This window comes from Streptomyces sp. So13.3 (assembly GCF_005860785.2).
GTDB classification, from domain to species: Bacteria; Actinomycetota; Actinomycetes; order Streptomycetales; family Streptomycetaceae; genus Actinacidiphila; species Actinacidiphila fildesensis.
The window spans coordinates 7,921,242-8,036,584 of sequence record NZ_CP048835.1; the positions used below are offsets into that span (position 1 = coordinate 7,921,242).

The 115,343-nt window shown below is 70.5% G+C and carries 95 protein-coding genes and 5 pseudogenes (2 of these 100 cut by a window edge); 60 read left to right on the forward strand and 40 right to left on the reverse strand.

Annotated features, from left to right (window positions below; all coding sequences use genetic code 11):
• The 3 genes and pseudogenes from C8250_RS35450 to C8250_RS35460 form a co-directional block, all read left to right on the forward strand.
• On the forward strand, window positions 1-970 hold the 3' end of the coding sequence (locus C8250_RS35450; protein ID WP_138352806.1) for an AAA family ATPase. 1,040 nt of this gene lie to the left of the window's left edge; the window shows 970 of its 2,010 coding nt (coding positions 1,041-2,010); its start codon lies beyond the left edge, outside the window; it ends in the stop codon at window positions 968-970.
• A gap of 222 nt (window positions 971-1,192) precedes the next feature.
• Window positions 1,193-1,321 (forward strand): hypothetical protein, encoded by a 129-nt coding sequence (locus C8250_RS44555; protein WP_269286235.1) that lies wholly within the window; start codon window positions 1,193-1,195, stop codon window positions 1,319-1,321.
• A 50-nt stretch (window positions 1,322-1,371) separates the two neighbouring features.
• Window positions 1,372-1,545 (forward strand): annotated as a pseudogene (locus C8250_RS35460) (molybdopterin-dependent oxidoreductase); the annotation flags it as partial.
• A gap of 27 nt (window positions 1,546-1,572) precedes the next feature.
• On the opposite strand, the gene C8250_RS35465 reads toward C8250_RS35460, so the two are convergent.
• The gene (locus C8250_RS35465) at window positions 1,573-4,023 is read right to left on the reverse strand and encodes a tetratricopeptide repeat protein (protein ID WP_138352808.1); all 2,451 of its coding nucleotides are present in this window, start codon (window positions 4,021-4,023) and stop codon (window positions 1,573-1,575) included.
• Window positions 4,024-4,210: 187 nt separating this feature from the next.
• Here C8250_RS35465 and C8250_RS35470 point away from each other — a divergent pair, with 187 nt between their 5' ends.
• Together C8250_RS35470 and C8250_RS35475 are read left to right on the forward strand one after the other, a co-directional pair.
• Window positions 4,211-4,666: a carboxymuconolactone decarboxylase family protein gene (locus C8250_RS35470; RefSeq protein WP_138352809.1), complete on the forward strand. Its 456-nt coding sequence runs from the start codon at window positions 4,211-4,213 to the stop codon at window positions 4,664-4,666.
• 164 nt (window positions 4,667-4,830) lie between these two features.
• Entirely contained in the window at window positions 4,831-5,322 is a 492-nt protein-coding gene (locus tag C8250_RS35475; RefSeq protein ID WP_138352810.1) for a DUF1801 domain-containing protein, read from the forward strand.
• Window positions 5,323-5,384: 62 nt separating this feature from the next.
• Here the strand turns inward: C8250_RS35475 and C8250_RS35480 are convergent, their stop codons facing one another.
• Both C8250_RS35480 and C8250_RS35485 read right to left on the reverse strand, forming a co-directional pair.
• The gene (locus C8250_RS35480) at window positions 5,385-5,759 is read right to left on the reverse strand and encodes a DUF4440 domain-containing protein (protein WP_346268804.1); all 375 of its coding nucleotides are present in this window, start codon (window positions 5,757-5,759) and stop codon (window positions 5,385-5,387) included.
• A 122-nt stretch (window positions 5,760-5,881) separates the two neighbouring features.
• The gene (locus C8250_RS35485; RefSeq protein ID WP_138352812.1) at window positions 5,882-6,349 is read right to left on the reverse strand and encodes an Lrp/AsnC family transcriptional regulator; all 468 of its coding nucleotides are present in this window, start codon (window positions 6,347-6,349) and stop codon (window positions 5,882-5,884) included.
• Between the two features lie 94 nt (window positions 6,350-6,443).
• Between C8250_RS35485 and C8250_RS35490 the strand changes: the two genes are divergently transcribed.
• Together C8250_RS35490 and C8250_RS35495 are read left to right on the forward strand one after the other, a co-directional pair.
• Window positions 6,444-7,307: an LLM class flavin-dependent oxidoreductase gene (locus tag C8250_RS35490; RefSeq protein ID WP_138352813.1), complete on the forward strand. Its 864-nt coding sequence runs from the start codon at window positions 6,444-6,446 to the stop codon at window positions 7,305-7,307.
• A complete protein-coding gene (locus C8250_RS35495) occupies window positions 7,304-7,732 on the forward strand; it encodes a nucleoside deaminase (RefSeq protein WP_138352814.1) in 429 nt (142 codons plus the stop codon). The genes C8250_RS35490 and C8250_RS35495 overlap by 4 nt, the downstream gene beginning before the upstream one ends.
• Window positions 7,733-7,787: 55 nt before the next feature.
• On the opposite strand, the gene C8250_RS35500 is transcribed toward C8250_RS35495, so the two are convergent.
• Window positions 7,788-9,131, reverse strand: a complete 1,344-nt coding sequence (locus C8250_RS35500; protein WP_187145118.1) for an LLM class flavin-dependent oxidoreductase — start codon at window positions 9,129-9,131, stop codon at window positions 7,788-7,790.
• A gap of 473 nt (window positions 9,132-9,604) precedes the next feature.
• Window positions 9,605-10,465 (reverse strand): class I SAM-dependent methyltransferase, encoded by an 861-nt coding sequence (locus C8250_RS35505; protein ID WP_138352815.1) that lies wholly within the window; start codon window positions 10,463-10,465, stop codon window positions 9,605-9,607.
• A 917-nt stretch (window positions 10,466-11,382) separates the two neighbouring features.
• Here C8250_RS35505 and C8250_RS35510 point away from each other — a divergent pair.
• A complete protein-coding gene (locus C8250_RS35510; protein WP_164293001.1) occupies window positions 11,383-12,195 on the forward strand; it encodes a bifunctional terpene synthase/polyprenyl synthetase family protein in 813 nt (270 codons plus the stop codon).
• A 45-nt stretch (window positions 12,196-12,240) separates the two neighbouring features.
• Here C8250_RS35510 and C8250_RS35515 read toward each other — a convergent pair whose 3' ends face one another.
• The 5 genes from C8250_RS35515 to C8250_RS35535 are packed head-to-tail and all read right to left on the reverse strand — an operon-like array spanning window position 12,241 to window position 16,579.
• Window positions 12,241-13,713 (reverse strand): cytochrome P450, encoded by a 1,473-nt coding sequence (locus C8250_RS35515; RefSeq protein WP_138352817.1) that lies wholly within the window; start codon window positions 13,711-13,713, stop codon window positions 12,241-12,243.
• Entirely contained in the window at window positions 13,710-14,330 is a 621-nt protein-coding gene (locus tag C8250_RS35520) for an ATP/GTP-binding protein (RefSeq protein WP_138352818.1), read from the reverse strand. The genes C8250_RS35515 and C8250_RS35520 overlap by 4 nt, the downstream gene beginning before the upstream one ends.
• Window positions 14,311-14,670, reverse strand: coding sequence for a DUF742 domain-containing protein (locus C8250_RS35525; RefSeq protein ID WP_138352819.1), 360 nt, complete (start codon window positions 14,668-14,670; stop codon window positions 14,311-14,313). The genes C8250_RS35520 and C8250_RS35525 overlap by 20 nt, the downstream gene beginning before the upstream one ends.
• Window positions 14,667-15,074, reverse strand: a complete 408-nt coding sequence (locus C8250_RS35530; protein ID WP_138352820.1) for a roadblock/LC7 domain-containing protein — start codon at window positions 15,072-15,074, stop codon at window positions 14,667-14,669. The genes C8250_RS35525 and C8250_RS35530 overlap by 4 nt, the downstream gene beginning before the upstream one ends.
• Before the next feature lie 2 nt (window positions 15,075-15,076).
• Window positions 15,077-16,579: an ATP-binding protein gene (locus C8250_RS35535; RefSeq protein ID WP_187145119.1), complete on the reverse strand. Its 1,503-nt coding sequence runs from the start codon at window positions 16,577-16,579 to the stop codon at window positions 15,077-15,079.
• 767 nt (window positions 16,580-17,346) lie between these two features.
• Between C8250_RS35535 and C8250_RS35540 the strand changes: the two genes are divergently transcribed.
• The 3 genes from C8250_RS35540 (at window position 17,347) to C8250_RS35550 (ending at window position 21,123) form a co-directional block, all read left to right on the forward strand.
• Window positions 17,347-17,898, forward strand: a complete 552-nt coding sequence (locus C8250_RS35540; protein ID WP_138352821.1) for a helix-turn-helix transcriptional regulator — start codon at window positions 17,347-17,349, stop codon at window positions 17,896-17,898.
• Window positions 17,899-17,920: 22 nt separating this feature from the next.
• Complete coding sequence (locus C8250_RS35545) at window positions 17,921-19,621, forward strand: acyl-CoA dehydrogenase (protein WP_138352822.1); 1,701 nt, start codon at window positions 17,921-17,923, stop codon at window positions 19,619-19,621.
• Between the two features lie 104 nt (window positions 19,622-19,725).
• Window positions 19,726-21,123 (forward strand): VWA domain-containing protein, encoded by a 1,398-nt coding sequence (locus tag C8250_RS35550; protein ID WP_138352823.1) that lies wholly within the window; start codon window positions 19,726-19,728, stop codon window positions 21,121-21,123.
• A 92-nt stretch (window positions 21,124-21,215) separates the two neighbouring features.
• Here C8250_RS35550 and katG read toward each other — a convergent pair whose 3' ends face one another.
• Both katG and C8250_RS35560 read right to left on the reverse strand, forming a co-directional pair.
• Window positions 21,216-23,447 carry a catalase/peroxidase HPI gene (katG, locus tag C8250_RS35555; protein WP_138352824.1) on the reverse strand — a complete coding sequence of 744 codons (2,232 nt, stop codon included), beginning with the start codon at window positions 23,445-23,447 and terminating at the stop codon, window positions 21,216-21,218.
• 99 nt (window positions 23,448-23,546) lie between these two features.
• Window positions 23,547-23,636: pseudogene (locus C8250_RS35560) on the reverse strand (transcriptional repressor); the annotation flags it as partial.
• A 194-nt stretch (window positions 23,637-23,830) separates the two neighbouring features.
• On the opposite strand from C8250_RS35560, the gene C8250_RS35565 reads away from it, so the two are divergent.
• The 4 genes from C8250_RS35565 (at window position 23,831) to C8250_RS35580 (ending at window position 28,351) form a co-directional block, all read left to right on the forward strand.
• Window positions 23,831-24,241: a Fur family transcriptional regulator gene (locus tag C8250_RS35565; RefSeq protein WP_138352825.1), complete on the forward strand. Its 411-nt coding sequence runs from the start codon at window positions 23,831-23,833 to the stop codon at window positions 24,239-24,241.
• Between the two features lie 182 nt (window positions 24,242-24,423).
• Window positions 24,424-25,620, forward strand: coding sequence for a cytochrome P450 (locus C8250_RS35570; RefSeq protein ID WP_138352826.1), 1,197 nt, complete (start codon window positions 24,424-24,426; stop codon window positions 25,618-25,620).
• A 158-nt stretch (window positions 25,621-25,778) separates the two neighbouring features.
• Window positions 25,779-27,017, forward strand: coding sequence for a cytochrome P450 (locus tag C8250_RS35575; protein ID WP_138352827.1), 1,239 nt, complete (start codon window positions 25,779-25,781; stop codon window positions 27,015-27,017).
• Window positions 27,018-27,094: 77 nt separating this feature from the next.
• Entirely contained in the window at window positions 27,095-28,351 is a 1,257-nt protein-coding gene (locus C8250_RS35580) for an MFS transporter (RefSeq protein ID WP_138352828.1), read from the forward strand.
• A gap of 80 nt (window positions 28,352-28,431) precedes the next feature.
• Here C8250_RS35580 and C8250_RS35585 read toward each other — a convergent pair whose 3' ends face one another.
• Complete coding sequence (locus tag C8250_RS35585) at window positions 28,432-29,733, reverse strand: serine hydrolase domain-containing protein (RefSeq protein ID WP_232485172.1); 1,302 nt, start codon at window positions 29,731-29,733, stop codon at window positions 28,432-28,434.
• 328 nt (window positions 29,734-30,061) lie between these two features.
• Between C8250_RS35585 and C8250_RS35590 the strand changes: the two genes are divergently transcribed.
• Window positions 30,062-30,217, forward strand: coding sequence for an SflA family class IV lanthipeptide (locus tag C8250_RS35590; RefSeq protein ID WP_187145120.1), 156 nt, complete (start codon window positions 30,062-30,064; stop codon window positions 30,215-30,217).
• Between the two features lie 156 nt (window positions 30,218-30,373).
• Window positions 30,374-32,902 (forward strand): class IV lanthionine synthetase LanL, encoded by a 2,529-nt coding sequence (gene lanL / locus C8250_RS35595; RefSeq protein ID WP_274599411.1) that lies wholly within the window; start codon window positions 30,374-30,376, stop codon window positions 32,900-32,902.
• A gap of 83 nt (window positions 32,903-32,985) precedes the next feature.
• On the opposite strand, the gene C8250_RS35600 is transcribed toward lanL, so the two are convergent.
• Complete coding sequence (locus C8250_RS35600; RefSeq protein ID WP_138352830.1) at window positions 32,986-33,870, reverse strand: sigma-70 family RNA polymerase sigma factor; 885 nt, start codon at window positions 33,868-33,870, stop codon at window positions 32,986-32,988.
• Between the two features lie 103 nt (window positions 33,871-33,973).
• On the opposite strand from C8250_RS35600, the gene C8250_RS35605 reads away from it, so the two are divergent.
• A complete protein-coding gene (locus tag C8250_RS35605) occupies window positions 33,974-34,735 on the forward strand; it encodes an NAD(P)H-binding protein (RefSeq protein WP_138352831.1) in 762 nt (253 codons plus the stop codon).
• 10 nt (window positions 34,736-34,745) lie between these two features.
• Here C8250_RS35605 and C8250_RS35610 read toward each other — a convergent pair whose 3' ends face one another.
• Entirely contained in the window at window positions 34,746-35,099 is a 354-nt protein-coding gene (locus C8250_RS35610) for a metalloregulator ArsR/SmtB family transcription factor (RefSeq protein WP_138352832.1), read from the reverse strand.
• A gap of 98 nt (window positions 35,100-35,197) precedes the next feature.
• Here C8250_RS35610 and C8250_RS35615 point away from each other — a divergent pair, with 98 nt between their 5' ends.
• Together C8250_RS35615 and C8250_RS35620 are read left to right on the forward strand one after the other, a co-directional pair.
• A complete protein-coding gene (locus C8250_RS35615) occupies window positions 35,198-36,556 on the forward strand; it encodes an NAD(P)-binding domain-containing protein (RefSeq protein ID WP_138352833.1) in 1,359 nt (452 codons plus the stop codon).
• A 195-nt stretch (window positions 36,557-36,751) separates the two neighbouring features.
• Window positions 36,752-39,223: a SpoIIE family protein phosphatase gene (locus tag C8250_RS35620; protein ID WP_138352834.1), complete on the forward strand. Its 2,472-nt coding sequence runs from the start codon at window positions 36,752-36,754 to the stop codon at window positions 39,221-39,223.
• Between the two features lie 48 nt (window positions 39,224-39,271).
• On the opposite strand, the gene C8250_RS35625 is transcribed toward C8250_RS35620, so the two are convergent.
• Window positions 39,272-39,922 carry a DUF1707 domain-containing protein gene (locus tag C8250_RS35625; RefSeq protein WP_187145121.1) on the reverse strand — a complete coding sequence of 217 codons (651 nt, stop codon included), beginning with the start codon at window positions 39,920-39,922 and terminating at the stop codon, window positions 39,272-39,274.
• A 95-nt stretch (window positions 39,923-40,017) separates the two neighbouring features.
• Window positions 40,018-40,398: a recombinase family protein gene (locus C8250_RS35630; RefSeq protein WP_187145122.1), complete on the reverse strand. Its 381-nt coding sequence runs from the start codon at window positions 40,396-40,398 to the stop codon at window positions 40,018-40,020.
• Between the two features lie 355 nt (window positions 40,399-40,753).
• Here C8250_RS35630 and C8250_RS35635 point away from each other — a divergent pair, with 355 nt between their 5' ends.
• Window positions 40,754-41,551: a maleylpyruvate isomerase family mycothiol-dependent enzyme gene (locus C8250_RS35635; protein WP_244809575.1), complete on the forward strand. Its 798-nt coding sequence runs from the start codon at window positions 40,754-40,756 to the stop codon at window positions 41,549-41,551.
• A gap of 20 nt (window positions 41,552-41,571) precedes the next feature.
• Here C8250_RS35635 and C8250_RS35640 read toward each other — a convergent pair whose 3' ends face one another.
• Window positions 41,572-41,982, reverse strand: a complete 411-nt coding sequence (locus C8250_RS35640; RefSeq protein ID WP_138352837.1) for a DUF1003 domain-containing protein — start codon at window positions 41,980-41,982, stop codon at window positions 41,572-41,574.
• A 247-nt stretch (window positions 41,983-42,229) separates the two neighbouring features.
• Here C8250_RS35640 and C8250_RS35645 point away from each other — a divergent pair, with 247 nt between their 5' ends.
• The 3 genes from C8250_RS35645 (at window position 42,230) to C8250_RS35655 (ending at window position 44,601) form a co-directional block, all read left to right on the forward strand.
• Window positions 42,230-42,853 (forward strand): DoxX family membrane protein, encoded by a 624-nt coding sequence (locus C8250_RS35645; RefSeq protein ID WP_138352838.1) that lies wholly within the window; start codon window positions 42,230-42,232, stop codon window positions 42,851-42,853.
• 157 nt (window positions 42,854-43,010) lie between these two features.
• On the forward strand, window positions 43,011-43,991 hold the full coding sequence (locus tag C8250_RS35650; protein WP_138352839.1) for a universal stress protein: 981 nt from the start codon (window positions 43,011-43,013) through the stop codon (window positions 43,989-43,991).
• A gap of 151 nt (window positions 43,992-44,142) precedes the next feature.
• A complete protein-coding gene (locus C8250_RS35655; protein ID WP_138352840.1) occupies window positions 44,143-44,601 on the forward strand; it encodes a pyridoxamine 5'-phosphate oxidase family protein in 459 nt (152 codons plus the stop codon).
• A 39-nt stretch (window positions 44,602-44,640) separates the two neighbouring features.
• Here C8250_RS35655 and C8250_RS35660 read toward each other — a convergent pair whose 3' ends face one another.
• Window positions 44,641-46,356 carry a GAF domain-containing sensor histidine kinase gene (locus tag C8250_RS35660; protein ID WP_138352841.1) on the reverse strand — a complete coding sequence of 572 codons (1,716 nt, stop codon included), beginning with the start codon at window positions 46,354-46,356 and terminating at the stop codon, window positions 44,641-44,643.
• Window positions 46,357-46,637: 281 nt separating this feature from the next.
• On the opposite strand from C8250_RS35660, the gene C8250_RS35665 reads away from it, so the two are divergent.
• The 6 genes from C8250_RS35665 (at window position 46,638) to C8250_RS35690 (ending at window position 54,596) form a co-directional block, all read left to right on the forward strand.
• Window positions 46,638-47,351, forward strand: a complete 714-nt coding sequence (locus C8250_RS35665) for a response regulator transcription factor (RefSeq protein WP_138352842.1) — start codon at window positions 46,638-46,640, stop codon at window positions 47,349-47,351.
• Between the two features lie 241 nt (window positions 47,352-47,592).
• Window positions 47,593-48,084: a cyclic nucleotide-binding domain-containing protein gene (locus tag C8250_RS35670; protein ID WP_138352843.1), complete on the forward strand. Its 492-nt coding sequence runs from the start codon at window positions 47,593-47,595 to the stop codon at window positions 48,082-48,084.
• Window positions 48,085-48,216: 132 nt separating this feature from the next.
• Complete coding sequence (locus C8250_RS35675; RefSeq protein ID WP_138352844.1) at window positions 48,217-50,610, forward strand: phosphoketolase family protein; 2,394 nt, start codon at window positions 48,217-48,219, stop codon at window positions 50,608-50,610.
• A 79-nt stretch (window positions 50,611-50,689) separates the two neighbouring features.
• Window positions 50,690-50,923: a DUF5133 domain-containing protein gene (locus C8250_RS35680; protein ID WP_138352845.1), complete on the forward strand. Its 234-nt coding sequence runs from the start codon at window positions 50,690-50,692 to the stop codon at window positions 50,921-50,923.
• 185 nt (window positions 50,924-51,108) lie between these two features.
• Window positions 51,109-53,421, forward strand: coding sequence for a terpene synthase family protein (locus C8250_RS35685; protein ID WP_138352846.1), 2,313 nt, complete (start codon window positions 51,109-51,111; stop codon window positions 53,419-53,421).
• Between the two features lie 272 nt (window positions 53,422-53,693).
• A complete protein-coding gene (locus C8250_RS35690; protein ID WP_138352847.1) occupies window positions 53,694-54,596 on the forward strand; it encodes an oxidoreductase in 903 nt (300 codons plus the stop codon).
• A 62-nt stretch (window positions 54,597-54,658) separates the two neighbouring features.
• Here the strand turns inward: C8250_RS35690 and fusA are convergent, their stop codons facing one another.
• Window positions 54,659-56,755, reverse strand: a complete 2,097-nt coding sequence (gene fusA, locus C8250_RS35695; protein WP_244809577.1) for an elongation factor G — start codon at window positions 56,753-56,755, stop codon at window positions 54,659-54,661.
• Window positions 56,756-57,564: 809 nt separating this feature from the next.
• Between fusA and C8250_RS35700 the strand changes: the two genes are divergently transcribed.
• Complete coding sequence (locus C8250_RS35700) at window positions 57,565-58,725, forward strand: IS701 family transposase (RefSeq protein WP_187145097.1); 1,161 nt, start codon at window positions 57,565-57,567, stop codon at window positions 58,723-58,725.
• Window positions 58,726-58,912: 187 nt separating this feature from the next.
• Here C8250_RS35700 and C8250_RS35705 read toward each other — a convergent pair whose 3' ends face one another.
• Both C8250_RS35705 and C8250_RS35710 read right to left on the reverse strand, forming a co-directional pair.
• The gene (locus C8250_RS35705) at window positions 58,913-60,271 is read right to left on the reverse strand and encodes a hypothetical protein (protein WP_138352456.1); all 1,359 of its coding nucleotides are present in this window, start codon (window positions 60,269-60,271) and stop codon (window positions 58,913-58,915) included.
• A gap of 81 nt (window positions 60,272-60,352) precedes the next feature.
• Entirely contained in the window at window positions 60,353-60,577 is a 225-nt protein-coding gene (locus tag C8250_RS35710; protein ID WP_187145353.1) for a hypothetical protein, read from the reverse strand.
• 166 nt (window positions 60,578-60,743) lie between these two features.
• On the opposite strand from C8250_RS35710, the gene C8250_RS35715 reads away from it, so the two are divergent.
• On the forward strand, window positions 60,744-61,253 hold the full coding sequence (locus C8250_RS35715; RefSeq protein WP_138352458.1) for a DUF664 domain-containing protein: 510 nt from the start codon (window positions 60,744-60,746) through the stop codon (window positions 61,251-61,253).
• A gap of 60 nt (window positions 61,254-61,313) precedes the next feature.
• Here the strand turns inward: C8250_RS35715 and C8250_RS35720 are convergent, their stop codons facing one another.
• Together C8250_RS35720 and C8250_RS35725 are read right to left on the reverse strand one after the other, a co-directional pair.
• On the reverse strand, window positions 61,314-62,327 hold the full coding sequence (locus tag C8250_RS35720; RefSeq protein WP_138352459.1) for a hypothetical protein: 1,014 nt from the start codon (window positions 62,325-62,327) through the stop codon (window positions 61,314-61,316).
• Window positions 62,328-62,401: 74 nt separating this feature from the next.
• Window positions 62,402-64,153, reverse strand: coding sequence for a serine/threonine-protein kinase (locus tag C8250_RS35725; protein WP_138352460.1), 1,752 nt, complete (start codon window positions 64,151-64,153; stop codon window positions 62,402-62,404).
• A 324-nt stretch (window positions 64,154-64,477) separates the two neighbouring features.
• On the opposite strand from C8250_RS35725, the gene C8250_RS35730 reads away from it, so the two are divergent.
• On the forward strand, window positions 64,478-64,876 hold the full coding sequence (locus C8250_RS35730; RefSeq protein WP_138352461.1) for a hypothetical protein: 399 nt from the start codon (window positions 64,478-64,480) through the stop codon (window positions 64,874-64,876).
• A gap of 186 nt (window positions 64,877-65,062) precedes the next feature.
• On the opposite strand, the gene C8250_RS35735 is transcribed toward C8250_RS35730, so the two are convergent.
• From C8250_RS35735 to C8250_RS35745, 3 genes are all read right to left on the reverse strand, one after another.
• Window positions 65,063-65,977, reverse strand: a complete 915-nt coding sequence (locus tag C8250_RS35735; RefSeq protein WP_244809579.1) for a hypothetical protein — start codon at window positions 65,975-65,977, stop codon at window positions 65,063-65,065.
• Window positions 65,978-66,044: 67 nt separating this feature from the next.
• On the reverse strand, window positions 66,045-66,527 hold the full coding sequence (locus C8250_RS35740; RefSeq protein ID WP_187145123.1) for a GNAT family N-acetyltransferase: 483 nt from the start codon (window positions 66,525-66,527) through the stop codon (window positions 66,045-66,047).
• A gap of 211 nt (window positions 66,528-66,738) precedes the next feature.
• Window positions 66,739-67,023, reverse strand: coding sequence for a hypothetical protein (locus tag C8250_RS35745; protein WP_138352464.1), 285 nt, complete (start codon window positions 67,021-67,023; stop codon window positions 66,739-66,741).
• Between the two features lie 455 nt (window positions 67,024-67,478).
• Here C8250_RS35745 and C8250_RS35750 point away from each other — a divergent pair, with 455 nt between their 5' ends.
• The 4 genes from C8250_RS35750 (at window position 67,479) to C8250_RS35765 (ending at window position 70,818) form a co-directional block, all read left to right on the forward strand.
• Window positions 67,479-67,997, forward strand: a complete 519-nt coding sequence (locus C8250_RS35750) for a hypothetical protein (protein ID WP_138352465.1) — start codon at window positions 67,479-67,481, stop codon at window positions 67,995-67,997.
• A gap of 89 nt (window positions 67,998-68,086) precedes the next feature.
• On the forward strand, window positions 68,087-68,932 hold the full coding sequence (locus C8250_RS35755; RefSeq protein ID WP_138352466.1) for a DUF4097 family beta strand repeat-containing protein: 846 nt from the start codon (window positions 68,087-68,089) through the stop codon (window positions 68,930-68,932).
• A 96-nt stretch (window positions 68,933-69,028) separates the two neighbouring features.
• Complete coding sequence (locus C8250_RS35760; RefSeq protein ID WP_138352467.1) at window positions 69,029-70,015, forward strand: ATP-binding cassette domain-containing protein; 987 nt, start codon at window positions 69,029-69,031, stop codon at window positions 70,013-70,015.
• A gap of 11 nt (window positions 70,016-70,026) precedes the next feature.
• Entirely contained in the window at window positions 70,027-70,818 is a 792-nt protein-coding gene (locus tag C8250_RS35765; protein WP_138352468.1) for an ABC transporter permease, read from the forward strand.
• Between the two features lie 363 nt (window positions 70,819-71,181).
• On the opposite strand, the pseudogene C8250_RS35770 reads toward C8250_RS35765, so the two are convergent.
• Window positions 71,182-71,330 (reverse strand): annotated as a pseudogene (locus C8250_RS35770) (IS1182 family transposase); the annotation flags it as partial.
• Window positions 71,331-71,491: 161 nt separating this feature from the next.
• Window positions 71,492-71,944 carry a MarR family winged helix-turn-helix transcriptional regulator gene (locus C8250_RS35775; protein ID WP_138352469.1) on the reverse strand — a complete coding sequence of 151 codons (453 nt, stop codon included), beginning with the start codon at window positions 71,942-71,944 and terminating at the stop codon, window positions 71,492-71,494.
• A 79-nt stretch (window positions 71,945-72,023) separates the two neighbouring features.
• On the opposite strand from C8250_RS35775, the gene C8250_RS35780 reads away from it, so the two are divergent.
• Entirely contained in the window at window positions 72,024-72,923 is a 900-nt protein-coding gene (locus tag C8250_RS35780) for an alpha/beta hydrolase (protein WP_138352470.1), read from the forward strand.
• A gap of 141 nt (window positions 72,924-73,064) precedes the next feature.
• A pseudogene (locus C8250_RS35785) lies at window positions 73,065-73,439 on the forward strand (diaminopimelate decarboxylase); the annotation flags it as partial.
• A gap of 18 nt (window positions 73,440-73,457) precedes the next feature.
• On the opposite strand, the gene C8250_RS35790 reads toward C8250_RS35785, so the two are convergent.
• From C8250_RS35790 to C8250_RS35805, 4 genes are all read right to left on the reverse strand, one after another.
• Entirely contained in the window at window positions 73,458-75,347 is a 1,890-nt protein-coding gene (locus C8250_RS35790) for an ABC transporter ATP-binding protein (RefSeq protein WP_138352471.1), read from the reverse strand.
• A gap of 1,172 nt (window positions 75,348-76,519) precedes the next feature.
• Window positions 76,520-77,476 (reverse strand): hypothetical protein, encoded by a 957-nt coding sequence (locus tag C8250_RS35795; protein WP_244809581.1) that lies wholly within the window; start codon window positions 77,474-77,476, stop codon window positions 76,520-76,522.
• Window positions 77,477-77,871: 395 nt separating this feature from the next.
• Window positions 77,872-78,432, reverse strand: a complete 561-nt coding sequence (locus C8250_RS35800; RefSeq protein ID WP_244809583.1) for a hypothetical protein — start codon at window positions 78,430-78,432, stop codon at window positions 77,872-77,874.
• Window positions 78,433-78,552: 120 nt separating this feature from the next.
• Complete coding sequence (locus C8250_RS35805) at window positions 78,553-79,056, reverse strand: hypothetical protein (protein ID WP_244809585.1); 504 nt, start codon at window positions 79,054-79,056, stop codon at window positions 78,553-78,555.
• Between the two features lie 221 nt (window positions 79,057-79,277).
• On the opposite strand from C8250_RS35805, the gene C8250_RS35810 reads away from it, so the two are divergent.
• From C8250_RS35810 to C8250_RS35830, 5 genes are all read left to right on the forward strand, one after another.
• Entirely contained in the window at window positions 79,278-81,131 is a 1,854-nt protein-coding gene (locus C8250_RS35810) for an APC family permease (protein ID WP_138352473.1), read from the forward strand.
• Between the two features lie 460 nt (window positions 81,132-81,591).
• The gene (kdpF, locus tag C8250_RS35815; protein WP_078075662.1) at window positions 81,592-81,681 is read left to right on the forward strand and encodes a K(+)-transporting ATPase subunit F; all 90 of its coding nucleotides are present in this window, start codon (window positions 81,592-81,594) and stop codon (window positions 81,679-81,681) included.
• An 8-nt stretch (window positions 81,682-81,689) separates the two neighbouring features.
• A complete protein-coding gene (gene kdpA / locus C8250_RS35820) occupies window positions 81,690-83,354 on the forward strand; it encodes a potassium-transporting ATPase subunit KdpA (RefSeq protein ID WP_138352474.1) in 1,665 nt (554 codons plus the stop codon).
• Entirely contained in the window at window positions 83,351-85,480 is a 2,130-nt protein-coding gene (gene kdpB, locus C8250_RS35825) for a potassium-transporting ATPase subunit KdpB (protein WP_138352475.1), read from the forward strand. The genes kdpA and kdpB overlap by 4 nt, the downstream gene beginning before the upstream one ends.
• A gap of 4 nt (window positions 85,481-85,484) precedes the next feature.
• Complete coding sequence (locus tag C8250_RS35830) at window positions 85,485-86,150, forward strand: potassium-transporting ATPase subunit C (RefSeq protein ID WP_138352476.1); 666 nt, start codon at window positions 85,485-85,487, stop codon at window positions 86,148-86,150.
• A gap of 433 nt (window positions 86,151-86,583) precedes the next feature.
• Here the strand turns inward: C8250_RS35830 and C8250_RS35835 are convergent, their stop codons facing one another.
• Window positions 86,584-87,408 carry an SDR family NAD(P)-dependent oxidoreductase gene (locus C8250_RS35835; RefSeq protein ID WP_138352477.1) on the reverse strand — a complete coding sequence of 275 codons (825 nt, stop codon included), beginning with the start codon at window positions 87,406-87,408 and terminating at the stop codon, window positions 86,584-86,586.
• Window positions 87,409-87,808: 400 nt separating this feature from the next.
• Window positions 87,809-89,893, reverse strand: a complete 2,085-nt coding sequence (locus C8250_RS35840; RefSeq protein WP_138352478.1) for an APC family permease — start codon at window positions 89,891-89,893, stop codon at window positions 87,809-87,811.
• Between the two features lie 322 nt (window positions 89,894-90,215).
• Here C8250_RS35840 and chrA point away from each other — a divergent pair, with 322 nt between their 5' ends.
• Entirely contained in the window at window positions 90,216-91,409 is a 1,194-nt protein-coding gene (chrA, locus tag C8250_RS35845; protein ID WP_187145124.1) for a chromate efflux transporter, read from the forward strand.
• A gap of 36 nt (window positions 91,410-91,445) precedes the next feature.
• Here chrA and C8250_RS35850 read toward each other — a convergent pair whose 3' ends face one another.
• Both C8250_RS35850 and C8250_RS35855 read right to left on the reverse strand, forming a co-directional pair.
• On the reverse strand, window positions 91,446-92,312 hold the full coding sequence (locus C8250_RS35850; protein WP_138352480.1) for a DNA-formamidopyrimidine glycosylase family protein: 867 nt from the start codon (window positions 92,310-92,312) through the stop codon (window positions 91,446-91,448).
• A gap of 142 nt (window positions 92,313-92,454) precedes the next feature.
• Window positions 92,455-93,246, reverse strand: a complete 792-nt coding sequence (locus C8250_RS35855; protein WP_138352578.1) for a serine protease — start codon at window positions 93,244-93,246, stop codon at window positions 92,455-92,457.
• A 319-nt stretch (window positions 93,247-93,565) separates the two neighbouring features.
• Here C8250_RS35855 and C8250_RS35860 point away from each other — a divergent pair, with 319 nt between their 5' ends.
• A complete protein-coding gene (locus tag C8250_RS35860; RefSeq protein WP_138352481.1) occupies window positions 93,566-95,785 on the forward strand; it encodes an NADP-dependent isocitrate dehydrogenase in 2,220 nt (739 codons plus the stop codon).
• Window positions 95,786-96,005: 220 nt separating this feature from the next.
• Here the strand turns inward: C8250_RS35860 and C8250_RS35865 are convergent, their stop codons facing one another.
• From C8250_RS35865 to C8250_RS44025, 3 genes are read right to left on the reverse strand one after another with little or no spacing between them, the layout of a single operon-like run.
• Window positions 96,006-96,566, reverse strand: coding sequence for a YetF domain-containing protein (locus tag C8250_RS35865; protein WP_244809587.1), 561 nt, complete (start codon window positions 96,564-96,566; stop codon window positions 96,006-96,008).
• Window positions 96,567-96,622: 56 nt separating this feature from the next.
• Complete coding sequence (locus C8250_RS44020; RefSeq protein WP_244809588.1) at window positions 96,623-96,811, reverse strand: RICIN domain-containing protein; 189 nt, start codon at window positions 96,809-96,811, stop codon at window positions 96,623-96,625.
• On the reverse strand, window positions 96,808-97,065 hold the full coding sequence (locus C8250_RS44025; protein WP_244809589.1) for a hypothetical protein: 258 nt from the start codon (window positions 97,063-97,065) through the stop codon (window positions 96,808-96,810). Before C8250_RS44025 ends, C8250_RS44020 begins: the two co-directional genes overlap by 4 nt.
• Window positions 97,066-97,075: 10 nt before the next feature.
• Between C8250_RS44025 and C8250_RS35875 the strand changes: the two genes are divergently transcribed.
• The 14 genes and pseudogenes from C8250_RS35875 to C8250_RS35940 all read left to right on the forward strand — a co-directional run.
• Window positions 97,076-97,285, forward strand: coding sequence for a hypothetical protein (locus C8250_RS35875; RefSeq protein ID WP_164292954.1), 210 nt, complete (start codon window positions 97,076-97,078; stop codon window positions 97,283-97,285).
• A 164-nt stretch (window positions 97,286-97,449) separates the two neighbouring features.
• On the forward strand, window positions 97,450-98,760 hold the full coding sequence (locus C8250_RS35880; RefSeq protein WP_138352484.1) for an MFS transporter: 1,311 nt from the start codon (window positions 97,450-97,452) through the stop codon (window positions 98,758-98,760).
• A 104-nt stretch (window positions 98,761-98,864) separates the two neighbouring features.
• Window positions 98,865-99,083 carry a hypothetical protein gene (locus tag C8250_RS35885; protein ID WP_138352485.1) on the forward strand — a complete coding sequence of 73 codons (219 nt, stop codon included), beginning with the start codon at window positions 98,865-98,867 and terminating at the stop codon, window positions 99,081-99,083.
• A gap of 199 nt (window positions 99,084-99,282) precedes the next feature.
• Entirely contained in the window at window positions 99,283-100,815 is a 1,533-nt protein-coding gene (locus tag C8250_RS35890; RefSeq protein WP_138352486.1) for a carboxylesterase family protein, read from the forward strand.
• An 86-nt stretch (window positions 100,816-100,901) separates the two neighbouring features.
• Window positions 100,902-101,915: a LacI family DNA-binding transcriptional regulator gene (locus tag C8250_RS35895; protein WP_138352487.1), complete on the forward strand. Its 1,014-nt coding sequence runs from the start codon at window positions 100,902-100,904 to the stop codon at window positions 101,913-101,915.
• A 912-nt stretch (window positions 101,916-102,827) separates the two neighbouring features.
• Window positions 102,828-103,146 (forward strand): annotated as a pseudogene (locus C8250_RS35900) (sugar transferase); the annotation flags it as partial.
• Window positions 103,147-103,303: 157 nt separating this feature from the next.
• Entirely contained in the window at window positions 103,304-104,620 is a 1,317-nt protein-coding gene (locus C8250_RS35905) for a nucleotide sugar dehydrogenase (protein ID WP_138352488.1), read from the forward strand.
• Window positions 104,610-105,875, forward strand: a complete 1,266-nt coding sequence (locus C8250_RS35910) for a glycosyltransferase family 4 protein (protein ID WP_138352489.1) — start codon at window positions 104,610-104,612, stop codon at window positions 105,873-105,875. Before C8250_RS35905 ends, C8250_RS35910 begins: the two co-directional genes overlap by 11 nt.
• Window positions 105,872-107,239 (forward strand): polysaccharide biosynthesis protein, encoded by a 1,368-nt coding sequence (locus tag C8250_RS35915; protein ID WP_138352490.1) that lies wholly within the window; start codon window positions 105,872-105,874, stop codon window positions 107,237-107,239. The genes C8250_RS35910 and C8250_RS35915 overlap by 4 nt, the downstream gene beginning before the upstream one ends.
• Window positions 107,236-108,753, forward strand: a complete 1,518-nt coding sequence (locus tag C8250_RS35920; protein WP_138352491.1) for a Wzz/FepE/Etk N-terminal domain-containing protein — start codon at window positions 107,236-107,238, stop codon at window positions 108,751-108,753. Before C8250_RS35915 ends, C8250_RS35920 begins: the two co-directional genes overlap by 4 nt.
• A 3-nt stretch (window positions 108,754-108,756) precedes the next feature.
• The gene (gene asnB / locus C8250_RS35925; protein ID WP_138352492.1) at window positions 108,757-110,682 is read left to right on the forward strand and encodes an asparagine synthase (glutamine-hydrolyzing); all 1,926 of its coding nucleotides are present in this window, start codon (window positions 108,757-108,759) and stop codon (window positions 110,680-110,682) included.
• A 25-nt stretch (window positions 110,683-110,707) separates the two neighbouring features.
• Window positions 110,708-112,888 (forward strand): bi-domain-containing oxidoreductase, encoded by a 2,181-nt coding sequence (locus C8250_RS35930; protein ID WP_138352493.1) that lies wholly within the window; start codon window positions 110,708-110,710, stop codon window positions 112,886-112,888.
• The gene (locus C8250_RS35935; RefSeq protein ID WP_138352494.1) at window positions 112,885-114,864 is read left to right on the forward strand and encodes an alginate lyase family protein; all 1,980 of its coding nucleotides are present in this window, start codon (window positions 112,885-112,887) and stop codon (window positions 114,862-114,864) included. The genes C8250_RS35930 and C8250_RS35935 overlap by 4 nt, the downstream gene beginning before the upstream one ends.
• Window positions 114,858-115,343 carry the start of a right-handed parallel beta-helix repeat-containing protein gene (locus C8250_RS35940; RefSeq protein WP_138352495.1) on the forward strand. Its footprint extends 1,047 nt past the window's final position, so only the first 486 of its 1,533 coding nucleotides appear in the window; it begins with the start codon at window positions 114,858-114,860; its stop codon lies beyond the right edge, outside the window. Before C8250_RS35935 ends, C8250_RS35940 begins: the two co-directional genes overlap by 7 nt.

Sequence of the window (115,343 nt, forward strand, 5' to 3'; positions counted from 1 at the left end):
CGAGGACGAGGTGCACGACCGTCCGCTGCACGCGGACGACCTCGACACCGTACTGCGCATGGCCGAGGAGACCGAGGGCCCGGAATCCGCGGAGCTGGTCCGCTACTGGGCGCGGCGTCAGCCGCAGGCGTTCAGCGTCTACCGTCTGGTGAACACGGGCCGGATCGTGGCGTTCACGGCCCGACTCGCCCTGCCGGCCCCTCCCGACCCCCAGGACCTGGCCACCGATCCCGTGGTCGCGGCCGCCTGGGCGTACACCGACGCCACGGCGCCGGTGAGCCCCGGCGATCACATCGGCGTGAGCCGCTTCTCGATCTACCCCGAGCGGTACCAGATCCCCTCGCGCGTCATCGACCTGAGCAGTTCCCGCGCCCAGGCGGAGGCCGCCCGCGCCCGCGGCCGCGCCTACGGCTTCGCCGTCTGGCGCGACGCCGACACCTGGGCCGAGCGCGTCAGGGGCAGCCTCGCCGACACCGGTGCGCGACCACTGGTCGGTGAGCACACCTACGGGCTGTTCGGCGTCGACTGGCGACAGGTGTCCGTCGAGGCCTGGATCGGCCGCTTCATATCGGCCCCCGGCGTGCCTGCCGAGTCCGGACCACCGCACGGCTCGCGGAGCGCGTTCGACCAGGCCGTGCGCGAAGCCCTGTCGCACTGGCGCGACCCTGGCGCCTTCGCGGCCTGTGCCCTGATGCGCGCCCGTCTGGCGGCCGACTTCGCCGACCCCGTCGAGGAACTGCGCGCCCTGCTGCGCCAGGCCACCGACGACCTCGCCCGCGATCCGCGCGGAGTGCGGGCCCGCGAAGCCCTGACGGCGAGCTACTTCTCCGGCGCGCCCACCCAGGAGGCCGCCGCCCGCCGCCTCGGCCTGCCGTACGGAACCTACCGGCGTCACCTGCGCCAGGGACTGGACCTGCTGTGCGAGGCGCTGTGGGAGTGGGAGCTGCACGGTTCCCACAAGGCTCCGTAGCGGGAGACCGCACTCCCGGGACCGGGACCCGGCCTGGTGCAGCGGTACCGGTGTCAGGGTCGGCTGCGGCGTCGTGCTCGACATCGGGCGGGACGCCTCCACCGGCAGGCGAACCGTCGCGAAGGTCTCCGGGGACAGGAAGCACCCGACGAACTTCGGGCGGCTCTGCACGAAGGGCTCCAGGACGGCGCCCACTTCTCCGTCTGCGGCGACGCGGGTCGCATGGCCAAGGACGTCGACCGGACGCTGCGGCAGATCGTCGCGGCACACGGCGGCATGGACGGGCAGTCGGCCGCCGCGTACGTCCGGCAGTTGGCGTCCGACAAGCGGTACGTCCGCGACGTCTACTGATCGGCCGCCCGACTGCCGACCTGTCTGCCATCTGCAAGGCATCCTGCGAGTACAGCGCCAATCTCCGGCTCGCCGACTTCACCTCCGACCGCACGATCCTCGTGACCCACCGCAACGGTGAATCACTCACCGCCGAGCACGGCTTTCCGCTGCGTCCCGTCGTCCCGCACCGGGACCGCCGCTGCTCCCACCAGGAACACGAGGGAGACGGACCACCTCTGTGAGCGTCACGGGCGCAGTAGGGGGAACGATCAGTAAGCCCCGGGATTGAGTTCCCGCAGGACGGCCTCACCCGCCGCGCGGTGCTCGGCGGCCGCCGCCGGATCCGTTGCGTCCAGCACGATCGCGATGCCCTCGTGAGCCAGCGCCTCCTCGGACCGGTATCCCAGTTTCGGGGCCAGCTCCAGTGCCTGCCGGTGCAGCCGCAGGGCCTCGTCGGGGAGGCCTGCGAGCCGGCAGGTCTCGCCGTAGCCGTTGAGGAAATGGATCTTCCAGTGTTCCTCGAACAACTCGTCCAGCAGCGCGAACGCCTCCCGGTGGCTGGCCAGCGCCTCCTCGTAGCGGCCCATCTGCCGCAGCGCGACGCCCAGGCAGTTGAGGCACCACGCCTCGTTGTTCATGTGCCCGTCCTCACGGGCCAGGGCCAGTGCCTGGTGCAGGTGCTCCGCCGCCTCGTCGGGTGCCTCGCCGGCGATGGCCACGCCGAGGGTGATCCGAGCCGTCAGCGTGGGCGGCCAGGACGGGTCCGCGTGGGGAATGTCGAGCACTTCGCGGGCCCGCTGCGCCGCCTGGTCGCGGTGTCCCAGCTGCAGCATCGCCCAGGCCTCCGACGCGGCCGCGTGGGCCGCCCCCGTCGGGCAACCCGCCTCCTCGTACAACTTCCCCGCCAGCCTGAAGAGTTCGAGCGGCTCGTCGACATGGCCCTCGTCCGACTTCAGATAGCCGCGGCGCATCGCCAGTTCGGCCTCCGACCGTACGTCCCCGGTCCTGGACAGCCCCAGTTCGGCCGCCTCGTACGCGGCGCCCGCCTCCGCCATCCGGCCCGCGTTGTAGCGCGCGAAGCCCAGGTCGCTGTGCGCCTCGGCCAGTTGCAGCGGATCGCCCAGGCGCTGCGCGGCGGCCAGCGACCGCTCGAAGAGGAAGTTGAGGTGCGTCGTGCCGCAGCGCCGCGCGAAGTACGCCCGCAGGAAGCGCGGCAGCTCGCTCACATGCACATCGGCTCCGATGGCGACCGCTGTTTCGAAGACGGCGATCAGCGTTTCGTACTCCGAGGTGAGCCAGGCGAGGGCCGCGTGCTTGTCCGCGAACTGCGGCAGGGCGGCCGGCGGCCGGCCCGCGGAGGCCGGGCGGCCGGGCGACAGGACCGGCAGCGCGGCGTCGGCGGCGGCCGCCGCGTGCACGTAGTAGTCGAGGAAGCGGCCCAGCGCCCGCTCCCGCTCGGCCGGCGAGTCCTGCTGTTCGCAGGCCCGGCGGGCGTGCTGGTGCACCAGGTCGTGCAGCCGGTAGCGGCCGGTCGCCGGCTGCTGGACCAGGTGCGCGTCGAGCAGGTCCTCCAGCATCTCCCTGGCGCTGTGCAGCGGCACGTCCGCCAGGGCCGCCGCCACGTACTCGTCGAAGGCGGTCCCGGGCAGCAGGCCCAGCATCCGGAACAGGCGGGCCTGGGCCCGGTCCAACTGCCGTACGGACATGGCGAACGCGGTGTCGAACTCGGTCGCGCCCTCCGACAGCCGCTCGACGAGGATGCCGACCGTCCAGCCGGGCCGGTGCCGCAGCCGGGCCGCGGCCAGCCGCAGGGCCAGCGGCAGATGGCCGCACAGCCGCAGCACCTCGGCGGCGGACTGCGGATCGCGGGCCAGCCGCCCGTCGGGGCCGCTGGGGTCACCGCTGGCGCGGGCCAGCAGCTCCGCGCTCTCCTCCGGACTCAGCACGTCCAGCGACACCGGGGGCACCTCGTCCAGGCCCAGCAGCCGGTTGCGGCTCGTGATCAGGGCCACGGAGGGGCCGGCGCCTGGCAGCAGCGGGCGGACCTGGTCGGCGTCGGCGGCGTTGTCGAGGATCACGACGGCCCGCCGGCCGGCGAGCTCCGACCGCCAGCAGGCGGCCAGCTGTTCCACGCCCTCCTGCGGGACCCTCTCGGACGGGACGCCGAGCGCGCCGAGCAGCATCCGCAGGACCGAGCCGGGATCGAACGGCTCCCGGCCCTCGGTGAATCCGTGCAGGTCCACATAGAGCTGGGCGTCCGGGTACCGGTCGGTGAGCCGGTGCGCGGCATGCACCGCCAGACAGGTCTTGCCGACGCCCGCCATACCGTCGACGGCGACTACCTGATGGCTGTCCACCGCGGCGAGCACGGCCGAGAGTTGGGCCTCGCGTCCGGTGAAGTCCGGTACGTCGCGCGGCAGATCGTTGCGGGGCTTCGGCGGGACCAGCCGGCTGGCCTTCGGGGGCGCGGGCAACGGGTTCGAGGACCGTTCCCACAGGGGCCGCAGTGGGCGGGGGTCGCGCTTGACGAGCCGGCAGAGGGCGATCACCGCAGGCCAGGGCGGCACGGTCTGTCCGCTGAGGTAGCGCGACAGCGACGAGGAGCTGAGGCCTGCGTCCTTCGCGAGAGCCCGGACGCCGAGCCCGGACAGCTCCTGGAGCAGGCGCAGTCGGGCGGCCAGTTCGTCCTGTGGGTCGGTCCGCGCTGTTCGCTGTTCCATGTCCACCGTTCCCCCGCTTCGCTGTCCCGCCCCGGCCGAAGTATTACGGGCCGTTTCTCCGCTGGTCAAGGCTGTTCCAGCTGTCCCAGAGCGTCCCATCGCCGTCGTCGTAGAAGGCCGGAACGGCTGTTATGGAGTCACACCCCGGGGAGAACGGGGCACCGAACAACACGAGGAGCAGACCGAGATGCAGTCCCGTATGCAGAACCCCGCCGTCGTCCTGTCCGACGCGATGCAGCCCATCCAGCAGATCTTCAAGGCCGTGCACTCCGGCGGGGTGGACGGTCAGACGCTGGAGCTGGTGCATCTGCGGGTCAGCCAGATCAACGGCTGCAGCGCCTGCGTCGACGGCGGCGCCAAGACGGCCCGCAAGGCCGGAGTGAGCGACGAGCGGCTGGCCACGGTCGTCGCCTGGAGGGAAGCCCCGTACTTCACCGACGAGGAGCGGGCGGCCCTCGCGCTGGCCGAGGCCGCGACGCGGCTGGCCGACACTCCCGACCCGGTGAGCGACGAGGTCTGGGACACGGCCGCCACCTACTTCGACGAGAAGCAGCTGGCCGCGATCGTCCTGATGATCGGCGTCACCAACATGTTCAACCGGCTCAACGCCACGACCCGTCAGATCGCCGGCGCGTGGGGATGACGGGCACCGGCCCCGGCCGGCGGGCACGGACCCGCCGGCCGCCCGACCCGGGGCCCCAGGGGTGAATCGCCCCGTGAACGCCGGTTTCGGAGGAGCCGCCACCGCGGCGGCTCCTTAGCATGACGATGCCATCCATAACATCACGTACCAGGAGGAAATCCACCATGAAGGACACGCAGAAGCCCGCCAGCACCACCGCCAAGAGCACCACCGGGACCGACAAGAGCTTCGAGGGATTCACCGCCGAGGAACGCGATGCGATGAAGGAGCGTGCCAAGGAGCTGAAGGCGTCCGCGCGCCGCGGATCGCGCGCCGAGAAGGCGGCGGAGGAGGAAGCCGCCGTGGTCGCGAAGATCGCCGAAATGGAGGGCTCGGACCGGGTGATGGCCGAACGGATCCACGCGGTCGTCAAGGCGAGTGCGCCGGACCTCGCACCGAAGCTCTGGTACGGGATGCCCGCGTACGCCAAGGACGGCAAGGTCGTCTGCTTCTTCCAGAGCGCGCAGAAGTTCAGCGCGAGGTACGCGACGTTCGGCTTCAGCGACAAGGCCAACCTCGACGAAGGCGCCATGTGGCCGACGTCCTACGCCCTGAGGGAGCTGAGCGCCACCGACGAGGCGCGGATCGGCGCGCTCGTGAAGCAAGCGGCGAGCTGAGGGAAACCCGTGGGTCCGGGGGCCTGGCCCTTCTGGAGCAAGGCCCGAGCCCCGGACGTCCTCTACTCCACGTCGTCCCAGGCCATCGAGCTCATGCGCCAGCCGGCGGGCGTCCGGATGAACTGGGTGGTCTTGTGGCCGGAGCCCTCGAACCAGTCGCCGTTGAGGAAACCGGACTTGCGGTAGTCGCTGAACCGGTGCGCGATCGACCCGAAGATCTCGGTCCGCTCGGCGACCTCCCACTCGGAGAACTCCGTCAGCGTCCCATCGGTGAGGATCTTCTCCCGGGGCTCGATGAACGCGTCGAGGTCGTAGACCACCGGCTCGGCGCCGACGTTCTTGATGATCATTCCTTGAGGGATGAACACCTCACGGACGACGTCGACGTTCGGCCGGCTGCCGGCGGTGTTGGTGAACGCGCCGAGGAAAGCGCGCATCAACTGGTCGAGTTCGGCCTTGACATCGGACACGGGTACCCCTCCCACACGGCGATCTCTTCGCGCCTGATCGTGGCCCACCACCCACGGGTCAGCAAGCCCCGTGGCGGCCGGGACGATCCTCAGCGCGGCCGGGTACGCGTCCGGGGCACTCGCGGGCCGCGGAACGGCAGGGTGCTGCTGAGCACGAGGTTGGTGGTCGTGCTGCCGAACTGGGCCAGGGCGTCGACGATCTCCTCCAGGTCGGCCATCGATGTGGTGGCCACCTTCAGGACGTAGCAGTCGTCGCCGGTGGTGCGCAGGCACTCCAGGATCTCGGGGCGCTCCTCGATCAGCCGGTGCAACGGCTCGTGCCGGGTCCCCGGGTATTTCAGCCGGACCACCGCCAGCACCCCGTACCCGGTCCGCTCCAGGTCCACCTCCGCCCGGTACCCGGTGATCACCTCGGCCGCCTCCAGCCGCCGTACCCGTTCCGTCGTCGCCGACGCGCTCAGGTTCACCCGCCGTGCCAGCTCCGTGAAGGCGATCCGGCCGTCCTTCTGGACCTCCGCGAGGATCGCCCAGTCCGTCTCGTCAAGACTCTCCGTCATCCGCTCAGATTACCGGCGAATCCACGGGCGAACCGCCTCTGAACAGGGAGGAATCCCTTCTGGCCGCCCGGGCGGCCTGGCTAGGCTGAGGTCTGTGAAGATCGGCGTCAACATCCTCAATTTCGGCCCCGGCACCGACCCGGGAGTCCTGCGGAGCTGGGCCCGGACCGTGGAAGGCCTGGGCTTCGATCTGCTGATGCTCTCGGACCACGTCGCCATCACTCCCGACGTCGCCGAGCGCTACCCGGCACCCTTCTACGAGCCCTTCACCACCCTGTCGTGGCTGGCGGGCCTCACCACCCGGATCCGGCTCGGCACGACCGTCCTCATCGCCCCGTACCGGCACCCGCTGCTCACCGCCCGGATGGCGGCCAACCTGAACGAACTGAGCGGCGGCCGGCTGGTCCTCGGCGTGGGGGTGGGCTGGGCGCGGCAGGAGTTCGCGGCCCTCGGGATCCCGTTCGAACAGCGTGGCCGCATCACTGACGACCATCTGCGCGACATCCGGGCGGCCTGGACGGACACCGCCTCCTACGGAACGCGGCGGATCCCGGTGTGGGTCGGCGGCAACAGCGACGCGGGACTGCGCCGGGCCGTGCGGCTCGGCGACGCGTGGCATCCGCTGCGCTGCACCATGCCGTGGCTGCGCGAAGCCGCCGACAGGCTGCAGGCGTCCGCGGCCGGGCAACAGCTCCCGGTGCCCGCCTTCGCCCCGCGGATCGCTCTGAAGATCACCGCCGGACGGGTCGGCGGACCGGAACGACTCGCCGGTGAGGGCACGATCGACCAGATCATGGACGACCTCGACCAACTGCGGCTGCTCGGCGCCGACTCCGTAGTTCTCGACACCTACGGCGGCGACCCCGGTGAGACCTGCCGACCGCAGGGGAGTTGGCAGGCACTCGCCACGGTCGCCGCGCACTTCTGTCCGCCCCGCACCAGAACGGAGCCGTCATGACCACACCCGACGACCACGCCCTCCTCCGGCGGGCCATCGCGCTCGCGGCCAAGGCACGCGAGGGCGGTGACCCGCCGTTCGGGTCGCTGCTGGCAGCACCGGACGGGACGGTGCTGGCCGAGGAGCACAACACGACGCTCACCGGCCAGGACATCACCGCCCACCCGGAGCTGAAGCTGGCGCGGTGGGCCGCGAAGGAACTGGACGCGGCCACCGCGGCGCAGACCACGATGTACACCAGCTGCCAGCCGTGCGAGATGTGCGAGGCGGTCATCCAGCGGGCGGGGCTGCGGCGGGTGGTGTTCGCGCTGTCCAACGAACAGCTCCTGGACATCAGGCCCGGCAGCGGGCAGCCGCCCGTGCCGCAGGACGGCCCCGCGCTGCTCGACGAGGTACGGGCCGTCGTCGAGGGGTACTACCGCTGACCGTCCGGCAGCGCGGCCGTCCCGCCCGTCCCGCCCGTCCCGCCCGTCCCGCCCGTCAGGCGTTCACCAGGGCCGAGGAGAACTGGTTGGCGGGCCGGGGGAGGCCGTAGTGCTCGCGCAGGGTGCGGCCGGTGTACTCGGTGCGGAACAGACCGCGCTCCCGCAGGATCGGCACCACCCGCCGCACGAACACCTCAAGTCCTGAGGGCAGAACGGCGGGCATGATGTTGAACCCGTCGGCCGCCCCGTTCCTGAACCAGTGCTCGATGGTGTCCGCCACCTGCACCGGCGTGCCCGCGAAGGTCCGGTGGCCGCGGCCGCCGCCGAGCCGGCCGATCAGCTGGCGCACCGTCAGCCGCTCCCGGCGGGCGAGCTCCACGACCAGGGTGTAGCGGCTCTTGGAGCCCTCGATCTCGTCCTCGTCGGGCAGGTCCGCCGGCAGTTCCTCGTCGAGGGCGAACCGGTCGGGGTCGAGCCCCAGCAGGGTGGCGAGCTGGAGTTTGGCGTACTCCGGCTGGATCAGCCGGCCCAGCTCCGCGTCCAGCTCCAGCGCCTCGGCCTCGGTGTCGCCGATGACCGGCACGATGCCCGGCAGGATCTTCACGCCGTCCGGGTCCCGGCCGGCCGCCGCGGCCCGCCGCTTGACGTCGGCGTAGAACGCCTGGCCCTCCTCGAAGGTCGGCTGGGCGGTGAACACCGCCTCGGCGTAGCGGGCCGCGAAGTCCTTGCCGTCCTCGCTGGACCCGGCCTGTACCAGCAGCGGATGGGCCTGCGGTGAGCGCGGCACGTTCAGCGGACCGTCCACCTGGAAGTACTTGCCGACATGGCCGAACCGGTGCACCCGGTCCGACTCGGCGTGCACCCCGCGGTCCTTGTCCGCCACGACGGCGCCGTCCTCCCAGCTGTCCCAGAGCTTGGTGGACACCTCGATGAACTCCGCCGCCCGCTCGTAGCGGTCGGCGTGCGCGGGCTGGGCTTCGAGGCCGAAGTTGCGCGCCGCGGCGTCGCCTGCGGTGGTGACGATGTTCCAGCCGGCCCGGCCGCCCGAGATGTGGTCCAGCGAGGAGAACCGCCGCGCCAGGTTGTACGGCTCGTTGTAGCTGGTCGACGCGGTGGCGATCAGCCCGATCCGGCTGGTCACGGCGGCCAGCGCGGTCAGCAGCACCGTCGGCTCCAGCCGGCCGCTCGGCCGCCGGCCCGGGTCGCCCCACAGCGCGGGACTGTCCGCCAGGAACAACGAGTCGAACGCGGCGTCCTCGGCGATCCGGGCGAGCCGCTGGTGGTAGGCGACGTCGATGTGTGCCAGCGGCTCGGACTCGGGCAGCCGCCACGACGCCTCGTGATGGCCGGTGTCATGGATGAACAGATTGAAGTGCAGGCTGCGGTCGGTGCTGCTCATGATGCGTCGGCTCCAAGGAGAAGGTCCGGGTGCGGGGCGGCGGGGAGGGAAGTGAACGCGGCGCTGCGCTGCGCCGTCCTCACAGAGGTGGTCGCCCGGTGTGGCCTCTGTGCCCTGGATCGGAGACCGGCGCATCGAGCCGGCGGGCAGCCGACGGAAGCGGGGGTCTCAGGATCAGGGCGCGAGCGCCGCACCAGCCTGCTGGCGGCATGACGGAATATCGCGGCACAGGGATATCTGCCGGAAATGCGACTGGCGGAGCCAGTTCAGCGGGAAATGAGCCGACAGCGGCGACTACATCGCATCGCACCGAGGCAGGCGCATCGCGCCTGCTCTCCAGGGTGCCGAATCGATCTCATGTGCCGACACTAACCAGGCCCGGTCAGGGGCGACAAGGTTTGTTCCAGGCCTGGAATTAACTCCCGACGGAGCCTCGGGAGCGCGCGTGCGAGCGAGATGGGGCAGACCCGACGTCAGGCCGGGCGGTGGCCCCAGGCGGTGATCATGCCGGGGGAGAGCTCGGCGAGTTCTGGGGATGCCAGATAGGCCAGCGCCTCGTCCACCGTCCGCGCGTCCACCAGCCCGCTGGATTCCAGGCTGGGACGCATCCGTTCCCAGGTGGCCCGCCAGAAGGCGGTCACCGGCGCGTCGGGGGTCAGCGGCGGCACGTAGATCTCCGCTCCGACGTCGGACAGACCGTGGGACCGCAGCAGCCCCGGATAGCCGGTGACCCAGCTGATGTCGGTGCCGATCGTGTCGCCCAGCGCGTGCCACATGGCTGCCATCGTGCGCCGGTAGGCCGGGTGCGCGGAACGGGCCGTGGTCAGATCGACGGCGTCGCTGACGACGAGCCATCCCCCGGGGGCCACCCAGTTCGCGAGCCGCGCCAGCACGGCATCGTGCCGGGGCAGGTGCATGAGGACGAACCGGCAGTGCACGAGGTCGAACCGGCCCGGTCCCAGGTTCGGATCGGCCAGCTCCGGGTCGGCGAGGTCGGCGATGACCGTGTGCACGCGGCCTCCCGGCTGCACCGCCAGGAAACGGGTGTCGCGATCGACGGCGACAACGCTGTCGACGCCCGCCGTCCCGGCCAGCCAGCGCGTGATGGTCCCCGTTCCGGCGCCCGCGTCCAGACAGGCCCATCCGGGCCCGGCCCCGAGCGCCGAGAGGCGCCGGAACGTCACGTCGTCGTAGGCCAGCGCGCCGTAGTCGATCCGCGCGGCCTCGCCCTGCCGCTCCGGCGGGAAGAGGTCCCTGCCGTAGTGGCCGGTGGCAGGGGAGCCGGCCGGCCGGTTGTTGCCGCCCGCAGGGGCGGACGGCCGGGAGTCGGACATCGGATCCTCGTTTCTGCCTCGCCCGGTCGAGATGCTCCACCGTCGTACTGCTCGCGGCGGCCCGGGCGCACCGGCTCCAGGGTCGCACCGCCCGCTCGGGTGGTGGGAACACCGACCTTCCCGAGCGCTTCCGCGCACACCACGACCCCTTCGATCCTGGAGCCACCGGACGGATCCCGCCACCGCAGCCGGTTGACGGCCCGGCTCATTGCGGCACCCGTGCGTGGATCATGATCACGGCGGGAAGCCGGATCAGGGCTGCTCGTCGATGATGCGGCGGATCTCCACCCGGGCGTCGGTCTCCTGCCGGCAGCGCATATCGGGCATCCGCCGGCGACCGCGGGGATGCGCGCGCCGGACGGGGTTCCGGTGATCAACTCGCCTCTGGTAGAACCTCCTTGATCACGGCTGGGACGGGGCGGCGGCTCCCGCGACGGCGGTGCTCCCGAGTCTCGACGGCATGGTTGGCTCCGGTTCTTCGATGGCATATTCCAAAGGCGAACTAAATGTCGCCTGCGCCCAGGACGGACAGCCCCGGCTGCTTCCTTCGGACGGTGCTTCGCGTCGCCCATCGATCGACGGAGGTCACAGAGGAGTCACGATCCAGACAGCCGCAACCGATCGGACGAAACGACCGTGCGCCCGCACCGGACCGGGCGCAGCCCCAGCCGAGGAGACCCCCCATGGCCACGAGAACCGCTCCTGAACTGCCGCCCTTCACCCTTGAGTGCCCCCCGATCTGGTGCCCGGTTCCGGCTCGCACGCATCCACAGGCGGACGGTATCGATGATCATCTCCTGGACTGGGTCAAACGCACCGATCTCATACGCAGTCGGCCGGCTGCCGAGCGCTTCCACTCGGCCGGCTTCGGTGAGTTCGCGGCTCGGGTGTATCCGCGAGCCACCCAGTTGCACTTGGTGGCGGAGTGGCAGGCGTTCAACTGGATCGTCGATGACCGGCTCGATGAGGGGTACCTCGAAGGCACCTACCAGGAACGCGAGGAGGTCGTCCGCGATCTGGTCGCCCAGCTGCCGCTGGATCTTCGCGCCCCTCGCGCGTCCGGTCCGCTGACGGCGGCGCTGTCTGACCTCTGGCAGCGGACGGCGTCCCAGCATTCCTGGGCGTGGCGAGAGCGGTTCGCCACTCACTACGTGGACTTCCTGGCGTTCACCCTGCTGCCGCACTCAGATCCGGAGAAGTCACAGGAATCCCCCTCCGACATGACGGCATTCATTCGGCGCCGCCGGTTGAACTCCGGGTGTGAGATGAGCTTCGACCTCATCGAAACAGCGAATGCCCGGGAGGTTCCGGCCTCCGTGGCGCGCAGTGACGCCTATCGAGCCGTCCGATTGGCTGCCAATGACGTCATCTCCTGGACCAACGACATGTTCTCCATACGCAAGGAGAACGCCCGCGGCGACCAGGACCACCTCGCGGCCGTTCTCCGACACGACACCGGTAGTACCTGGGAGGAGGCCCTCACCCACGCGTCGGACCTGGTCGAGGCGCTCACCCGGGATTTCCTCGAGGCCGCCGCTGACCTTCGCGCCATTCGCGGCGTTTACGGCCTCGACGAGGACGCCTGGACACGGGTGGATGAATCGCTGACCGACCTCGGCGAATGGATCGCCGGCAGTTTGAGCTGGCACCGGTGGTCCCCCCGCTACAGAGACGTGGAGACCACCGAAGCAGGCGCCGTTCCTACCTACATCGAAAGGCACTTGATGTGACCGCAGTGATTCAGATGCGGTCCGGCGCAGACCGCCCGGAGAAGGTCACCGACTCCGAAGCCAGCGGGTCAGCGCCCTCCACCAGGGCGTTCCCTGCTGTGGCGCGTGCTGTGGCGGCAGGGGGATCGGCGGGGCGGTGGGCAGCATCTCCGCCCTCGTCGGAGCCTGGGCCGTCGCCGGCGTCCGCTGAGCGGGCGGTGTGGTCGGCCACGGCGTCGCCGGCGTCGCCGATTGAGTGGGCCTGCGCGGGGTGAAGGTCACCGGAAGCGCGTCGAGGTTTCGGGACAGGAGGGTAGGAGTCCACGTCAACTCCTCCTCGTCGACGGCCAATGCCAGGTCGGGCAACCGGGTGAGCAGTGCGTCGATTCCCGTGTCCGCGATGGCGCGGCCGAGGTCCTGGCCCGGGCACTCGTGCGGCCCGCGACTGAATGCGAGGTGGGAACGGTTGCCGTACATCGGCACGGTCGGATCGGGGCGAACCGCGGGGTCGACGTTGCCGGCGGCGAGGCAGAGCACCAGCATGTCCCCACTCTTGATGCGCTGTCCGCCGAGTTCCGTGTCACCGGTGGCCCAGCGACCGTAGACGGCCGTGAAGGGCGGTGAGTCCCACAGCGACTGTTCCAGGGCGTCGGGAATGGTCATCTGGAGGCCGGCCAGCGACGCTCGGAACCGGCGGTCGGTGAGCACCATGCGCAGGGTGTTCACGATCAGGTTGGCCGTGGTCGAGTAGCCGGCGATGAGGACGAGGCGCAGGTGTTCCACGGCCTCGTCGTCGGTGAGCGACGCGGGATTGCCGATGAGCCAGGAGGCGAAGTCCTTGCCTGGTGTGGCGCGTTTGCGGGCTACGAGTGCCTGGAGCGTCCGCACCACGTAGTCGTTGCTCGCGATGGCCGTCTCCGAGCCCTTCATCATGTCCTGAGCGGCCTCGACCAGACGCGGGCCGTAGTCGTCGGACATACCGAGCAGCTGCGTCATGACCAGCATCGGCAGGTGCCCGGCGAACCGCGTCACCAGGTCGGCATGGCCGTCGGAGCAGAAGGTGTCGACCAGTTGGTTGGCGAAGCGGTTGACATAGCGGCGGATTCCGCGGCCGTCGAAGCGCTCCATGCTCTGGGTGACCGCGGCTCGCAGCCGTTGGTGCTCCTCGCCGTCGACGAAGGAGCACATGGGCTGCCAGGCGACGATCGGGAGCAGCGGTGAGTCCAGCGCGACGTTGCCCTTCTGCAGCTCCAGCCACCGGCGGGAGTCACGGGAGAACCGCGAGGGAGTACGAGCGACCTCCTCGTTCTCGCGATGGCCCAGGACCAGCCAGGCGGGGACGTCGCCGTGCAGCAGAACGGGCGCGACGGAGCCGTGTTCGCTGCGCAGCTGTTCGTACAGGGCCATCGGGTCCGCGTCGGCTTCCGGCCCGTAGAGCCGTCGCCGGCCGGCAACCGCTCCCGTGGAGTGGGCCGGGCACTCGGGGGGTGGGGTGGCGAAGCTGTTGGCGCGTGTGTCGTCGGCGTGAGGGGAGGTCACGTGTGCTCCGGGGTCGCGGTGAGGGAGTGCAGGTAGCGCATGAGCGTCATCAGGACGTCCCGGCTCGACGTGCGCGCGCGGGCGTCGCAGTTGACGATCGGAACGTTGCCGGGCAGGTCCAGGGCGGACCGCAGTTCCTCCGTGGGGTAGGAAGGCGCCTCCGGGAAGGTGTTTATGGCGACCACGAAGGGAACGCCGCGCTCTTCGAGCCGCCCGATCACATCGAAACTGACTTCGAGACGTCGGGTGTCGACCATGACGACGGCTCCGAGCGCCCCGTCGAACAGGCCGTTCCACAGGAACCAGAAGCGTTGCTGGCCGGGCGTTCCGAAGAGGTACAGCACGAGTTGCTCGTTGAGGGTGATCCGGCCGAAGTCCATCGCCACGGTGGTGGCGGCCTTCTGTTCGACACCGTGGACATCGTCCACACCGACGCCCGCCTGCGTCATCGTCTCCTCGGTCGACAGCGGTCGGATCTCACTCACCGATCCGACCAGGGTTGTCTTGCCGACCCCGAAGCCACCGACGATCACGACCTTCACCGCAGCGGCGGCAGTCGACGGCAGTATGTCCTCGCTCCGCGGCCCTGGGAGCGTGTCAGAGCTTCTGAAGTCCACGCATTACCGCCTCCAAGAGTTCAACATCGGGAAGAAGGGCGGGTGGAACAGGCTTTCGTGCCTCCACCCGTTCATCGGCCAGCAGGTCGGCGAGCAGTACGGTGACCACGCTGAAGGGCAGCTCCAGATAGGCGGAGATCTCCGCGACCGAGAGCGGGGAACTGCACATGCGCACGATGGCGACATGTTCGGGCTGCATCGTCGGCTGCGGCGGTGACCGCGACACGATCAGGGTGACCAGGTCGAGGACGACGTGCTCGGACGGACCACTACGCCCTCCGGTGATGACGTAGAGCCGCTCGGGGCTTGCTTCATCCCAATCTTGGTCTGATTCGCTCATGCGCGCTGCTCGTCGTTGCGTGGCGGGCTGCTCAAGTGCTCACCGATGCGGGCCACCAGGTCACGCATCCGAAGCCCCATCAAGCCCGCGTCGACTCCCTCGTCGGCGAGCACGGCCAGATACGCCCGCTCGCCGGCGGCCATGAGGTAGAAGAAGCCACCGGTGATCTCGATGACGACCATCCGCATCCGGCCGTCACTGTGCGGGACTTCCGCGGCGACCGCGGCCGCAAGGCTCTGCAGACCCGCGCACGCCGCGGCGAGGCGCTCAGCGGTGTCCCTTTCGGTGCCGTGCTGCGCCATGCACAAGCCGTCGGACGACAGAACCACCACGTGGCGGGTCTGCGGAACGCCTTCCGCGAGGTCCTTGAGCAACCAGTCGAAGTTGGCCCGCTGCTGAATCACGGCTATTCATCCCTATCCGACGACGTCGTGTCACTGACGTGATGATCAGAACCGGTGCCCGACGTCTCGCCGGACACACCCCGTTGGAAATCCGCCAGCCACAGGCCGGGCGGCGCGGGCTGATCGGCAGGCGGCGGTGCGGACTCGGCCGGGGCGTGTCGTGCGGACGCCGCTCCCCCGGAGGTGCCCGTGCGGCGGCTGCGCCGCTGCGGCAGGCCGTTCGGCGCCCGGTCGTATTCCGGCTCCGCTTCGGTCGCCCTCACCGGGCCGGTCACCGGGGGCCGGGCCGAGGGGAGCGCCGGTCTCCGTACCGAGAGGGCGGGGACGGCGGCGGCATGCCGGCCTCCTGCTGAGGGGACTTTGGTTCCGAGCTCCGGGCGGGTGACCGGGGCAGTCGTCGTGAGGTCGGTGGGAACGATCACCACCGCGCGGACGCCGCCATAGGCGGAGGGACGCAGCGAGACCTGCAGGTTGTGCTCCTGCGCCAGGCGTCCCACCACGGCCAGGCCGAGGCGCGGCGTTTCACCCAGGTCCTTCAGGTCGATCCCGGACTGCGCCTCGCGCAGCATTCGCTCGGCGCGCTCCCGGGCCTCCTCGCTCAGGCTCACACCGCCGTCCTCGATCTCGATGGCGATGCCGGACTGCACCTCCGATGCGGTCAGAATCACCCGCGTGTTCGGTGGCGAATACCGGGTCGCGTTGTCGAGAAGCTCGGCCAACGCGTGGATGACCGGCTCCACCGCAGGACCGACGAGGGCAATCTGCGTCACCGCCTGCAGGTCCACCCGCTGATAGTCCAGGATCCGCGACATGGCCCCGCGCAGCACGTTGTACAACGGGACTGCCTTGCTCCACTGCCGGCCGGAGCGCGCTCCGCCGAGTACGGCGATGCCGTCGGCGAGGCGTCCGACCAGCGCGGTGCCGTGGTCCAGACGCATCAGATCGCCGAGGACCTCGGGGTCCTGTCCGTGCCGTTCCTGCATCTCCCGGGTGGCGTGCGCCTGTTGGTGCACAATGGCTTGAACCCGACGGGCGATATTGACGAACGCGCGTTGCGCGGACTCCCGCAGACCCTCTTCGGCATCCACGGTTTCCAGCACCCAGCGCATCACCGCGAGGTGCTCGGTCCTGACGGGCCCCGCGAGGTCCAGCGCCTCGTCGACCGTCGCACCCTTCTGCAGCCGGCCCACGGCCTCCGGCAGCAGCTCTTCGGCCAGGCGCAGCGTCTGGATCTCCTGCTCGGCCAGCCGGCGTCCGAGGCCTTCGCCGGCTGCGGCGTGGTCCCTGCGCAGCTCGGCGATGACCTTCCCGCGCCGCACCGCGACAGCCGCCAGGACGGCGACGGCCAACGTGGCCGTCACAGCGCACCAGACGACCGACACACGTGCCTCAGCCGGAACGACGCACACGGCGACGGTCCCGACCACTGCGGTGACCACCGCGGGAAGCAGCAGCGCGAGGGCGGAGGATTGCCGTTGCCCAGGTGGCGATTGATCACGAACCATCTGCAACCTCAAGGTATCGAAAGTGGGGGGATGGCCCAGCGATTACACCTCGGACCAGTCGCTGCCGGCGGCCACACACAACCGACCTGACCCATACGTGTGACCATCACTGCGACGGCAGGCAGCAGGGCGACAACGGAGAGTATTGTGATCAACTCACCGCGCCGCCAAGGAGCATATCCGCTGCCGGCATGCCCCAGGCACATCCAGTCCAACTGATACGACGTGAACTCGCCTGTGGTACAAGGCATTTACTGGTTTCTGGCATCGCACATGTGGCCACTGCCGAAGCCGCGGACCCGGCTGCCGCAGCGAGCGCGAAGCGAACCGGCCACGCGGCGGACCACATGATTCGTCCCGGATTCGGCTCGTCGCCCCAGTCAGCCTGGTCCGGGCGCCCGGAATCAGCTCGAAGCGGCGGCGCGTTCCGGCCAGTTCCCTCGGCGTGATGCCGAGATCCGTGGCGACCTTCGGGCGGGCTTCTCGAACGTAGAGCTCGACCCGCTGGTGATGACCGCTGAGCCGTACTCCGTGGCCGGCCGCTCATGGATGGCCGAAGCCTTCACAGGATCTCCGCGCGGAGCATCGGGTCGACCAGCGGTGCGAACTCGTCGAACATCCTGGCGCGGGACCGCGCAGCCGGCGGTACCGTGCAGCCGCACGGCGCCCACCACCTGCTCGGACGGCCCGGCCGCGGCGCGTGATCCGTGTCTCAACCCGGCCGGGCCTCATTGCCTATGCAACTCGTTGCATAGCAGGATGCGGGTATGGCCCTAGAGCACGCGATCCTCGTCTCCCTGCTGGAGCAGCCCGGCTCCGGGTACGAGCTGGCGCGCCGCTTCGACCGTTCCATCGGCCGTTTCTGGACCGCCACCCACCAGCAGATCTACCGGGTGCTGCGGCGGATGGAGACGGACGGCTGGATCGCCGTCGAGGAGGTCGCCCAGGACGGCCGCCCGGACAAGAAGGTGTACTCCGCCGCCGCGCCGGGCCGGGCCGCCCTGGCGTCCTGGCTGCGCGAGCCCGTCGAACCGGAGACCGTCCGGCACGAGCTCGCCGTCAAGATCCGCGCCGCCGCCTTCGACGACCAGGCCGCACTGACCTCACTCATCTCCGAGGTCGAGCGGCACCGCGAGAGCCATGCCGCGCTGCTGGCCCGCTACCTCACCGGCGAGCGGCGCGACTTTCCCGACCTGACCTCGCCCTCCGCCCAGCAGGAACTGCAGCACGTGGTGCTGCGCGGCGGCATCGAGTACGAGCGGATGACCCTCGCCTGGCTGGACGACGTGCTCGCCACGCTCCACCGCATCGCCAACTGACCCTCATTCCCCTGGAGTCCACATGCTCTTCAACCCGCGTACCTACGACCCCGTACAGTTCGACGAGCGCACCCGACAGCTGCTCCGCGCCACCGTCGACTGGTTCGAGTCGCGCGGCAAGAAGGCACTCATCGACACCTACGTCGACCGCGCCTGGTACGGCGACTTCCTGGAGTTCGCGGCGAAGGAAGGGCTCTTCGCGGAGTTCCTCACCCCGTCCTCCGCGGACGACTCGAAGCGCTGGGACACCGCGCGGATCGCCGAGCTGAACGAGATCCTGGGCTTCTACGGGCTGGGCTACTGGTACACCTGGCAGGTCACCATCCTGGGCCTGGGACCGGTCTGGCAGAGCGGGAACGAGGCCGTGCGGGAGCGCGCCGCGAAGCTCCTGTCCGAGGGCCACGTCATGGCCTTCGGCCTCTCCGAGCGGACGCACGGCGCGGACATCTACTCGACCGACATGATCCTCACCCCGGACGGTGCGGGCGGCTTCACCGCGAGCGGCTCCAAGTACTACATCGGCAACGGCAACGTCGCCGGCCTGGTCTCGGTCTTCGGCCGCCGCTCGGACATCGAGGGTCCCGAGGGCTATGTCTTCTTCGCCGCCGACAGCCGGCACGAGGCGTACCACCTGGTGAAGAACGTGGTGAACTCGCAGATGTACGTCAGCGAGTTCCGCCTCGACAGCTACCCGGTGCGCGCCGAGGACGTGCTGCACACCGGCAAGGCCGCCTTCGACGCCGCGCTGAACACCGTCAACGTCGGCAAGTTCAACCTCTGCACCGCGTCCATCGGCATCTGCGAGCACGCGATGTACGAGGCCGTCACGCACGCGGACAACCGGGTGCTGTACGGCCGGAAGGTCACCGACTTCCCGCACGTGCGGCGCGAGCTGACCGACGCGTACACCCGCCTCACCGCGATGAAGCTGTTCAGCGACCGCGCCGTCGACTACTTCCGCTCCGCCTCGCCCGAGGACCGCCGCTACCTGCTCTTCAACCCGATGACCAAGATGAAGGTCACCACCGAGGGCGAGAAGGTCATCGACCTGATGTGGGACGTCATCGCGGCCAAGGGCTTCGAGACGGACACCTACTTCGACAAGGCCGCGCGCGACATCCGCGGCCTGCCGAAGCTGGAGGGCACGGTGCACGTCAACCTCGCCCTGATCCTCAAGTTCATGGCGAACTACCTGTTCGCCCCGGCCGAGTACCCCGCCGTGCCGAGCCGTCTCGACCCGGCCGACGACACCTTTTTGTTCCAGCAGGGCCCGGCCCGGGGCCTGGGCGCGATCCGCTTCCACGACTGGCGCACCGCGTACGACGCGCACGCGCACCTGCCCAACGTGGCCCGCTTCCGCGAGCAGGCGGACGGCCTCTGCACCCTGCTCCGCACCCACGCGCCGAGCGAGGAGCAGCAGCAGGACCTGGACTTCCTGCTGGAGATCGGCCAGCTGTTCGCCCTGGTCGTCTACGGCCAGCTGGTGCTGGAGCAGGCCGAGCTGACCGGCCTGGACGCCGACCTGCTGGACGAGATCTTCGACGTCCTGGTGCGCGACTTCTCCACCCACGCCACCGATCTGCACGGCAAGAGCTCCACCACCGACGAGCAGGCCGCCTGGGCGCTGGCCCACATCCGCCGCCCGGTCTCGGACGCCGGCCGCGCGGCCCGGGTCTGGACCCAGGTCGAGGCACTGTCCGGCGCGTACGAGATGCAGCCGTAGGACCGATCGGTCGAGGGGGTGCCGCCGGTGCGGCGCCCCCTCTGCTACGCCGGGAGCCGACGGGCTCCGGTGAATTTTTCCGCCGGTGCGGCAGACTGGCCGTCGTGACCTCGACACCTTCGCTCGGTAAGGGCGCCAATGTCCCCGTTGCTGCCACCGCCGTCCGGGCCGTGCTGACCTGGGGCGCGGGCCCGGGCGTGCCGGACGTCGACGCTTCCGCGCTGCTGCTCACGGAGGCGGGGCGGGTGCGTTCCGACGCCGACTTCGTCTTCTACAACCAGCCGGAACACCCCAGGGGCGCGGTGCGCCATGTGGGCTCGGCGGCGTCCGGCGAGGACGTGATCGACGTGGACCTGGGCCGGATCGAGCCCGCCATCGACCGCGTCCTGCTGGGCGCGTCCGCCGACGGTGGCACGTTCGGCCAGGTCCCGGCGCTGCGACTGCGGCTCCTCGACCTGGCGACCAACGCCGAGCTGGCGCGCTTCGACATGACGGCCACCACCGAGACCGCCTTCCTGGGCGGAGAGCTGTACCGGCGCGGGGACGGCTGGAAGTTCCGCGCGGTGGGACAGGGGTACGCGTCGGGGCTCGCGGGCCTCGCGCAGGACTTCGGGATCAGCGTGGACGAGGAGCCGCCGGCCGCGGCCGCGGCCGCGACGCCGACACCCGTGCCCGTAGTACCGCCGCCGCCACCGCCGTCGCCGGCGGGGCCCGCCGCCCCGGCCATGCCCGCCCGGCTCACCAAGGGCGAGGAGAACCTGCCCGTCGACATGCGCAAGCGGCTCTCGCTGCGCAAGCAGCAGGTCGCCGTCAGCCTGCGCAAGCACGGTGCGGAAGGCGTGGTCGCCCGGGTGATCCTGGTCCTCGACGCCTCGGGATCGATGGCCGGCCTCTACTCGCGCGGCACCGTCCACAGCGTGGTCGAGCGGATGGCCGCGGTCGCCGCACAGGTCGACGACGACGGCGAGATGCAAGCCTGGACGTTCGCCTCGCACCCGGCCCGGCTGCCCGACCTGACCGTCGGCGATCTGCCCGACTGGCTCGAACTCCATGTACGGGTGGGCCAGATCAGCCTGTTCGGCCGCAAGAAGCCGCCGAAGGGACAGCGCCCGGGACAAGTCGACATGCGCGTAGTCGGCATCCAGAACGAGGAGCAGAAGGTCATCGCCGAGGTCCGCCGATTCGTGCGCGACAACCCGGCGCAGGCGCCGACCCTGGTGCTGTTCTTCTCCGACGGCGGGGTGTACCGCAATGCCGAGATCGAGCAGGAGCTGCGCGCGGCCGTGGAGGAGCCGGTGTTCTGGCAGTTCGTCGGTCTCGGCCGGGCCAACTTCGGGGTGCTGGAGAAGTTCGACAACATGCCCGGCCGGCGGGTCGACAACGTCGGCTTCTTCGCCGTGGACGACATCGACAAGGTCTCGGACGAGGAGCTGTACGACCGTCTGCTGCAGGAGTTCCCGTCCTGGCTGAAGGCGGCCCGCTCCGCCGGGATCCTTCGCTAGCCCCGAAGGTTCCGGCAGAACGGAAACGTCCGGGCCGGCCCCTGCGGGCCGACCCGGACGCGGTGATCACCGGCTGTGATCAGTCCTCGTGATCAGACGAGGTCGAACCGGTCGAGGTTCATGACCTTGTGCCACGCCGCGACGAAGTCCGTCACGAACTTCTCCTTGGCGTCATCGCTGGCGTAGACCTCCGCGAGCGCGCGCAGCTCGGAGTTCGACCCGAAGACGAGGTCGGCCCGGCTGCCGGTCCACTTGACCTCGCCCGTGGCGGCGTCGCGGCCCTCGAACGTGTTCGCGTCCTCGGACGTCGGCTGCCACGTCGTGCCCAGGTCGAGCAGGTTGACGAAGAAGTCGTTCGTCAGGGTCCCCGGGGTCGTGGTGAGGACACCGAGCGCCGACTGCTGGTGGTTCGCGCCCAGGACGCGGAGACCACCGACGAGGGCCGTCATCTCGGGGGCGCTCAGGGTCAGCAGGTTCGCCCGGTCGATCAGCAGGTACTCGGCCGGCAGCCGGTTGCCCTTCCCGAGGTAGTTGCGGAACCCGTCGGCGGCCGGCTCGAGCGCGGCGAACGACTCCACGTCCGTCTGCTCCTGCGACGCGTCGGCGCGGCCCGGCGTGAACGGGACCTCGACGTCGAAGCCCGCGTCCTTGGCGGCCTTCTCCACGGCGGCACCGCCCGCGAGCACGATCAGGTCGGCGAACGAGATCGCCTTGCCGCCGGTCAGGGTGGCGTTGAACGCCTGCTGGACGCCTTCGAGCGTGCGCAGCACCTGCGCCAGCTCGTCGGGTTCGTTGACCTCCCAGCCGCTCTGCGGCTGGAGACGGACGCGCGCACCGTTGGCGCCGCCGCGCTTGTCACTGCCGCGGAAGGAGGAGGCCGACGCCCAGGCGGCGGACACGAGCTGGGCCACCGACAGGCCCGAGGCGAGGATCTGCCCCTTGAGGGACGCGACGTCCCCGGCGTCGACGAGCTCGTGCGTCACCGCGGGAAGCGGGTCCTGCCACAGCAGCGTCTCGGTCGGGACCTCCGGGCCGAGGTAGCGCACGACCGGGCCCATGTCGCGGTGGGTCAGCTTGAACCACGCGCGGGCGAAGGCGTCCGCGAGCTGGTCGGGGTTCTCCAGGAAGCGCCGCGAGATCTGCTCGTAGGCCGGGTCGAACCGGAGCGCGAGGTCGGTCGTCAGCATCGTCGGAGCGTGGCTCTTCGACGCGTCGTGGGCGTCCGGTACGGTGCCCGCACCCGCGCCGTTCTTCGGCCGCCACTGGTGCGCACCGGCGGGGCTCTTGAACAGCTCCCACTCGTTGCCGAACAGGATCTCGAAGAAGCTGTTGTCCCACGCGATCGGGGTGTTCGTCCAGATACCCTCGAGACCGCTGGTGATCGCGTCGCCGCCCTTGCCGGTGCGGTAGGAGCTCTTCCAGCCGAGGCCCTGCTGCTCGAGCGGGGCGGCCTCGGGATCGTCGCCGACGCTGTCCGCCGGGCCCGCGCCGTGCGTCTTGCCGAAGGTGTGACCGCCCGCGATCAGGGCGACCGTCTCCTCGTCGTTCATCGCCATCCGCAGGAACGTCTCACGGATGTCGCGTGCCGCGGCGAGCGGGTCCGGGTTGCCGTTGGGGCCTTCCGGGTTGACGTAGATGAGGCCCATCTGGACCGCGCCGAGGGGGTTCTCCAGCTCACGGTCGCCGGTGTAGCGCTCGTCGTCGAGCCAGGTGGTCTCAGGACCCCAGTAGACGTCCTCGTCGGGCTCCCAGACGTCCGCACGACCGCCGCCGAAGCCGAAGGTCTCGAAGCCCATCGTCTCCAGGGCGACGTTGCCGGTGAGGATCATGAGGTCGGCCCACGAGATGCTCTGGCCGTACTTCTTCTTGACCGGCCACAGCAGGCGGCGGGCCTTGTCGAGGCTCACGTTGTCCGGCCAGCTGTTGAGGGGGGCGAACCGCTGCTGACCGGCCCCGGCGCCGCCGCGGCCGTCGCTGATCCGGTAGGTACCCGCGCTGTGCCACGCCATACGGATCATGAGCGGGCCGTAGTGGCCGAAGTCGGCGGGCCACCAGTCCTGCGAGGTCGTCAGCACCTCCGCGATGTCCCGCTTCACGGCCGGCAGGTCGAGGGCCTTGAACGCCTCGGCGTAGTCGAACTCCTCGCCGAGGGGGTTGGCCACGGCGGGGTTCTTGGCGAGGATCTTCAGGTTGAGCCGCTCCGGCCACCACTGGCGGTTTCCGCCGCCCTGCGTCGGGTGCGCGGCGCGCCCGTGCGCGACCGGGCAGCCACCCCCGCCCTCCGCCTTCGCGTCTGTGACGATCGCGTCGTTGTTCTCAGTCATGGGAATCCTTCCGGACCTGGGAGATCACGGTGCTCTGTAACTGCGGGCGGGGGGAACGGCCGGGGCGCGGGCCCCGGGACCGTCCGGGACGGTGACCACCACGGCGTCGACGCCGTGGTGGTCACCGTCCCGGACGGTCCCGGGCAGCGCGACGTGGGCGGCCGTCACCCGCAGGCCGGCACCGCGCAGCTCCTCGGCGGTGGTCCCGTACGTCTCTGTCTCCTGCCGTACTGGAGGCTTCCTGTCTCTTGGCTATTGCCGGAACCGATCCTACGATGGACAGATTCCAAGTCAAGAAGCGCGCCAGGCCCACATCCAATCGGAACCCGGACATCCATCGGTAAACTTCGGGCATCCCACCGAACCTGAATAGGTGAACCGATATGAGTGACCTGCTGGAACGACTGCGTGGCCGTGGCTGGCGGATGACCTCCCAGCGACGTGTCGTTGCGGAGGTCCTCGACGGCGACCACGTGCATCTCACGGCCGACGAGGTGCACGCCCGCGCGGCGCAGCGGCTGCCCGAGATCTCCCGGGCGACCGTCTACAACACCCTGGGCGAGATGGTGTCCCTCGGCGAGGTCATAGAGGTCGCCACCGACGGCCGCGCCAAGCGCTACGACCCCAATGCCCACCACCCGCACCAGCACCTGGTGTGCTCCACCTGCGGCACCATCCGCGACGTCCACCCCACCGGCGATCCGCTGGCCGACCTCCCGGCGGAGGAGCGCTTCGGCTTCGCCGTGTCCCAGGTCGAGGTCACCTACCGCGGACTGTGCCCCTCCTGCGTCTAGGCGCCGCTTGACCGGACCGCACCGACGGATCGCACCGACTGGGCCGGATCAGGTCGTGACAGGGCGCCGGCGGCGGAGCACGCTGTCTCACGGCGGTCCGGTATCAGGGGGCGCGGGATCCACCGCGGCCGGACGCAGGCCCAGACTTTCCCGTGGCCTCCCGTCCGTTCGAGGAGGATGCCATGGCGTCGGCGGCCGGCGGCGGAACGAACGGTCGAGCGGCGGGGCCGCGCCATGACGCGGCCGCCTACCACCGAGACCCCTTGGCGTTCCTGGAGACGGAGTTCGACGCCACCCACGACGTGTGGCGCTCCGCGTCGGGCCGGCTGTGCGTGGCCGATCCGGAGGCCGCACGCGCGGTGATGGGCAACCGCCGGGGCCTGTTCGTCGAGACGTCCGATTTCTTCCACACCCGCGACGGCGTCTTCGGCCCCAGATCCGCGCAGATCGAGATCGGCCGGGCGGCCCGCGCGCTGGTGCGCGGCCGGCTCGACGCCCGCCGGGACCGGCTGCCGCTCCTGGTCGAAGAGCGGCTCGCACCCTCCGCCGACTGGCCGGACGCGGGAAATCTCCTGGTCCGCGAACACCTGCGGGACGTCCTGCTGTGCCCGGAAGCACCCGCGGAGCTGCACGAAACCGTCGACGGCATCATCACCCGCGCGGTGCTGTCCGGCGCGCCGCTGCGCCATTCCGCGCTGTCGCGGCTCGCGTTCCGCCGCCGGGCCATGCGCGTCCTGACCCGGGAGATCCGGGCCCGCCGGAGCGCGGGCCCTCACGACCGTCCGCCGCGCGACCTGCTCGACGTGACCATCACCGGAGCAGGACCGCCGGCGGATCCCGGCCAACTCGCCGAGGTCTATCTGTCGTTCCTGTTCGCCACGGTCGGCTCGATCGGCTTCGCCCTCGGCTGGGCGGTCCTCCTCGTCGGCACCCACCCCGGCACCGACGGCGACGAGCCGGAGTGGATCGTCAGGGAGGCGATGCGGCTCCGGCCGGTCGCGTGGCTGTTCGCCCGTACTCCGAGCCGTGTGCACGAGCTGGCCGGAGTCACGGTCGGCCCGCGGGACGACGTGGACGTGTGCTCCTACCTCGTGCACCGCCACCCGCGGCACTGGGACCGCCCCGACGAGTTCGCGCCACGTCGCTGGGCGCAGTCCCTCGTCGATCCGGCCTTCATGCCGTTCGGGTTCGGGCCGCACACCTGTGCCGGCGCGACCGTGACGATGACGCTGCTGGAAGACCTGATCCGCATCATCACCCACGACTGGCGGCTATCGGTCACAGCCGGCGGCGACAGGCCCCGTCCGGGCCCCGCGCTGGCTCCTCCGCGTTTCACCGCGGAACTGCACGCCCGCGTCGATCCCCCCGGGAGGAGGTGAACACGATGAGGAAGCTCTACCGCTCGGCGATGTCGGCACTCAACATCCGGGCCGGCTACTCCACGAACATCCACTGGTACCTCTACCACCACATCTGATCGGCAGAGCTGCGGGGAGCCGCCGACGGCGGCTCCCCGCACGCCGCGAGAGGCGAGGCGATGACCACTCCGCACCATCCCACCGACTTCCTGCACGATCTGCGCCAGCGCAGCGCGGCCGAAGGCGGCCTCTTCTGGATGGACGACGACCTGCTCGCCGTCTTCGAGCCGAACGCGGCACGCCAGGTGAGCGGTGCGAACTGGCACCACCTCGTCATGCCGGACCGCCTCGTCGACCTGATCAGGCGGCGCCGCAGCCCGCAGGTGCGGTGGACCCGGGTACGCGGCGCGTGGCTCGCCCAGCTGCACAAGCTCACCACCGGCGAGCACAACGCCGACATGATCACGCGGATGGAACGGATCATCGACGCGCGGCTCGGCGACGACGTGGACCTCGTCCTGCTCGCGCAGGAAGTGGCCGTTCAGTCCATGCTGCCGGTCGCCCTGTCGGGCCTCACCCCTCGCGAGGCCGGCCACATCAGCCAGGACCTCGACCAGAAACTGCTCCGCCTGATCGCCCGCCAACCGGGCACCGGGCCATGGCATCACCTGCGTTTCGCCGCGGTACAGGTCCGGGCCGGCGTCGTCGTACGGCGGGTGCTGCGTGAGCGGGCCGCCGGCCGCCGCCCCCGTGAGCTGGACCTCGCCGATCCGATCGTCGACCTGCTTCCGGAGCTCGGCATGGACCGCGCGCTGGACGTGGTCACCGCCGTGCTCACCGCGATCGGCGGTCCGCCCGGTGCCGCGGCGGCGAGCGTGCTGTACGAGCTGGCCAGGAACCCGGAGTGGGCGCGGCGGCTGACCACCGAGCTGCGGGCCGTGGACCCGGCCGGGTTCTGTGCCGCACCGACGAAGGCGGCGCCGGTCACCCACCGGTTCGTCAAGGAGGTGCTGCGGATGTGGAGCCCGCCGCTGCTCCTCATGCGGCGCTCCCGGTTCTCGTTCGACCTCGGTACCACCCGGCTGGAGAAGGACCAGGGCTACCTGCTGAGCCCGCACATGATCCACCGCGACCCCCGGTGCTGGCAGCAGGCCGACACGTTCGACCCGGACCGCTTCCTGCCCGGCGCGCCGCACGGACCGGTCGACAAGAACCACTACGTACCCTTCGGCTGGGCGCCGAAGAACTGCGTCGGCGCCGACATCGGCATGATCCAGCTGATGACGCTCTGCTATCTGATGTGCACCCGCTACCGCCTCACCGTGCAGGACCCCGCATCGATCACCATGGCGTACCGCTTCGCGCCGGTGCCGCAGGGGTTCCGCGGCCACCTCGCGGCCGAACGATCGGTGGTTTGACCCGCCGGTGCCCGGACCGCTTGGATCGCAGTGGCCAACGCGAGGTGGTTCGGGCGACACGGCAAGGGGCGGGCTGGATGCTGGGCAGGAGATCACTGGGGCGGCAGTTCGAGTGGCTCTGGGCGTCGTTCGCGGTCAGCACGTTCGGCAGCTGGATCGCGCTCGACGCGTTCCCGTTGATCGCGATCCTCGCGCTGCACGCAGGACCGGCCGCGGTGTCGGGGCTCGCGGCGGCGGGACTGGCGGTGGGGGCGGCGGTCGCGGTGCCGCTCGGCCCCTGGGTGGAGTTCCGCCGCAAGCGGCCGGTGATGATGGCGATGGACCTGACCCGGTTCGCCGCGCTGCTGACCGTCCCGGCCGCGTACGCGCTCGGGCGGCTCACCTTCATCCAGCTGCTGGTCGTGTCGGTCGTCGTCGCCGCGGCCAACATCACCTTCCGATCGGCTGCCGGCGCCTGCTTGAAGGCACTCGTGCGGCCGGAGGACCTGCTCGTCGCGAACGGGCGGTTCGAATCCACGACCTGGACCGCCACCGCGCTCGGACCGCCGCTCGGCGGGGCGGCGATCGGGCTGTTCGGCCCGGTGACGACCGTGGTGGCCGACGCGGTCAGCTACTTGCTCTCGGCAGCCGGGATCCGCGCGATCGGCGGCAAGGAGCCGCGCCCCGAGCGAACCGCCGCACCCCGCTTCCGGGCCGGCGACCTGCTCGAAGGGTGGCGGTACATCCTGAGCCACCCGGCGCTGCGCCCCTTGTTCTTCAACACGATCCTGGTCAGCGGCCTGATCATGGCGACCTCGCCGGTGCTCGCCGTCCTGATGCTGAGTCACCTCGGCTTCGCACCGTGGCAGTACGGTCTCGCGTTCGGAGCACCGTGCGTCGGCGGTCTCATCGGCTCACGGCTGGCCCGTCCGCTCGTCGCGCGGTTCGGACAGCACAAGGTCATGCTCGCCGCCGGGACGCTGCGCGCCTGCTGGCTGCCCGGGCTGTTCTTCATCCGCCCAGGCGTCGCCGGGCTCGTACTCGTCATCGCCGTCGAACTCGGGTTGATCACCTGCATGGGCGTGTTCAACCCGGTGTTCGCCACCTACCGCCTCGAACAGACCCCGACGGACCGCGTCGCCCGCACCCTGTCCGCCTGGTCGGTCTCCAGCAACGCCACCATCGCCGCGCTGACCGCCCTGTGGGGTCTGCTCGCCGGCGTCACCAGCCCGCGCACCGCGATCGTGATCGCCGGACTCCTCATGCTGGCGACGCCGTTCCTGCTCCCGCGCCGTGACCGGACGCCGCACGAGGATGACGCCGCGGTCGGCAGCCGGGCCGTGACGGGCGTCTGATCCGGCCCTGCCGCGTCGGGTGCTCCCGGCCGGTGGCCGCGCGCCCTCGCCGGGTCGCACGGCCACCGGCCGGAACGTACTCAGTGCCGGGCGACGTTCGGCGCGATGTCCTCGTAGAACGGCGCCTTCGGGGTGGCGGCCGCCGACCGCTTCGAGGACGGGCCCTGGGTGGCCGGAGTCTTCGGGGCGGGGGCCTTGCCGCAGAAGGCCGCTTCGAGGGTGTTGCCGAGGATGGTGTTGACGTTGCCGTTGTTGGAGGTGTTGGCCATCGAGCTGACGCTGCGGCGGCCGTCACGGGTCGTGAAGGCGTAGGAGTAGAAGCCCTGCACGGTGCCGGTGTGACCGTAGACCGAGATCCCGCAGGACAGGTCGCGCTGACGCAGGCCGAGTCCGTAGAAACGGGTTCCGGTGTCGTCGCTGGGCGTCATCTTGAGCATCTCGGTGAGCATGCCCGAGCTCAGCAGCCGGCCGCCCAGCAGGGACGAGAAGAAGCGGTTGAGGTCCCGCGGGTTCGAGACCATGGCACCGGCCGACTGGGCCCAGGAGACCGTCTGGTCGGTGGAGTCGACCAGCGGCGCGCCCGCCTCGTCGGGGGTCAGATAGCCCTTGATGTGGCGGCCGGGGATGGTGGCGCTCGGGTGCACGTAGAAGGTGTTGTTCAGCTGCAGCGGAGTGATGATGCGCCGCTGGTACTCGGCGCCCACCGGGTTGCCGGTGACCTTCTCGATCAGTGCGCCGACGACCACGAAGTTGGTGTTGGAGTACTGGTAGGCGGCGCCCGGCTTGGCCGTCCTCGGGTGGGCGAGCGAGAGATTCACCAGCTCCTGGTACGTGAACACCTTGTTCCGGACCGCCTCGAACCCGGGAACCGTGTTGGCGAACATGTCGTTGGTGTAGTCCCACAGACCACTGCGGTGGGTCAGCAGATGCCGCACCGTGATCGTCGAGTCGGGCAGCAGACCCGGCAGGTACTGGTTGACCGGCGCGTCCAGCGCGATCTTGCCCTCCTGGACGAGCTGCAGCAGCACCACCGTCGAGAAGGACTTGGTGATGCTGCCGATGCGGAAGCGCGCATCGGTGTTCATGGCCTGCCCGTTGGCGCGGTCGGCCACCCCGGCGGTCTCCCGGTAGACGGTGTTCCCGTTGTCGATACGGGTCATCACGCCCGGCGCGCCGCCGGCCATCACCTGCGCGAAGACCTTGTGCAGGGCATCGAGATCCGGCTTCGGCAGCGCGTCGTCCTGCCGAGCGGTGATGCCCACTTCGGTCCCCGCCGTGGTCCGGGCTTCGGACGGGGCAGCGAGGGCCGGGACCGAGGCGACGGCGAGAGCCAGCACCGAAGCGCTCATCGCCGCGCGCCTACCGAACTTGCCTTGCACCATGACGCTCCTTGTTCCTGACTCGGCTGATCCGGTGATCATCGCAGCTGCGGATTCTGTTCCCGCGTATGCCGCGCTCCTTCTCGCCGTCGAAGAGAGACCGGCGCGGCGTTTGGTTCCACTGCGGATGATCTTGTTCGGATTTCCGGCCCGCAAGTCGGCTGGTTTACGACGTTCCTCCTTCGCGGGCGTCCAGGAGACTGTGACGGTCCGACAGCCCGCTACTCGCCGCTCTGGCTGCGTGCTCTCCGGCGCGGCGGGACGGCGTGGACGGCCGTGAGGACGCTCGGTTCGTGAAATGGAATGCCCGCTCTTTCGCGAAAGGATCGATATGAGCCCTGTGGAACTGGACATCCGTGACGCCGGTCCGCTGGATGTGGAAGCGGAGGGGATCACGTTCGAGGACGAGCTGGATCCCGGCCGCGGTGCCGAAGCGTGCTTGGCTGATCCCTGGGTCACCGCGACCACGCGGTTCGCATGTGACTAGCCCGGCCGGTCCACCGTCGGCAGAACCGATCCTTTGAGGCCGGAGCCGGCACCGGTGCCGGCTCCGGTGCCGGGCTCGGTTCCGGGGTCGGTTCCGGGGTCGGGGTCGGTTCCGGGCGGGTCCGCGCCGGACCTGGGGGAGCGGCTCGACGCGCTCGTGGCCGGTCACGAGCGTCGCCGTAGTGCGGATGATGTCTGGCTCTATCTGTTCGATCCGCGTATGCCGGCGATGGAGCACGGCTGGAAACTGCACGTCTCCGCCCGGCCCGACGACCTCGCCGGGACCATGGAGCTACTCGTCCCGGTGCTGCTGCGCTACACCTGCGAAGCGAAGTTCGCGCGGAGCGCCGCGGTGCTGGGGGAGTTGAACGCAGGGGTGCGGGACCAGGCCCTCGTCGGGAAGGCGGTCACCGTCTATCCCCGCGGGCAGGATGTGGCGGCGCTCGGCAGGGAACTGGCCGAGGTCCTGGCCGGGCGCGCCGGACCGCGGGTGCTCAGCGATCGCCGGGTGCGGCCGGACGCTCCGGTCTACTACCGGTACGGCCCCTTCCGGGCGCCCGGGGCGATCGGAGCCGGCGCGTCGGCGCTCCTCATGACCGGTCCTGACGGTCAGAGCTTCGCCGGTCGTGCGAGCAGCCGGTACCGCCAACCTCCTTGGACGAAGGATCCGTTCGGGGCGGCCGCGCCCGGCCCGGGGCGACCTGCCACGCGCCTTGTCGGCGGCAGATACCGGCTCACCGGGGGCATCGCGCGGTCCCCGCACGGGGACGTCTACCGCGCTGTGGACACGGTGACCGGTGGCCGGGTGGTGGTCAAGCAGGCCAGAGCGTATGCCGGCGAGGACGAGCACGGAGTGGACGCCCGTGGCCGGCTGCGCAACGAACGTGCCGTGCTGGCGGCGCTGGACGGCCTCGACGGCGTGCCGCGCGTCGTCGACCACGTGCGGCACGGCGAGGACGAGTACCTGGTCACCACGGACTGCGGTCCCCGTGACCTGCGCCGCGACGTGCTGGAGCACGGGCCTTATGGTGCAGATCCCCATCGCACCGGGCGTCAGATCTCCACGCTGGCACGTCAGTTGCTGGCCTCGCTCGACGCGGTGCATGCCCGAGGGGTGGTGGTGTGCGACCTGAAACCGGGCAACGTGGTCATCGGCTCGGACGGCATCTGTCGTCTTGTCGACTTCGGCATCGGTGCTCTGGGGTCTCGTCGCCCGGCCGGTGCGACACCCGGCTACACCCTCCCCGTGTACCGCGCCGGAGCCCCGCCCCACCCGGCGGACGACCTCTACGCACTCGGCGCGACCCTGCACTTCGCGCTGACCGGCATGGACCCGGTGGTCGTCGACCCCGACCACGCCGTCAACCGTGACCGGACACTGGCCTGCTTGGACGGCGCGCTGCCCGGCGCCGCCCACCGTCCGGTCCGCGCGCTGGTCGCCGGGTTGCTCAGCCTCGATCCCGCGGAACGAGTGGCCTGTGCGGGACGGTTACGGGCCGGCCTGCCGGAACCGGTCGGCGGGCGCCGTCCGCCGACTCCGCCACGGATCACCGCCGGGCTGCTGGACGACGTGATCGCGCACACCGTCGCCGGTTGTGTGCGCGCCTCCCGGTCACCCGCCGGGCCGGGCGGACGTCACACGGGCTCGACCGTGACGCTCTACGCGGGCTCGGCCGGGGTGGGCCTGGAACTCCTGCACCACACTGACCATCCAGGCGTACCGCAGGCCGTCGCCGACCTGGCCCGCCGAACGGCGGAACACCCCGAGACGGCCGCGCTGTCCGCTGCCCTGTACACCGGCCGTACCGGAGTGGAGCTGTTCCTGGCATCGGCCGCCGACGCGTTCCCGTCTCCTCACGGTGGCCCGGCGCCCTCGGATCCGCCCGGCCTGCTGCACTACGACGGCAGCGGCGACCAGATCGGCGGTGCGGCAGGCACCGGAACGGGCCAACTGCTCCTGGCACACCGGGCCCGCGTTGCGGGACATCAGGAGAGGGCAGCCGCGCACCTGGCCGCAGCGGGCCGATGCGCCCGGGAGCTGTTGAACCGGACCGGGCAGCCCGAGGAAGAGGGATCGGGGCTGCCGCAGGCACCCTCGCTCGCGGCCTACGACCAGGGCTTCGCTCACGGCAGGGCGGGAATCGTCCACTTCCTGCACGTCTACCACCGGGCCACCGCCGACCGGGCCGTCGGTGCTGCGGCCCGGGCCGGCCTCACTCAACTCGCCGCGGACACCCCCGGCCTGCTCGCTGCCGCCGCCGGCCCTGGCGCCTCCCGGCGCTATGGATCGTGGTGTCGCGGAATGGCGGGCATAGGCGCCGTCCTGATCGCGGCGGGCAGCCGGGACGAGGACAGGGAGCTTCTCGAACTCGGCCTGCGCTGCGCCCGGGTGTGCCGCGCGCTCGCACCGCGGATGAGCCTGGTCTCCCAGTGCTGCGGTCTGGCCGGCGTCGGCGAACTGCTCGTCGACGCGGCCGTCGCCACGGGCGACGACAGCTTCTGGCGGGACGCGGAAGACGTGGCGGGGCTGATCCTGGCCCGTAGTGGCGGGACCGCCCGGCAGCCGTTGCTGCCTGACAACACCCTCGTCGGCTCCGACGCCGCCTGGGCGACGGGCAGCGCGGGAGTGCTGTCCTTCCTGCGCCGACTGCGCGACCACGGCGGGCAGCGTCTCTGCGGTGCGTGACACGTCAGGTATGCGCCGCATGCATTGATGCCGGGAGCACTTCGTATCCGTGCTCCCGGCCGTGCTGAGGGTGTTGAGTCAGGTCAGCTGTCGAGGACGGCGAGGTCGACCTGGTGGAGGGCATCCGGGTCGGCGATGATCTCGATCTCGGTGACCAGGTCATCGGTGATGGTGAAGTCGAGCACCAGGTACAGCCGACCGAAGGGGGCCATGGCGAGCCCGACCGTTCCGTTGACCAGCGCCGCCACGGTGGACCGAGCGCGTTCCATGGCGGCCATCGCGCCCTTGGCCACGGTCTGCGCGCCGCTGATGAGGATGGGCTCGGGGGTGGGGACGACCGACCTGTCGGCCCGGAGTACGACATCCGGGTGCAGCAGGGCGACGAGCGCGTCGAAGTCGCCGCCTCGGGTGGCGGCCAGGAAGGCGTCCACGACCCGGCGTTGGCGGGTCAGATCGGTGTCGGGGACCGCCGTTCCCCCCTTGACCCGGCGGCGGGCCCGGCTCGCGAGCTGCCGTGTGGCGGCAGGGGAGCGTTCGATCAGCGGGGCGATCTCGTCGAAGGGCACGGTGAACATGTCGTGCAGCACGAAGGCGAGGCGCTCGGGCGGCGTCAGCGTGTCGAGCACCACCAGCAGGGCCAGGCCGACGGAGTCGGCCATCAACGCCTCCTGCTCGGGATCGACCCCGTCCGGCCGGCCGAGGGCCGGGTCGGGCTCGTGGAATGCGAGGGGTTCCTCGCGGCGGTGGTCGCGCGAGCGCAGCATGTTCAGACACACGCGTGACACGACGGTCGTCAGCCAGCCGCCGAGGTTCTCCACGCTGCCGGCGTCGGTACGACTGAGGCGCAGCCAGGTCTCCTGCACGGCGTCGTCGGCCTCGCTCACCGAGCCGAGCATCCGGTAGGCCACGGCCCGAAGGCGAACCCGGTCCTCCTCGAAACGCTCGATCAGCGATGCGTTCTCGTCCATCGGTCACATTCCTTCGTCGCCGGGGGTCATAGCAGTAGATCCACAGAACCGAGCTGAAGGTACCGGGAGGCCGACTCCCGGACCGAACGAATTTGGAGCAGCCATGACGTCAACGATCCTGGTCACCGGTGGTACGGGCACTCTGGGCGGCCACGTCGTCCCCCTGCTGCGGGCGGCCGGGCGCGAGGTTCGCGTCCTCAGCCGGCAGCACCGTGAGTCCGTGGACGGCGTCGCGTACGTGAGCGGCGATCTCCTCAAGGGCGGGGGAATCGAGGCGGCGGTGGACGGCATCGATGTCATCCTGCACCTCGCGGGCGGCCCCAAGGGCGATGACGAGGCGACCCGGAATCTGATGCGGGCCGCATCGCGCGCCGGAGTGCGACACGTGGTGTACGTCTCCGTGATCGGCACGGACAAGATGCCGCTGGGCTGGTTCCAGGCCAAGTTGGGCGCGGAGCGGGCCGTCGCCGAGTCCGGCATCCCGTGGACGACGCTGCGCGCGGCCCAGTTCCACGACCTGGTCCTGACGGTGGTGGAGAAGATGGGGAAGCTGCCGGTGATCCCGGTCCCGGGCGGACTGCGGTTCCAGCCGGTCGACTCGCGTGAGGTCGCGGCCCGGCTGGTGGAACTGGCCCTCGGCGAACCGGCCGGCCTGGTGCCCGACCTGGCGGGGCCGAAGGTGTACGGGATGGCCGACCTGAGCCGCGGCTATCTGCGGGCGCGCGGCAAGCACCGCCTGATGATGCCGGTGCGGATGCCCGGAAAGGCCGGCCGCGCCTACCGGGCCGCCGAGAACCTGTCGCTCGACGGGGCAGCCGTGGGCGAGCGGACCTGGGAGGACTTCCTGGCGGAGCGGGTCGGCTGACACCCCGGTTTCAGGCGGTCAGTACGCCGGCCATGGCGGCGAGCACCGCGGGGACCACGCGGTAGTAGACCCAGGTGCCCCGCCGCTCGGAGGTGAGGAGGCCGGCCTCGCGCAGCTTCTTGAGGTGATGGCTGACGGTGGGCTGCGAGACGCCGACGTCGGAGATGTCGCAGACGCAGGCCTCCCCGCCGTCGTGCGAGGCGACCAGGGAGAACAGCCGCAGCCGGACCGGATCGCCGAGAGCCTTGAACATCGCCGCGGTCAGTTCCGCCTCGAGGACGGTCAGCGGCCGCTGCGTCAGCGGCGGGCAGCACGGCACGGCCGGCCGCAGAACCGGCAACTCGGCAACCTCTGAATTCGACATGCGTCTATGTTGACACCCATCGATGCCGGTGGCAAGGTTCACTGTATCGATGCATGTCGAAACAGCGCCGTCCTGCCGCTCTGAAAGGCTCAACCGCCATGAGTACGACCACCGTCCTTCCCGTCGTCGTCATCGGAGCCGGCCCCGTCGGGCTGGCCGCCGCCGCCCAGCTCCTGGACCGCGGACTGGAACCCTTGGTCCTGGAAGCCGGGACCGGTGCGGGCAGCGCGGTGCGCGAGTGGGGGCACGTGCGGCTCTTCTCCACCTGGAGCGAGGTCGTCGATCCGGCCGCGGAGAAGGTGCTGGCCCCCACCGGCTGGCTCCGCCCCGACGGGACCACCTACCCCTCAGGCGCGGACTGGGCTGAGAAGTACCTGCAGCCGCTGGCGGACGCTCTCGGTGACCGGGTCCGGTACGACGCCCGGGTGACCGGTGTGTCACGGGCCGGACGGGATCGCGTCGTGGACGCCGACCGTGCCGAGCAGCCCTTCACCGTTCACCTCACCGGTTCCGGCGGGGCCGAGGAGCGGATCACCGCCCGCGCCGTCATCGACGCCTCCGGCACCTGGTCGACCCCCGCCCCGCTGGGCGGCGACGGCCTGCCGGCGCTCGGCGAGCGCGCCGCCGCCGACCGCATCGCCTACCGCGTCCCGGACCTCGCAGACCCGGCCGTCCGCGCCCGGTACGCCGGCAGACGCACCGCTGTCGTGGGCTCCGGCGCCTCCGCGTTCACCGCGTTGGCCTACCTCGCCGACCTCGCCAAGGATGCCCCCGGCACGCACGCGGTGTGGATTCTGCGCCGTGGCCTCAGCGGCAGCACCTTCGGCGGCGGCGAAGCCGATCAGCTGCCCGCCCGCGGCGCCCTCGGCCTGCGCGCGAAAGCGGCCGTCGAGGCCGGTCACGCCAATGCCGTGACCGGATTCCGCACGGCCGCTGTGGAGCGTGACGGCGGGCGGCTCGTGCTGGTCGGGGAGGACGGCACCCGGCTGGAGCCGGTCGACGAGATCATCGGCCTGACCGGTTTGCGCCCGGACCTGTCGTTCGTCGGCGAACTGCGCCTCGGCCTGGACGAGCGCCTGCAGGCGCCCGTCGCACTCGCGCCGCTGATCGACCCCAACGTCCACTCGTGCGGCACCGTCTACCCGCACGGCGTCAAGGAGCTCTCCCACCCCGAGGCCGGCGCCTACCTGGTCGGCATGAAGTCCTACGGTCGCGCGCCGACGTTCCTGGCCATGACCGGCTATGAGCAGGTCCGCTCCATCGCCGCGTCCCTCGCCGGCGATCACGAGTCCGCCGAACGCGTCGAGTTGACCCTGCCCGAGACCGGAGTGTGCGGCGGAGCGGGGCTCTTCGACGAAGCCGAGGCCCCCACCGACGGCGGCGGCTGCTGCTCGGCCCCGGCCACCCTTCAGATCGGCACGGCCGCCCCCGCACGCACCGCGTCGGGTGGCTGCTGACGGTGGTGCTGCCCGGCGGCCGTACGCCGCCGGCCCGGTGGTGGGGCCGGGCTCGTGGTTGCGCCATTCGGGTGTACCGGTGGGTGGGGCGGACCCGGCCGGTGCCCGACGGGGGAGCCCCGGGCGTACCGGAGCGGTTGTGGCGCCAGGGCTCCGGGCCCACCATGAGGTAGTGGATTAAGGCGGAACTGTGCGATGGACGGAGCTGACGGGGTGGACTCCCGTGGACCCCTCGACGTCACGAGAGCAGCCACAGCGGTTGTCGATGCCCGTGGCAGGGTCATCGGGTGGAGCCCGGCGGCGGCGGAGCTGCTCGGCTACGAGGCGCACGACGTGCTCGGACGCCCCGCTGACGACCTGCTGGGGCGCCGTGCGGGCACCGGCGAGCACGCCGGCCCGCCAGGGGCGGAGCGGAGTACCCGCAGCGTGGTCCTCCATCTGCGGCACCGGGACGGCCGCTCGCTGCGGATCGCCACGACGATGGTCCCGGTCTCCTCCGAAGGGGCCGGGCCGGCCTGGCTCGTCGTAGCCGCCGATTCCGAGGAGCTGGCCCAGTGGGAGGCCCGGCAGGCGATGCTGCAGGGGCTCATCACCCGCTCCTCCGTCGGCCTCGCCATCTACAACGCCGACATGCGGGTGATGTGGATCAACGCCGAGCTGAACCGCGAAATGGGGTCCACCCAGTACGTCGGCATGTCCCCGGACGAGATGATCCTGGACGCCGAGATTCTGTCCGAGGGGTATCCGTCCACGCTGGAACAGGTCATGAGGAAGGTGTTCGCCACCGGCGAGCCCGTCATCGATCTGCACTACGGCGGCCGCGCGCCCGTCGATCCGGAGCACGACCGCGTCTGGTCGTGCTCCTACTACCGGCTTCAGGACGCCCAGGGCAATTCGCTGGGCATGTGCGAGGAGTCGGTGGACATCACCGACCGTTACCGGGCCCAGCAGCGACTGGCCCTGCTGGTGCGCGCCGGAGCGCGCATCGGTACGACCCTGGACATGAGCCGCACGGCCCGGGAGCTCGCCGAGGTCGCCGTCCCGCAGTTCGCGGACTCGGTCACCGTGGACCTGCTGGAGGCGGTACTGGAGGGGGACCAGACCACGCCGGGGACCACGGCCGGACGGCGGCTGGTCCGAATGTGGGGGGAGACCGGGCAGGACGGCGGGACGACGGCCGAGGGGGGCCGGCGACGTACGGCGCGACAGTTGGTCGACTACCCACCGGCATCGGCCCAGGCCCGCAGCCTGACCTTGGGCCGGAAGGTCCTGGAGACCGGCACGAAACCGCAGGGCACAGCGCACGACGTGAAGGACACGCGGGAACCGCTGCTCCGCTCGTGTCTTGCCGTGCCGCTACGGGCCGGGCGCAGCCCGATCGGGCTCGTCACGTTCTTCCGGGACCGGGACACCAACCCGTTCGACGAAGGTGAGCTGGACCTCGCCGACGAGCTCGTCGCGCGTACCGCGGTCTGTATCGACAACGCCCGCCGGTTCACCCGTGAGCACACGGCCGCCCTCAGACTGCAACGGAGCCTGCTGCCGCAGAGCCTGCCGCCGCAGACAGCCGTCGAGCTGGCGTACCGGTATCTGCCCGCCGACAGCCGGGCCGGGGTCGGCGGCGACTGGTTCGACGTCATTCCGCTGTCGGGCACACGTGTCGGCCTGGTGGTCGGGGACGTGGTCGGGCACGGCCTGGGAGCCGCCGCCACCATGGGGCGGCTGCGCACCAGCGTCCGGGTGCTCGCCCAGCTGGACCTCGCCCCGGACGAACTCCTGACCCGGCTGGACAACCTGGTCGGGCAGTCCGCCAAGGAGTGGGCCGCGGTCAGGGGCGTGCGGGGCGGCGGGCCGGAGGACGACGAAGCGGTCGGCGCGACCTGCCTGTACGCGGTGTACGACCCGGTGACCGGACAGTGCAGCATGGCGCGCGCGGGCCACCCGGTGCCGGCCGTGGTCGACGCGGAGAGCGGCCTCGTCAGCTATCCGGAGCTTCCCGCGGGCCCGCCCCTGGGACTGGGCGGCCTGCCCTTCGAGGGCACGGACCTGCAGCTGCCCGCGGGCAGCCTCATCGCGCTCTTCACCAATGGTCTGGTCCAGTCCTCCGACCGCGACATCGACGCCGGGCTCGACCGGCTCGACGAAATCCTCGCCGAGCACCGGCGCCCCCTGGAAGAGCTCGCCGACCGGACCGTCTCGACGCTGCTCCCCGGGCCGTCGGACGACGACGCGGCCCTGCTCCTCGTCCGCACACGGAGGCTCGACAAGTACCGGGTGGCCGTGTGGGAGCTGGCCGCCGACCCGGTCATGGTCGGCCGCGCCCGCGCCGCTGCCACCGGGCAGCTCGGCGAATGGGGCCTGGACGACGTCTCGTTCACCACCGAACTGATCGTCAGCGAGCTGGTCACCAATGCCATCCGCTACGCCGAGGGCCCCATCCTGCTGCGGCTCATCCGCGATCAGACCCTCATCTGCGAGGTCTCCGACTCCGGACACACCTCACCCCATATGCGCCATGCGGCGAGCGACGACGAAGGCGGCCGCGGCCTCTTCCTCATCGCCCAGATGACCGAGCACTGGGGAACGCGCTACACGCCGACGGGCAAGACGATCTGGGCCGAACAGGACCTGCCGCCCGCGGGCAGCGCGGAACGGGCCGACGCGTAGCGGAACGGGCCGCCCCGTAGGCCGCAGTCGACGCCGCCACGCTCTACGTCAGCGGGCGATCGACTTCATCGGCCCGGGCCGGCGCAGCAGCCACTGCAGGAAACCGCGGCGGGGCGGCTTGGGCGGTCGCACCGTGATGCTGCCGCTGCGCACCTTCCCCGTCACATGGATACGCAGCCGGATCGGCGTCCCGGCGGAGACATGCGCCCGATGGCGCACGCTGCCGCTGCTCACCGCGACCTCGTCGACGTCCACGAAAACGTCCGGCGGCACTATCAGGGTCACCGACCCGCTGCGCACCGACGCTTCGATCTCCAGGGTGGGCGATCCGATGACGGCACGGGTGAAGTCGAGAACGACGGAGCCGCTGTTGGACTCGATCTCCATCTGCCGGGGCACCGACCACGTGCCCTCCCGCTTCGCGCTCGCGCTGTCGACCGCGATCCGCGACCTGTCCTTCGGTGCGGGGGAGGGGACACCGCCACCCGCCCACGCCGGTCCGGGCGCCGGCAGATCGGTGAGCACCGCTTCGAGTTCTCGGTAGGTACGCGCCGTCAACGCCACCTCGAGCCGTTCGTCCAGCTCTTCGGCGGTCAGCCGGCCGTCTCCTGCGGCGACCCGCAGCCGCTCCACGACCTGGTCCCGGTCTTCGTGAGACGCGCGCAGTTCGCCGTGATCGGGTACCAATTCACCGGACATGCCCACACTGTAGTGGTTGTCCGACGAGGGGACACGGGAGCCGGTCGGAGGGGCGGCGGTCGGCTCTGTTGCGTTCAGAGCGTTCGCTGTCCGCCCTAGCCGGCGAGGGAGGGGTACGGCGAGGGGGAGAGTTCCCGGCGCTGCGGAAGTTCGACGACCTCGGCGCCGCATCCCCGGACGAAGTCCATCACGGAGTCGGCCGTACGGTCGTCGAGGGAGAACACCCAGCGACCGGGTATCAACACCGTGTCGATGGTCCCCACCGCGACCCGGGCGAGCAGCAGGCTCAGCTCCGGCCGCACGGCCCGACAGGAGACGCCGTTGTCCAGGAAGATCTCCGGGGCGTGGTGGCCGAGCCGGTCGGCGTGCTCCTCGAGGGCGTGCAGATGGACGGCCATCCGCCATTGGTCGTACGGGTAGCAGCGGAGATAGGCGGCGATCCGCGCACGACCCCGATAGGTGTCCGCCGTGGACATGACCGCCTCCTCGTTCACCCGGGCGCCGGATTCACCGGAATCGCCGGAGCGGCCGGGTCCAGGCTGGGATCTGTCCCACGACCCGCTACATACCGCCCATAGTGGACGGGAGAAGTAGTTGTTGTCTATACCATTGGCGGTAAATCTTTGGGCATGGGGGTCCCCGGGCGGTGGGACCGGACCCGGCCCCGGGTACGTGCCGCCCGCGATGCCTGGGTGCGGTCGGCCGCCCCCGGCCGGTGCTGTGGCAGGCTGCGAGGAGAAATCCGGCTGCCCGGACCGTCGACTCCCGGGCCCGGAGATATCACGGAGGTACGCCACGGTGAGCACATCGTCGGATCATTCGCGACGCACAGTGACGTCGGCCGATCACCGCGCTGCCGTCGCCACCGAGACCGATCGCTTCGTGGCGGCGGTCAAGGGCGCCGACCTGACGACCTCGGTGCCGAGCTGCCCGGGCTGGACGCTTGCCGACCTGGTCAAGCACACCGGGAGCGTGCAGCGCTGGTTCTCCGTCCTGCTGCGCCAGCAGGTCCAGGAACGGCCCAGGAGCCGCGACGTCGAGCTGCGGCTGCCTCCGGCCGAGGACGGCTACCCCGACTGGTTGACGGCGAGCGCCGCCGAGGCCGCGAGCGCCTTCGCGGCCACCGAGCCCGATGCCCCGATGTGGGTGTGGGGCGCGGATCACCATGCCCGGTTCTGGGTGCGGCGGATGCTCTTCGAGACGCTGGTGCACCGCACCGACGCGGAACGCGCCCTGGACCTGCGACCGGTGATCGACCGCGACCTGGCGGCCGACGGCGTCGACGAGTTCCTGACCAATCTGCCGTTCGCCGCGTCCTTCGCGCCCAAGGTGTCCAACCTGCGCGGCGACGGGAAGACCATCCGGTTCCAGTGCACGGACGTCAACGGCGACAGCGACGGCGACGTCAACAGCAACGGTGACTGGCTGGTCCGGCTGCGGCCCGACGGCTTCGGGCTCGACCCGCGCCCGCCCGGGTCGGCGACGCCTGCCGCCGACGCCACCGTGCGGGGCGCCGCAGCGGATCTGCTGCTGCTCCTGTACGGCCGGCTCGACCGTGACGCGGACCTCTTCGGGATCGAGGGCGACGAGGAACTGCTCGCGCACTGGTTCGCCAACTCGGAGTTCTGAGGCACCCGCACCACCGAACGTCAGGCGTTGCCGTCGGAGTCGCCCGATGCCAGTCGGCGGTGGATTTCCGTGGTCATGGCGTGGATGGCGCGCGTCAGCTCGGTGTTGGTCTTGAGCTCCAGCTCCTGCTCGACGAAGTCGTGATCCGCCTTGGCCTGCTGGAACACGGCCTGCCGATTCTGTCCGATCATGACGAACGTCGACAGGAAGATCGCCTCGAGCGATACGACGAGCGTCAATGTGGGCCAGGGGTTCGACTCGGCGACCAGCATCCAGACCAGGAAGGCGACGGCGTGGAGATAGACGAACATCATGGAGCCGGCGAACTTGGTGATCGCGTCGGCGATGCGCAGCTGAAGGTCGGAAGAACGACTGGCGCGGTGCGCCACGACAACCGGATGATGCCGCGCGTGGTCGTCGGGCCTGCTCATCGGGATCTACCGCCTTCTGGGGTCGTCGACCGGTGCCGTGGCGCCGGGTGAACTCGCTGCATGGTGTCAGACCTGCGGATCCCGGGCCCGGGCGCGTTCCCGGTCGGCCGAACGGGCCCTCGGAGTAGGGACGTTCGGCCCGGTCGTCGGGACTGCGGGCCCCTGCGCTCCCGGCTGCCGCGACGGCACATTGAGAGCGGACGCGGTTGCCGCGTCCGTCCTCCAGATCCCGGAAGGGATGGCCATCATGGCAGTCCACGAGCACCCGCAGCAGCACACCGGGTTCCACCTGCCGGTACGGCGCAGGGCCGGTGCCGCGGCGGTGTCCGGCACGGCGCCCGCTCTGGCGGTCACGTCGACCGGCGCACGGGTCCTCGCCGGGATCCGGGTCTTGACGGGGTTCATCTTCCTGTGGGCCTTCCTCGACAAGGCGTTCGGCTGGGGTTACGCGACCGCGTCCGGCAAGGGCTGGGTCGACGGCGGCTCGCCGACGAAGGGCTTCCTCAGCGGGGTCTCGGCCGGTCCCATGGAGTCCACGTTCCATTCCTGGGCGGGTGCCGGCTGGGCGAACTGGCTGTTCATGCTCGGCTTGCTGAGCATCGGCGTGGCCCTGACGGCCGGTGTCGCACTGCGGTTCGCCGCCGTCGCGGGCACCGCCATGATGGCGCTGATGTGGATGGCGGAATGGCCGCCGGCCCGGCACGGCTCCGACGGAACGCTGAGCATGTCCAGCAACCCGCTCGTCGACTACCACCTGCTGTACGCGGCGGTCATGATCGCGCTCGCCGTCGCCTCCGCCGGCACCGTCTGGGGCCTCGGCCGGATCTGGGCGCGACTGCCGGTCGTCCGCGACCACCGCTGGCTGCTCTGACCCCCACCCGGCACCCGCCCAGCACCGTTCCGTCAGGTGGGGTGCACCGTCGTCACCTGACCGGGGCCGATCGGCCCCGGTCAGGTGATCCTGCGGCCCTCCTCCCGCCGTCCGGCGGCCGGGAGCCGGCCCCACATCCCCGAGAGAGGCCCACACCATGTTCCCCACCATCACCGCCGGCCTGGACGGTTCCCCCGAGAGCATGGCCGCGGCGGACTGGGCGGCCGGCGAAGCACGCCGCCGCGGGCTGACCCTGCGCCTCGTCCACGCAGGCGAATGGCAGCCCGACACCGTCACCCCGCACACGCCGCTGGGCGGTCCCGGCCCCCCGCAGCGCCACTGGGGGGATCGCGTACTGCGCGACGCCGAGGCGCAGGTGCGGCTGCGCCACCCCGATCTGCGGATCGTCGGCGAGCAGATCGCCAACGAGCCCGTGGCGGCCCTCCTGGGCGCCGCGAACGGCTCGGAGATGCTGGTCATCGGCTCACGGGGACTCAGCGCCGTCGCCGGCTTCCTGGTCGGCTCGGTGGCGCTCGGGGTCGTGGGACGGGCCACTCGGCCCGTCGTACTGGTCCGGGCCGGGGAACCGGACGGGACGGCGCAGCCGGCCGACCCCTCCACGACCACGACCGCGACTGGGACCGCGACCGCGACCGCGACCGCGACAGCGACTGGGACTGAGACGGCGACCATCCCGGCTCCGCCCCGCCATGTCGTGCTGGGTCTCGACCTGAACAGCCCGGGTGATGCCGTGATCGGCTTCGCCTTCGAGGCCGCCGCCGTGCGTCAGTCGGCGCTGCGCGTCGTCCACGGCTGGTACCTCCCGGCCTACTACAGCTTCGGGACCGCGGACCTCGCCGTGAACCAGGACGTCGGCGGGGAGCTGGCCGAGCAGAAGAGGACCGCGCTGGCGGACGCGCTGCGTCCGTGGCGGGAGAAGTTCCCCGGCGTGAGGGTCACCGCACAGGCGGTGATCGGCCGGGCCTCGCACCATCTGGTGGACTCCGCCCGCGGCGCGGGCCTGGTCGTCATCGGCCGGCGCACCCGCACCTCGGCGATCGGCGCGCACATCGGCTCGGTCACTCACGCCGTGATGCACCACGCCGCCGCTCCGGTCGCCGTCGTCCCGCACGACTGAGTACGACCGAGCACGTCCGCCCGGTGGCGCCCAGGGCCATGTGGCCCTGGTGGGGGACATGCGGCCCTACCGCGTGCGGGCGTCGTGAGGAAGCATGGTCGGTGGGCGAATGGATCGTCATGACGGCATGGACGGTATTGAGGATCGAACGATGCACCGACACAACGGTTTCCGGGAGCTGGATCGCCGGGAGAGTCTGCGTCTGCTGTCTCTGGTGACGATCGGCCGGGTCGTCTACACCGAGGATGCCCTGCCCACGATTCTGCCGGTTCACTTCCTCCTGGACCCGGACGGTGCCGTGCTGTTCCAGGCCTCCGCCGCCTCGCACATGGCGCGCGCGGTGCGGGGTGCGGTGGTCGCGTTCGAGGCGGACCACTTCGACGAGGCCGGCCACACCGGTTGGAGTGTGGTGGTCACCGGCCGCGCTTCCGTGGTCACGAACCCGGTCAAGGAAGCGCGGTTGAGGTCGAGCGGTCCGCGGCCGTGGCTGGAGACGGGTGACGGGATCTTCATCCATGTCGAACCCGAACTCGTGGCGGGGCGCGTCGTCGACCGGAACGGTCATGTCCCGGCGGAGCAGGTCGAGTTGTCGCCGGCCGACATGCCCTGACGGAGGCGGACGCCACGCAGGGAGCCGGTCGGGGATCCGCTATTCCGCCTTCACCGGCACCTGCCAGACGAGGGTGGTCCCGCCGTCCGGCGGGCAGATCAGCTCCATGTCGCCGCCCAGCTGCAGGGCGCGCTCCCGCATGTTCCGCAGGCCGTTGCCGGTCCGTTGCGCCGGAAGTCCGACGCCGTTGTCGGTGGTGGTGAGGACGACCTGCCGGCCGTCGGTCTCCAGGGCCACCTGCACGCGGGTGGCGTGGGCGTGCTTGGCGACGTTGCTGAGCGACTCCGCGAGCACCGCCATCGCATGGTCGGCGACCTCCCGTGGCACCTGGGTGTCCAGCAGCCCTTCCATCCGCACGCTCGGCGTGAAGCCGAGTACCGCGGAGGCGTCGGAGGCGGCCCGCACCGTACGGGCCCTGAGGGTGTGTTCCGCGCCGGTCTCGCGGGACCGCAGGCCGAAAATGGTCGACCGGATGATCTTGATGGTCTCGTCCAGGTCGTCGACAGCGCGCCGGACCCGTTCCGAGGCCTCCGGGTGCTCGATGAAGCGGCCCGCGCTCTGCAGCGTCATCCCGGTGGCGAAGAGGCGCTGGATCGCGAGGTCGTGCAGATCGCGGGCGATCCGGTCCCGGTCCTCCAGCAGCGCGATCTGCTCGGCGCCGGTACGCCGTTCGGCCAGCTCCATCGCCACCGCCGCCTGCCCGGCGAAGCCCAGCAGCGGCTCGATCTCGTCCGCGATGAAGGAGGTCCCGCCGGCCGCGCGGACCAGCAGCAGTACGCCACGCGGGCCGTCACCCGTACCGATGGGGACCGCGACCGCGGCCTCCAGCCGGTCATTGCGCGGCACGTCCGTGCGGACCGACTCGTCCAGGTTGATGTTCTCGCTGGTCACGGGCTTCCCGGAGGAGAAGGCAGCACCCACGAGGCTGCCCTCGACCGGCACGACCAGACCGCGCAGCGCGGGTGCGTCCCGGCCGATGACGAGTTCGACGGAGAGCGCCGCCGCGTCGTCGACGGGCAGCGCGATAAGGGCGAGTTCCGCACCGGTGATCTCGCGGGCGCGTTCGGCGATGAGGCTGATGACCGCACTGCGCGGACTGCCCGCCATGAGCGTGTGGGTGATCTCCGCGTTGGCCTGGAGCCACCGCTCGCGCCGCCTGGACTCCTCGTACAGCCGGGCGTTGTCGATCGCCACCCCGGCGGCCACGGCCAGCGTGGCCAGGACGGACTCGTCCTCGGCGTCGAACTGCCCGCCGCCGCGCTTCTCCGTCAGATACAGGTTGCCGAAGACGTGGTCGCGCACCCGGATCGGTACCCCGAGGAAGGAGTCCATCGGCGGGTGGTTCGGCGGAAAGCCGTACGAGGAGGGGTGATCGGAGATCCGCGGCAGCCGCAACGGGTGCGGATCGCGGATCAGCACGCCCAGGATTCCGTGCCCCGACGGGTACGCGCCGATCGCGGTGATCTGCTCGGGCGTGAAACCGACCGTCACGAACTCGGCGAGCCGCTCGCCGTCCGGCCCGATCACGCCCAGCGCCGCGTACTCGGCCTTCACCAGTACCGCCGCCGCCTCGACGATATTGCGCAGCACCTGCTCCAGATCCAGCTCACGCCCGACGGAGAGCACCGCCTCCAGCAGGCCGCGGACCTGGTCCCGGGTGCCGCGCGCCGCGTCCAGCCGGTCCTGCAGGTCCTCGAGAAGCTCGTCGATCCGCAGCTGAGGAGACTGCCCGGTGCCCTCGTCGACGTTACCCACCGATATGCCTCCAGGTGCTCGTGACGGAATGCAGGCCCATCGTCACAGCCCCCTCCACCGTACTCGCCCCGGTCCACTCCACGGCGTGCCCGCGGGCGGCGGCCCTCCGGCGGCTGGGCCCCGAAGAGCGGAGAATGGGAGGGTGCGGTGGCGATGACACCACGGATCAGGGCCACCTGGCCCTGTCACCACGGCGCGGGGAGCCGCAGACTGAACGGTGAGCGCCGTTCGGGACCCGTCCGCTGGACGGCGAATCCCGGCGCAGGATTCAGGAGCTCTTGATGTCGGACAGCGACCGTCCCACCCCCGCGGCCGGGATCACGGTCTTCCTCCTCGACGACCATGAAGTGGTGCGGCGGGGGGTGCGTGACCTGCTGGACGACGAACCGGACATCACGGTGATCGGCGAGGCCGGCACCGTGGAGCAGGCCCTCATCCGCATTCCCGCGCTGCGCCCGCAGGTCGCCGTGCTGGACGTGCGGCTGCCGGACGGTGACGGAGTGACGGTCTGCCGGGAGCTCCGCTCCAAGATGCCCGAGCTCGCGTGCCTGATGCTCACGTCCTTCGACGACGAGGAGGCGCTCCTCGACGCGATCATGGCCGGTGCCTCGGGGTTCGTGCTGAAACAGATCCGCGGCTCCGACCTCGTCTCGGCCGTCCGCACCGTCGCCTCCGGACAGTCGACGCTCGACCCCAGCGCGGCGGCCCGGCTGATGTCCAAGCTGCGCGGCGCGGAGGAACCGGCACCGGAACTGGTCGCGCTGCCCAGCCTGACCGAACGGGAGCGGGAGATCCTGGCGCTGGTCGGCGAAGGGCTGACCAACCGGCAGATCGGACAGCGGTTGTACCTCGCGGAGAAGACCGTCAAGAACCACATCTCACGGCTGCTCGCCAAGCTGGGCGTGGAGCGACGCGTCCAGGCCGCCGTGATCGCGACCCAGGCCCAGGACCGGCTGAACCAGGAAGGCCGGCACGACGCCGGTCACCGACGGTGACCGGCGCACACTGACCGTTCGCCCCCGTCCCCGGTTGCTCGTCGGCGGATGCCGCCGCGCAAGCGGGCCACCCCGCCGGCAACTGAGGACGTTCGGGCCCCTGCGCGTCAGCGCCCCCTGGGTGAGGATGGGAGGGCAGGCAGGATTGATGGACAACCGGAGCACGGACAAACCAGAGCGGCGAAGCGCGACCACGCCTGCACACGTCGAAGACCGCGGAGCCGCGGAAACGGACAGTGCGATGTCCACCACACACTCCCTTCTCGACAGGCTCACCACCGCACACCGTGACCGACTCATGGCGTTGTCCACACCGGTCGCCTTTCCCCTGGGCACCCGGATCTTCGACGCCGACCGGACCGCCGAACGCTTCTGGGTCCTGGACCGTGGCGAGGTGACCCTGGACCTGCACGTCCCCGGACGGCAGGCAGCCGTGGTGCAGACCGTCTCGGCGGGCGAACTCCTCGGCTGGTCCTGGCTGTTCCCGCCGTTCCGGTGGCAACTCGGCGCCCAGGCGCACACCGCCGTGCAGGCCTGGGAGTTCCCGGCGGCGGCGGTCCGTGAACTGTGTGTTGCCGATCCCGCTCTGGGACATGAGTTCGTCCTGCTCTGCGCCGCGGTCATCGGAGACCGGCTGCACTCCACGCGCACCCGGCTGCTCGACCTGTACGGCCCGTTCGGGGTGTATCGCGACGGCTCGGTATCGGTGGGCGGCGCGGAGGACGACTTCTGACACCGCGGTTCACGCCGCTGGAAGTGAGGGCCGTTCGGCCCCCCGGATGTCCCTCATCGGCCCAAGAGGCAGGGCCGCACCGCGTCGCAGAGTAGGAGCGACGCCGGTCCGGCGCCTGCGGAGGAGATGGATATGCCTGGCACCAGGTCAGAGACGCAAAAGAACGACACCTACCTTGACGACGCCGAACTGGCGGCACTGAACGCGCACTGGCGGGCGGCGAACTACCTGGCCGTCGGCCAGATCTACCTGATGGCCAACCCGCTGCTCACCGAACCCCTGCTCCCGGAGCACATCAAGCCCCGGCTGCTGGGCCACTGGGGCACCTCGCCCGGTCTCAACCTCGTCCACACCCACCTCAACCGGGTGATCAAGGCACGCGACCAGGACACGCTGTGCGTGTGGGGGCCGGGGCACGGAGGACCGGCGGTACTGGCGAACACCTGGCTGGAGGGGACCTACAGCCGGACGTACCCGGACATCGGCCGGGACGCCTCGGGCATGGGCAAGCTGTTCCGGCAGTTCTCCTTCCCGGGCGGGGTCCCCAGCCACGTGGCACCGGAGACGCCCGGATCGATCCACGAGGGCGGGGAGCTGGGCTACTCGCTCTCGCACGCCTACGGCGCCGCACTGGACAACCCCGGCCTGCTCGTCGCCTGCGTCATCGGCGACGGTGAGGCCGAGACGGGACCGCTGGCCGCCTCGTGGCACTCCAACAAGTTCCTCGACCCGGTGAACGACGGAGCGGTCCTGCCGATCCTGCATCTGAACGGCTACAAGATCGCCAATCCGACGGTCCTGGCACGGATCCCCGAGGCCGAACTCGACGACCTGATGCGCGGGCTGGGCCACGAACCGATCCACGTCACCGGGGACGACCCGCTGCGCGTGCACCAGGACATGGCCCGTGCGATGGACACGGCACTGGACCGCATCGCCCTCATCCAGCGCACCGCCCGCGAGGAGGGCGTTGGAGAACGCGCCCGCTGGCCGATGATCGTCCTGCGCACCCCCAAGGGCTGGACCGGTCCCGCGGAGGTCGACGGGCTGCCCGTCGAAGGCACCTGGCGCGCCCACCAGGTCCCGCTGTCCGGAGTGCGCGACAACCCGGAGCACCTGCGCCAGTTGGAGGCCTGGCTGCAGTCCTACCGGCCGGCCGAGCTGTTCGACGAGCACGGCCGCCCGCGCGACCAGGTGCTGGAATGCCTGCCGGACGACGAACGAAGGCTCGGCGCGAGTGCGCACGCCAACGGCGGTCTGCTGCTGCGGGACCTGCCGATCCCGGCGCTGGAGCGGTACGCCGTTCCCGTCGACAAACCCGGCGCGACCCTCCACGAGCCCACGCGCGTCCTGGGCGACCTGGTGGAGACGATCATGGAGGACACCGCGGAGCGCCGCGACTTCCGGCTGGTCGGCCCGGACGAGACCGCGTCCAACCGCCTGCAGAGCGTCTACCGGGCCACGGGCAAGGCATGGCAGGGCGAGACCCTGGAGGTCGACGAGGACCTGGACCGGCACGGCAGGGTCATGGAGATCCTCTCGGAACACACCTGCCAGGGCTGGCTGGAGGGCTATCTCCTGACCGGCAGGCACGGTCTGTTCTCCTGCTACGAGGCGTTCGTCCACATCGTCGACTCGATGGTCAACCAGCACATCAAATGGCTGCGCGTCTCCCGGCGGCTGCCCTGGCGCCGCCCCATCGCGTCGCTGAACTACCTGCTCACCTCGCACGTGTGGCGGCAGGACAACAACGGCTTCTCCCACCAGGACCCCGGCTTCATCGACCACGTCCTGAACAAGAGCCCCGAGGTCGTCCGGGTCTATCTGCCCCCGGACACCAACACCCTGCTGGCGGTGGCCGATCACGTGCTGCGCAGCCGCGACTACGTCAATGTCGTCGTCGCCGGCAAGCAGCCCTGCTTCGACTGGCTCACCCTGGACCAGGCCCGAGCGCACTGCGCCCGCGGCGCCGGGGTCTGGGAGTGGGCCGGCACGGAGGACGGCACCGGCGAGCCCGATGTGGTGCTGGCGTGCGCCGGGGACGTTCCCACGATGGAAGTCCTGGCCGCCGCGCAACTGCTGCGCGTCCATCTGCCGGAGCTGAGGGTGCGGGTCGTGAACGTGGTCGACCTCGCCCGGCTGCTGCCGAAGGAGGAACACCCGCACGGCATGCACGACGCCGAGTACGACGCCCTGTTCACCCGCGACCGGCCGGTCGTCTTCGCGTACCACGGCTACCCGTGGCTCATCCACCGGCTGGCCTACCGCCGTGCCGGCCACGCGAACCTGCATGTGCGCGGTTACAAGGAGGAGGGCACCACCACCACGCCGTTCGACATGGTGGTCCGCAACGACCTCGACCGCTACCGCCTGGTCATGGACGTCATCGACCGCGTTCCCGGCCTCGCCGTCCGCGCCGCCTCCGTCCGGCAGGACATGGAGGACGTGCGGCTGCGCCACCACGCCTGGATCCGCGAACACGGGGTGGACCTGCCCGAGGTCGCGGACTGGACCTGGACCGGCTGAAACCGGCCGCACGCCACCGTCGTGCAGGGCTGACGCACGAAACCGCCGCACCGAACCGCCGAGCCGAGGGAGTTCCACGATGCTGATGGCCCACCCCGCCGTACTGCGGAACCTGCTGGAACGTTACGACGCCCTGCAGTTACTCGCCCGCTCCGACGCCGTCGACCCGTACGTCCACCGCCAACTCCAGGACACCGCGTACACGTTGTGCGTCTCCACCGGCACCCGGGACATCGGGGCGGCGCTCCTCGCCGCCCGCGAGCAGACCCGGCCGATTCCCACCGCTCCCCGCACGCCCACCGCGGTCGGCTGAGGTCTGGATCCGTCGTCGCGCCGGTTCTGCGGAGTCAGCCGTCTGCAGAACCGGCCGCTCGTTCGGGGTGTTTTGGCGGAACGTCATACTTTCGTGTGAGACGACGCGGTACTCCGTATGGCCACCGGCTCCTTGGGCATGACTGGGCCTGACCAACTGGCGCGCAAAATTGGAGGGGCGGCCCAGTGACTCAGCCGTTTGACCTGCCCGAGTTCTACATGCCGTACCCGGCCCGGCTCAACCCGCATCTGGAAGCGGCCCGTGAGCAGTCCAGGGTCTGGGCCCGGGGAATGGGCATGTTGGAGGGTTCAGGGATCTGGGAGCAGAAGGACCTCGACGCCCACGACTACGCCCTGCTGTGCTCGTACACCCACCCGGACTGCGACGCCGACGTGTTGTCGCTGGTCACCGACTGGTACGTGTGGGTGTTCTTCTTCGACGACCACTTCCTGGAGCTGTACAAACGGACTCCCGACCGGGAGGGCGGCAAGGAGTATCTGGACCGGCTGCCGGCGTTCATGCCGATGGATCTGGCGGACGGCTTCCCGGAGCCGCGCAACCCGGTGGAGGCCGGGCTCGCCGACCTGTGGGCGCGCACCGTGCCGAGCATGTCGTACGCCTGGCGCGAGCGCTTCGCGGAGTCGACCCGCAACCTCCTCAACGAGTCCCTGTGGGAACTCGCCAACATCGACACCGGGCGGATCGCCAACCCCGTCGAGTACATCGAGATGCGCCGGAAGGTGGGCGGGGCGCCCTGGTCCGCGGGGATCATCGAGTTCGCGGCGAACGCCGAGCTCCCGGTCCCGGTCGCGGGGACCCGTCCGCTGCGCGTCCTCACCGACGCCTTCTCGGACGGCGTCCACCTGCGGAACGACCTCTTCTCGTACCAGCGGGAGGTGGAGGAGGAGGGCGAACTCAGCAACGGTGTCCTGGTGTTGGAGACCTTCCTGGGCTGTACGACCCAGGAGGCGGCCGAGGCCGTCAACGATCTGCTCACCTCGCGGCTGCAGCAGTTCGAGAACACCGCGCTGACCGAAGTCCCGGCGCTCTGCGTGGAGAAGGGCCTGGATCCGGCGCAGTGCGCCGCCGTCGCCGCGTACGTGAAGGGGCTCCAGGACTGGCAGTCCGGCGGCCACGAGTGGCATCTGCGCTCCAGCCGCTACATGAACGAAGGCGCGGTCACCACCCCGAACGCCCTGTTCGGGGGAGCCGTCGGCACGTCGGTCCTGGACATCAAGACGCTCTTCGGCCGGCCGGCCAAGGCCCGGCTGCGGAGCCACAGCAACGTGCCGCGCCGGCACGTCGGCCCCTCCCGACTACCGGACTTCGACCTGCCGTTCACTCTGACGGTCAGTCCGCACCTCGATCACGCGCGGAAGGAATCCGTCGCCTGGGCCGGACGGATGGGCCTGCTCGCCGACATCTGGGACGAGGCCAAGCTCGCCGGCTACGACTTCGCCCTCTGCTCGGCCGGCCTCGATCCGGACGCCACGCGTGAGGAACTGGAGCTCAGCGCGGAGTGGCTGACCTGGGGGACCTACGGCGACGACCTGTACCCGCTCGCCTTCGGCCGCACCCACGACCTCGCCGGCGCGAAGCTGTGCACCGATCGTCTGAAGGCCTGTATGACCGTCGAGGACCCGGCCGTCGGAGCCGCCCTGGCGGTCACCCCGATGGAACGCGGCCTCGCGGACCTGTGGGGCCGCACCATCGTGCCCATGGACATGGACCAGCGCCGGGCCTTCCAGCGCACCATCGAGGTCATGCTGGACAGCTGGCTGTGGGAACTCCACAACCAGCACCAGAACCGCATCCCCGACCCCATCGACTACCTGGAGATGCGCCGGTTCACCTTCGGCTCCGACCTCACCATGAGCCTGTGCCGGATGCGGCACGGCAAGAAGCTGCCGCCGGGGATCTATGAGAGCGGCACGTTGCGCGCGATCGAGAACGCGGTCTCCGACTACGGATTCCTGATCAACGACGTCTTCTCGTACCAGAAGGAGATCCAGTACGAGGGAGAGATCCACAACCTCATCCTCGTCGTCGAGAACTTCTTCGACTGCGACTATCCGACCGCCCTGAAGATCGTCGCGGATCTGATGTCGTCCCGGCTCGCCCAGTTCCAGCACGCGATGGAGCACGAACTTCCCGTGCTCTACGACGACTTCGACCTGGACGCCGAGGGCCGGGCGACCATGGACGAGTACATGAAGGAACTGCAGGACTGGCTCGTCGGCATCCTCAACTGGCACCGGGGCGTGCGCCGCTACTACGACGCCGACCTGCCGAGCACCCTGCCCTACAGCGGCGTCCCCCACACACCCACCTCTCGGACCACCCTCCCGTCCGAGCCCCTGGCACTGCCGTCCCTGCCTTCCCCGGAAGGACACGCCTGGGCCACCCCAGCCGGCCTGGGCACCTCGGCCGCCCGCATCTTCTTGCCCTCACCCGCAGAGCGCTCCCACGACCGCGGCGCCCGCCGCGGCGCCGTCTGAGGCGCCGCAGCGATTTCAGGGCCGCTCCTCGGCAGTGTCGACACTGCCGAGGAGCGGCCCTGCACGGTAGAGCGTCATGCCGGCGGGCGTCCCCGCCGGCGGTGTGATGTCGTTGCCGATCTCAACCTGAATCCCCGGCCGCGGATTCCCGCTCCGGATGTGATGATCACCGCACCTCTCCCGGCTTCCCGGCACGCCGACCGGCGCCTCATAATCCGATCTCCGCAGTGCTGCCGGGACCACCGGACGAAGATCGATCGAGAGGACCGCTCTTGCCCGCACGGACGATCACCGCCGAGGCCGCAGGTACCTGGAAGCTCGGTGACCTGACGGTCAACCGGATCGGACTCGGCGCGATGCGCCTGACCGGGAGTGCCGCGTTCGATCTCGGGACGCCGAGCGACCGTGAGCGGTCGATCACGGTGCTGCGCCGGGCGATCGAGCTCGGTGTGAACCACATCGACACCGCCGCGTTCTACTTCTCGTCGCTGCGCTCCGCCAATGAGCTGATCAATCGGGCGCTGGCCCCGTACCCGGACGATCTGGTGATCGTCACGAAGGTCGGTCCGAGCCGGGGCGCTTCGGGTGCGTGGCTGCCCTGGCCCACGCCGGACCAGTTGCGCGGGCAGGTGGAGGAGAACCTGCGGCAGCTCGGACGGGACCACCTCGACGTGGTGAATCTGCGGATGAACGCACCCGGCTCGATCGCCGAGCACTTCGGGGCGCTGGCCGAACTGCGGGACGCCGGTCTCATCCGTCATCTGGGCCTGTCGAACGTCCGCGCCGAACATCTCGCCGAGGCCCAGGCCATCGCGCCCGTCGTCTGCGTGCAGAACCGCTACGGCATCGACGCGCGGCGCCCGGGTGCCGACGACTTCCTGAACCTCTGCGGGGAGCGGGGGATCGCGTTCGTGCCGTTCTTCGCCATCGCCGGTGAAGGGCGCGAGTCGGGCGCGACCGGTGCGGAGAACGCCCAGGTACGCGCCATCGCGGACGCGCGCGGTGTGTCGTCCGCGCAGGTCCGGCTCGCCTGGACGCTCCAGCAGGGTCCGCACGTGCTGGCCATTCCGGGGACCGGCAATCCGGACCACCTCACCGCCAATGTCGCCGCGGGCGCGCTGCGTCTCACGGAGCAGGAGATGACCCTCCTCGACGCGCCCGAGGCCGAGGCGTAGCGGGTCCCGCGAGCCGGCCCCGCTCGCATGGAGGCGAGCGGGGCCGGCCCTGAGCTACCGGCTCAGCGGGCTTCCACCGAGGCCGGGGCCGGCGCGTAGCCGGTGGGCCGGGCGGTGAACGTGCCCCGGCCCTGGGTCCGGCTGCGCAGCCGGGTCGCGTAGCCGAACAGCTCAGCCAGCGGCACGGCCGCGGTGATCACCGCCGTGCCCGCCCGCGCTGTCGAGCCCGAGACCCGGCCGCGCCGTGCGGCCAGATCACCGAGCACTCCGCCCACGGCGTCGTCCGGCACCGTGACCGTGACCTCGACCACCGGCTCCAGCAGCACCATCGCGCTGGCGCGCAGTGCCTCCCGGAGCGCGAGCCGGCCGGCCGTACGGAACGCCATCTCCGAGGAGTCCTTGGGATGGGTGGCTCCGTCGGTCAGCGTGACCCGCAGTCCGGTGACCGGGTGACCGCCGAGGGGACCTTCGATCAGAGCGTCCCGGCAACCGGCCTCCACCGCCCGGACGTACTCCTGCGGAACCCGTCCACCGACGACGGCCGACCGGAACACGAACTCCACCGCACTGCCGCCGCTGTCGTCGCCGATGGCGTCGGCGGCATCCAGCGGATCCACGTCGAGGACGACATGGGCGAACTGGCCGGCGCCGCCGTCCTGCTTGACGTGCCGGTACAGCAGTCCGGTGACGCCGCGGGAGACCGTCTCCCGGTAGGCCACCTGCGGGCGGCCGACGCCGATCTCCAGACCGTGGGCGCGGCGGATCTTCTCCACCGCGACCTCCAGATGCAGTTCGCCCATGCCCGACAGCACCGTCTGACCCGTCTCGGCGTCGGTCCTGACCACCAGCGAGGGATCCTCCTCGACCAGCCGCACCAACGCCGACACCAACCGGTCCGTATCGGTGCTCCTGCGAGCCTCGACCGCTACGGAGACGACCGGATCGGCCGTCGTCGGCGGTTCGAGGACCAGCGGGGTCTCGGGTACGCACAAGGTCGCTCCGGCGCGGGCGGCCTTCGGCCCGATCACCGCGACGATGTCCCCGGCGACCGCCTGGTCCATCTCCGCGTGCCGGTCGGCCTGTACCCGGAGGATCCGGCTGATCCGCTCGGAGCGCCGTGCGCCCACGTCCATCACCGTGTCTCCCTTCCTGATCGTTCCCGAGTACACCCGCAGATAGGTCAGCCGCCCGGTGGACGTCGACGTCACCTTGAACACCAGCGCCGCGAACGGCGCCGAAGGATCGGCGGCCCGCTCCTCCTCCATGCCGCGCAGGGTGCCGCGTACCGCCGGCACGTCCAGCGGCGACGGCAGATAGGCCCCGACGGCGTCGAGCAGCGGCTCGATGCCACGGTTGCGGTAGGCCGCACCGCACAGCACCACAACGCCCTCACCGGTACGGGTCAGGTCGCGCAGTGCCGCGGCCAGCGTCGGCGCGGAGATCGTCGACCCGGCACAGAACTCCTCCAACGCGAGCGGATGGAGTTCCGCCACCGCCTCTTCGAGCAACCGGCGGCGCCGGTGCGCCTCTTCGAGCAGGGCCTCGGGTACCGGGCCTTCCTCGAACGTGTCACCGTCGCCGGCCCAGACCAGCGCGCGCATGCGGAGCAGATCCACCACGCCGGTGAACCCGTCCTCCTTGCCGATCGGGAGCTGGACCACCAGCGGAGCCGGATGCAGCCGCTCCCGGATCGACTCGACGGCCGCGTCGAGGTCGGCGCCGACACGGTCCAGCTTGTTGACGAACGCGATCCGCGGTACGCCGTGCCGGTCGGCCTGCCGCCACACCGACTCGCTCTGCGGTTCGACCCCGGCGACGGCGTCGAACACCGCGACCGCGCCGTCGAGGACGCGGAGCGAGCGCTCCACCTCGTCGGCGAAGTCCACATGGCCGGGCGTGTCGATCAGGTTGATCCGGTGCCCGTCCCACGCGCAACTCACCGCGGCGGCGAAGATGGTGATGCCACGGTCGCGCTCCTGGGAGTCGAAGTCGGTGACGGTCGTCCCGTCGTGCACCTCGCCCCGCTTGTGGGTGGCGCCGGTGAAGTACAGGATCCGTTCGGTGACGGTGGTCTTTCCGGCGTCGACGTGGGCGAGGATGCCCAGATTGCGGACGGCGGTCAGTGGATTGACGGGTTGACGATGCAGGTCGGTACGCACGGCCCATGGCCTTTCGGGGTGATCCTGGGAACGGGTCGGCGCGATTCCGGACGAAGACGGCCTGCGACCAGGCCGCACGGAACCCTCTGACGCGGCACATCCGACGCGGCACATCGCATCAGGCCGTACCCGCTCAGCGGTTCACCACCGGACGGGACGGGTACAGGGGGGTCGGAGCAGAGGTCAGGCGTTCGTCACGGACATCCAGTGGCAGCCGCGCAGCCGGCACTGGGGGCACGAAGACACCAGGATCACCTCGTACCGTGACTGGGGAACAACGACAGCGGTGCGGTAACGCATGGCCGGTCTCCCCTCACTGGTCACGGTGCGCGCCGCGATGACGAAGACGTGGCGGCGCGCGATTCGTTGCGAGTGTAGTGAACCGGGGTGGGGGTGGGGAACCGGATTTCGGAACCCCTTCCGAACCCACCTCGACGATCTGATCGAGGCACTGGCGAAGGCGTTGGCCCACGAGAGCCAAGTCCCTTGCGAGCACGGCCCGGACGGCCATCCTCACCTGCCGGGCAGCGGACCGCCGGCCGCTGAACTCGGCATCAGACTGAGCCACCCCGGCGGACACCGTCTCCATGAACTCGACCGCGAAACGTCGGGCAGGGGGCCGTCGTTGGAGACCCTGCTCTGCCCGGCGTTCATGGGCCGGCCTGCCCGCGGTTCCTCGGCGAGGTCGCCGACGAGGCGGTGAGCGATCTGGGGCGCCTGATCGAGGACGACGACGCGGACGCGGACGAGGACTAGTACTGCAACGGCGTTTGGCGTGACTGGTGGCCAGGACAGTCGTTGATCTGACTATGGGTGGGGAACTGGGTGATGTCAGGTCGTGGGCGGCGGGTCTGGGTGAGTTGCACGAGCGGTTCGTCCACCGATTCGCCCGGTCGGAGCCCCGGGAGTCGGCACTGGCGTATATGCAGGGGCTGATCGCTCCGCTCGAGCGGAAGAACGGCTGGACGCTCGCGGAGGAGGCCGGCCACGCGGCCCCCGATCGCATGCACCGGCTGCTGAACCGGTGCGACTGGGACGCCGACGAAGTCCTCGACGATGTCCGCGACTACGTCGTGGAACATCTCGGCGACCCGGAAGCGGTGCTGATCGTGGACGACACCGGGTTCCTGAAAAAGGGCGTCCGCTCGGCCGGAGTCCAGCGCCAATACTCCGGAACCGCCGGCCGAACAGAAAATTGTCAGGTGGGCGTCTTCCTCGCCTATGCCGGCGCCCGCGGTCGCACGCTGATCGACCGCCGCCTGTATCTGCCCACGTCATGGACCGATGACCGGGAACGCTGCCGGGCCGCGGGGATCGAGGACACGGTCGCCTTCGAGACGAAAGTGGTGACCGCCAAGGCCATGGTCCGCCGGGCGATCACCGAGAAGATCCCCTTCCGGTGGGTGACCGCGGACGCCGCCTACGGCTTCTCCAAAGGCTGGCGGACCGAACTCGAGCAGGCTGATGTCTTCCACGTCATGGCCACCACCCGCCACGACACCGTCGTGACCCGATGGGCGATGGACCACCCGGTTCACGACCTGTTTCCCGGACTGTCCCGGCAGAAGTGGAAACGCCGTTCCTGCGGCAACGGCGCCCACGGCCCCCGCGTCTACGACTGGGCCAGAGTGGAAGTCCGCCCGTGGCATCGTGAAGACCGCCGGCACTGGGTCATCGCCCGCCGCAGCGTGAGCCGACCACAGGAGATCTCCTACTACATCGCCTACTGCCCCGCCGAGACCACCCTCGACGAGCTGATCCACGTCGCCGGCAGCCGGTGGGCCGTCGAGGAGTGCTTCCAAACCGCGAAGCAGGAATGCGGCCTGGACGACTACCAGGTCCGCCGCTACCCCGGCTGGCACCGCCACATCACCCTCGCTATGGCCGCCCACGCCTGCCTGACCGTCCTGCGGGCCCGCGCCCTCGATACGGAGAAAGCAGAAACGGATCCTCCCAGCTCATCGCCCTGACCCTGCCCGAAATCCGGCGACTGACCACCCGCCTGACACGGCCCCGAGCCCACCTCACCGACCACGTCCTGCACTGGTCACACTGGCGCCGACGACGACAATTCCAAGCCCGCATCAGCCACTACAAACGACGCGGCCACACACCACCAGAAACTGCACACACATCAGAGCAAAGACCGTTGCAGTACTAGCCCGTCCGTCCGATGACGTCGAGGACCTGCTCCGCCACCTCGGGGCGGTGCTCGCGGAGGTCCAGAGTGCCGCTGGGGTTGCTGACCGCGTTGGCCACGAGCAGCTTCATGACGGCCCAGAGCGGATCGGCCTGTCCCGTCAGGGTGACCTGCTGCCCGTCGGGACCGATCACCACGGCCGGGCCGACCCCGGCAAGAAGGTTGGTGCGTTCCCAGTCGATGTCGTACGACCTCCTGTTCGGGCTGACGCGGACGACGACCTCCTTCGTACGGTGCAGCAGCGCCAGGTAGTTCATCGGCACCGTCAGCTTGCGCCGCACGTCGAAGGGGGCGCCGCCGTCCTCAGGGCGGATGCGCAGCATCGTCTTCACCACCGGGCCGTCGGCCTGGAAGGTGGTCGTGCCCCGGATCTCGAGGAACCGGGCGCGGGCCAGCCGCCCTCCTCTGCGTGCCCAGCCCTTGCCGACACGGCCGAACGCCCCCTTTTCGCCGGGGAGGTCGTCGACCACCCAGGTCGGCCCCTCGCCCGGCGGCGCCGGGCGGTCCCGGTCCGCCACGGCGGTGCGGGCCCGCTCGGCCAGCCCCGCTATTCGTGCTGCCACCTCGGGTTCGAGCCGCTCGAGAACGACCGTGTCGACGACCAGGGCGATGTCGCCGGCGGCGCGCGAGATCTGCATCTGTTCCATCAGGAGGTCGGGATGTCCGGTCAGCTCGACGCTCCGGCCGTCGAGCCCGAGCACCTTGCAGGTTCTGGCACCGGACAGCAGGGCGCTGCGCGGCCAGTCGACGCCCAGCACCGTGGAGCTGTCCGGATCGACGTAGACGGCGAGGCGTCCGGCGGTGACGGCGGCCAGACACAGCGGTTGCACCCGTACTTCGTCGGTGGTCTCGAAGGAATCGATCCCGTCACCGCGCACCAGGAGCTTCAGCCGGATCAGGGGCCTGACCTCGGTGGGGTCGAAGTCGCCGACGTAATGGACGAAGCTCGCCTCCGAGTCGGGGGTGTACGACACGAACGTCGCTTCCAGAACATCGGCCCTGGCCAACCGGCCCTGCCGGATGTGGTCGTCGGCGCGCGGAGACCACAGGGCGAACGCATCGTCCTCGTGGTGGCCCGCGTCCTCGATGACGTCCCCGCGGCTGATCCGCGGGAAGTCCGCCCGCGCGAGACGCTTCGCCGAGAAGGGCACGGACAGGGCACCGAGCAGCCCCAGGCCGAGGGAAGCCGCCGACAACCTCCCATCGACTCCGGGTCCGGCAGCGGCCACGGCGATGAGGAGGACCACGGGCACCGAGAGATTGATGAAGACGGCGAGAACGAAGTTTCCGACGTACCTACGGGCGTAACCCTGCATGGCCCCTCCTCCGTTGAACGGCTGCCCCTTGATACCACTGACGGGCGGACCGGTCACGGTGGGAGCCCCGTCGAACGTCGCTCAGGAGCGGGCCAGTTCACGCAGCGCCATGCGCGCCGCCGGTGCCCGTCCGGTATGTGCCTCCCAGTACGGATGTGTGGACACCTGGACGGAGAGCCGGTGCAGACGGCGGCGCAGTGCCGTGGTCTGTGCGGCGGTGCTGCTACTGGTGCGGTCGGCGAGTTGGCCGTACACGGCGTACCACTCGCGCTGTGCTTGCAGGAGGTCGTGGGGGAAGGAGTACATCACCCGCTAATTCAAGCACGTGTTCGAATTGCGGCGCAGCGGCGACGCCGGTGATTTTTCCCGGCCGGTCCGGCCGGCGCCCCGCCGCCCGTGCTCCCGCCCACCCCGCCGGCCGGCGTGCACAATCGGAAGGGTCGGAACGTCGCCACTTTCTGAGGAGTCACGGATGAACAGCGCGGAGCTACTGGCCGATGCCTTCGGCCGGGTCCAGGAAACCGTCCACGGCGCCGTCGAAGGGCTCGGCGCGGACGAGCTGTCCGTGCGTCTCGACGGTGAGGCCAACTCGATCGGCTGGCTGGTGTGGCATTTGACGCGCATTCAGGACGACCATGTCGCCGACCTGGCGGGCACCGAGGAGATCTGGACCGCCGAGGGCTGGTTCGACCGCTTCCAGCTGCCCTTCTCCACCGGAGCCACCGGCTACGGCCACCGCACCGACGACGTGGCCGCCGTACGCGTCGACACCCCGGCGCTGCTCCTGGGCTACTACGACGCCGTTCACGAGCACACCGTCGGCTACGTGCGAGGGCTCAGCGAGGCCGACCTCGACCGCGTCGTCGACGAAGCCTGGACCCCGGCGGTGACGCAGGGCGTACGCCTCGTGAGCGTCATCTCCGACGATCTGCAGCACGCGGGCCAGGCCGCCTTCATCCGTGGCGTCCTGCGGCGGCGCTGACGCGCCGGGCCGCTGTGTTCACCGTGCTCGACCACCAAAGGCTCGACCACCAGAGGTGAGTCAGCTTTTGGCGTCGGCGACCTTGGCGAACCAGCTCTCGGTCTCCGCCGCGTCCAGCACGCCTTCCAGCACGAGCTTACCGGGCATCCCGGGGAAGAAGCGGCCGGCGGGCCACCCGCGTGAGTACGGCGGCGGGTCGAGCACCAGGAGCCGTACGTCGTCCACGACCGGGATGTCGGACGGTGTGCCCTCGTTCCAGATCCATGTCCCGTCGGGTGCGGCCAGGTTGAACGCACCGGTCGTGGGCACCTGGCCCGGGGAGTTCCGGCACACGGCGACGGCCTCGGGGGTGGGCGCCTCGCCGGGGACGTGCCCGGCGCCGACCAGTTCGGCGGCCAGCAGGGTGTGGAGCTGGAAGTTGTCACCGAGCCCGCTCATCCGCATCCGGTAGCCGGACCGGCTCTCCCGGTGCAGGACCACCAGCGGTTCGTCGTCGAGGACGAGCAGCGCGTAGGTGAGGCACTTCAGCTCGTCGCCGCTCACCTCGGCGAGGTGGCGGGCGGCCGTGACCAACTCCTGGCGTCCGTCCACCTGGGCCCGTACCGACCGGTGGCTGAGCATGGCGACCGTGGCCATCTCCCACTGCGGCAGCGACCACCAAGCCTGGGCGGCGTCCGCGCCGACCCGGGCGACCACCGCGGCCTCCGGGCCGCTCCCGTCGGCGTGCGGCAGGTCGCCGCCGCCGGTGGCGGCCCACCGCTCGACGAACTCCGCCGCGCCGGCGAGTGCCTTCCCCAACTCCGCGAAGATCGCCGGGGCGCACCCGGCGGGATCGGCGCCGCGCTCCACACAGGCACCCACGAGGACAGCGATCACCGAACGGGGGCCGGCCGGCACCTCGGGCAGGAGCGCGGCGAGCCGCGGTGCGGCCGCGGCGAGTTCGGCGTCGTCCGCCCGCTGGAAGGACTGCTGCAGCTTCCCGAAGGACTTCCCCGACGCCCGGGAGTCCTGCGCGCGCACCGCGGCCTCGAAGGCGGCGACGGCGTCGGTGAACGTAGCTCGTGCGAATATCACTCGCGCACCCTACCGGCCCGGTCGGACAGTACGACCGGCCCGGTGGGGGAGCGGGGACGGGCCCCGGCAGAGGCTCAGCAGTGGTAGGCGGGGCCCTTCTGTTTGGTGAGGTTGTCGTTGGACATCCAGCCTGCGGTCTTGGTGCCGTCGATCCGCACGTAGGTCCAGGTGTGGCCGTACGCGTTGAGGATGAAGCAGTGGTAGAAGACCTTCGCTCCCGACTTGGCCATCGCCACGTCCGGGCATACCGCGTACGGGCCGGTCGTGAGGTGGAAGCTGCCGGTCATGTAGCCGTAGGTGCCTGGATGCGGGTCCTGGTGGGTCCATCCGGTGCAGCTCTTCGACACCGCGCTCGCCGACGTGCTGGGGGCCGCCGGCGACGACGGCGCACCCCCGGCCTTGCTGCCGGAGGCGGAAGGGCTGCCGGCGTCACCCGGACTCGTGCCGCCGGACGGCTTCGTGGGCTTTCCGGACGTGCGAGAGGAGGACGCGGACGCTCCCGGGGACTTCGAGCCGGTCTTCTTGCCGGTCTTTCCATCGGCCTTCTCGCCCGCGATGTTGGCCTCGCCCTGCGGGGTGCCACTGGAGCCGGCCGCGTGGTTCTGCTGCCCGGCACCGCCCGAATCACCCGTTCCCACCAGGGCGTACGCCAGTCCGCCGCCGGCCAGTACAACGGCGGCGGCCGCCGCCGCGACGGTGATGCGGCCGCGGTTACGACGGCGCGAGGGGAGCGGCTCGGTGCGCCGTTCCCTGCCACCGGCGGGGGAGACGAGAGGACCGCCCGAGCCGCCCAGGCCGGCGGACGGCCGGTATCCGGCGGCTCCGGGTGGCGGCGCCGCTTCCGCGGGAGACGCGGCGGGTGCGGGCGGCCGCCCGGCGGATGCGTTGCCCGCTCCCGCGACGGCCGGAGGCACCGGCCGGCGCAGCGGAGCGGCTCCCGCCACGGACGCGGGCGGCACACTCGTGCCGCTCCCGGCGGCGACCGTCTCCAGCATCCGGCGCGCCTGGTCGGCGGACGGGCGGTCCGCCGGTTCCTTGGACATCAGTGCGAGGAGCACCGGCGCCAGCGGGCCGGACTGCCGGGGTTCCGGCAGCGGGTCCCCGACGATCGCGTTGAGCGTGGACCAGACGGAGGTGCGGCGGAACGCCGAACCGCCCTCCACCGCCGCGTAGAGCGTCATGCCGAGCGCCCAGATGTCCGAAGCGGGGCCGGGCTCCTGGCCCTTGGCGCGCTCCGGCGCGAGGAAGTCGAGCGAACCGACGATGACCCCGTCCTGGGTCAGCTTGGTCATCGCGTCCTCGTCGGGGGCTTCCACACTGGCGATGCCGAAGTCGGTGAGCACCACCCGCCCACTGCGGTCGAGGAGCACATTGCCGGGCTTGACGTCCCGGTGCAGCACCCCGGCCCGGTGCGCCGCGTCGAGCGCGTCCATCACCTTGGCGCCGATCGCGGCGGCCTCGCGCGGATCCATCGCGCCGTTCTCCGCCAGCACGTCGTCGAGGGAGGGGCCCTGGATCAACTCCATGACGATGACCGGCAGTCCCTGCTCCTCGGTCACGTCGTGCACGGTGATGACACCGCTGTGACGGATACGGGCGGCGGCCCGCGCCTCGCGCTGCATCCGGGCCCGGAGGTCGGCCAGTTCGGGTCCTGACGCGTCGTTGTACGCGCGCAGGACCTTGACCGCGACCTCCCGGCCCAGCACCTCGTCCACCGCGCGGCAGACGACGCCCATGCCGCCCCGGCCCAGCTGCGCGGTCACCCGGTAACGCCCGGCTATGACCGTGCCGACCAGTTCGCCGCCGTTCGTGTCCCCCGTCGTCACCCTTGCTCCGTCCCATCCTGTTCAATTCCGTCGCGCGTCGCCCGGCTGTCGTCCGTCTGCCGTCCGGCGGTCTTCCGGCGGTCTTCCGTGTCCGCGACGTGGCGGGCTCCAGCGTAGGGGGTGAGGTCAGGGGCGGTGGCTGCCGGGTCGTCCGGCCACGGCCGCGTCAACCCCCTAAAGCTGGGGATACCTGGATCTTCGCGGTCGGATCACTATCGGAACGGTCGTCGCGAGGCGTTCTCCCACCGATCCGGATGAGGGGACACCCCTGCGAGGCATCCGCACCTCAGCGCATCCGCGCTCAGTTCCGATGGAAGGGGAATCATGAAGAAGTCGCACCGATTGATGACGTTGTCGGCGACCGTGGGGCTCATGGCCGGCGGCGGGTTCTTCGCCTCGTCGGCCTCTGCGGGCACCGTGGCGTCGGCCGCCCCGAAGGCTCCTGTCCTGGTCAGCAAGCAGATCTCGGCCGCGGGGTCGCCGGCGGCGACCCTCTGCTGGACGGGGGTCCGCGACGAACAGCCGCTGACCTGGTTCGGTGCGCCGGTCACGGCGTCACAGCCCGTCGTCGCCTCCGCCTCCGAGGGCGTTCTCCATGGAGAGGGCGCCAACGACGCACACGTCTACTCGGAAGGCGTCACCGTGCTCAACAGCGCGGTGATCGTCAGGATCCACACGGGCTGGGGCGATCCGCTCAACGTCTGCGTCCACTACCTCGGCTGAGGCCGGCACCGTCAACGATGAGTCCGTGGCAATAGTATGGTAATAACAAGCCCTTTGGCTTCCCCATTGTCCTTGAGGAAAGGACCGAACAAGCAGCGGGGGAGCGGGGCTTACGGCAGTGCTTACGGCGAGGCTCACAGCGAGGCGGCTCACGAGGTCACGCCCAGGAAGAACCGCAGCGCGGAACTACACCTGTGATGCGGCGTGTTGGTCCTCGGCGGCCCGGCGCAGCTGCTCCATCTTCGGGGGCAGGAGCCGTCGCAGTTCCTCGTACCGGGAGCGCCCGGCGCGGTAGGAGGTGATCAGTCCGTTCTCCTCCAGCGGCATCCCGGCCGGCCGCAGGGTGGCCCGGCCGTCGTCGTCCAGGGTGCCCGCGTGGTTCATGCGGAGGCTCACCCACAGGCGGGTGGTGCCGTGCGCGTGGCTCATCAGATCGGCGCGCAGCGGCAGCCACCGGTCGAGTGCGGCCCGGCTCAGGTCCGACAGCGGCAGCCATTCGCTCTCGGTCGCGACGCCGGTGCCGTGCTGCGGCTGCCGCCGCGAATGGATTCCGGTGTGCGGGCGGCTGTCGTCGCCGGTGAGATGCGTGACGCGCTGCACGGTCAGTTCGCCGGACCGTGATCGGGTGTCGAGCAGCAGGGCGAGTACGGCGGTCAGCCGGATCCGGCCGGGGGAGAGGTGGCCGCCGAGGTCCTGGCCGAGCTGCCGCCGCAGCGCGGCGAGCTGACCTGACTCGGGGGTGGGCCGCAGTATCGGGGTGCCGCCGCCGAGCGGCAGTCGGGGCAGGCCCAGTGCCTGCCGGGCGAGGTTCAGACAGTCGTAGCGGGCCTGGTTGGTGGGCGGGGAGGTCGGCGGGCGCCGTCCGCCGACGAGCCGGTGGCGCAGCGCGCCGGACTCGGCGAGGCGCAGGTAGGTCTCCAACGTTGCGGTCTCCAGCAGCCGTCGCAGGTTGCGCCGGGCCGTCACCGGCAGCGCGTCCCGCTCCAGCGCCGCCGCGAGTTCCCGCCGCACCATGCCCAGCTGCCGCCGGCGGGCTTCTCCTACGCCGGGCAGCGCGGCGAGCAGCGTGTCGAGTGCGGTGAGGGAGGGGTAGCCGGGCACTCGTCGATTGTCGCGCACCGATGGCTGGTCTCGCCCATGAGCCGCGTGGGTGGGGGAGTGCGGCGCGTCACGGTGTCGCGTGGTCGTACCGGAGCCATACGTAGGCAACCGGTTGGATGGCGTTCCAGCTCTCGGCGAGGCGGGGGTCGACCGGTGCGAAGCCGGCGGCCCGGTAGCACCGCAGGGCGCGGTCGTTGTCGGGGTGCACGCGCAGGAAGACGGCGGTATGACCCGTCAGCAGTGCCTGGGTGAGCAGCTCGCGGACCAGGGTCCGTCCGTGACCATTCCCGCGGGCGTCGGGGGCGACGATGATCCGGGCGAGCTCGATCTCCTGCTCCTCGGCGTCGATCCACAACTCCCCGTAGCCGATGGGTCTTTCGCCGTCGACGAGCAGATGCGCCCGGACGTCGTCGGCCTGCTGCCAGGCCTCGACCGTGCGCGCGGGCAGGGGGAACTCCCGCAGGCCGCACCACATCGACACCTCTGCGGGGGTGAGCGGCCAGCCGGCCACCATGACCGCGTGCGTCCGGTCGAAAGGCAGAAGATCCATGGTCCCGCAGGTGATCGGTGGCGGATCCCGTCCGGGTCCGCCTTCCGCTGTGGTGTGCACCTGAGTATGGGTCCCCGACCGTCCTGGGTACATGTCCTGGGCGCGGGCTTCCGGGCGCACGCCCTGGGCACAGGCTTCCGGACCGGCAAAGCGCCTGGAAGGGCGGCCACGACGCCGGCCCGACGGTCTCCGCCGTTCGGGTGATGCCCGCTTACGCCTCGGGCACCCAGTAGTCGTGCACCGGCGAGACCTTCGGCATCTCGCCCATGGGGAGTCCGAGCTCCTGCGCGGCCGGCATGAGGAGGTCCGAGAACGTCCGCATGCTCTCCTCGGACTCCCAGACGTCGAAGATCTGCATCCCCGAGCCGGTCGGGATGGCGACGTGGGACATACAGCCCTTGAACGTGTCACCGGGCAAGGCCTGGAGCTTGGCGTTCAGGGCGTCGTACTGTGCGGTCGTCACGCCTGCCAATTCGGCCTGGATGAAAATCGCCATGGGGGTCTCCTCCGTGTGGCTTTTCCGGTTCCTCCCCGCCGCCCCGATGACGGCCTGCGCCGGAGCCAGCACACCACGGGCGTCCGCCGACGGCATTCCGTTCGGCGCCATCCGGGTGCGGCCTGCCGGCCTCCCGGAAAGTCGGCGGCGCGGAAGCCGGCCGCCGGCAAGTCGGCCGCAGGGCGCGGTCTGTACACCACCGTCGCCCTGCGCCGCGGCGGGACGCCCGTGGCCGTGCCCGCGCTCACTCCCGGAACGGTGACCACCGACTGGCAAGGAGCGATGGCACCGCTTGGCGCCACTCCGCGACAATCTGGCGCCATGAACCCCCGCCCTCTCCCGTACGCCCTTGACCTGCAATGACGTACCTGTCTGTCGTTCCTCGGCCATGCCACGCGCCACGGGTGGCGCCTTTGTGCTTGCCAATGGCGCCATAGTGGTGCCACTATTGCGTCATGGACCTCACGCCGTACGTCGAAACACTCCGCAGGGAACTGGCGGTGGCCGCCGAAGCCGGGGGTGACGAAGCCCGCGAGCTCGCCGAGCGGCTGACCGCGCCGCTGGAGTCGGCCACCCGCCTGACCATGCTCAATGTGCTGTCCGCCGCCATGGCCGAGGTCACCCGTGAACTCGCCCCCGGCTCGGTCGACGTACGACTGCGCGGTCTCGACCCCGACTTCGTCGTGATGCTGCCGCAGCACGAGGACCGGAGCGAACCCCTCGACGCACCGGCGCCCGCACCGGCCCCGGTCCCCGCCGACACGGACGAGGGCGGCACCGCCCGCGTCAATCTGCGCCTGCCCGCCCATCTCAAGAACCGTGCCGAGGACGCCGCGGCACGCGAGGGCCTCTCTGTCAACGCATGGCTCGTACGGGTCGTGTCGGCCGCGGTCGACACGGGCGACGCCACCACCCCCCGTACTCCCGGGAAGACCAGGACCATCGGCCAGAGCTTCACGGGCTGGGTGCACTGACCAGCCCTTCAGAACACTTCCACTCACACCACGTCCCACCAGCGGGGACGCCACGAAAACCCAGGACGACCCAAGAGGACGGGACAGCCATGCCTGCTTTCGACACTCCCCAGCCGATCTCGGTCAACGCCCGCGTGGACGCGGGATCCATCCAGTTCGCCGCGGCCGACCGCGCCGACACCGTCGTGGACGTGACTCCCCGCGACCCGAAGAAGGACAAGGACGTACGGGCCGCCGAGCAGACCGAGGTCACCTACTCGGGCGGTGTCCTGACCATCAGGACACCCAAGACGCGCTATCTCGTCGGGGCCACCGGCGCCGTCGACGTGACGGTCGAGCTGCCCACCGGCTCACGCGTCGAAATGACCGGCTCCTGGACCCAGGTGCTCGGCGAGGGCCGGCTCGGCGAGGTCCGCGTGAAGACCTCGTCCGGCGACGTCCGCCTCGACACGACCGGGCCGCTGCACCTGACCGCGTCCCACGGCTCCATCACCGTGGACCACGTCGAGGGCTCCGCCGAGGTCACCACCAGTTCCGGCAGCCTGCGCGTCGGCACCGTCAACGGCACCGCCGTCCTGAAGAACTCGCACGGCACCACGACCGTCGGCACCGCGACCGGCGACCTCCGGGTCAGCGGCTCCAACGGCGACATCACCATCGAGCGCGCCGAGGGCTCGGTCGCCGCCACCACCGCGAACGGCACCCTGCGCGTCGCCGAAGTCGCCCGTGGGAACGTCCAGTTGGAGACCAACTACGGCGCCATCGACATCGGTATCCGTGCGGGCACCGCGGCTTGGCTCGACGTCAGCTCCGGCCGCGGGCAGGTACGCAACGCGCTCGACGCCTCCGAGGCTCCGGAGAAGACCGAGGACACCGTCGAGGTCCGCGCCCGGACCCGCTGGGGCAACATCGACATCCGCCGCGCCCGCGCCTGACAGTCCGCCCCGCACTCCTTCCAGCGCTCCTTCCAGCACTCCCTTCCAGTCACTTCATCCAGTTGCTTCGTTCCAGCCTTCGATCGGGAGAGGCCCATGCCTTCATCTGTCATGCCCATGCCCAATAGTGGCGACGGTCAGAAGCCGCCCGCCGCCGTCTCCGCCGTCGGCCTGCGCAAGTCCTACGGCGACAAGCTCGTGCTCGACGGGATCGACCTGCGCATCCCGGCGGGTACCGTCTTCGCGCTGCTCGGCCCGAACGGCGCCGGCAAGACCACCGCCGTCAAGATCCTCTCCACGCTCATCACCGCCGACGGCGGTCAGGCCCAGGTCGGGGGCCACGACCTGGCCGCCGATCCGCAGGCGGTGCGTGCCGCGATCGGTGTCACCGGGCAGTTCTCGGCCGTTGACGGTCTGATCACGGGTGAGGAGAACATGCTCCTGATGGCGGATCTGCACCACCTGCCGAAGCAGGAGGGGCGGCGGGTCGCCGCCGAGCTGCTGGAGCGCTTCGATCTGGTGGAGGCGGCGAAGAAGCCGGCCTCCACCTACTCGGGCGGTATGAAGCGGCGCCTCGACATCGCCATGACGCTGGTCGGGAACCCGCGGATCATCTTCCTCGACGAGCCGACCACCGGTCTCGACCCGCGCAGCCGGCACAACATGTGGGGGATCATCCGCGAGTTGGTCTCCGACGGCGTCACCGTCTTCCTCACCACCCAGTACCTGGACGAGGCCGACGAGCTCGCCGACCGTATCGCGGTGCTCAACGACGGGAAGATCGCCGCCGAGGGCACCGCGGATGAGCTGAAGCGGCTCATTCCGGGTGGTCATGTCCGGCTGCGGTTCTCCGATCCGGCCGTGTACCAGGCCGCCGCCGTCGCCCTGCGTGAGGTCACGCGGGACGACGAGGCGCTGGCGCTGCAGATCCTCTGCGACGGCAGTCAGCGCGAGCTGCGCGTCATCCTCGACTGGCTGGACGCGGCCGAGATCGAGGCGGACGAGCTGACCGTGCACACCCCCGACCTCGACGACGTCTTCTTCGCCCTGACCGGCGGGAACAACGTCCCCAACCAGTCCTAGGAGACCGTCCGATGAGTGCCTTCTCCCTCGCCGTCCGCGACTCGAACACGATGCTGCGCCGCAACCTCCTGCACGCCCGGCGCTACCCGTCCCTCACCCTGAACCTGCTGCTCACGCCGATCATGCTGTTGCTGCTCTTCGTCTACATCTTCGGCGATGTGATGAGCGCGGGCATCGGTGGCGGCGGCGCCGACCGCTCCGACTACATCGCCTACATCGTCCCGGGCATCCTGCTGATGACCATCGGCGGAACCGTGGTCGGGACCGCGGTGTCGGTCTCCAACGACATGACCGAGGGCATCATCGCCCGCTTCCGCACGATGGCGATCCACCGTGGCTCGGTGCTCGTCGGGCACGTCGTCGGCAGCGTGCTGCAGTCGGTCATGAGTGTGGTCCTCGTCGGCGCCGTCGCCATGGCCATCGGCTTCCGGTCCACGGACGCCACCGTCCTGGAGTGGCTGGCGGCGTTCGGGCTGCTCGTGCTCTTCGCCATGGCGCTCACCTGGATCGCCGTCGGCATGGGCCTGATCAGTCCGAACGCCGAGGCCGCCAGCAACAACGCACTGCCGATGATCCTGCTGCCGCTCTTCTCCAGCGCCTTCATCCCGATCGACACCATGCCGGGCTGGTTCCAGCCGATCGCCGAATACCAGCCCTTCACCCCGGCCATCGAGACGCTGCGCGGCCTGCTGCTCGGCACCGGGATCGGCAACAACGGATGGCTCACCATCGCCTGGAGCCTGGGCCTGACCGTACTCGGATACTTCTGGTCGACCTCGAAGTTCAACCAGGACCCCAAGTAACCGCCATGACGACGCGGGCCCCTTCCCGCAACTCCTCCCGCCCCAGGGCGGCGTACCCGACACCGCGTCGGCGTACGCCGCCCGGGCGTTTCTACGCTCCGCTGCCCGCCGCGTCGAGGACGTCGCGGACGCCGAGTTCAACGTCTATCTCGAGCGTGACCACGCCGACCCCGCCGCCGACTCGGTGGGCTACCGGCAGCATGCGCTGTGGCTCAGCCAGGACGAACTCGCCGAGATGATCGGTGGGATGCGTGCCGCGATCGTGGCCCAGCTGCGTAACGAGCCGTCACCGGACCGCAGTCAGCATCTGCTCTCCCCGATCCTGTTCCCGATCGGGGAACCGCCCGCACCGGAAAGCTAGGCGCCGTTGTGGCAGGTCATGATCTGTCCGAGGACGGTTCGACGATGGGCTTGCGGCGGCAGTAGGCGGCCTTGCCTGGTGTGGTCCGCAGCTTGCGGCCCATCCGTTCCTTGAGGGCGGCGTTCGCCGGGATGCGTCCGCGTGGTGCGGGTCGAACGCCCGGAACCGCCTGTCCACCACCGCCCCACGGCCCTGCGACCGACTCTTTCGGCCGGCTCGACCTCGAACAACCCGTCCCCACTACGCAGACCACCATCTCCCGCACGAATGATCGCGAAACACGGGCGGGTAGCCCATTGCTGGGACACGCTGCTAGCCGGCAGGCATTCCCGCCGAGGCGTCCTCCAGCGTCCTGCGTAGCAGGGCGACGGTGGAGGCCAACCGCTCCAGCGAGCCGGACGTCAGCGGCTCGGCGAGCCAGGAGCGCAGCCCGTCCTCGAAAGTGGGCGTGGCGGCGGCCAGCAGCGTGCCGCCATCGGGGGTCAGTTCCAGCAGTGACGAGCGGCGGTTGCTGGGATTGGGTCGCCGGACCACCCAGCCGGCGGCCTCCAAGCGGTCCACCGCCTTGCTGGTTGCCCCGACGGTGATGGCGGCCTCCTCGGCCAGGTCGTTGACCCGGCAGGCGTCCCGACTGTCGATGATGCGCAGGAACTCGAACTGGCCCATCGTCAGACCGTGCTCGGCGCGCAGTCGTTCGCCCAGCGCGTTGTAGAGCCTGGTCTCGTAGCGGACGAGATCCATGAACACCTGCGTGAGGTCGGTCACACTCTGCTCCAGATTCTCGGGAATGATATTCCTAGGAATATAGTTCCTAGTGAAGAACAGCACTCATCTGGAGGATCGCATGAGCAAGGCACAGCGCGCGACAATCGACACCCTGATGCGGCAGGCCCCGTTCGACGGCAGCCTCCCGCCGGAGCAACTGCGCAAGGACTTCGAAACCCAGATGACCTCGGGCCCGGCCCCGGCCGGGGTGACCGTCACCCCCTCCGTCCTCGGCGGCCGTCCCGCCCTGACCGTCGAGCCCGAGGGCAGCCCCGCCACCGGGACGATCATCTACTTCCACGGCGGATGCTGGGTCCTCGGCTCACCCGCCACGGCCCTGCAACTTACCGCCGCGCTGGTGCGCCGCACCGGCGTCCGCGCCGTCTCGGTCGACTACCGGCTCGCCCCCGAGCACCCCTTCCCCGCTGCCGTCGAGGACGGCCTCGCCGCCTACCGCGACCTGCTCGACCAGGGCGTTCCGGCCGAGCAGATCGTCCTGGCCGGGGAGTCGGCCGGCGGCGGTCTCAGCATCACCACCCTGCTCACCGCCCGCGAGGCCGGACTGCCGATGCCGGCCGCCGCGGTCGCCTTCTCCCCGGGCCTGGACGCCACTCGCTCGGGCGAGAGCATGACCACCAAGCACGACGCCGACCCACTCTTCACCCGCGCGGACCTGACCACCGTCTTCGCCCACTACCTGGCCGGACAGGACCCCGACCAGCCGCTGCTGAGCCCGGCCCTCCACGCCGACCTGACCGGGCTGCCACCGCTGCTGCTCCAGGCCGGCTCCAACGAGGTCCTGCTGGACGACTCCACCCGGTTCGCCGTCCGGGCGGCCGCTGCCGGGGTCGACGTCCAGCTCGACATCACCGCCGACGTCCCCCACGTCTTCCAGGCCTTCGAGGGCCTGCTGGACGAGGCCGACGCGGCCCTGGACCGCGCCGCCCGCTTCATCACCGCCGCACTGACCCGCACCTGAACCGTTCCGCTCTCCGACGGCACCTCCGGGTCCTGGAGCTCCTGGGATCCGCAGAGCGTCGGTGTCCTGCGCGTGGCCGGCATCGCGGCCGTCGTGTCCTGCGTGAACCTGCTGATCGGCTGAGGAGGCCCTTCATGTCTGCACGGCGTCGCGCTGCCCGAACTGGACCTCGGTGGCGGACACGCGGTTCCGTACGGGCCGGGGGAGAGCGCGCTCGACATCACCACGCTCGCGGACCGGATCCGCCATGAACTGGCCGACGGCTGCGCCCGATCGGGGCTGCCGCTGCCACGGCTGACCATCGAACCCGGCCGAGCGGTCGTCGGACCTGCCGGAGTCGCGCTCTACGACGTGGTGTCCGTCAAGCGGAGCGCGCAGCGAACGTTCGTCGCCGTACCGGTCGCCGGCGCCTACCACGTGTCGATGGCCTCCGGATACAACCTGGTCGGCCGCCCGCCCGTGGTCGCGGTCCCCGACGGCCGCGCACGGCTCCTGGTCCGCCGTCGCGGATCCTAGGCATTGGCTGACGACCAGCTACCGGTCTTGGGCAAGTCGGAGGAGTTCGGCGAAGGTGCCACCGGCGTGCACGAGGTCGTCGTAGTGGCCCTGCTCGGTGATGCGGCCGTGTTCCATGACCACGATGTGGTCGGCCACCTTCGTGTTCTCCAGCCGGTGAGTGACGACGATCGTGATGCGGTCCCCTGAGATGGATTTGATCTCTTCGAAGATCTGGTGCTCGCCTCGTGGGTCCATTTGGGAGGTGGGTTCGTCGAGGATCAGCAGGGAGGGTCGTCGGTACAGCGCTCGTGAGCAGGCAAGTCGTTGCCATTGGCCGCCGGACAGTTCGGCGCCGCCGAAGACTTCCCTGGCGAGGAGCGTGTCGAGTCCGTGAGGCAGGTCTTCGACAGCTTCCCGCATGCCGACCGCGTCGACTGCTTTCCATACGGGCGAGTCGTCGAAGGTGCGGGGCTGCCCCAGTGTCACGTTCTCGCGGACCCGTAGGGGCCATTGCGCGAAGATTTGCGGGACCAGTCCGGTGCAGGCCCAGACGCTTGCTGGATCGACGGCGGCCAGGTCCGAGCCGTTCCAGGTGACGCGGCCTTTGTCGGCGAGGTAGATGCCGGTGATCAGGCGGGTCAGGGTGCTCTTGCCTGAGCCGTTCACGCCGACGATCGCGAGGATGTCCCCGCGTCGCAGGGTCAGGGACACGCCGTCGACGGCCGGCTTGTCCTTGCCGGGGTACTGGTAGGTGGCCTCTTCCAGCCGGATCTCGTCCACCGGTGCGCGCATGGGCAGCTCGCCGCGCTTGGGGGCCTTCTTTGCCGCGTCGTCGAGGAAGGCCTGCATGTCGCTGAGGTACAGGCTGGTGTGGAAAACGGCGGCTCCGTTGAGGATGACCTGCGAGAGCGCGGCCAGGGTCGTCTGGACGGCGACGACCGCTGTGGCGGCGATGGCGAGCGCGACCCGGCCCGTCACGGCCATCCAGGCGAGAGCGACCCAAGTGGCAATGAGGAATGCCCCGCCCACGAGCGAGGACACCAGGGCGATCCGCAGCGTGCGGGGAGCGGCGGCCAGGGTGCGCTCGTCGACCCGCTCGGACAGCGATCGGTACCAGAACAACAGGTAGTCGGTCATTCCGTTGGCGCGGACTTCATCGCCGTACTTCGGGGTGGTGGACCACCACCGCATCATGCCCCGCACGTTGCGGTCCCCGACGTTCGCGTAGTGGATCTCGTAGTCCACCCGTGCGGCGAGCACCGCGCCGACGCCGGCGGGAAGCACCGCGAGCAGGAGCAGGGGCAGCATCAGCACGTTCAGCACCGACAGGACGGCGCTCGCGCTGATCATTCTGACCAGGGCCGACAGGAACCGCTGGGCGTCGGCGACCATGACATGCGTGCGCATCACCCCCATTTCAGCGGCCTCTTGACGATCGGCGAACCCGTCCACGGCATACGCCGCCGCTTCTACGCGGCAGACCGCCTCGACCAGTGCGGTGTCCGTCGCGGTGGTGAGCCTGGGTGTGATCCGCCGCTCCGCGTAGGTGGCCAGGGCGCCGGCCCCGCGGGTGAGCGCGGTGGCGGCAGCTACCACGAGCAGGGCCGGCAGGGCCTGGTGCAGCCGGTCAGCGACAGCACCGCTGCCGAGGATCGGGCGCATGGCCTTGGCGGTCGCGGTCAGGAGGACCGCTGCGGCCACTCCGGTGACGAGCTGACAGGACAGGAGCAGGAGGACGGCCCGACGGTCCATGTCCCAGGACATGGCGACGATGCGTCGCAGGACTGACGGGAGCTGTTCGCACAGCTTGCGGAAGGAGACTTCGCCGAGCGGGTTCACGGAGTATTCCCCCGTGTAGGTGATCTCGGCCGGTGGGGGAGGCGGGGGCGTGGCGGCGGGTGTGTCCTGGGTGTCGATCGAGGTCAACTGCTGTCCTCCTGCACGGTCGTTGTCATCGGTTCGGCGCTACCGGGGTCAACGAGGCAGGCCGCGATATCGAACACACGTGTTTGAGCCGGAGTGGATTCCGTACGAACGCGCGCGCGGCACAAGATGCGGAGTGCATCCACCCTTGGGGCGCCCGGGGCCCTGCCCGGCGCGGCCTTGGCCGAATCGCCGACGCTGATGAGCGTGGAGAACGTGGGTCTGGAGGGCTGTGTGGGGCCACGGTTGGATCGGTCGCCGGCGGGAGATGACAGGGCGGACGCTGCTGTGACGGCCCCGGCATGCTGCAGACCGTCAGCTACTGACCTTTTCGGCGTCGTGACCGTTGATGATCCCTTCGGTATGCGGTCTGCACGGCCGTTGGAGCGGTGGCGTCGTTCGTGGCGCGAGGGCGGCAGCGAAGCGCTGCGACCCTGCGGGCTCGGCGTAGCTGCCGAGGCCTTTCGAGGCGCAGCCAGTGCGCTCTGACGTCATGGGTTCGCCACCTCAAGGCCCACCGGACGACGCTGGAGCGCCGCCTCGAAGCACGGAGCGGTGTGGAAGGCGCCAACGCTGTCACCGTTGGTGCGGCGCTGTTCAACCGCTACCTGGCCAACTTTGAGGAACCGAACGGAGAGGGTGAGCAGGTCGTCATGCAGTCCTCGACTTGAGGATCTGCACCCGCTCGGCGGTGAGGGGACGCCCAGCCTTGCGGAGCTTGTGGATGATGGGCACGGCGGGATCCTCCAAGCGGCGGGAGCCGTCAGGACGCGTACGCGGTCGGTTCAGGGTGTGCCGGCGCCGTGGTTCGGGTCGAGCGCGATGAGCAGGACGATGGCGGTGACCCAGCTGAGGAGCGCTGCGATGATCAAGTAGGGCGCGTACTTGCGCATGGCGGCATTCCTTCTCCTCGCGGCCGGTTCCAGCGAGGGAAGCCGGAGATTGAAGCCGGCGATTGAAGCGTACGCACAGCCCGCGGCCATCAGGTCGATGACAAGCGGGCACAGGTGCCCCGACCCTGTGAGCAGGTCGATGGTGCATCCACGGGCCGGGACCGTGGCGGGCCGGGACGACCAGGGTCGGTGCCCGGCACCACAGCCACAGGCACACTCTTGACGGTTCTCCTCGCGGGGTCGCGGAAGACCCCGACAACGTCGGGGAGGGTAAGCCGCAGTTCAGCCGACGAGAGGGAGGTCGTGCCGGGGTGCCGCGGAGGCCGTGCCGAGACGTTCCAGCAGTAGTCCCTCCCGGGTGGACCAGGGGCAGATGTCGACGCTCTTGGCCTCGCACGCGGAGAGGAGGGCCTCGGCGACCAGAGCTCCGGCCAGGGACTGTCCCGCGCGGTGCCGGGAGATGCCCGGCAGGTGGGTGAGCAGGGCGGGGTCCGCTGCGGCCAGCACCGGGATCCATCCGCGCAACTGGGGCAGCGTCAGCTGCTGCCCGGCATGAGGCTTCATGTCCGGGGATGGGGATCCGGCCAGTTCGGCGAGCTGCTCGAAGGTCTTGGAGCAGGCGACGACGCGCCCGTTCCGGGAGGCCACCGGCAGGTCGGGCACTGCCCCCAGGGTATGGCTGAGGTACTCCCGGATCTCCTGCAGACGCCCCGCCGACGGGAGGGTGCCGGCCGGGAACCAGTCCCGGGTGATCCGGCGGGCGCCCAGCGGCAGCGAAAGTGTGCTGCGGGGCTGCTCTCCGCGGCCCGAGGCGATCTCCACGGTGCCACCGCCGATGTCCAGCATCAGCAGCGAGCCCGTCCCGGAGCCCGCCCACTGCCGGGCCGCCACATAGGCCAGGCGGGCCTCCTCCTCGCCGGGCAGAACCCGCAGCCGGGTCCCGGTGGCACGGGCCACCCGCGCGATGATCTCTTCCCGGTTGGGCGCGTCCCGGATGACGGAGGTCGCGAAGGGGAACACCGCCGACGGGCAGCCGAACCGGGCGGCGGCCGTCGCCTCGGCCACCGCGCGCTGCACGCTGGTGATTCCCGCCTCGCGTATGCGGCCTCTTCGGTCGAGCGACTCGTGCAACCGCAGCCGCGTCTTGTACGAGAAGACCGGCTTCAATCCCCCACCGGGCCGCCGCCGGACCACTGCCAGCAACGCGCTGTGGCACCCGACATCCAGTACTGCGGCCACTTCCGGGCGTGCCCCTTCCATCCGACTGTTTCCCCCGTTTCACAGTTCGATTGCGTTCGATCCTAGGCGGTGGGTGTCTGTGCGGGGTTGCTCGTGACACAACGTTGATCTCCGCCCATGGGCCGGTGACGCAACGTTGACACGTTCCTCGCCCGGGCCGAGCGGACGAGAGGGCAGGGCGGACGAGGGGCCGGCCGGGGTTCAGCCGACGTGGACGCGGGGTCGGCGGTCGCGGTCCGGTTCGGCCTCGCGCAGTACGTCGCGGGTGACGGGTGCGACCTCGCCCTGTCCGAAGAGGAAGAACCGCAGGAACTGGGCGAAGGAGCCGTCCTCAGCGCTCGGGATGCGCCCCCGTCTCGCGGAGTTCCGCTGACGTGAGCGGCCGAAGGAGCCCGTTACTCCAGCCCCGATGCGCGGAAGGTGGCCCGCGCCGCGGCCCCGTCGATCTGCTCCGCCGCCCGCAGCAGATCACCTGACCCGCTCTGCAGGGTCCCGGTGCCGAGGGAGTTGCGGACACCGGCGTCCAGCGCGATCCACAGCAGCGGATTGTCGACGAGCACCCGTGCGTTCAGCTCGACGACGCCACCGAGCGTGTCCCGCAGGACGAGCCGGGGAGCCGTGCCCTGGTGCCAGCGCACGCTCGCCAGGTGGTCCGTGCGGACCCGGCGGCGGCGCAGCAGTCCGCGCGAGACCAGCCACTCCTGGTCCACCGACACCCTCGCCGGTGCGAGAACGGCGAACAGCAGGACGGCCAGCGCCGCCCAGATCCCGGCGCGCGGCGCGGTGAGCTGGCCCTTCCAGGCGTCGGCCAGCGTCAGCACGGCGAAGAGCGCACAAGCGCAGCCCGCCGCGGACCGGAGCTCTCCGGCCCAGAAGCGGTCGCGGGCGCTCGTCCATCCTGAGTCCGCGGAATAGGCCCCGCTCAGCGGAGCGGAGCGTGCGGTTCGCCGTCCCATACGGCCGACGCTAGACACGCCGCACGTCGAAACACCGTGCTTTGATGCATCGCTGATGGATTTTTAACGTCGATCGCCCGGACGGAAGCACCCTCGGTCACGTCCCCGGTTCGGCCGGACTCACGCACTCAGCGACGGGCCCACTCCGTACCGCGCCGCCATGGCCTCCACCTCGGTCCAGCCACAGAGCAGCGTGCCGCTCTCCCAGGAGCGGCACGCCCCCGCATTGACCAGCAGCCACAGGGCCGGGTTCGAGGCGAGCACCTTCGGGTTGAACTCCACGCGGTTGCCGTACACGTCGCGCAGCACGAGGCGGGTGGCGACGCCGTCGATGCGGCGCACCGATACCAGACAGTCGGTGCGGACGCGCTGTTCGCGCAGCGGTCCGCCGACCGCCAGCCATCCGTGGCCCGCGGTCACCCGGGGCGGATGGAGGACGGCGTAGAGCAGCGCCGCCAGCGCGGTCCACAGCACGGCGCGGGTCGTGTCGAGCCCGCCCGACCCCCAGTCCATGACCAGCAGCAGCGCGAGGACCGCCGCCGAGGAGGACAGCGCGGTGAACGCCTCGCCCTCCCAGGTCCGGTCGTGGGCCAGTACGTCCTCGGCTTCGTCTGCGCGTCCCATGCGGCAGACGGTAGGAGCGGCCGCGGCGCCGACAGCGGCCGTTGACACATCGCTGACGCGGGCCCCGGGGCTCTTGACGGCCTTCTGATGGCGGGGGTGAAGAACGGTGACAGGAAAGCGTCAAGAAGGCGTCGTTCGGCGTCAGGACCGCGTACGGACCGCGCATCGGCTCCGGGAGCCGCCTCCACGCTGGGTATCCACACCATGGAGGTACGACCACGATGTCCGTTCTGACCAGCGAGCCGACTCTCGAGGCATCCGACGGGGAACCCCCGGACCCAACTCAGGAGCAGCACAAGCTGACCGCGCTGCAAGGGCTGGCCGCCCTGTCGCTGGACGCGATGGCGTCGGTGGCGTACGGCCCCGAGGCCATCGTCCTGGTGCTGGCCGCGGCGGGCGGGTACGGGCTCGGGTTCGCCCTTCCCGTCACCCTCGCGATAGCCGGCCTGCTGGCCGTCCTCGTCGCCTCCTACCGCCAGGTGATCGCGGCCTTCCCGGACGGCGGCGGCTCGTACGCGGTCGCCAAGCGGCACCTGGGGCGGCGTACCAGCCTGGTGACGGCGGCCTCCCTGATCCTGGACTACGTCCTGAACGTGGCCGTGTCGGTGACCGCCGGAGTGGCCGCACTCACCTCGGCGTTCCCCGCCCTGTACGGCGACCGGGTGTGGATCTGCCTGGCGGTCCTGGTGCTCGTCACCGCCGTCAACCTGCGCGGCATCGTCGACTCGGCCCGGGCGTTCATCATCCCCACCGCGGTCTTCGTCGGCTCCATCCTCACGATCATCGTCGTCGGGCTGTTCCGGGACGCCCCCGCCAGCACCGAGGCCGCGGCCGGCCACGCCTCCGCGCTGGGCGCCAACGCGACCACGGTCGGCGCGCTGCTCCTGATGAAGGCGTTCGCGGCGGGGTGCTCCGCCCTGACCGGTGTCGAGGCCGTCGCCAACGCCGTCCCGTCCTTCCGTGCTCCGGCGCGCAAGCGCGCCCAGCGCACCGAGGTGGCGCTGGGCGGGCTGCTCGGCGTCATGCTGATCGGCCTGTCGGTCCTCATCGGCCGCTTCCACCTCCAGCCGGTCGAGGGCGTGACCGTACTCGCCCAGCTCGCCGACGCCTCGCTCGGCCACAACTGGGCCTTCTACGTCGTCCAGTTCGCGACCGTCGTGCTGCTCGCGCTCGCCGCGAACACCTCGTTCGGCGGGCTGCCCGTGCTGATGGGCCTGCTGGCCCGGGACAACTTCCTCCCGCACGTCTTCGGCCTCAAGGCCGACCGTCAGGTCCACCGGCACGGCGTGCTGGCGCTCGCCGCCGTCTCCGCGCTGCTGCTGGTGTTCTCGGGCGGTGACACCAACACGCTCGTGCCGCTCTTCGCGATCGGAGTGTTCGTCGGCTTCACCCTCTGCCAGACCGGCATGGTGCGCCACTGGCGCGCGGAGCGATCGCCGGGGTGGCGGGCGAAGGCCGCGCTGAACGGTTTCGGGGCCGTGCTGACCGGTGTCGCCGCGGTGATCACCACGTCGGTCAAGTTCACCGAGGGCGCCTGGATGATCGTGCTGGCGCTGCCGCTCCTCGTCCTGCTCTTCGAGGCGGTCCACCGCGCGTATGTCCGCATCGCCGGCCGGCTGGGCCTGGGATTCATTCCCGACGCCCCGCACCGCGACCGGTCCGTGATCATCGTCCCGGTGGCGTCGCTGTCCCGTCTCACCAGCGAGGCGCTGACCGCCGCAGTCTCCCTGGGCGACGAGGTCATCGCGGTCACCGTCACCGACCCCGACGACCGCGAACGCACCGAGGCCCTGCACCGCGACTGGGCGCTGTGGTCGCCCGGCGTCGAACTGCGCGACCTGCCGTCCCCCACGCGTTCCGTCGGCCGCCCCGTCGCCGCCCTCGTCCGTCGGATGGCCGCCGACCAGCCCGGCACCCGGATCACCGTCCTCATCCCGGAGGTCGAGCCCGCCCACATGTGGCAGCGCCTGCTGCAGAACCAGCGCGGCGCGGTCGTTGCCCACGCCGTCCGCCGTGACACGGACGCCGTCATCTGCCGGCTCCGCTTCCGCCTGGCGGCCCCGTCCGACCAGTGAGCCACCACGCGGGAACCGGTGAGGAGATCTCCACCACCCGCCCGTCCGCCACCGTGAACTGCAGCAGTGGCCGGACCGCGGTGTCGGTGGCGGCCGGACCGGTGCGTTTGACCAGGGCCCGGCCCGACGGCCACCGCCGGCGCCTCAGGGACACGTCAGGATCGCGCAGTGGAGCGGGGCGCCCCAGCGGTGGAGCAGGCGTCCGGAATCCGGCGTGCGCAGCCCTCTGCACCGGCTTTTCCGCAGGTGAGGCCGGGTGCGTAAGAGAGGCGTCAAAAGCGTGCCAGTGGCCGTAAGGGACGCATCAACGAAAGACGAAGCGGCCTGTTCAGGAGGTTTGCTCAGAGGGTCAGAGATTCCGACTCTTCTAGGAGCACACGATGGCCGACATGGCCTTCGTCGTCACCACGATCGCGGTGTTCGCGTTGGTGGCTCTCATCGCCAAGGGGGTGGCAAAGCTGTGACCGCCGAGAACATCGTCGGCCTCGTCGTGGCCGTCGCCCTCCTGGGCTACCTCGTCCTCGCCCTTCTTTACCCGGAGAGGTTCTGAGTCCAGATATGAGCCCCGTCCTCGCCGGTGTGCTCCAGATGCTCGCGCTGATAGCCGCGCTCGCACTGGCATACCGTCCGCTCGGCGACTTCATGGCCGGCGTCTACTCCTCCGACAAGCATCTGCGGGTCGAGAAGTGGATCTACAAGGCCATCGGCGCCAACCCGTCCACCGAGATGCGCTGGCCCGCGTACCTGCGCGGTGTCCTCGCCTTCTCCGCGGCGAGCGTCCTCTTCCTCTACGTGATGCAGCGGATCCAGGGCAGCCTGCCCGGTTCGCTCGGCTTCTCCGCGATCGACCCGGACCAGGCGTTCAACACCGCCGCGTCCTTCGTGTCGAACACCAACTGGCAGTCGTACTACGGCGAGCAGGCCATGGGCCACGTCGTACAGACCGGCGGCCTCGCGGTGCAGAACTTCGTCTCGGCGGCCGTCGGCCTCGCCGTGGCGGTGGCCCTGGTACGCGGCTTCGCCCGCTCCCGCACCGGTGAGCTCGGCAACTTCTGGGCCGACCTGGTGCGCGGCACCGTACGCATCCTGATCCCGATCGCGGTGATCGGTGCGATCGTGCTGGTCGCCTGCGGCGCGATCCAGAACTTCTCCGGCATCCACGGTGTCGGCCAGTTCATGGGCGGCTCGCAGCAGTGGAACGGCGGCGCGGTGGCTTCCCAGGAGGCCATCAAGGAGCTGGGCACCAACGGTGGCGGTTACTTCAACGCCAACTCGGCGCACCCCTTCGAGAACCCGAACGGCATCTCGAACCTCTTCGAGATCTTCCTGATCCTCGTCATCCCCTTCGCGCTCACCCGCACCTTCGGCAAGATGGTCGGCAGCGTCAAGCAGGGCTACGCGATCCTCGCCACGATGGTGACGATCTGGATCGGCTTCACCGCGCTGATGATGTGGACCGAGTTCCACCACGGCGGCCCGGCCTTCAACATCGCCGGTGGTGCGATGGAGGGCAAGGAGACCCGGTTCGGTGTCGGCGGCTCGTCGATCTTCGCGGTGGCGACCACACTGACCTCGACCGGCGCCGTGAACTCGTTCCACTCCTCGTTCACCGGCTTCGGCGGCGGTATCACCATGCTGGGCATGCAGCTCGGCGAGATCGCTCCCGGTGGTGTCGGCTCCGGCCTCTACGGCATGCTGATCATGGCCATCATCGCGGTGTTCATCGCGGGCCTGATGGTGGGACGCACACCCGAGTACCTGGGCAAGAAGATCGGCACCCGCGAGATCAAGTTCGCGGCGTGCTACATCCTCATCACCCCGGCGCTGGCGCTGTGCTTCACCGCCGCCGCCATGGCGCTGCCGACCCCGATGACGTCGATGACGAACTCGGGCGCGCACGGCTTCTCCGAGATCCTGTACGCGTACACCTCGGGCGCCAACAACAACGGCTCGGCCTTCGCCGGGCTCAACGCCGACACCCAGTGGTTCAACACCACGATCGGGCTCGCGATGCTGCTCGGCCGGTTCCTGCCGATGGTGTTCGTGCTGGCGCTGGCCGGCTCGCTCGCCGAGCAGAAGCCGGTCCCGGCCACCGCGGGCACCCTGGGCACCCACAAGCCGCTCTTCACCGGGCTGCTGGTCGGCACGATCATCATCGTCACTGGCCTGACCTACTTCCCCGCGCTGGCGCTGGGGCCGCTCGCCGAGGGGCTGGGGTCATGACCACTCGTCTGAAGCAAGAGGACTCGATGTCCACTGTCACTCCGACCCGTGCCCCGCACCATGATGTGCCCACCGGTCACCAGCCCGACGGCGCACGCGTCGGTGGGGGCCTGTTCGACCCCAAGCAGCTGATCAGGTCCTTCCCGGACGCGGTCCGCAAGCTCGACCCGCGGGTGATGGTCAAGTCCCCCGTGATGTTCGTGGTCGAGATCGGCTCCGTGCTGAGCACGATCTTCGCGTTCACCAACCCGGGCGACTGGTTCGGCTGGGCCATCGCCGCCTGGCTCTGGCTCACCACGATCTTCGCCAACCTGGCGGAGGCGGTGGCCGAGGGCCGCGGCAAGGCGCAGGCCGACACCCTGCGCAAGGCCAAGACCGACACCGTCGCGCGGCGGCTCAACGGCGGCGTGGAGGAGAGCGTTCCCGGTGCCGAGCTGCGCATCGGTGACCTGGTGGTCTGCGAGGCCGGCGACGTCATCCCCGGTGACGGGGACGTCGTCGAGGGCGTCGCGAGCGTCGACGAGTCGGCCATCACCGGCGAATCGGCCCCGGTCATCCGGGAGTCCGGCGGTGACCGCTGCGCGGTGACCGGTGGCACGAAGGTGCTCTCCGACCGCGTCGTCATCAAGATCACGACGAAGCCGGGCGAGACGTTCATCGACCGGATGATCGCCCTGGTGGAAGGTGCCTCCCGGCAGAAGACGCCGAACGAGATCGCGCTGAACATCCTGCTGGCGTCGCTCACGATCGTCTTCCTGCTCGCGGTCGTCACGCTCCAGCCGTTCGCGATCTACGCCGGCCAGAAGCAGTCCATGATCGTGCTGGTCGCGCTCCTCGTCTGCCTCATCCCGACCACCATCGGCGCTCTGCTGTCGGCGATCGGCATCGCGGGCATGGACCGGCTGGTGCAGCGCAACGTGCTGGCGATGTCGGGCCGTGCCGTCGAGGCCGCCGGTGACGTCTCCACGCTGCTGCTCGACAAGACCGGCACCATCACCCTCGGCAACCGCCAGGCATCGGAGTTCGTACCCGTCCAGGGCACCACGGACGCCGAGCTCGCCGACGCCGCTCAGCTCTCCTCGCTCTCCGACGAGACGCCGGAAGGCCGCTCCATCGTCGTGCTGGCGAAGGAGAAGTACGGGCTGCGCGAGCGGCAGCAGGGTGAGCTGAAGGGCGCCGACTGGGTCGCGTTCACCGCCCAGACCCGCATGTCGGGTGTGGACGTGGACGGCCGCAAGGTCCGCAAGGGCGCGGCCGGTTCGGTCATCGCCTGGGTCAACGAGCGCGGCGGAGTCGTCGCCAAGGACGCCCAGGCGCTCACCGACGCGATCTCCCAGGCCGGCGGTACGCCGCTGCTCGTCGCTGTCGAGGACACCGAGGGCGCCCGCGTGCTGGGCGTCATCCACCTCAAGGACGTCGTCAAGGAGGGCATGCGGGAGCGGTTCGACGAGCTGCGCCGGATGGGCATCAAGACCATCATGATCACCGGTGACAACCCGCTGACCGCCAAGGCGATCGCCGAGGAGGCCGGCGTCGACGACTTCCTCGCGGAGGCGACTCCTGAGGACAAGATGGCGCTGATCAAGCGGGAGCAGGCGGGCGGCAAGCTCGTCGCGATGACCGGTGACGGCACCAATGACGCTCCCGCGCTGGCGCAGGCGGACGTGGGCGTGGCGATGAACACCGGTACCTCGGCCGCCAAGGAGGCCGGGAACATGGTGGACCTGGACTCCAACCCCACCAAGCTCATCGAGATCGTGGAGATCGGCAAGCAGTTGCTGATCACCCGTGGCGCGCTGACGACGTTCTCCATCGCCAACGACGTCGCGAAGTACTTCGCGATCATCCCCGCCATGTTCGCGGTCGCCTACCCCGGCCTGGACAAGCTCAACATCATGGGCCTGCACAGCCCGCAGTCCGCGATCCTGTCCGCGGTCATCTTCAACGCGCTGATCATCATCGCGCTGGTGCCCCTCGCCCTCCGGGGCGTGCGGTACAAGCCGATGGGCGCCGACAAGATGCTCCGCCGCAACCTGGCCGTCTACGGACTCGGCGGCCTGATCGCCCCGTTCATCGGCATCAAGATCATTGACCTGCTCATCTCCCTCATCCCTGGCATCGGGTGACGTCGTGAACAACTCATTTGGAAACACCGTGCGGTTGTTCGGAGCCGGGGTGCGCGCGCTGCTCGTCCTGACTCTGGTCTGCGGCGTGCTCTACCCGCTCCTGATCACCGGCATAGCCCAGGGCCTGTTCCACAACAAGGCCAACGGTTCGGAGATCAAGGACGGCGGCAAGGTCGTCGGTTCCAGCCTCATCGGACAGACCTACAACCTGCCGCTGAAGAACGGCGAGGAGACTCCCGCGCCCGACCTGAAGTGGTTCCAGCCGCGGCCGTCCAACGGACTGGGCACCAACTCCGTCAACACCCAGTACTCGCTCATCCTCTCCGGGGCCACCAACCGCTCCGGCGACAACGCGGACCTGATCAAGTGGGTGACGGAGGCCAAGGCCGCCGTCGTCAAGGACAACTCCACGGCGGACTTCAAGGTCAAGCCCTCGGACGTGCCGGCCGACGCCGTCACCTCCTCCGGCTCCGGCCTCGACCCGCAGATCTCGCCCGAGTACGCCGAGCTCCAGGTCCACCGGGTCGCCGCGCTCAACAAGCTCGACGCCCAGCAGGTCGAGAAGCTGGTGGCGGACAACACCGACGGCAGGATCCTCGGCTTCATCGGTGAGCCGCGGGTGAACGTCCTGAAGCTCAACATCGCCCTCAAAGCGCTCATCGCGCATTGATCGCGTTACAGCGGATACGCCGGGCAAGGCCGGCGCGGCCGGAGGTCTGCGGCCCGAGACATCTCTCTCGGGCCGCAGACCCGCCGCGTTCCGGCAGAGCGAGAGCTCCGGTGCCGGGGGAACCGCCAGGGAACCAGTCCACCCAGGGCCCGGAGGCCAGGAGGGCATGGCAGGACAGCTCTATCACGGGGTTCGGGGTTCCGTTCGACGGTACGTGGTGGTGGGCGAGAGCTGGTGGTCCGTGCCCCTCCTACGCGCCGACAGGTGCGCAGGAGGGTCGGGAAGGGCGGTGCGGATCCCCCCACGGGAACCGCACCGCCCTCGTCTCAAAGGCCGTTGGGCTTCCTGCCGTGATGGGCCTTCCTCTTGCGGCGGGCTTGCTTCTTACGGGCGCGCTTGGACATGTACCGCCTCGGTTCGGGGGCTCGGTGGTTCAGCCGGTCCGGCCGACCAACTGGTCGGCGACCTTGCACAGCCGGCGGACGGTGCGGTCCTCCATCGCGACGGGCGCGGCGGGCGAGATCGCGGTGCGGTCGTAGTAGGCGCCGGGTACGAGCTCGGTCGCGGGGTCGCACAGCCGGACCACGCGGGCGGCGCCCTCGGCGGACGAGTCGCCCTCGTGCGCGTACAGCGGCAGCAGGGCGGTATCGCAGATGCCCGGGTGCACGCTGACGGAGGTGCAGCCGGCGTCCGATCCCGCGCCCGCCCTGGCGAAGATCGTCAGCGCGAGCTGGGACTGGGCGTAGGCGGCCAGCCGGGAGTAACGGCGGGACCGGTTCAGGTCGTTCCAGGCGATGGACGCCGTGCGGTGCATGGACGACGACACATTGACGACGCGGCTGCCGGGCCGGGCGGTCAGCGGCCCGGTCAGTTCGCGGGTGAGGAGGAACGCGGCGAGGAAGTTGACCTGGAAGGCGATCTCGTTGCCGTCGGGGGTCATCGTGTGGCGCTCGGGGGCGGCGACCGCCGCGTTGTTCACCAGCACGTCCAGTACGGGATGCGCGTCGGCGACCTTGGCGGCCATCGCCCGCACCTCCTCCAGCCGGGAGAAGTCCGCCACCGCGAGGTCCAGCTGGGACGCCGCGACGCCGGCGGCCACCAGCCGGGTGACGGCCTGCTGCCCGGAGGTGAGGTCCGGCGCGTGCACGATGACGGTGCTGCCCTGTTCGGCGAGCAGCCGGGCGGTCTCCCAGCCGATACCGGAGGTGGCGCCGGTGACCAGCGCGGTGCGGCGGGCGGGTGAGGAGGGTGCAGACATGATCCACTCCGGGATGCGGGATTGCGGGTTTACGGGTTGCGGAACAGGGCTCAGGAGAGCGGGACGGCACAGAGGTGCCGGGGAAACGCGCCACCGGGCTCGTCGAGCGATGGGCGGTGACGGGGGAAGTGCGTCAGCGCGCCGGAGGCGAACAGGGCGCAGCCGGCGGCACCGTATGCGGTGGCCGGTCGTCATGGCGCAGGCAGCTGTTCACGTCTCCATCCAAGGAGACGGCGAGGCCCGGCTCAAGGGGAACGACGGAACCCTGACGGTCTCCTGACAGGACACCTGGTGGCTGGAGAGCCGCGGAGACGACGGAACACGGAGCTGCCCCGGGCCGGTTGATCCATCCGGTGGGCCCGGGGCAGCTCGTGATGGTCAAGTGGCGCGTGGCCGGCGGTCAGTGGGTGTCGACGTGCGGGGCCCGGTCGGGTTCGGCGGCGGGGTCGTCGGCGGGGTCGGGGTGGTTCGCCCAGGGAGTGAGGGCGGGTTCGCCGCGGCGGACGGAGCCGGGGGCGCGGCGGGTCGGGCGCTGCGGCCGGTGTTCGGACGAGCTCAGCTGCCAGGGCACGCTGATGACCATGACTCCAGGGGTGAACAGCAGCCGGCTCTTGAGCCACAGCGCGGACTGGTTGTGCAGCAGGTTCTCCCACCAGTGCCCGACGACGTACTCGGGGATGAAGACACTGATCACATCGCGGGGGCTGGTGCGGTTGAGCGACCGTACGTACTCCACGACCGGGCGGGTCACTTCCCGGTACGGCGACGCCAACGTCTTCAGCGGCACCTCGATCCCGAATGCGTCCCACTGGTCCTGGAGGACCTTGGCCTCGTCGCGGTCGACCGAGACGGTGAGCGCTTCGAGAGTGTCGGGGCGGCAGGCGCGGGCGTAGGCGAGGGCCCGCAGCGTCGGTTTGTGGACCTTCGAGACCAGCACGACGGCATGCACGCGCGCGGGCAGCACCGTCTCGTCCGTCGGGTCGGTGACCGCCAGCTCGGCGGCGGTTCTGTCGTAGTGCCGCCGGATGCCGCGCATCATCAGCCACAACGCCACCGCGGCGATCACGGCCAGGTACGCGCCCTGCATGAACTTCGTCAGCAGCACGATGACCAGCACCAGACCCGTGACGAACGCCCCGAGCCCGTTGATCAGCCGGGCGGTCTGGTGCCGGCGCCGCTGCGCGGGGTCGGTCTCGTCGCGCAGGGCACGGTTCCAGTGCCGGACCATCCCGGTCTGCGACAGCGTGAAGGAGGTGAAGACGCCCAGGATGTACAGGTGGATGAGGTTGGTGACCGACGCGTCGAACACCCAGAGGAGGCCACCGGCGACGACGGCCAGCGCGACGATGCCGTTGGAGAACGCGAGCCGGTCACCGCGGGTGTGCAGCTGACGGGGCAGGTAGCGGTGCTGCGCCAGGATCGACGAGAGCAGCGGGAAACCGTTGAAGGCGGTGTTGGCGGCCAGCACCAGCACCAGGGCGGTGGCGGCCTGGATGAAGAAGAAGCCGAAGCTGTGATCGCCGCCGAAGATCGCGGCGGCCAGCTGGGCGATGACGGTGCGCTGCGGGGTGGTAGCGCAGTCCCCGGCGAAGCCCGTGAGACGGCAGGTGTCCTCGGTGATGTGCACCTTCGCGATCATCGCGAGGGCGGTGATGCCGGAGAACATCACGACGGCGATCAGGCCCATCGCGGTCATGGTGGAGGCCGCGTTGCGGGACTTGGGCTTGCGGAACGCGGGCACGCCGTTCGAGATCGCCTCGACACCGGTCAGTGCGGTACAACCGCTGGAGAACGCCCGCAGCCCCAGCATCAGCAGTGCCAGACCGGTCAGATTGCTGTTACCGGGGGCCGCGGTGACGCCGTAGGCGGCGGACTCCGCCACCGGGGCGTCGCCGACCAGCCAGCGGAACAGCCCGGTGGCACACATGATCAGCACGCCCGCGACGAACAGGTACGTGGGCGCCGCGAACGCCCGGCCGGACTCGCGCACGCCGCGCAGGTTCACGGCCGCCAGCAGAGCCACGAACCCCACGGCCATGGCGGTGCGGTAGTCGTTGAGCGAGGGCACCGCGGAGATGATGTTGTCGACGCCGGAGGCGACGGACACCGCGACGGTCATCACGTAGTCGACGAGCAATGACGCGGCGACGACCAGCCCCGCGGAGGGGCCGAGGTTGGTGGCGACCACCTCGTACGATCCGCCGCCCGACGGGTACGCGTGCACGACCTGCCGGTAGGAGAGCACCACGACGGCCATCAGGCCGACCACGGCTATCGCCACCCAGGTCGTCAGATGGAGAAAGGCCAGCCCACCGAGGGTGAGGACCAGCAGGATCTCCTGCGTGGCGTACGCGACCGACGACAGCGGGTCCGACGCGAAGATCGGCAGCGCCAGCCGCTTCGGCAGCAGCGTCTCCTGCAACCCCTCGCTCGGCAACGCCCGCCCGATGACTACCCGCTTGATTCCATCCACGATTCTCGCCACGCGGGGGAGCGTAAGGGCCGTCCGGCGGTCCGGATGGCGGCGGACAGGGCGCCGCAGAGCCCGTGATCCGATGGGATGTGCCGCCAACTACCGTACAGAGCAGGGGAATACGTCTTCCGGAGGTCATCGGGCCGACCCGAGTGCCACTGGTTGTCGCTCACCAGTCTTAACGAAATCCATACGGCTCGCCGCGTCCTGCCCGTCGCCGGTCCGACCCAGCACGGAAGTGCGGCACCTCGACGTCACCGGGGTCCTATAGGGTCACGGCGCCGTACGAGCCGATGACGTAAGGAACGAGCGACGAGTGAGGGCGGACCGGAGCGTGGACCGGAGCACGGGTACGGGCCGGGTGGGGCTGGTCACGATCGGGCGGGAGTGGGGTCGGATCGGCTGTATCGGCTTCGGCGGACCACCGACCCACATCTCTCTCCTGCGGCAGTTGTGTGTGGAGCGCCGCAACTGGATCCCGGCGGAGGAGTTCGAGGATTCCATCACCGCGACGAACCTGTTGCCGGGCCCTGCCTCCACGCAGCTGGCGATCCTCACCGCCTGGCGCCTGCGCGGTCTGCCCGGCGCGCTGGTCGGCGGTCTGAGTTTCATCCTGCCGGGCCTCGCGCTGATCCTGGCCCTTGCCGCGCTGTTCCTGTCCGGGAACCCGCCGCTGTGGGTGCTCGGGGCGGCCGCCGGGGCCGGATCCGCCGTCGCCGCCGTTGCCGTGCACGCGGCCTGGTCGTTGGCTCCCGGCAGCTGGAAGCGTGCGGGGAAGGCACGTTCCGCCCGTGCCCGCTGGCTCGGGTACGCGCTGGCGGGCACGGCCGCTGCCGCTCTGACGGGGCCATGGCTCGTGCTGGTCCTGCTCGCGGCGGGACTGCTGGAGGTCGCGATACGCGCCCGCGGCCGGCAAGACGGTCGGCGAGGTGACCGGCGCTTCGGCCGACGCGTCGCGTCGTGGCCGGTAGTGGCTGCTGCTCCGGTGCTCGGCGGGGGAATGGTGGCGCTGGCCTGGGTGGCGCTCAAGGTGGGAGCTCTGTCGTACGGCGGAGGGTTCGTCATCATTCCGCTGATGCAGGCGGACGCCGTCGACCACTACCACTGGATGACCGACAGCCAGTTCCTCAACGCCGTCGCCCTCGGCCAGATCACCCCGGGCCCGGTCGTGCAGACCGTCGCCGTGGTCGGGTACGCGGCCGGTGGAGTGTGGGGTGGTCTGCTGGCCGCCTCGGTGGCGTTCGCCCCGTCGTTCCTGTTCGTGATCCTCGGCGGGCGGCATTTCGACGGCCTGCGCTCCAGCGAGCGGGTGCAGGCGTTCTTCACCGGCGCCGGCCCCGCTGTGATCGGGGCCATCGCCGGCTCCGCGATCCCGCTCTCCCTGGCCCTGTGGAACGGCTGGCAGTACGCCGTGCTGGCGGCAGCAGCCCTCTGGCTGCTGGCTGCCCGGCGTGGAGTGGTCAGCGCCCTGCTGGGAGCAGGAGCGCTCGGCGTGGCGGCGGCGCTGGCCGGCTGGCCGGTGGGCTGACCACCATCCGTGCCTCAGCGGCGTTCCCTGCGGCCGCTATTTCAGCAGCCGGGACATCCGCCGGTCCGCGAGGGGTTTGCCGCCGGTCTGGCAGGTGGGGCAGTACTGCAGCGCGGAATCGCTGAAGGACACCTCGCGGATGGTGTCGCCGCAGACCGGGCAGGGTTCGCCCTTCCGTCCATGGACCCGGAGCCCGCTCTTCTTCTCGCTCTTGAGATCCCGCAGGGCCAGCCCGCTGGACCGCTCGATCGCGTCGGCGAGGGTCGAGCCGATCGCCGCGTGGATCCGGGCCACCTCGTCCTCGGAGAGGTTGGCCGCGAGTTTGAACGGCGACAGCTTGGCGGTGTGCAGGATCTCGTCGGAGTAGGCGTTGCCGATTCCGGCGATCGTGCTCTGGTCGCGGAGGAGCCCCTTGATCTGGCGGCGGTCGTCCTTCAGCAGCCCGGCGAAGACCGCTGGGGTGAAGGCCGCGGAGAGGGGGTCGGGCCCGAGCCGCGCGATACCGGGTACGTCCTGCGGATCCCGTACGACGTAGACCGCGAGGTGCTTCTTGGTGCCGGCCTCGGTGACGTCGAAACCCGCGCCGTCGGGTTCGGTGAGTCGCACCCGCAGGGCGAGCGGGCCCTTGCCGGGGCGCGGCGGCTCCGCCGGCAGGGCGTCGTTCCAGCGCACCCAGCCGGCGCGGGCGAGATGGATGACCAGGTGCAGGTCCCCTGCCTGGAGGTCGAGGAACTTCCCGTGCCGGGTCACGCTCCCGAAGACGAGGCCTTCGAGTGCGCCCGGCGGTGGGTCGTAGGTCTTGAGCGCGTGGACGGCGAGCGGGCACACCCGCGCGACGGAACGGCCGACGACGTGTTCGGCCAGGAAGCGGGTGAGGGACTCGACCTCCGGCAGTTCGGGCATGTCCTCAGTCTGCCCCGGCGCGGCCCGATCGGCCGGATACGGCGGGCACACACCCCGGCCGGCCTCGCCGAACCGGGCCGGGACCGCAGGTGCCGCCCGCGCGTGGCTTCGCGCGGGCGGCGGACCGTACGTGGGGGGATGCTCAGAGGCCGGCGGCGGCGCTCTGGATTGCGGAGGCGAAGGTGCTCACCTCGGTGTAGACGCCCGGGTACCCGGCTCGCGCGCAGCCTTCGCCCCAGCTGACGATGCCGACCTGGATCCACTGGTTGTTGTTGTCCTTGCGGAACATCGGACCGCCGGAGTCGCCCTGGCACGTGTCGACGCCGCCCTGGGTGAAGCCGGCGCAGATCTCCTCGCCGGGTATCAGGTCGCCGCCGTAGGAGCTGCTGCAGGACGCGTCGCTGACGAACGGGACCTTGGCCTTGTACAGGTAGCGCTGCTGGCCGCCGCCCTCGCTTCTGGCGCCCCAGCCCGCGATGTCGAACGTGCCGGAGTTGAACGCGGTCGTGCCGGCGATGTTCAGGGTCGGCAGGTTGATGGGCTTGGCGAGCTTGATCAGCGCCCAGTCCTTTCCGCTGCCGTTGTAGCCGGGGGCCTGCAGCACACGCGTGGACTTGACCTTGATGGCGCTGCCGCTCTGCAGGTCGACGACGCCCGCCGTCGCGGTGATGGACGTGTTCGCGCCGCTGCCGTTCACACAGTGCGCGGCGGTGAGGACGATCTGCTGGGTGTACAGCGCGCCACCGCAGCCCATGGACAGCCGGACCATCCAGGGGAACTCGCCCTGCGCCGCGCGGGTGCCGCCGACGACGGACGGACTGGGCTCCGGGCTGGGGGCGGTCGCCTGGGCGCTGAGGGGCTGGAGGCTGAAGACGGCGAGGGTGATCGCGCCGAGCGCCGCGTACCTTTTGAGTGGCTTCAGGCCGAGGTGCAGACCGAGTGGCTTCAGGAAGTTCTTCAACGTTCTTCCTCTCGTGTGGGGGAAGGCACGTGGCGGCAGGTGCATGACAACTCTGAATCCGGAAGGCACCGCCGGACTTCCGGTTCAGGTGGGGGATGCCGCAAGAGTGCCGGTGTGAGTGTGCTGGCGGAGCGAACCCTGCGGCAAGTGGGCCTTTTCGGCCACGGACGTCCGTTCCCGGAAGCCGGCACGGTCGGCGCGTCGCCGTCCGACCCCGGGGGTCGGTTTCAGGTAGCGGCGCTCACGAGATATCTTGATGTCGAGACGTTTGTCGATGTGAAGCGGAGTACTGGTGACTGACTCGACCATTATCTATACGCACACTGACGAGGCCCCGGCCTTGGCGACGTATTCGCTTCTGCCGGTGATCCAGGCCTATGCCTCGACCGCGGGCGTCCGCGTCGAGACCCGCGACATCTCGCTCAGCGGCCGCATCATCGCCAGCTTCCCCGAGCGTCTCGCGGAGAACCAGCGGGTCGACGACGCGCTCGCCGAGCTCGGCACGCTGGCCAAGACCCCCGAAGCCAACATCGTCAAGCTGCCGAACATCTCGGCCTCGATCCCGCAGCTCAAGGCGGCCATCGCCGAGCTGCAGTCGATCGGCTACGCGCTGCCGGACTACCCGGACGACCCGAAGACCGACGAGGACCGGGACGTCCGCGCCCGCTACGACAAGGTCAAGGGCAGCGCCGTCAACCCGGTGCTCCGCGAGGGCAACTCCGACCGCCGCGCACCCGCGTCCGTCAAGAACTACGCCAAGGCGCACCCGCACCGCATGGGCGCGTGGACGGCCGACTCGAAGACGAACGTCGCGCACATGACCGCCGACGACTTCCGCTCCACCGAGAAGTCCACGGTCATCGCCGCGGACGGCTCGCTGCGCATCGAGCTCGTGGGTGACGACGGCAGCACCACGGTGCTGCGCGAGTCGGTACCTGTGCTCGCCGGCGAGGTCGTGGACGCGTCCGTCATGCGGGTCGCCGCGCTGCGTGGTTTCTTCACCGCGCAGGTCGCCCGGGCCAAGGCCGAGGGCGTGCTGTTCTCGGTGCACCTCAAGGCCACGATGATGAAGGTCTCCGACCCGATCATCTTCGGCCACGTCGTGCGGGCCTTCTTCCCGAAGACGTTCGCCGAGTACGGCCGGACGCTGGCCGCGGCCGGCCTGAGCCCGAACGACGGGCTCGGCGGCATCCTCAAGGGCCTGGAGTCGCTGCCCGAGGGCGCGAAGATCAAGGCGTCCTTCGAGGCCGAGATCGCCGAGGGCCCCGAGCTGGCCATGGTGGACTCCGACCGGGGCATCACCAACCTGCACGTGCCGAGCGATGTCATCGTCGACGCCTCGATGCCGGCCATGATCCGCACCTCCGGCCACATGTGGGGCCCGGACGGTTCGGAGGCCGACACCCTCGCCGTCATCCCCGACAGCAGCTACGCGGGCATCTACCAGGTCGTCATCGACGACTGCCGCGCGCACGGCGCCTACGACCCGGCGACCATGGGCTCCGTCCCGAACGTCGGCCTCATGGCGCAGGCGGCCGAGGAGTACGGCAGCCACGACAAGACCTTCGAGATCCCGGCCACCGGCACCGTCCGGGTCATCGACACCGACGGCAACGCCGTACTCGAGCAGACGGTCGGCGCGGGCGACGTGTTCCGCATGTGCCAGACCAAGGACGTGCCGATCCGCGACTGGGTCAAGCTCGCCGTGAAGCGGGCCCGCGCCACCGGCAACCCGACCGTGTTCTGGCTCGACGAGGGCCGCGCGCACGACGCCAACCTGATCGCCAAGGTCAAGGCGTACCTGCCCGAGCACGACACCGACGGGCTGCAGATCGAGATCATGACCCCGGAGCAGGCGACCGCGTTCTCCCTGGAGCGCATCCGCCGCGGCGAGGACACCATCTCGGTCACCGGCAACGTGCTGCGCGACTACCTGACGGACCTCTTCCCGATCCTGGAGCTCGGCACGAGCGCCAAGATGCTCTCCGTCGTCCCGCTGATCAACGGCGGCGGCCTGTTCGAGACGGGCGCCGGCGGCTCCGCCCCGAAGCACGTCCAGCAGCTGCTCAAGGAGAACTACCTCCGCTGGGACAGCCTGGGTGAGTTCCTCGCCCTCGCGGTCAGCTTCGAGCACCTGGCGCAGACCACGGGCAACGCGCGCGCCCAGGTCCTCGCCGACACCCTCGACCGGGCGACCGGCACGTTCCTCAACGAGGACAAGTCGCCGAGCCGCAAGCTCGGTGGCATCGACAACCGCGGCAGCCACTTCTACCTGGCGCTGTACTGGGCGCAGGAGCTGGCCGAGCAGACCGAGGACGCGCAGCTGGCCGGCGCGTTCGCGGGTCTCGCCGCGACGCTGGCCGAGCAGGAGCGGACCATCGTCGACGAGCTCATCGCCGTCCAGGGTTCGCCGACCGACATCGGCAGCTACTACCGTCCCGACGACGCCAAGGCCTCGGCCGTGATGCGCCCGTCGAAGACGTTCAACGACGCCATCGCGACCCTCGGCTGACGAGAGACGCACGGCGGGGCCCGACGGCCCGGGAGCGATCCCGGGCCGGCGGGCCTTCGTGTTTCCCGGACCTCAGCGCGCGGCCGGCGTGGTGGTGGAGTAGAAGTGGGCGCCCGTTCCGGCCAGCGCGCCCTTGCCGACGATGAGGTACTCGTCGCGGATGGGCGCACCGGCGAACCAGGATTCGAGGATCTGGCGTGGTGCCCTGGCGGGGCGACCGCTACGAGGGGCGGCCCGTGGCGAGGTCCTTCAGCAGGTTCTCGATCGTCGTCAGGCGGGCCTGCAGGGCCTCGACGTCACCGCGGGTGGCGTTCTGCTCGGTGGGCTTGAGGGTGATGATCAGATGGCCGTCCGGTTCCAGCCGGCCCGAGGCGACATCCGCGATCGCCTCACCGTTCTGCATCCGGACCGCGTGCTCGATCTCGGCAGACCGCAGCGCCAGGTCGCGCATGGCCTGCGGCACGAGCTTGCCGTCCTCGATGACGGTGGTCGGGGTTCCTTCCAGCAGCCGTTCCGCACGGGCGTCGCCGGCTAGCCAGCGGTTCACCGCGGAGTTGATGGCGATCAGCGTGAACGCGCCGATCACCCCGCCAAGCAGGCTGTTGTCCGCCCCGATGATCGCGTTCTGCACGACGTTGGACAGCAGGAAGATCACGACGAAGTCGAAGGTGTTCAGGTTCGCCAGGCCCCGTTTTCCGGCCAGTCGGAACAGGATCAGGATCAGGGCGTAGACCAGGACGGTGCGGATGATCTTCTCCGCGATCGGCACCTGAACTGACATCAGGTCATGCCACACGACAACTCCTCCGGATTGTGACGCCCACCAGGACCCGCCGGTCAGGCAGCGCAGAGGGTCACGCTACGCGCCGTCGGTCCGGCGCACGCCCGTGCGCCGCGCCGTCGGTCACCGGCGGTCCGCAGCCACTGCTGGCTCGTGCTTCCTGTGTCGCTCTGCTGCACTACGGCCGCGAGGTCGGCGGTGGAGTCACCGGCCACGCCGAGGACCTTGCCGCTGCGGCCGCTCACGATCCTGACGTAGCCGCCGCCCGCGTCGGCCAGCGTCCACTGCTGGTTCGTGCCGCCGTGCGGCTGTACCGGATCAGCGCCGTACCGGTGGAGGTGGAGGCGCCGGGTACGTGGATGGCCTTGTCGCTGCGGCGGTTGACCAGCGTGAAGACGGTCGGCATGGGGGTGGGGGTCAGGGTGGTGGTCCCGCCGGAGGCCAGGGTCATGTCCTGGCTCCACGCGCCGGCCCGGACGGTGGTACGGGTGCCGCCCACGCTGTGCAGGGTGACCGAGGTGACCTGGCCCGCGCTCCCGGCCCTCGGCGCGACGAGCAAGGCGGATCTCCGTGCGCTGCTCCGGGCGGAGCCGAAGCTGATCCTCGGGGTCCTCGTCTTCATCGCGGCGGCCGTCGCGGCCCGCCGGGGATCCAGGAAGGCCATCAGGTCGCAGGACTTCGGAACGTGGCTGTGGGACGAGAGCAGCCGACAGGGCTGACCGGCCGTTAACGGCTGTTCAATGCCCCGTTCTCCGGGAAGCACCTCCGCCATCACATACAACCATTAAGGTCTCATTCGCACGTTCGAGTACATGGACGGCCTCGGCTGCGCCGGCAACTCCTCCGCCGATTCCGCCGCCACCGGCAACTGGAGCTCCTGAGCATGTATCTCGCGGACCGCTCCGCCCCCAGCGGGGCGACCACCACGCCGGGCCGTACACGCGGCCGCCGGTTTCCCGGGGTCTCCTCGGTGGTGTTCGCGCTGGGCGCGGTCAGCCTCATCACCGACATCTCCTCCGAGATGGTCACCGCCGTCCTGCCGCTGTACCTCGTCGTGGGGCTCGGCCTCAGCCCGCTGGGCTTCGGCGCGCTCGACGGTGTCTACAACGGTGTCAGCGCGCTGGTCCAACTGGCGGGCGGCCACCTCGCCGACCGGGTGCGGAACCACAAACTCATAGCCGGGCTCGGCTACGGACTGTCCGCGGTGTGCAAACCGCTGCTGCTCCTCGTGCACAGCCTGGGTCCGCTGGGCGTGGTGCTCGCGCTGGAGCGCACCGGCAAGGGGCTGCGCACCGCCCCGCGCGACGCGATGATCTCCCTGTCCACGCCACCGGAGTTCCAGGGCCGGGCCTTCGGCGTGCACCGGGCGATGGACACCACCGGCGCGGTGCTCGGACCCGTCGCCGCGTTCCTGATCCTGCGCGCGGCGACCGACGGCTACGACGCCGTCTTCGGCGTCAGCGCCTGCGTGGCCGTACTCGGCGTGCTGGTCCTGATGCTGTTCGTACCCGGGAAAGTGCGCGCCGGGCAGGCCGAACCGGTGACACCGGACGAGGCCGGGAGTGGGGAGCGGGCCGGGGCCGAGGTCGTGGACAAGCAACCCGTCGACCTTCGCGAGGCGTTGCGCCTCTTGCGCATGCCGCGGCTGCGCGGGCTCGCCGGCTGCGCCGCCCTGCTCGGCCTCACCACCGTCAGCGACGCCTTCGTCTATCTGCTGCTGCAACGCCGTACCGGCATCAGCGAGTACTGGTTCCCGCTGATGCCGCTCGGCACCGCCGCGGTGTTCCTGCTGCTGGCCGTGCCCGTCGGTACGTTGGCCGACCGGGTCGGGCGGCGCGTCGTGTTCCTTGTGGGGCACGCCCTGCTGCTCCTCGCGTACACGCTGCTGCTCTGGGCCCCCGACCTGCCGGCCCTGCCCTATCTCGTGCTCGCGCTGCACGGCATGTTCTACGCCGCGACCGATGGTGTGCTGCCGGCCGCGGTCGCCGCCATCGTGCCCGAGCAGTTGCGGGCCAGCGGCCTCGCGCTGGTCGGCACCGGCCAGGCGCTGGCCCGGTTCTGCTGCTCGATCGCCTTCGGTGCGGCCTGGACCGTCTGGGGAGACGGTCCGGCGCTGGCGGGATCCGCGGTGGGCCTGCTCTGCTGCGCGGCCGTCGCGGGTGTGGTGCTGCGGCCGCCGGGCGGCCGCGCATGATCCGGCACCGTGTACCGACGCCCGCCGCGGTGACGTGTGTACCGACGCTTTCTGTCGCCTCGCAGCTCCCCGCCACTCCTGTCCCGGCATCCGCAAGGATCCCGATGACGCCAAAGCGCCGCCTGCTCATACTCGCCACGGCGGTGCTCCTCCTCGCGGGGCTGGGAATCGGACTGGTCCTGCACGCCGCCTCCCGCGCATACAAGAAGAACCAGCCACAGTCGGGCGCGGTCGGGACCACCGACTTGTGGAGCGTTCCCGCCGACGGCGCCGGAACGCCCCGCCTGCTGATCCCCGGCGCTTCTTCCCCCGCGCCTCTGTAACCACGGCGGACGACCGCGGGACCACCCACGATATGCAGGATGGTTGACGGTCGTCGAAATGGCGGCATAGCCTCAGGGGGAGCAGGTCGAGCGTGTGCGTGGCGCGCCGCGATGTCAGTGACACGTGTCTCTTCGCACCTCGGCCGTAGCTGCCAAGCCTCTGCCGACGCTCGTCGGCCGCCAGGGAAGGAAGCCTCTGATGGTTGGTGCCGGAGACCAGGATGTGCCCGTCGTGGAGTTGTCCACGGGCACGTTGCGCGGCCGCACGGAGGGCGGGGTCGCGGTGTTCAAGGGGGTGCCGTACGCCGAGCCGCCCATCGGCGACCTGCGGTGGCGCCCGGCGCGGCCGCACCCGGGCTGGAGCGGAACGAGGGATGCGACGGCCTACGGTCCCAGCGCCCCGCAGATGTTCATGGAGGGCGGTGACCCGGTACTCGGCGGCCACGGCTTCCCGCCCTTCGACGAGGACTGCCTGACGCTCAACGTCTGGACGCCGTCCTCCGACGCCTCCGGCCGGCCGGTGCTGGTCTGGATCCACGGCGGCGGCTTCGTCTCCGGGTCCGGCTCGCTGCCCAACTACTCCGGTGAGACCTTCGCGCGCAACGGCGACCTTGTGGTGGTGTCCATCAACTACCGCATCGGTCCGCTGGGTTACCTCTCGTTCGGCTCGGACGCGGACGGGGAGCCCGCCAATTTCTGGCTCACCGACCAGGTCGCCGCGCTGCGCTGGGTGCGGGAGAACATCGCGGAGTTCGGCGGCGACCCCGACAACATCACCGTTGCCGGCCAGTCGGGCGGCGCCATCTCCACGGCGGCGCTCGCCGGCCACCCGGAGGGCAGAACCCTGTTCCACCGCGCCATCCTGCAGAGCCCGCCCTTCGGCCTGCACGTTCCCACCCGCGCCGAAGCCCTGGAGCGGACCACCGTCTACCAGGAGATCCTCGGCGCCAAGGGCATCGCGGACCTGCGGGCCGTGCCCTGGCCGCGGCTGATCGAGGCGGGCGGGGAACTGTTCGGGCGCACGATGCGCTGGGGCTACTGGCCCACACCGTTCCTGCCCGTCATCGACGAGGCGACGATGGACCGGCACCCCGTCGAGACGCTGCTCAACGGCGCCGGGTCGGACATCGACGTGCTGATCGGCTGGACCAGGGAAGAGGCCAACTTCGGGTTCGGGCTCGACGAGAGGTACGCCGCCGCCACCCGGGACGAGGTGATCAGCAGGGCGGCGGACACCTTCGGTGAGGGGGCGGCGGAGGCGTACGCGGCCTACGCGGCGACCCGGCCGGGCGCGCGGCCGGTGGACGTGCTGATGGATCTGATCTCGGACGAGCTGTTCCGCGTGCCGAGCGTGGATCTGGCCGAGCGCCGGGCCGCCCAGGGGCGACCGGTGTGGGTGTACCAATTCGACTTCCCGACCCCCGCGCACGACGGCCGGCTCGGTGCCGCCCACTGCCTGGAACTGCCCTTCACCTTCAACAACTTCGACCAGTGGTCGCACGCGCCCTTCCTGGAGGGGATCCGGCCCGCGGCGCGCGACGGCCTCGCCGCGTCCATGCACCAGGCGTGGATCTCCTTCATCCGCACCGGCGATCCGAACCATGCGGCGCTGCCAGTCTGGGAGCGCTATGACGAGCAGTCCCGTACGACCATGCGTTTCGACTCCGTGATCACGGCCACCGCCGACCTCGCGGGGGACTCGCGGAGATTGCACGGTTCTGCGAGCCGGTGATAACGCGTGTAACCTGATCTCTGAACCTGTGTGCTCCGGGCTGACGTGCCCGTGGGCGCACCACCGGGGAATTGATCAAGGAAGTCATGGCCAAGGACGCTCCCGCTCAGCCGCCACGGACCATCACCAGCGCGGATGTGGCGCGCCTGGCCGGGGTGTCCCGGGCCACGGTGTCCTTCGTGCTCAACGACACCCAGGCGCACCGGGTCAGCGAGAGCACCCGCGCCCGGGTACTGACCGCCGCCGACCAGCTGGGCTACGTCCCGCACGCCGCCGCGCGTTCGCTGCGTGCCGGACGTAGCAATCTGGTGCTGATGCCGTCATCGGTGTCGGCGATCGGCAGGCTGGTCAGCGATTGGGTGGACGATCTGCACAGCGAGCTCGACCGGCGCGGTTACACGGTTGTGCTCCATGCCGGCCGCTTCCCCGACGCCGTCACCGCCGCGCGCGCGTGGGCCGAGCTGCGGCCGGCGGCGGTGTTCGCTCTCTCCGGCGACTCCTTCACCCCGGAAGCGGCCGATCTCCTGCAGCGCGCGGGAATCCGCGGGCTGCTGGCGTTCGCCGCCCGTCCGCTGGCCGGTGCGCACACCATCGCGTTCGACCACGCGGACATCGGCGCCGCCGCCGTCGACCACCTCGTCGCGCGGGGGCGGCGCAACATCGCCGTGCTGATGCCGCAGGAGCGCGGCCTGAGCGCCTTCGCCGAACCGCGGCTGGCCGGAGCGCAAGGCGTCGCGGCCACACGCATGGCGACCGTGACCGCCGTGGAGGTGGCGTACACCCAGGACTCCGCGGCCCAGTTGGCGGAGCGCTGGCGGGAGCTGGGCTTCGACGCGGTGTTCGCCTACAACGACGAGTACGCGGCGCTGCTGATGCACGCCTTCCAGGACGTGGGCATCGGTGTCCCGGAGGACGTGGCCGTGGTCGGCGCCGACGATCTGGTGCTGGCCTCGCTGCAGCGCCCCCCGCTCACTTCCATCCGCCTCAACCTGCCGGGGCCGGGCGTCATCGCCGAGACGCTCCAGCAGCTGATCGAGCACGGAACAGCGGAGCCCGTCGACCCGGTGGACGTCACCCTCATCCACCGGGCGTCCTCCTAGCGTCCGATCATTGGGTCCGGCGACCGTTCAACTTGATCGGCTCCGCCCGCGACGCCGTTGACTTGGGAATTCACTGATCCAACTGGCGCCCGCATCTGGCGTCGTGCGGGGGCTGCCGATTCGCCGGTGCACCCGCAAACGGGCCATGCCGTTCCTCCGTGCCGTCGATCGCCCACACCCGCATCCACCGCCCCGTGCTGACCGACAAGATCCGCCGGACAGGCTCTGAGTGCGGCCCAGTTGGCAGCGCCAGGACGCCTCCGGGTTGCCGCTACCGGCAACCCGGTGAACTCCGTCATCACAGGTCACAAGGCGCGTCTTCGTCATCAAGGCACCCGCAGACGGTCACCGGTCCCTGGATCCACTGGATCCAGCTTCAAATGGTGGGCACAAATTCCACACATCCACCTCTTCAGACGGGCCCCGAGGGTCTAGACTGACCGTGCTTCACATGGTGGGATACGAGGCGACAAATCATGATCTCCAGGTCAGGCGTTGCGGGCAGCCAACAGCTGCGTCTCCGCCGCCGGATATGGGGGTGATCAATTCCTGGAGCCCGCGAAGGGGGCTTGGGTGCGGGGAGCACCCGAGGTTTCGACGGGTTCCCGCGCACCTTGAGAGTTCGGCAGGACACGTGAGTCCGCTGTTGTCGGGGTGGGTTGTTCAAGTAGCTCTGAAATAGCCCGGGTTGTCATGCGGGCGGGGGCCTCCCGAGAGGAGGAACAGTGCGGGGGGCGGGGGCCTCCCGAGGGGAGCAACAGTGTTGGACGAACACGTCGAGCCACTGGGGACCTGGGGGGTTCTGTGCGGCAAGGGGGACTAGTCAGGCCGTTTCCGTCGGCGCGCGGGCGTCTGGCGAACGGAGCGATCAGACAGCCCGCGTTCGAATGGGAGCAGCGGTACCGCCGTGCCGTGGTCACCGGCGATACGGTGGCCACCGCCTTCGTGGTGGCGGCGATCGGCAACTTCTTCAGGGCCCGGGACGCGGCCAACTGGCATGAGAACTGGGGAACTTCTCACATTCGGCACCGAGCTGCTGGTGCTGGGAGCGCTTGCGGTGAGCCGGTCGTGGGCTCCGGCCGTGCTCGGCCAGGGCGCCGAGGAATTCCGCCGGCTCGGACGCTCACTGTTCACGGCGACCGTCGTGCCTGCGCTCGGCGGGATCGCCCGCACCTCGCGCAACATCAAGCTCTGGATCTTCGTCGCGATCCCCGCGATCGAACTCGTCACCACGGTGAATTTGTGGAAGACGCCGCGCGCGGTGCTTCAGGGGCAGGGGGCCTTCTGATGCGCGGGGGGCGCCGTCCGGTCGGCGCACGGACCGCAGGCCGAATGGCCGGCGGACGGACAGCAGGCCGAAAGGGCCTGCCCGGGGGGAGGAACGGGACATGAGAGTAAGCGTCTTTGGGCTCGGCTACGTGGGCTGCGTGTCGGCCGCGTGCCTGGCCAGCCTGGGTCACGAGGTCATCGGGGTGGACGTGAGCCAGGTGAAGGTCGACCTGGTCAACGACGGCAAGGCCCCGGTGGTCGAGGAGCGGATCGGCGAGCTCATCGCCGAGGCCGTGCGGACCGGAGCTTTACACGCCACCGGCGACGTCCGCGAGGCGATCATGGGCAGCGAGGTGTCGCTGATCTGCGTGGGCACGCCGTCGGAGCCCAACGGCAGCCTGTGCACCACGTACTTGGAGCGGGTCACCGAGCAGATCGGTGCTGCGGTGGCCGAGCGGGGTGGGCGGCAGACCGTCGTGTTCCGCAGCACCATGCTCCCGGGCACCTGCCTGAACCTGCTGGTGCCGATCCTGGAGAAGTACGTCGGCGGCACGGCCGGGGTGGACTTCGGGGTCGCGGTCAACCCGGAGTTCCTGCGCGAGGGCACGAGCGTGCGGGACTTCTTCGACCCGCCCAAGACCGTCATCGGCGAACTCGACCCGGCAAGTGGCGACGTGGTGGCGGCGCTGTACGACGGAGTGCCCGGCGAGGTGTTCCGGGTGCCGATCCCGACGGCCGAGGCGATCAAGTACGCGGACAACGCGTTCCACGGACTGAAGATCGGCTTCGCGAACGAGCTGGGCGCGGTGTGCCAGGCGCTCGGGGTGGACTCGCACCAGGTGATAGACGTGTTCCTGGCCGACCGCAAGCTGAACATCAGCCCCGCCTACCTGCGACCCGGCTTCGCCTTCGGTGGCTCCTGCCTGCCCAAGGACCTGCGCAGCCTGGTCCACGCCGCACGGCGGGCCGACGTCTCGGTGCCCATCCTCGCCCACGTACTGCCCTCCAACTCCGACCATCTGCAGCGCGCGGTGGAGCTCGTCGAGCGCACCGGCAAGCGTCGGGTGGGCCTGTTCGGTCTTTCCTTCAAACCCGGCACCGACGACCTCCGCGAGAGCCCGCTCGTCGAGCTGGCGGAGAGACTCTTCGGCAAGGGTTACGACCTGCGGATCTACGACCCCAACGTGAACCTCTCCCGGCTGCTCGGCGCGAACCGCGAGTACATCGAGACCCGGCTGCCGCACCTCGCACAGCTGCTCGCGGGCTCCGTCGGCGAGGTGATGGAGCACGCCGAGGTGTGCCTGATCGGAACCAGGGATCCGGACGTGCTTTCGGCGCTGCCCCATGGCGAAGGACCGGTGCTCATCGACCTCATCCACCTTCCCGACGCCGACGTGCGCCGGGCCGAACCGGGGTACGTGGGCCTTGCTTGGTGACGCGGTCAGCGGCGACGGGACGGCCGGTCGCGCGCTGATCCTGGTGGAGAACCTGTCGGTGCCGTTCGACCGGCGGGTGTGGCAGGAGTGCACGACGCTGCGCGACGCGGGCTGGACGGTGCACGTCATCTGCCCCCAAGGGACAAAGCGGGACACCGAGGCGGAGGCGGAGATCGACGGGGTGCGGATCCACCGCTACCCGTTGCGCGCGGCCACCGGAGGGCCGGCAGGCTACCTGCGGGAGTACGGATCGGCGTTGTGGCACACGTTCCGGCTGGCCCGCAAGGTCGGCCCGGTCGACGTGGTCCACGCCTGCAACCCGCCCGACCTGCTGTTCCTGCCGGCACTGTGGCTGAAGCGGCGCGGGGCACGGTTCGTCTTCGACCAGCACGACCTGGTACCGGAGCTGTACCTTTCCCGGTTCGACCGCGGCGAGGATCTGCTCTACCGCGCCGTGTGCGCGCTGGAACGGCGGACCTACCGGGCCGCGGACGTCGTGCTCGCCACGAACGAGAGCTACCGGGACGTGGCACTGCGCCGTGGCGGCCGCCAACCGGCGGACGTCTTCGTGGTGCGCAGCGCGCCCCAGACCGACCGGTTCCAACCGGTGCCGCCCGAGCCGGAGTTGAAGAACGGCAAGCCCCATTTGCTGTGCTACCTCGGCGTCATGGGCCCGCAGGACGGCGTCGACTACGCCTTGCGGGCCCTCGCGAAGCTGCGCGACGAGCTCGGGCGGACCGACTGGCACGCCGTGTTCGTCGGTTCCGGCGACGCCTTCGACGCGATGGTGGAGCTGTCCCGGCAGCTCGGGCTGTCCGATCAGGTGGAGTTCACCGGGCGCATTCCGGACGCCGACCTGGTGCGCTACCTGTCCACCGCGGACGTGTGCCTCTCTCCCGACCCGCGCAATCCGCTCAACGACGTGTCGACCATGAACAAGGTCCTGGAGTACATGGCGATGGGCCGGCCGATCATCTCGTTCGACCTCCGGGAGGCGCGGGTCTCCGCCGGCGACGCCGCCCTCTACGCGCCCGCCAATGACGAGGCCGAATTCGCCAAGCTCATCGCGCTGCTCCTTGACGATCCGGAGAAGCGGGCCCAGATGGGCAAGATCGGCCAGGAGCGGATCAGCGGACAGCTTTCCTGGCGGAACTCGCAAGCGTCGCTGCTCGCCGCCTACGCCGCTGCGTGCCGTGACCACACCCCGGTGTCGGCGGGCGACCCGGTCCGCACAGGGAAGAGGCAGCACCGTTGAGCGATGACACGATCCGCCTGGTCACGATCGGGTGGATTCTCAGTCGACGGTGGCGGCTTCTCGCCGTCCTCGCCCTGGTGGGCGCGCTCGTCGGCTACGGCACCTCGGTGCTGTTCCCGCCGCGGTACACGACGTCGGCATCGGTACTGCTGCCAGGGCAGTGGGAAGAGCGCGAGCTCCTGACTCAGGTGGATATCGCGACCAGTTCGGTGGTGGTCGACCGCGCGGCCGCCGCTCTCGACTGGACCAAGGTCAGCGGCACCGAGCTGCGGGATCGAGTGAGCGCCAAGGCCGCCGACGGGAACATCATCAAGATCTCGGGAACGGCCGACACCCCGGAGCACGCGCAGCAGCTCTCCGACCGGATGGCCCAGCAATTCGTCAAATTCGCCGCGCGGATCGCAGGCGGCAGCACCGACCCCGACGCGGCTACCGGGACTGAGGCCCTGCGGCAGAACGTGGTGGAGACCAACCGCCGCATCACCGACCTGGCCAATGCGGCAGATCCGGGGCAGACCGTGGAGAGCGTGCAGGCCCGCACCGACCTCGAGAAGTTGCGCACTTCGCTGGAGGAGGCCATGACGAAGCTGGACCAGGCCGACCCGGCGACCAACAAGGCCGGCATGGTCGTCATGGGGCCGGCGGCCCGGCCGACCGGTGAGGCGCCGCCGACGAGGATGCAGCTCATCGTCGGCGGGGCGCTGCTGTTCTTCCTGCTCGCGGTCATCGGCCATCTCGTCGCCGCACGGGTGAATCGCCGACTGCGCACCGAACCGCAGATCGCCGCGGCGCTGGGCTCGGCGCTCCTCGGCACCGTCGACGTGCCTGATGAACGGCGCGCGCACCAGCCAGCAGGTCGTGGCCCGCGAGCCCGGATCCGCCGACTCCTCGGCGTCGACACCCGGTGGGACATACCGACCCCGCCGAGGTCCGGCGACGAGGCCGGCTCGCGGATCCGCTACCGGCGGGTGTGCGCTCGCCTCCGGGACCAGCTGCCGGCCCCCCGGCGGCTGCTGGTCGTCGTACCGGACGGCGACGAGATCGCCCGCCGGGCCGCCGGGCAGCTCGTCGCCGAGGCCCAGGACGATCCGCAGCTGCGGGTGGTGGAGGTCTCGGTGGACCGGCCGACAGTGCCGGACCGCGACACCGAGTCCGGTGCCCTGGTCGTGCTCAGCGCGGGCAGCTGGACCGCTGAGGAGCTCGCCGGCATCGCCGAGGCGTGTGCGGACGGCAGGCATGAGGTTGTCGGCATCGTCGTCGCCGGCACGGTCCGGGCCAGTCCGACGCGATCCGCCGACCATCCTCCGGACAACGCCACTGCGGCGCTCGCGGTTCACAGTCACGCGACGGGAGGTTCGGTGTGACGACGAGCACGACTTCGGAGTCGTCGGCAGCCACTCCGCTCCTTGACCTGCAGGGACTGGTGGTGGCGGTGCGCAGGCGCCGCCGCCTCTGGTGCTCCCTGGCGCTCCTGGGACTGCTGCTCGGCGCGGCGGTGGCGGTCCTGCGGCCGCCGCCGCCGGCCGCGGTGACCAAGGTGCTGGTCGCGCATCAGCAGGACCAGCCGAACGACCCCGGAACGCTGATCCGCACCGACGTCGCGCTGCTGCAAACCACGCGAATCGCCGGTATGGCCCTGCAGTCCCTCGGCTCCCCTGAAAAACCAGAGGACTTCATGCCGGACTACGCGGGTGTCGGCCTGACCAACAACCTGCTGCAGATCAATGTGACAGGTGACACCGACGCGGAAGCGGTGGCCCGCGCCAAGGCGCTGGCCGACGCGTTCGTCTCGGACCATGTGAGACGGATTCAGGAAGCCGCGAACGCCGAGTCCAAGGCTCTGCTCGACCAGCGTGACCGCATGCGGGACGAACTCGCCAAGGTCAACAAGTCGATCGGAAACGGACGGCCGGGGAGTGGGCCGACAGCGTCGGCGGACCTGGAGTCGCTCTTCGCCCGCCGGGCCGAGCTCACCTCGCGGATCACCGATTTCGGCCAGCGCGCCGCGGAGGCGCGCATCGGCACGCCCCAGCTCGTCGCCGGCACACAGATCGTGGACGCCCCGCGCGCGGTGCAGCACTCCCTGCCCAGGGCCGCTGCCACCAACGCCGCGATCGGGCTCGTCCTAGGGCTCGTCCTCGGGCTCGCGGTGGCCGCGGTCGGCACGGTGGTGGCGGACCGCCCCGTGCTGCGCCGGGACATCGCGGCGAACCTGGGCGCCTCGGTCATCGCGGAGCTGCCCCGCCGGTCGGGCAGGCGGTGGCAGCGCCGACGGACCCGGGCGGCCCGCGAACGGCTCACCGCGACCCTGGCCCGCACCGTGCGCGGCTCCGCGGAACCGGTGTCGCTGCTGGAACTGGGCTGTGCGCGCAGCACGAGCGTGATCGCCCTGGACCTCGCCGAGGCACTGATGGCGGAGGGGCCAGTGGTCATCATCGATGGTCTGCCCGGCTCGCAGCTCGCAGGCCGCCGCCCGAAGCCGGGAGACCCGACCGTGGTCAGCGGCGAGGGTGCCGCGGCCGTGTCCCATCAGGAGCGCCGACTCGGTGTCGGCTCGGTGGCCCCCGGCACGGCGTGGACCGGCCTCCCGGACCTCGGTACCCAGACCGTGCTCGTCGTGCGTGCCGGGCACGGCAGCACCGCATGGCTGCACACCGTGGCGCGGCAACTCGCGGACCTGCTCATTCCGGTGATCGGTGTGGTGCTGATCGACCCCGATCCGCGGGACAGGACCGACGGCACCCTGTGGGACGGGCTGCACACCGCGCTGCGCGGTCACAACGAGCGGCTGGCCCGGCAGAACGCGCCGGGCCGACTGCTGACGGAGCGGCCGTCATGGGCCGTACGAGTCCCGGACAGCGATCAGGAGGCACGGTAATACATGTGCGGCATAGCAGGCACGTACCGATGGCCGGACGGGAAGGTCGTGACCGACCGGCTCACCGATACCCTCGCCCACCGCGGTCCTGACGGGGCGGGCCGGTACGGCCACCCCGTCGGTGACGGCGAAGTGCACCTGGGGCACCGCCGGCTGGCCATCATCGACCTGTCCGAGACCGGCGCCCAGCCGATGGTCTCGGACGGCCTCGTCCTGACGTACAACGGCGAGCTGTACAACGCGCCCGAGCTGCGCGGCGAACTGGCAGCCGCGGGGGTGCGCTTCCGCGGTACCTCCGACACCGAGGTGCTGCTGGAGGCCTGGCGGCGCTGGGGCACGGACTGCCTGCCCCGGCTGCGCGGCATGTTCGCGTTCGGGATCTTCGACGAGCGAACCGGTGACCTCGTGCTCGCCCGCGACCAACTCGGCATCAAGCCGCTGTTCCTGCTCCGGCGCGGTGCGGGCCTGGTGTTCGCCTCCGAGCTCAAGGCGCTCGCCGCCGCCACCGGCGGGTCGCTGCAGGTGGACGATGCGGCGCTGGTGGCCTCGCTGCTGTACTACTGGGTGCCGGACTCACGCTGCGCGTTCCGCGAAGCGGAGAAGCTGCCGCCGGGGAGCTGGCTGCGGTGCCGGCCCGACGGCCGGGTGGAGCGCGGCCAGTACTGGAACCTGCGGGACGTCGCCGCCGAGGGCCAGGAGCGGGCCCGCAGCGGCGAGCGGCCGGATATCGCTGCCATCGTCGAGGAGTCGACTCGACGCCACCTGCTCTCCGACGTACCCGTGGCGACCTTCCTCTCCGGCGGTCTCGACTCCAGCTACCTCACCGCCCTGGCGGCCCGCGACCAACCCGGGATCTCCGCCTACACGATCGGGTTCCGCGCCGAGGACGCCAAGTTCGAGGCGATGCCGGACGACCTTCGCTATGCCCGGCAGGTGGCCGAGCGGTTCGGCGTCGACCTGCACGAGATCGAGATCGCTCCGAACGTGCTGGACCTGCTGCCGCAGATGACGTACCACCTGGACGAGCCGATCGGCGACCCCGCCGCGATCAACACGTTCCTGATCTGCGAGGCCGCCCGGGAGGCCGGGGTCAAGGTGATGCTCTCGGGGATGGGTGCCGACGAGCTGTTCGCCGGGTACCGCAAGCACCTGGCCAACCTGCTCGCGCTGCGCTACCAGCGCGTCCCGCGGCCCCTGCGGCGCGGCCTGTCCAGGGCCGTGGACCGGCTGCCGGTCGCCACGGCCCGCCGGGGGTACCGGTCGGTGCGCTTCGCGAAGCGGTTCCTCTCCTTCGCCGATCTGCCGGAGGAGACCGCGTTCCGGCGCAGCTACACCATGTACGACCAGGACGAACTGCTCGCCCTGGTCAATCCGGACCTGGCCGGGACGGTCGATGACGTGCTGACCGAGCACGCGGACATCTACCAGGACAACGAACTCGACGACTTCGTCAATCGCATGTGCCTGGGCGACGCCCGGATGTTCCTGCCGGGCCTGAACCTCGCCTACACGGACCGCTCCAGCATGGCCGCGTCGACCGAGGTGCGGGTGCCGTACGTGGACGTCGAGGTGGTCAAGGCGGCGTTCGCCGTGCCCGGCGATCGCAAGATCGTCGGCCGGCAGGGCAAGGCCGTCCTCAAGGAGGCGGCCACCTCGATCCTGCCCCGGGAGATCGCATACCGGCCCAAGGGCCTGTTCAGCGCCCCGCTGCGGGCCTGGATGAGCCGGGATCTGGCACCGCTGGTGCGCGAGGTGGTGAACGACGGCGTGCTCGTCAATTCCGGGATCCTGCGCCGCGACGCGCTGGCGCGGATGGTCGCCGAGGACGCCGCCGGGCAGCGGGACTTCTCCAAGCATCTGTGGCATGTGCTGACCCTCGAGTACTGGTATCGCGGCGCGACCTCCGGCTCCGGCCGGACCCACCCCTGACGGCGTAGAAACAAAAGGAGTTCGGGTGAAGCAGGTTGTGCAGAACTACAAGAGCGGCGAGTTGGCGCTGCTCGACGTACCGGTGCCGGGGTGCAAGCCGGGCGGTGTGCTGGTCCGCAGCGCGTACTCGCTGATATCCACCGGGACCGAGCTGATGAAGGTGTCCGAGGCCGGCCTGTCGATGGTGGGCAAGGCCCGCTCCCGTCCCGACCAGGTGGCCAAGGTGATGCAGAGCGTGGCCACCAACGGGGTGCCGGCCACCTACCGCAAGGTGATGGGCAAGCTGGACTCCTACACACCGTTGGGCTACTCGCTGTGCGGGGTGGTCGAGGAGGTCGGCACCGGGATCGACGATGTGAAGGTCGGCGACCTCGTGGCCTGCGCAGGCAATGAACACGCGCTGCACGCCGAGCTGAACTGGGTGCCGAAGAACCTCTACGCCCGGGTGCCGGACGGCCTCTCGCCACGGCACGCGGCCTTCGGCACGGTCGGGTCTATCGCGATGCAGGGCGTCCGCCGCGGCGAGCCACAGCTCGGCGACGTGGCGCTGGTCATCGGCCTCGGGCTGATCGGGCAGTTGGTGGTGCAGTTGCTCACCGCCTCGGGAGTCCGCGTCGTCGGCGTCGACCCCGACCCGGTGCGCTGCGAGCTCGCCGAGCGCCTGGGCGCCGCGGCCTGCGGCGATCCCTCGTCCGCGGCCGTGGAAGCCGCCGTTGTCGAGCTCACCGACGGGCACGGCGTGGACCAGGTGTACCTGGCCGCCGGCGGCGGTACCAACCAACCCGTCGAGTTGGCCGCCCGGTTGAGCCGGGACCGCGGCCGGGTCGTCGACATCGGCAAGTGCCGCCTTGACCTTCCGTGGAACGCGTACTACGAGAAAGAGCTCGACGTCCGGTTCTCCCGCAGTTACGGCCCCGGGCGCTACGACCCGGAGTACGAGCTGGAGGGGCGCGACTACCCGATCGGCTACGTGCGCTGGACCGAGCGCCGCAACCTGGCGTCCTTCCTCGATCTCCTCGCCCGCGGCCGCGTCGACGTGGAGCCCCTGGTCTCCCACATCTCCGACTTCGATGACGCCGTCGAGACGTACCAGCGCCTGAAGGACGGCGACCTGAAGGCCGTGGCCGTGCTGTTCCGGTACCCCGAACAGAAGGAGGAAGCGCAGGCCCCGGCGGTGACCGTGCCCGCGGTGCGACGCAGCGACAAGGCGCCCACCACGGCCGGGTCACCCAAGGCGCAGGTGCGCCTTGCGTTCGTCGGCGCGGGAAACTACGCGACGTCGATGCTGCTGCCGCACCTGGCACAGCGCGACGGCGTCGAGTTGTCCACGGTCGTCACCACGACGGCGCTGTCCGCGGCCAACGCGCAGCGGAAGTTCGGCTTCGCCGAGGCGACCACCGATCTCGACGCCGTGCTCGGCGACCCGTCCATCGACGCGGTCTTCGTGGTCACCCGGCACAGCTCGCACGCCGAACTGACCCGAAGGGCACTGCTGGCAGGCAAGGCGGTGTTCGTCGAGAAGCCCCTGGCCCTCACCGAGGACGAGCTGGCAGGCGTGCTCGCGGCGGTGGAGGAGTCCGGCAACGACCGGCTGCAGGTGGGCTTCAACCGCCGGTTCGCGCCGCTGCTGCAGGAGGCCAGCAATCGGTTCGGCGCCAGGACCGGTCCTGCGAGCCTCCGCTACCTGGTCAACGCAGGTCGGCTGCAGCACGGCAGCTGGTACCTCCAACAGGGCGCCGAGGGCTCGCGGTTCGCCGGTGAGGGCGGGCACTTCATCGACACGGCGAGCTGGCTGCTCGCGGCCGACCCGGTCTCGGTGTACGCGGTCGCCACGTCCGGTAACGAGGACCTGCAGGTCGTGCTGCGCTACCCGGACGGGTCCACCGCCACCATCAGCTACATCACCACCGGCCCGCCCGGCTTCCCCAAGGAGACGCTGGACCTGATCGCGGACGGCAAGGTGCTGCGGCTCGACGACTTCGTCCGTGCCTCGGTATACGGCCGTAAGCGGTGGGTCAGTTCGCGGCTGCCCAAGGCCCGGGACAAGGGCCAGTCCGCCGAGCTGGCCGCGTTCATCAAGGCCGTGCGGACCGGCGGGCCGATGCCGGTGCCGCTGGAGTCGCTGGTCGCCACCACGGCGGCCACCCTCGCCGTGCGGGCCAGCCTGGTCGGCGGCGCGCCGGTGACGTTGGCGAGGGCCCGATGACCATGAGCGCGGGCTGGTACCTGCGGCGGTTGTCCCGGATGGGACCGCGAGAGGTCGGCGGCCGGGCGGGCGACGCGGTGCGCAGGCGGCGGTGGCGGTCGGCGCTGCCGGACTGCCCGAGCGTGACCGGCGCCCGGTTCACCGCGGTACTGCCCGCCGGGACGATCGCCGCAGTGCCACCGGACGCCGCGAAACGTCTCATCGCCGAGGCGGACCGGCTGATGGACGGGCACGCCGAGTACTTCGGGGTGGACCGCGACGACCTGGCCGACCCGGACTGGTCGTACGACCCGAAGACCGGGCGACGGGCTCCGTCCGGTTACGCCTTCGACGTGCCGTACCGGAACGAGGACGCGGTCGGGGACATCAAGCAGATCTGGGAGCTGTCCCGGCACCAGTACCTCACCGTGCTCGCCGCCGCCTACGCGATCACCGGGAACGAGCGGTACGCCGAGCGAGTGGCCGAGCACCTGCGGTCCTGGTGGACGGCCAACCCACCGCTGCGTGGCGTGCACTGGATCAGCGGCATCGAGCTGGGGATCCGGCTGTTGTCCTGGGTGTGGATCCGCCGGCTGCTCGACGGCTGGCCGGGCGCGGCCGGTCTTTTCGAGCGCAACCCGGTTGCGCTGAACCAGATCTGGCACCACCAGCGCTGGCTGGCCGCCTTCCCCAGTCGGGGGTCCTCGGCGAACAACCACGTCATCGCCGAGACCGCCGGGCAGTTCGCCGGGGCCTGCGCATTCGGGTGGTTCCCCTCATCGGCGCGCTGGCGAGCCGACGCGCTGCGGTCGCTGGAGCGGCAGCTGCGAAGCAACACCTTCCCCTCCGGCCTCAACCGCGAGTTGGCCACCGAGTATCACGGACTCGTCCTTGAACTCGGCATGGCCGCGGTGGCCGAGGCGGATGCCGCCGACGTGCCCGTCCCCGCGTCGATCCGGCTGGTGCTGCTGCGGATGACCGACGCGCTCGCGGCCGTCGTGGACGGCCGGCTGCGGCCGCCGCGCCAGGGGGACGCGGACGACGGGTACGGTCTGGTCGTGGACGGCGCGGGCACCGACCGCTGGGCCTCGCTCCTTGCCACCGGGGACGCCGTGTTCGGCCGACTCGACTGGTGGCCGACGGTGTCCGACACCGATGTGCGCACCCAGCTCCTTGCCGCGCTCATCCGGCCGTACGCGGAAATGGGAACCACACCGGCCGTGACCCGCCCGCCAAGCCGACCGGCCCACTTCGCCGACGCGGGGCTCACCATCCTGCGCGGTCCGGAGGAGATCTGGTGCCGCTGCGACGGCGGTCCGCACGGGTTCCTGTCCATCGCCGCGCATGGCCACGCGGACGCGCTGTCCGTGGAGGTCCGGCACGACGGGGTTGACGTGCTCGCCGACCCGGGGACGTACTGCTACCACGGACAGCCCCAGTGGCGGCAGTACTTCCGGTCGACCCTCGGCCACAACACCCTGCAACTGGACGACGGTGACCAGTCCGTCTCCGGCGGGCCGTTCCTGTGGACCCGGCATGCCCGCAGCCGCGTCCTGGTCGCGGACACATCCAGCGGTGTGGCCCGCTGGAGCGCCGAGCACGACGGTTACCAGCGCTCCGTGCACCGCCGCCGGGTGGAACTGACCGCCGCAACCATGGAGTTGCGGGTGGTTGACGAGGTGCGCGGCCCGCGCCGGGCCGTGCGCCTGGCGTTCCACCTCGGCCCGGCGATCGCCGCGGACCTGGTGGGGAACCGGGCCGTGCTCACCTGGAACCGGGACGGCGAGGACCGCTCCGCGGTGCTCGACCTGTCCGGGCAGCTGAGTTGGCGGGCGCATCGCGGCGAGAGCGACCCGCCGCTGGGCTGGTACTCCACCGGCTTCGGGCGCAAGGAACCCAGCACCACGCTGGTCGGCACCGGCTTCACCGACGGCCCCGCGCTGTTGGGGGAGTTCACCACCGTACTCACGTTCCGCGGGAGGGAGAACGCGTGGTGATCAAGAGGCGGCACCGGGCGCTGTCGACGGCACCGCTGGTACTGGTCCTGCTGGCGGCGACGGGCTGTGAGAGCACGCCGGGCGCGCGGCCGGAGCCGGCCGCCGCGCCATCCACGTCCGTGGCCCAACCCGTGACCCAGGTGTGCGCCAAGCCCCCGGCCGGGCCGGCGGAGGCGCCGGCGGGCGCGGTCGCGGTCGACCCCGCAGTGGTCGGTGACCTGGCTGCGAAGACCAAGAGCAGCCCCCCGAACACCACGTTCTGGCTTCGGCCGGGGACGCACAAGCTCGACCCGGACCGCTACGCCCAGGTCGTCCCCAAGCAGGGGAACCGCTACCTCGGTGCGCCGGGCGCGGTGCTCGACGGCCGCAAGACCAACCAGTACGCGTTCAGCGGTACCGCCGGCAACGTCACCGTTCAATACCTGACCGTGCAGAATTTCGTCGCGCCGCCGGATGAGGGCGTGGTCAACCACGACTCG

Excerpts from the sequence above, each read along its gene's own strand:
- C8250_RS44555 (WP_269286235.1), top strand. The coding sequence starts at position 1,193 with ATGGCCAAGGACGTCGACCGGACGCTGCGGCAGATCGTCGCGGCACAC.
- C8250_RS35465 (WP_138352808.1), bottom strand. The coding sequence starts at position 4,023 with ATGGAACAGCGAACAGCGCGGACCGACCCACAGGACGAACTGGCCGCC.
- C8250_RS35470 (WP_138352809.1), top strand. The coding sequence starts at position 4,211 with ATGCAGTCCCGTATGCAGAACCCCGCCGTCGTCCTGTCCGACGCGATG.
- C8250_RS35475 (WP_138352810.1), top strand. The coding sequence starts at position 4,831 with ATGAAGGACACGCAGAAGCCCGCCAGCACCACCGCCAAGAGCACCACC.
- C8250_RS35480 (WP_346268804.1), bottom strand. The coding sequence starts at position 5,759 with ATGCGCGCTTTCCTCGGCGCGTTCACCAACACCGCCGGCAGCCGGCCG.
- C8250_RS35485 (WP_138352812.1), bottom strand. The coding sequence starts at position 6,349 with ATGACGGAGAGTCTTGACGAGACGGACTGGGCGATCCTCGCGGAGGTC.
- C8250_RS35495 (WP_138352814.1), top strand. The coding sequence starts at position 7,304 with ATGACCACACCCGACGACCACGCCCTCCTCCGGCGGGCCATCGCGCTC.
- C8250_RS35500 (WP_187145118.1), bottom strand. The coding sequence starts at position 9,131 with ATGAGCAGCACCGACCGCAGCCTGCACTTCAATCTGTTCATCCATGAC.
- C8250_RS35505 (WP_138352815.1), bottom strand. The coding sequence starts at position 10,465 with ATGTCCGACTCCCGGCCGTCCGCCCCTGCGGGCGGCAACAACCGGCCG.
- C8250_RS35525 (WP_138352819.1), bottom strand. The coding sequence starts at position 14,670 with ATGAGCGAATCAGACCAAGATTGGGATGAAGCAAGCCCCGAGCGGCTC.
- C8250_RS35535 (WP_187145119.1), bottom strand. The coding sequence starts at position 16,579 with ATGGTTCGTGATCAATCGCCACCTGGGCAACGGCAATCCTCCGCCCTC.
- C8250_RS35540 (WP_138352821.1), top strand. The coding sequence starts at position 17,347 with ATGGCCCTAGAGCACGCGATCCTCGTCTCCCTGCTGGAGCAGCCCGGC.
- C8250_RS35545 (WP_138352822.1), top strand. The coding sequence starts at position 17,921 with ATGCTCTTCAACCCGCGTACCTACGACCCCGTACAGTTCGACGAGCGC.
- katG (WP_138352824.1), bottom strand. The coding sequence starts at position 23,447 with ATGACTGAGAACAACGACGCGATCGTCACAGACGCGAAGGCGGAGGGC.
- C8250_RS35565 (WP_138352825.1), top strand. The coding sequence starts at position 23,831 with ATGAGTGACCTGCTGGAACGACTGCGTGGCCGTGGCTGGCGGATGACC.
- C8250_RS35570 (WP_138352826.1), top strand. The coding sequence starts at position 24,424 with ATGGCGTCGGCGGCCGGCGGCGGAACGAACGGTCGAGCGGCGGGGCCG.
- C8250_RS35575 (WP_138352827.1), top strand. The coding sequence starts at position 25,779 with ATGACCACTCCGCACCATCCCACCGACTTCCTGCACGATCTGCGCCAG.
- C8250_RS35580 (WP_138352828.1), top strand. The coding sequence starts at position 27,095 with ATGCTGGGCAGGAGATCACTGGGGCGGCAGTTCGAGTGGCTCTGGGCG.
- C8250_RS35585 (WP_232485172.1), bottom strand. The coding sequence starts at position 29,733 with ATGGTGCAAGGCAAGTTCGGTAGGCGCGCGGCGATGAGCGCTTCGGTG.
- C8250_RS35590 (WP_187145120.1), top strand. The coding sequence starts at position 30,062 with ATGAGCCCTGTGGAACTGGACATCCGTGACGCCGGTCCGCTGGATGTG.
- C8250_RS35600 (WP_138352830.1), bottom strand. The coding sequence starts at position 33,870 with ATGGACGAGAACGCATCGCTGATCGAGCGTTTCGAGGAGGACCGGGTT.
- C8250_RS35605 (WP_138352831.1), top strand. The coding sequence starts at position 33,974 with ATGACGTCAACGATCCTGGTCACCGGTGGTACGGGCACTCTGGGCGGC.
- C8250_RS35610 (WP_138352832.1), bottom strand. The coding sequence starts at position 35,099 with ATGTCGAATTCAGAGGTTGCCGAGTTGCCGGTTCTGCGGCCGGCCGTG.
- C8250_RS35615 (WP_138352833.1), top strand. The coding sequence starts at position 35,198 with ATGAGTACGACCACCGTCCTTCCCGTCGTCGTCATCGGAGCCGGCCCC.
- C8250_RS35620 (WP_138352834.1), top strand. The coding sequence starts at position 36,752 with ATGGACGGAGCTGACGGGGTGGACTCCCGTGGACCCCTCGACGTCACG.
- C8250_RS35625 (WP_187145121.1), bottom strand. The coding sequence starts at position 39,922 with ATGTCCGGTGAATTGGTACCCGATCACGGCGAACTGCGCGCGTCTCAC.
- C8250_RS35630 (WP_187145122.1), bottom strand. The coding sequence starts at position 40,398 with ATGTCCACGGCGGACACCTATCGGGGTCGTGCGCGGATCGCCGCCTAT.
- C8250_RS35640 (WP_138352837.1), bottom strand. The coding sequence starts at position 41,982 with ATGAGCAGGCCCGACGACCACGCGCGGCATCATCCGGTTGTCGTGGCG.
- C8250_RS35645 (WP_138352838.1), top strand. The coding sequence starts at position 42,230 with ATGGCAGTCCACGAGCACCCGCAGCAGCACACCGGGTTCCACCTGCCG.
- C8250_RS35650 (WP_138352839.1), top strand. The coding sequence starts at position 43,011 with ATGTTCCCCACCATCACCGCCGGCCTGGACGGTTCCCCCGAGAGCATG.
- C8250_RS35655 (WP_138352840.1), top strand. The coding sequence starts at position 44,143 with ATGCACCGACACAACGGTTTCCGGGAGCTGGATCGCCGGGAGAGTCTG.
- C8250_RS35665 (WP_138352842.1), top strand. The coding sequence starts at position 46,638 with ATGTCGGACAGCGACCGTCCCACCCCCGCGGCCGGGATCACGGTCTTC.
- C8250_RS35670 (WP_138352843.1), top strand. The coding sequence starts at position 47,593 with ATGTCCACCACACACTCCCTTCTCGACAGGCTCACCACCGCACACCGT.
- C8250_RS35675 (WP_138352844.1), top strand. The coding sequence starts at position 48,217 with ATGCCTGGCACCAGGTCAGAGACGCAAAAGAACGACACCTACCTTGAC.
- C8250_RS35680 (WP_138352845.1), top strand. The coding sequence starts at position 50,690 with ATGCTGATGGCCCACCCCGCCGTACTGCGGAACCTGCTGGAACGTTAC.
- C8250_RS35700 (WP_187145097.1), top strand. The coding sequence starts at position 57,565 with ATGGGTGGGGAACTGGGTGATGTCAGGTCGTGGGCGGCGGGTCTGGGT.
- C8250_RS35705 (WP_138352456.1), bottom strand. The coding sequence starts at position 60,271 with ATGCAGGGTTACGCCCGTAGGTACGTCGGAAACTTCGTTCTCGCCGTC.
- C8250_RS35710 (WP_187145353.1), bottom strand. The coding sequence starts at position 60,577 with ATGTACTCCTTCCCCCACGACCTCCTGCAAGCACAGCGCGAGTGGTAC.
- C8250_RS35715 (WP_138352458.1), top strand. The coding sequence starts at position 60,744 with ATGAACAGCGCGGAGCTACTGGCCGATGCCTTCGGCCGGGTCCAGGAA.
- C8250_RS35730 (WP_138352461.1), top strand. The coding sequence starts at position 64,478 with ATGAAGAAGTCGCACCGATTGATGACGTTGTCGGCGACCGTGGGGCTC.
- C8250_RS35740 (WP_187145123.1), bottom strand. The coding sequence starts at position 66,527 with ATGGATCTTCTGCCTTTCGACCGGACGCACGCGGTCATGGTGGCCGGC.
- C8250_RS35745 (WP_138352464.1), bottom strand. The coding sequence starts at position 67,023 with ATGGCGATTTTCATCCAGGCCGAATTGGCAGGCGTGACGACCGCACAG.
- C8250_RS35750 (WP_138352465.1), top strand. The coding sequence starts at position 67,479 with ATGGACCTCACGCCGTACGTCGAAACACTCCGCAGGGAACTGGCGGTG.
- C8250_RS35755 (WP_138352466.1), top strand. The coding sequence starts at position 68,087 with ATGCCTGCTTTCGACACTCCCCAGCCGATCTCGGTCAACGCCCGCGTG.
- C8250_RS35760 (WP_138352467.1), top strand. The coding sequence starts at position 69,029 with ATGCCTTCATCTGTCATGCCCATGCCCAATAGTGGCGACGGTCAGAAG.
- C8250_RS35765 (WP_138352468.1), top strand. The coding sequence starts at position 70,027 with ATGAGTGCCTTCTCCCTCGCCGTCCGCGACTCGAACACGATGCTGCGC.
- C8250_RS35780 (WP_138352470.1), top strand. The coding sequence starts at position 72,024 with ATGAGCAAGGCACAGCGCGCGACAATCGACACCCTGATGCGGCAGGCC.
- C8250_RS35800 (WP_244809583.1), bottom strand. The coding sequence starts at position 78,432 with ATGGGACGGCGAACCGCACGCTCCGCTCCGCTGAGCGGGGCCTATTCC.
- C8250_RS35805 (WP_244809585.1), bottom strand. The coding sequence starts at position 79,056 with ATGGGACGCGCAGACGAAGCCGAGGACGTACTGGCCCACGACCGGACC.
- C8250_RS35810 (WP_138352473.1), top strand. The coding sequence starts at position 79,278 with ATGTCCGTTCTGACCAGCGAGCCGACTCTCGAGGCATCCGACGGGGAA.
- kdpA (WP_138352474.1), top strand. The coding sequence starts at position 81,690 with ATGAGCCCCGTCCTCGCCGGTGTGCTCCAGATGCTCGCGCTGATAGCC.
- kdpB (WP_138352475.1), top strand. The coding sequence starts at position 83,351 with ATGACCACTCGTCTGAAGCAAGAGGACTCGATGTCCACTGTCACTCCG.
- C8250_RS35835 (WP_138352477.1), bottom strand. The coding sequence starts at position 87,408 with ATGTCTGCACCCTCCTCACCCGCCCGCCGCACCGCGCTGGTCACCGGC.
- C8250_RS35850 (WP_138352480.1), bottom strand. The coding sequence starts at position 92,312 with ATGCCCGAACTGCCGGAGGTCGAGTCCCTCACCCGCTTCCTGGCCGAA.
- C8250_RS35865 (WP_244809587.1), bottom strand. The coding sequence starts at position 96,566 with ATGTCAGTTCAGGTGCCGATCGCGGAGAAGATCATCCGCACCGTCCTG.
- C8250_RS35880 (WP_138352484.1), top strand. The coding sequence starts at position 97,450 with ATGTATCTCGCGGACCGCTCCGCCCCCAGCGGGGCGACCACCACGCCG.
- C8250_RS35885 (WP_138352485.1), top strand. The coding sequence starts at position 98,865 with ATGACGCCAAAGCGCCGCCTGCTCATACTCGCCACGGCGGTGCTCCTC.
- C8250_RS35890 (WP_138352486.1), top strand. The coding sequence starts at position 99,283 with ATGGTTGGTGCCGGAGACCAGGATGTGCCCGTCGTGGAGTTGTCCACG.
- C8250_RS35895 (WP_138352487.1), top strand. The coding sequence starts at position 100,902 with ATGGCCAAGGACGCTCCCGCTCAGCCGCCACGGACCATCACCAGCGCG.
- C8250_RS35905 (WP_138352488.1), top strand. The coding sequence starts at position 103,304 with ATGAGAGTAAGCGTCTTTGGGCTCGGCTACGTGGGCTGCGTGTCGGCC.
- asnB (WP_138352492.1), top strand. The coding sequence starts at position 108,757 with ATGTGCGGCATAGCAGGCACGTACCGATGGCCGGACGGGAAGGTCGTG.
- C8250_RS35935 (WP_138352494.1), top strand. The coding sequence starts at position 112,885 with ATGACCATGAGCGCGGGCTGGTACCTGCGGCGGTTGTCCCGGATGGGA.